At 70.2% G+C, this 113,835-nt stretch carries 103 protein-coding genes, 1 other RNA gene and 1 pseudogene (1 of these 105 only partly in view); 50 read left to right on the forward strand and 55 right to left on the reverse strand.

Annotation, left to right across the window (positions count from 1 at the left end; translation table 11 throughout):
- The 9 genes and pseudogenes from AB0B61_RS28390 to AB0B61_RS28430 form a co-directional block, all read left to right on the forward strand.
- A pseudogene (locus AB0B61_RS28390) lies at positions 1–493 on the forward strand (MFS transporter); the annotation flags it as partial.
- Positions 494–640: 147 nt separating this feature from the next.
- Positions 641–2,737 (forward strand): NAD-dependent DNA ligase LigA, encoded by a 2,097-nt coding sequence (gene ligA / locus AB0B61_RS28395; RefSeq protein WP_358437854.1) that lies wholly within the window; start codon positions 641–643, stop codon positions 2,735–2,737.
- Between the two features lie 141 nt (positions 2,738–2,878).
- A complete protein-coding gene (locus tag AB0B61_RS28400) occupies positions 2,879–4,189 on the forward strand; it encodes an MFS transporter (protein ID WP_358437857.1) in 1,311 nt (436 codons plus the stop codon).
- Entirely contained in the window at positions 4,182–6,218 is a 2,037-nt protein-coding gene (locus AB0B61_RS28405) for a molybdopterin-dependent oxidoreductase (RefSeq protein ID WP_358437860.1), read from the forward strand. Before AB0B61_RS28400 ends, AB0B61_RS28405 begins: the two co-directional genes overlap by 8 nt.
- Complete coding sequence (locus tag AB0B61_RS28410; protein WP_358437863.1) at positions 6,215–7,609, forward strand: FAD-dependent oxidoreductase; 1,395 nt, start codon at positions 6,215–6,217, stop codon at positions 7,607–7,609. Before AB0B61_RS28405 ends, AB0B61_RS28410 begins: the two co-directional genes overlap by 4 nt.
- Entirely contained in the window at positions 7,606–10,038 is a 2,433-nt protein-coding gene (gene nirB, locus AB0B61_RS28415; RefSeq protein WP_358437866.1) for a nitrite reductase large subunit NirB, read from the forward strand. The genes AB0B61_RS28410 and nirB overlap by 4 nt, the downstream gene beginning before the upstream one ends.
- Entirely contained in the window at positions 10,035–10,364 is a 330-nt protein-coding gene (gene nirD, locus AB0B61_RS28420; RefSeq protein ID WP_225289070.1) for a nitrite reductase small subunit NirD, read from the forward strand. The genes nirB and nirD overlap by 4 nt, the downstream gene beginning before the upstream one ends.
- A 383-nt stretch (positions 10,365–10,747) precedes the next feature.
- Complete coding sequence (locus AB0B61_RS28425) at positions 10,748–11,326, forward strand: nuclear transport factor 2 family protein (RefSeq protein WP_358437868.1); 579 nt, start codon at positions 10,748–10,750, stop codon at positions 11,324–11,326.
- A gap of 118 nt (positions 11,327–11,444) precedes the next feature.
- On the forward strand, positions 11,445–12,083 hold the full coding sequence (locus AB0B61_RS28430) for a class I SAM-dependent methyltransferase (RefSeq protein ID WP_358437870.1): 639 nt from the start codon (positions 11,445–11,447) through the stop codon (positions 12,081–12,083).
- 70 nt (positions 12,084–12,153) lie between these two features.
- Here the strand turns inward: AB0B61_RS28430 and AB0B61_RS28435 are convergent, their stop codons facing one another.
- Both AB0B61_RS28435 and AB0B61_RS28440 read right to left on the reverse strand, forming a co-directional pair.
- Positions 12,154–12,813 carry a FadR/GntR family transcriptional regulator gene (locus AB0B61_RS28435; protein WP_357940550.1) on the reverse strand — a complete coding sequence of 220 codons (660 nt, stop codon included), beginning with the start codon at positions 12,811–12,813 and terminating at the stop codon, positions 12,154–12,156.
- Between the two features lie 81 nt (positions 12,814–12,894).
- On the reverse strand, positions 12,895–13,536 hold the full coding sequence (locus tag AB0B61_RS28440; protein WP_358437872.1) for an excalibur calcium-binding domain-containing protein: 642 nt from the start codon (positions 13,534–13,536) through the stop codon (positions 12,895–12,897).
- Between the two features lie 186 nt (positions 13,537–13,722).
- Between AB0B61_RS28440 and AB0B61_RS28445 the strand changes: the two genes are divergently transcribed.
- A complete protein-coding gene (locus AB0B61_RS28445) occupies positions 13,723–15,639 on the forward strand; it encodes a Xaa-Pro dipeptidyl-peptidase (RefSeq protein WP_358437875.1) in 1,917 nt (638 codons plus the stop codon).
- A gap of 43 nt (positions 15,640–15,682) precedes the next feature.
- Here the strand turns inward: AB0B61_RS28445 and AB0B61_RS28450 are convergent, their stop codons facing one another.
- From AB0B61_RS28450 to AB0B61_RS28495, 10 genes are read right to left on the reverse strand one after another with little or no spacing between them, the layout of a single operon-like run.
- Positions 15,683–18,400, reverse strand: coding sequence for a hypothetical protein (locus tag AB0B61_RS28450; RefSeq protein WP_358437878.1), 2,718 nt, complete (start codon positions 18,398–18,400; stop codon positions 15,683–15,685).
- A gap of 38 nt (positions 18,401–18,438) precedes the next feature.
- Positions 18,439–19,416, reverse strand: coding sequence for a porphobilinogen synthase (gene hemB, locus AB0B61_RS28455; protein WP_358437880.1), 978 nt, complete (start codon positions 19,414–19,416; stop codon positions 18,439–18,441).
- Positions 19,417–19,421: 5 nt separating this feature from the next.
- Positions 19,422–20,222 carry an aspartate/glutamate racemase family protein gene (locus tag AB0B61_RS28460; protein WP_358437883.1) on the reverse strand — a complete coding sequence of 267 codons (801 nt, stop codon included), beginning with the start codon at positions 20,220–20,222 and terminating at the stop codon, positions 19,422–19,424.
- A gap of 1 nt (position 20,223) precedes the next feature.
- Positions 20,224–21,414, reverse strand: coding sequence for an FAD-dependent oxidoreductase (locus tag AB0B61_RS28465; RefSeq protein WP_358437885.1), 1,191 nt, complete (start codon positions 21,412–21,414; stop codon positions 20,224–20,226).
- Positions 21,411–22,139 (reverse strand): hypothetical protein, encoded by a 729-nt coding sequence (locus AB0B61_RS28470; RefSeq protein WP_358437887.1) that lies wholly within the window; start codon positions 22,137–22,139, stop codon positions 21,411–21,413. The genes AB0B61_RS28465 and AB0B61_RS28470 overlap by 4 nt, the downstream gene beginning before the upstream one ends.
- Positions 22,136–22,525, reverse strand: a complete 390-nt coding sequence (locus AB0B61_RS28475) for a hypothetical protein (protein WP_358437890.1) — start codon at positions 22,523–22,525, stop codon at positions 22,136–22,138. The genes AB0B61_RS28470 and AB0B61_RS28475 overlap by 4 nt, the downstream gene beginning before the upstream one ends.
- The gene (locus tag AB0B61_RS28480; protein WP_225289082.1) at positions 22,525–22,722 is read right to left on the reverse strand and encodes a hypothetical protein; all 198 of its coding nucleotides are present in this window, start codon (positions 22,720–22,722) and stop codon (positions 22,525–22,527) included. Before AB0B61_RS28480 ends, AB0B61_RS28475 begins: the two co-directional genes overlap by 1 nt.
- A gap of 31 nt (positions 22,723–22,753) precedes the next feature.
- Positions 22,754–23,113 (reverse strand): hypothetical protein, encoded by a 360-nt coding sequence (locus tag AB0B61_RS28485; protein ID WP_358437893.1) that lies wholly within the window; start codon positions 23,111–23,113, stop codon positions 22,754–22,756.
- An 11-nt stretch (positions 23,114–23,124) separates the two neighbouring features.
- Positions 23,125–24,720, reverse strand: a complete 1,596-nt coding sequence (locus AB0B61_RS28490) for an MFS transporter (RefSeq protein ID WP_358437895.1) — start codon at positions 24,718–24,720, stop codon at positions 23,125–23,127.
- A complete protein-coding gene (locus AB0B61_RS28495) occupies positions 24,717–25,376 on the reverse strand; it encodes a hypothetical protein (protein ID WP_358437898.1) in 660 nt (219 codons plus the stop codon). Before AB0B61_RS28495 ends, AB0B61_RS28490 begins: the two co-directional genes overlap by 4 nt.
- Positions 25,377–25,711: 335 nt before the next feature.
- Here AB0B61_RS28495 and AB0B61_RS28500 point away from each other — a divergent pair, with 335 nt between their 5' ends.
- Both AB0B61_RS28500 and AB0B61_RS28505 read left to right on the forward strand, forming a co-directional pair.
- The gene (locus AB0B61_RS28500; RefSeq protein WP_358437900.1) at positions 25,712–26,959 is read left to right on the forward strand and encodes a Scr1 family TA system antitoxin-like transcriptional regulator; all 1,248 of its coding nucleotides are present in this window, start codon (positions 25,712–25,714) and stop codon (positions 26,957–26,959) included.
- Positions 26,960–27,133: 174 nt separating this feature from the next.
- Positions 27,134–27,964 carry an SAM-dependent methyltransferase gene (locus AB0B61_RS28505; protein WP_358437903.1) on the forward strand — a complete coding sequence of 277 codons (831 nt, stop codon included), beginning with the start codon at positions 27,134–27,136 and terminating at the stop codon, positions 27,962–27,964.
- Between the two features lie 142 nt (positions 27,965–28,106).
- Here the strand turns inward: AB0B61_RS28505 and AB0B61_RS28510 are convergent, their stop codons facing one another.
- Complete coding sequence (locus tag AB0B61_RS28510; RefSeq protein ID WP_358437906.1) at positions 28,107–28,925, reverse strand: DUF4253 domain-containing protein; 819 nt, start codon at positions 28,923–28,925, stop codon at positions 28,107–28,109.
- Positions 28,926–29,054: 129 nt separating this feature from the next.
- Between AB0B61_RS28510 and AB0B61_RS28515 the strand changes: the two genes are divergently transcribed.
- Genes AB0B61_RS28515 through AB0B61_RS28525 form a run of 3 tightly spaced genes read left to right on the forward strand, consistent with a single transcriptional unit; the run spans position 29,055 to position 31,635 of the window.
- Entirely contained in the window at positions 29,055–30,578 is a 1,524-nt protein-coding gene (locus AB0B61_RS28515) for a carboxylesterase family protein (protein WP_358437909.1), read from the forward strand.
- Between the two features lie 23 nt (positions 30,579–30,601).
- Positions 30,602–31,207, forward strand: a complete 606-nt coding sequence (locus AB0B61_RS28520) for a response regulator transcription factor (protein WP_358437912.1) — start codon at positions 30,602–30,604, stop codon at positions 31,205–31,207.
- A 35-nt stretch (positions 31,208–31,242) separates the two neighbouring features.
- Positions 31,243–31,635, forward strand: a complete 393-nt coding sequence (locus AB0B61_RS28525) for a hypothetical protein (RefSeq protein ID WP_358437915.1) — start codon at positions 31,243–31,245, stop codon at positions 31,633–31,635.
- Here AB0B61_RS28525 and AB0B61_RS28530 read toward each other — a convergent pair.
- Both AB0B61_RS28530 and AB0B61_RS28535 read right to left on the reverse strand, forming a co-directional pair.
- Positions 31,632–32,447, reverse strand: coding sequence for a helix-turn-helix domain-containing protein (locus AB0B61_RS28530; protein WP_358437918.1), 816 nt, complete (start codon positions 32,445–32,447; stop codon positions 31,632–31,634). The genes AB0B61_RS28525 and AB0B61_RS28530 overlap by 4 nt on opposite strands.
- Positions 32,448–32,668: 221 nt before the next feature.
- A complete protein-coding gene (locus tag AB0B61_RS28535) occupies positions 32,669–33,796 on the reverse strand; it encodes a TIGR03118 family protein (RefSeq protein WP_358437921.1) in 1,128 nt (375 codons plus the stop codon).
- A 121-nt stretch (positions 33,797–33,917) separates the two neighbouring features.
- On the opposite strand from AB0B61_RS28535, the gene ppgK reads away from it, so the two are divergent.
- Entirely contained in the window at positions 33,918–34,631 is a 714-nt protein-coding gene (ppgK, locus tag AB0B61_RS28540; protein WP_358437924.1) for a polyphosphate--glucose phosphotransferase, read from the forward strand.
- Between the two features lie 360 nt (positions 34,632–34,991).
- Positions 34,992–38,861, forward strand: a complete 3,870-nt coding sequence (hrpA, locus tag AB0B61_RS28545; RefSeq protein WP_358437927.1) for an ATP-dependent RNA helicase HrpA — start codon at positions 34,992–34,994, stop codon at positions 38,859–38,861.
- Positions 38,862–38,864: 3 nt separating this feature from the next.
- On the opposite strand, the gene AB0B61_RS28550 is transcribed toward hrpA, so the two are convergent.
- The 3 genes from AB0B61_RS28550 to AB0B61_RS28560 form a co-directional block, all read right to left on the reverse strand.
- Positions 38,865–39,413 (reverse strand): Uma2 family endonuclease, encoded by a 549-nt coding sequence (locus tag AB0B61_RS28550; RefSeq protein ID WP_358437930.1) that lies wholly within the window; start codon positions 39,411–39,413, stop codon positions 38,865–38,867.
- Positions 39,414–39,497: 84 nt separating this feature from the next.
- A complete protein-coding gene (locus tag AB0B61_RS28555; protein WP_358437933.1) occupies positions 39,498–40,118 on the reverse strand; it encodes a Uma2 family endonuclease in 621 nt (206 codons plus the stop codon).
- A 39-nt stretch (positions 40,119–40,157) separates the two neighbouring features.
- On the reverse strand, positions 40,158–40,769 hold the full coding sequence (locus AB0B61_RS28560; protein ID WP_358437935.1) for a Uma2 family endonuclease: 612 nt from the start codon (positions 40,767–40,769) through the stop codon (positions 40,158–40,160).
- A 225-nt stretch (positions 40,770–40,994) separates the two neighbouring features.
- Between AB0B61_RS28560 and AB0B61_RS28565 the strand changes: the two genes are divergently transcribed.
- Positions 40,995–41,648, forward strand: coding sequence for an HAD family hydrolase (locus AB0B61_RS28565; RefSeq protein ID WP_358437938.1), 654 nt, complete (start codon positions 40,995–40,997; stop codon positions 41,646–41,648).
- 16 nt (positions 41,649–41,664) lie between these two features.
- Here the strand turns inward: AB0B61_RS28565 and AB0B61_RS28570 are convergent, their stop codons facing one another.
- The 3 genes from AB0B61_RS28570 to AB0B61_RS28580 form a co-directional block, all read right to left on the reverse strand.
- Positions 41,665–41,988 (reverse strand): DUF5709 domain-containing protein, encoded by a 324-nt coding sequence (locus tag AB0B61_RS28570; RefSeq protein WP_358437940.1) that lies wholly within the window; start codon positions 41,986–41,988, stop codon positions 41,665–41,667.
- 52 nt (positions 41,989–42,040) lie between these two features.
- A complete protein-coding gene (locus tag AB0B61_RS28575) occupies positions 42,041–43,642 on the reverse strand; it encodes a gamma-glutamyltransferase (protein ID WP_358437943.1) in 1,602 nt (533 codons plus the stop codon).
- A gap of 66 nt (positions 43,643–43,708) precedes the next feature.
- Entirely contained in the window at positions 43,709–45,460 is a 1,752-nt protein-coding gene (locus AB0B61_RS28580) for an ABC transporter ATP-binding protein (protein ID WP_358437945.1), read from the reverse strand.
- Between the two features lie 70 nt (positions 45,461–45,530).
- Between AB0B61_RS28580 and AB0B61_RS28585 the strand changes: the two genes are divergently transcribed.
- Entirely contained in the window at positions 45,531–45,950 is a 420-nt protein-coding gene (locus AB0B61_RS28585) for a MarR family transcriptional regulator (protein ID WP_358437948.1), read from the forward strand.
- Between the two features lie 7 nt (positions 45,951–45,957).
- On the opposite strand, the gene AB0B61_RS28590 is transcribed toward AB0B61_RS28585, so the two are convergent.
- Positions 45,958–46,989, reverse strand: coding sequence for an amidohydrolase family protein (locus tag AB0B61_RS28590; RefSeq protein WP_358437951.1), 1,032 nt, complete (start codon positions 46,987–46,989; stop codon positions 45,958–45,960).
- Between the two features lie 113 nt (positions 46,990–47,102).
- On the reverse strand, positions 47,103–48,284 hold the full coding sequence (locus AB0B61_RS28595) for a helix-turn-helix domain-containing protein (RefSeq protein ID WP_358437953.1): 1,182 nt from the start codon (positions 48,282–48,284) through the stop codon (positions 47,103–47,105).
- Positions 48,285–48,360: 76 nt separating this feature from the next.
- On the opposite strand from AB0B61_RS28595, the gene AB0B61_RS28600 reads away from it, so the two are divergent.
- The gene (locus AB0B61_RS28600) at positions 48,361–50,469 is read left to right on the forward strand and encodes a M6 family metalloprotease domain-containing protein (RefSeq protein ID WP_358437955.1); all 2,109 of its coding nucleotides are present in this window, start codon (positions 48,361–48,363) and stop codon (positions 50,467–50,469) included.
- 67 nt (positions 50,470–50,536) lie between these two features.
- Positions 50,537–53,065: a tetratricopeptide repeat protein gene (locus AB0B61_RS28605; protein WP_358437958.1), complete on the forward strand. Its 2,529-nt coding sequence runs from the start codon at positions 50,537–50,539 to the stop codon at positions 53,063–53,065.
- Between the two features lie 12 nt (positions 53,066–53,077).
- On the opposite strand, the gene AB0B61_RS28610 is transcribed toward AB0B61_RS28605, so the two are convergent.
- Positions 53,078–53,950, reverse strand: coding sequence for a hypothetical protein (locus AB0B61_RS28610; protein WP_358437961.1), 873 nt, complete (start codon positions 53,948–53,950; stop codon positions 53,078–53,080).
- 65 nt (positions 53,951–54,015) lie between these two features.
- Here AB0B61_RS28610 and AB0B61_RS28615 point away from each other — a divergent pair, with 65 nt between their 5' ends.
- A complete protein-coding gene (locus AB0B61_RS28615) occupies positions 54,016–54,807 on the forward strand; it encodes a tyrosine-protein phosphatase (protein WP_358437963.1) in 792 nt (263 codons plus the stop codon).
- A 117-nt stretch (positions 54,808–54,924) separates the two neighbouring features.
- On the opposite strand, the gene AB0B61_RS28620 is transcribed toward AB0B61_RS28615, so the two are convergent.
- Both AB0B61_RS28620 and AB0B61_RS28625 read right to left on the reverse strand, forming a co-directional pair.
- Positions 54,925–55,977, reverse strand: a complete 1,053-nt coding sequence (locus tag AB0B61_RS28620) for a Gfo/Idh/MocA family oxidoreductase (RefSeq protein WP_358437966.1) — start codon at positions 55,975–55,977, stop codon at positions 54,925–54,927.
- Positions 55,978–56,149: 172 nt separating this feature from the next.
- Positions 56,150–57,049 (reverse strand): PAC2 family protein, encoded by a 900-nt coding sequence (locus AB0B61_RS28625; RefSeq protein ID WP_358437968.1) that lies wholly within the window; start codon positions 57,047–57,049, stop codon positions 56,150–56,152.
- 85 nt (positions 57,050–57,134) lie between these two features.
- On the opposite strand from AB0B61_RS28625, the gene AB0B61_RS28630 reads away from it, so the two are divergent.
- Both AB0B61_RS28630 and AB0B61_RS28635 read left to right on the forward strand, forming a co-directional pair.
- A complete protein-coding gene (locus tag AB0B61_RS28630; RefSeq protein ID WP_358437971.1) occupies positions 57,135–57,536 on the forward strand; it encodes an ankyrin repeat domain-containing protein in 402 nt (133 codons plus the stop codon).
- Between the two features lie 154 nt (positions 57,537–57,690).
- Complete coding sequence (locus AB0B61_RS28635; protein WP_358437974.1) at positions 57,691–58,611, forward strand: hypothetical protein; 921 nt, start codon at positions 57,691–57,693, stop codon at positions 58,609–58,611.
- Here the strand turns inward: AB0B61_RS28635 and AB0B61_RS28640 are convergent.
- Positions 58,608–60,719: an ATPase gene (locus tag AB0B61_RS28640; protein ID WP_358437976.1), complete on the reverse strand. Its 2,112-nt coding sequence runs from the start codon at positions 60,717–60,719 to the stop codon at positions 58,608–58,610. The two genes, AB0B61_RS28635 and AB0B61_RS28640, sit on opposite strands and share 4 nt — an antisense overlap.
- Before the next feature lie 121 nt (positions 60,720–60,840).
- Here AB0B61_RS28640 and AB0B61_RS28645 point away from each other — a divergent pair, with 121 nt between their 5' ends.
- Positions 60,841–60,966, forward strand: coding sequence for a hypothetical protein (locus AB0B61_RS28645; protein WP_358437978.1), 126 nt, complete (start codon positions 60,841–60,843; stop codon positions 60,964–60,966).
- 293 nt (positions 60,967–61,259) lie between these two features.
- On the opposite strand, the gene AB0B61_RS28650 is transcribed toward AB0B61_RS28645, so the two are convergent.
- The gene (locus AB0B61_RS28650; RefSeq protein WP_358437981.1) at positions 61,260–62,141 is read right to left on the reverse strand and encodes an ABC transporter permease subunit; all 882 of its coding nucleotides are present in this window, start codon (positions 62,139–62,141) and stop codon (positions 61,260–61,262) included.
- Between the two features lie 125 nt (positions 62,142–62,266).
- Positions 62,267–65,020 (reverse strand): CocE/NonD family hydrolase, encoded by a 2,754-nt coding sequence (locus AB0B61_RS28655; protein ID WP_358437983.1) that lies wholly within the window; start codon positions 65,018–65,020, stop codon positions 62,267–62,269.
- A gap of 137 nt (positions 65,021–65,157) precedes the next feature.
- Here AB0B61_RS28655 and AB0B61_RS28660 point away from each other — a divergent pair, with 137 nt between their 5' ends.
- Positions 65,158–66,201 (forward strand): transposase, encoded by a 1,044-nt coding sequence (locus AB0B61_RS28660; RefSeq protein ID WP_358437986.1) that lies wholly within the window; start codon positions 65,158–65,160, stop codon positions 66,199–66,201.
- 48 nt (positions 66,202–66,249) lie between these two features.
- On the opposite strand, the gene AB0B61_RS28665 is transcribed toward AB0B61_RS28660, so the two are convergent.
- On the reverse strand, positions 66,250–66,657 hold the full coding sequence (locus AB0B61_RS28665; RefSeq protein ID WP_225289115.1) for a PaaI family thioesterase: 408 nt from the start codon (positions 66,655–66,657) through the stop codon (positions 66,250–66,252).
- 97 nt (positions 66,658–66,754) lie between these two features.
- On the opposite strand from AB0B61_RS28665, the gene AB0B61_RS28670 reads away from it, so the two are divergent.
- On the forward strand, positions 66,755–68,023 hold the full coding sequence (locus AB0B61_RS28670; RefSeq protein WP_358437989.1) for a cytochrome P450: 1,269 nt from the start codon (positions 66,755–66,757) through the stop codon (positions 68,021–68,023).
- 106 nt (positions 68,024–68,129) lie between these two features.
- The gene (locus AB0B61_RS28675) at positions 68,130–69,317 is read left to right on the forward strand and encodes a hypothetical protein (protein ID WP_358437992.1); all 1,188 of its coding nucleotides are present in this window, start codon (positions 68,130–68,132) and stop codon (positions 69,315–69,317) included.
- Here AB0B61_RS28675 and AB0B61_RS28680 read toward each other — a convergent pair.
- Positions 69,275–70,300: a CopD family protein gene (locus AB0B61_RS28680; protein ID WP_358437995.1), complete on the reverse strand. Its 1,026-nt coding sequence runs from the start codon at positions 70,298–70,300 to the stop codon at positions 69,275–69,277. The two genes, AB0B61_RS28675 and AB0B61_RS28680, sit on opposite strands and share 43 nt — an antisense overlap.
- A complete protein-coding gene (locus tag AB0B61_RS28685; RefSeq protein WP_358437998.1) occupies positions 70,297–70,971 on the reverse strand; it encodes a copper resistance CopC family protein in 675 nt (224 codons plus the stop codon). The genes AB0B61_RS28680 and AB0B61_RS28685 overlap by 4 nt, the downstream gene beginning before the upstream one ends.
- A 79-nt stretch (positions 70,972–71,050) precedes the next feature.
- Here AB0B61_RS28685 and AB0B61_RS28690 point away from each other — a divergent pair, with 79 nt between their 5' ends.
- On the forward strand, positions 71,051–71,809 hold the full coding sequence (locus tag AB0B61_RS28690) for a class I SAM-dependent methyltransferase (protein ID WP_358438001.1): 759 nt from the start codon (positions 71,051–71,053) through the stop codon (positions 71,807–71,809).
- A 6-nt stretch (positions 71,810–71,815) separates the two neighbouring features.
- Here the strand turns inward: AB0B61_RS28690 and AB0B61_RS28695 are convergent, their stop codons facing one another.
- The 4 genes from AB0B61_RS28695 to AB0B61_RS28710 form a co-directional block, all read right to left on the reverse strand.
- The gene (locus tag AB0B61_RS28695) at positions 71,816–72,781 is read right to left on the reverse strand and encodes a diiron oxygenase (RefSeq protein WP_358438004.1); all 966 of its coding nucleotides are present in this window, start codon (positions 72,779–72,781) and stop codon (positions 71,816–71,818) included.
- A gap of 66 nt (positions 72,782–72,847) precedes the next feature.
- On the reverse strand, positions 72,848–73,447 hold the full coding sequence (locus AB0B61_RS28700; RefSeq protein ID WP_358438006.1) for a TetR/AcrR family transcriptional regulator: 600 nt from the start codon (positions 73,445–73,447) through the stop codon (positions 72,848–72,850).
- An 11-nt stretch (positions 73,448–73,458) separates the two neighbouring features.
- Positions 73,459–74,808, reverse strand: coding sequence for a HAMP domain-containing sensor histidine kinase (locus tag AB0B61_RS28705; RefSeq protein WP_358438009.1), 1,350 nt, complete (start codon positions 74,806–74,808; stop codon positions 73,459–73,461).
- A gap of 3 nt (positions 74,809–74,811) precedes the next feature.
- Positions 74,812–76,044 carry a HAMP domain-containing sensor histidine kinase gene (locus AB0B61_RS28710; protein ID WP_358438015.1) on the reverse strand — a complete coding sequence of 411 codons (1,233 nt, stop codon included), beginning with the start codon at positions 76,042–76,044 and terminating at the stop codon, positions 74,812–74,814.
- A gap of 159 nt (positions 76,045–76,203) precedes the next feature.
- Here AB0B61_RS28710 and AB0B61_RS28715 point away from each other — a divergent pair, with 159 nt between their 5' ends.
- The 3 genes from AB0B61_RS28715 to AB0B61_RS28725 are packed head-to-tail and all read left to right on the forward strand — an operon-like array spanning position 76,204 to position 79,825.
- Positions 76,204–77,370 (forward strand): acyl-CoA dehydrogenase family protein, encoded by a 1,167-nt coding sequence (locus AB0B61_RS28715; RefSeq protein WP_358438017.1) that lies wholly within the window; start codon positions 76,204–76,206, stop codon positions 77,368–77,370.
- Positions 77,367–78,341: an acyl-CoA dehydrogenase family protein gene (locus AB0B61_RS28720; RefSeq protein WP_358438020.1), complete on the forward strand. Its 975-nt coding sequence runs from the start codon at positions 77,367–77,369 to the stop codon at positions 78,339–78,341. Before AB0B61_RS28715 ends, AB0B61_RS28720 begins: the two co-directional genes overlap by 4 nt.
- Positions 78,341–79,825 carry an AMP-binding protein gene (locus AB0B61_RS28725; protein ID WP_358438023.1) on the forward strand — a complete coding sequence of 495 codons (1,485 nt, stop codon included), beginning with the start codon at positions 78,341–78,343 and terminating at the stop codon, positions 79,823–79,825. The genes AB0B61_RS28720 and AB0B61_RS28725 overlap by 1 nt, the downstream gene beginning before the upstream one ends.
- On the opposite strand, the gene AB0B61_RS28730 is transcribed toward AB0B61_RS28725, so the two are convergent.
- The 5 genes from AB0B61_RS28730 to AB0B61_RS28750 all read right to left on the reverse strand — a co-directional run bounded on the left by AB0B61_RS28730 (position 79,797) and on the right by AB0B61_RS28750 (position 85,783).
- Positions 79,797–80,921 (reverse strand): C45 family peptidase, encoded by a 1,125-nt coding sequence (locus AB0B61_RS28730; protein WP_358438026.1) that lies wholly within the window; start codon positions 80,919–80,921, stop codon positions 79,797–79,799. The two genes, AB0B61_RS28725 and AB0B61_RS28730, sit on opposite strands and share 29 nt — an antisense overlap.
- A 92-nt stretch (positions 80,922–81,013) precedes the next feature.
- A complete protein-coding gene (locus tag AB0B61_RS28735; RefSeq protein WP_358438471.1) occupies positions 81,014–81,976 on the reverse strand; it encodes a YafY family protein in 963 nt (320 codons plus the stop codon).
- 51 nt (positions 81,977–82,027) lie between these two features.
- Positions 82,028–83,458, reverse strand: coding sequence for an Nramp family divalent metal transporter (locus tag AB0B61_RS28740; RefSeq protein WP_358438029.1), 1,431 nt, complete (start codon positions 83,456–83,458; stop codon positions 82,028–82,030).
- Between the two features lie 69 nt (positions 83,459–83,527).
- Positions 83,528–84,310: a GNAT family N-acetyltransferase gene (locus AB0B61_RS28745; protein ID WP_358438032.1), complete on the reverse strand. Its 783-nt coding sequence runs from the start codon at positions 84,308–84,310 to the stop codon at positions 83,528–83,530.
- Between the two features lie 9 nt (positions 84,311–84,319).
- A complete protein-coding gene (locus AB0B61_RS28750) occupies positions 84,320–85,783 on the reverse strand; it encodes an NAD(P)/FAD-dependent oxidoreductase (protein WP_358438035.1) in 1,464 nt (487 codons plus the stop codon).
- Between the two features lie 114 nt (positions 85,784–85,897).
- Here AB0B61_RS28750 and AB0B61_RS28755 point away from each other — a divergent pair, with 114 nt between their 5' ends.
- From AB0B61_RS28755 to rnpB, 4 genes are all read left to right on the forward strand, one after another.
- Positions 85,898–86,698: a Nif3-like dinuclear metal center hexameric protein gene (locus tag AB0B61_RS28755; RefSeq protein WP_358438474.1), complete on the forward strand. Its 801-nt coding sequence runs from the start codon at positions 85,898–85,900 to the stop codon at positions 86,696–86,698.
- A 2-nt stretch (positions 86,699–86,700) separates the two neighbouring features.
- A complete protein-coding gene (locus AB0B61_RS28760; RefSeq protein WP_358438037.1) occupies positions 86,701–87,441 on the forward strand; it encodes a C4-type zinc ribbon domain-containing protein in 741 nt (246 codons plus the stop codon).
- Positions 87,438–88,676, forward strand: coding sequence for a bifunctional RNase H/acid phosphatase (locus AB0B61_RS28765; protein WP_358438040.1), 1,239 nt, complete (start codon positions 87,438–87,440; stop codon positions 88,674–88,676). The genes AB0B61_RS28760 and AB0B61_RS28765 overlap by 4 nt, the downstream gene beginning before the upstream one ends.
- Positions 88,677–88,731: 55 nt before the next feature.
- Positions 88,732–89,127, forward strand: an RNA gene (gene rnpB / locus AB0B61_RS28770) — RNase P RNA component class A.
- Positions 89,128–89,249: 122 nt separating this feature from the next.
- Here the strand turns inward: rnpB and AB0B61_RS28775 are convergent.
- On the reverse strand, positions 89,250–89,918 hold the full coding sequence (locus tag AB0B61_RS28775) for an SGNH/GDSL hydrolase family protein (RefSeq protein ID WP_358438043.1): 669 nt from the start codon (positions 89,916–89,918) through the stop codon (positions 89,250–89,252).
- A 68-nt stretch (positions 89,919–89,986) separates the two neighbouring features.
- Positions 89,987–91,471 (reverse strand): MFS transporter, encoded by a 1,485-nt coding sequence (locus tag AB0B61_RS28780; protein ID WP_358438045.1) that lies wholly within the window; start codon positions 91,469–91,471, stop codon positions 89,987–89,989.
- A 174-nt stretch (positions 91,472–91,645) separates the two neighbouring features.
- Between AB0B61_RS28780 and AB0B61_RS28785 the strand changes: the two genes are divergently transcribed.
- Positions 91,646–92,260: a TetR/AcrR family transcriptional regulator gene (locus tag AB0B61_RS28785; RefSeq protein ID WP_358438048.1), complete on the forward strand. Its 615-nt coding sequence runs from the start codon at positions 91,646–91,648 to the stop codon at positions 92,258–92,260.
- 25 nt (positions 92,261–92,285) lie between these two features.
- Here the strand turns inward: AB0B61_RS28785 and AB0B61_RS28790 are convergent, their stop codons facing one another.
- Positions 92,286–92,882, reverse strand: coding sequence for a hypothetical protein (locus AB0B61_RS28790; RefSeq protein ID WP_358438050.1), 597 nt, complete (start codon positions 92,880–92,882; stop codon positions 92,286–92,288).
- A gap of 235 nt (positions 92,883–93,117) precedes the next feature.
- Between AB0B61_RS28790 and AB0B61_RS28795 the strand changes: the two genes are divergently transcribed.
- Complete coding sequence (locus AB0B61_RS28795; RefSeq protein ID WP_358438053.1) at positions 93,118–93,891, forward strand: TIGR03084 family metal-binding protein; 774 nt, start codon at positions 93,118–93,120, stop codon at positions 93,889–93,891.
- A 21-nt stretch (positions 93,892–93,912) separates the two neighbouring features.
- On the opposite strand, the gene AB0B61_RS28800 is transcribed toward AB0B61_RS28795, so the two are convergent.
- Both AB0B61_RS28800 and AB0B61_RS28805 read right to left on the reverse strand, forming a co-directional pair.
- A complete protein-coding gene (locus AB0B61_RS28800) occupies positions 93,913–94,104 on the reverse strand; it encodes a VOC family protein (RefSeq protein ID WP_358438055.1) in 192 nt (63 codons plus the stop codon).
- Complete coding sequence (locus AB0B61_RS28805; RefSeq protein WP_358438058.1) at positions 94,101–94,964, reverse strand: sigma-70 family RNA polymerase sigma factor; 864 nt, start codon at positions 94,962–94,964, stop codon at positions 94,101–94,103. The genes AB0B61_RS28800 and AB0B61_RS28805 overlap by 4 nt, the downstream gene beginning before the upstream one ends.
- A 125-nt stretch (positions 94,965–95,089) precedes the next feature.
- Here AB0B61_RS28805 and AB0B61_RS28810 point away from each other — a divergent pair, with 125 nt between their 5' ends.
- Entirely contained in the window at positions 95,090–95,503 is a 414-nt protein-coding gene (locus AB0B61_RS28810; protein ID WP_358438061.1) for a VOC family protein, read from the forward strand.
- A gap of 197 nt (positions 95,504–95,700) precedes the next feature.
- Here the strand turns inward: AB0B61_RS28810 and AB0B61_RS28815 are convergent, their stop codons facing one another.
- The 3 genes from AB0B61_RS28815 to AB0B61_RS28825 form a co-directional block, all read right to left on the reverse strand.
- Positions 95,701–96,357 (reverse strand): alpha/beta hydrolase, encoded by a 657-nt coding sequence (locus AB0B61_RS28815; protein ID WP_358438064.1) that lies wholly within the window; start codon positions 96,355–96,357, stop codon positions 95,701–95,703.
- A gap of 139 nt (positions 96,358–96,496) precedes the next feature.
- Positions 96,497–96,700: a DUF397 domain-containing protein gene (locus AB0B61_RS28820; protein ID WP_358438067.1), complete on the reverse strand. Its 204-nt coding sequence runs from the start codon at positions 96,698–96,700 to the stop codon at positions 96,497–96,499.
- Positions 96,701–96,712: 12 nt separating this feature from the next.
- Positions 96,713–97,564, reverse strand: coding sequence for a helix-turn-helix transcriptional regulator (locus AB0B61_RS28825; RefSeq protein WP_358438070.1), 852 nt, complete (start codon positions 97,562–97,564; stop codon positions 96,713–96,715).
- Between the two features lie 388 nt (positions 97,565–97,952).
- Between AB0B61_RS28825 and AB0B61_RS28830 the strand changes: the two genes are divergently transcribed.
- Positions 97,953–98,366, forward strand: a complete 414-nt coding sequence (locus tag AB0B61_RS28830) for an ATP-binding protein (RefSeq protein WP_358438073.1) — start codon at positions 97,953–97,955, stop codon at positions 98,364–98,366.
- A complete protein-coding gene (locus AB0B61_RS28835) occupies positions 98,363–98,587 on the forward strand; it encodes a hypothetical protein (protein ID WP_358438076.1) in 225 nt (74 codons plus the stop codon). Before AB0B61_RS28830 ends, AB0B61_RS28835 begins: the two co-directional genes overlap by 4 nt.
- A 77-nt stretch (positions 98,588–98,664) precedes the next feature.
- On the opposite strand, the gene AB0B61_RS28840 is transcribed toward AB0B61_RS28835, so the two are convergent.
- Both AB0B61_RS28840 and AB0B61_RS28845 read right to left on the reverse strand, forming a co-directional pair.
- Positions 98,665–99,474: an aminoglycoside phosphotransferase family protein gene (locus AB0B61_RS28840; RefSeq protein WP_358438079.1), complete on the reverse strand. Its 810-nt coding sequence runs from the start codon at positions 99,472–99,474 to the stop codon at positions 98,665–98,667.
- Positions 99,475–99,488: 14 nt separating this feature from the next.
- On the reverse strand, positions 99,489–101,705 hold the full coding sequence (locus tag AB0B61_RS28845; protein ID WP_358438476.1) for a protein kinase: 2,217 nt from the start codon (positions 101,703–101,705) through the stop codon (positions 99,489–99,491).
- Between the two features lie 148 nt (positions 101,706–101,853).
- Between AB0B61_RS28845 and AB0B61_RS28850 the strand changes: the two genes are divergently transcribed.
- Positions 101,854–102,255: an NUDIX domain-containing protein gene (locus AB0B61_RS28850; protein WP_358438082.1), complete on the forward strand. Its 402-nt coding sequence runs from the start codon at positions 101,854–101,856 to the stop codon at positions 102,253–102,255.
- Between the two features lie 36 nt (positions 102,256–102,291).
- On the opposite strand, the gene AB0B61_RS28855 is transcribed toward AB0B61_RS28850, so the two are convergent.
- Positions 102,292–102,897 carry a dihydrofolate reductase family protein gene (locus tag AB0B61_RS28855; protein ID WP_358438085.1) on the reverse strand — a complete coding sequence of 202 codons (606 nt, stop codon included), beginning with the start codon at positions 102,895–102,897 and terminating at the stop codon, positions 102,292–102,294.
- A 233-nt stretch (positions 102,898–103,130) separates the two neighbouring features.
- Here AB0B61_RS28855 and AB0B61_RS28860 point away from each other — a divergent pair, with 233 nt between their 5' ends.
- Entirely contained in the window at positions 103,131–105,794 is a 2,664-nt protein-coding gene (locus tag AB0B61_RS28860; RefSeq protein ID WP_358438088.1) for a LuxR C-terminal-related transcriptional regulator, read from the forward strand.
- A gap of 21 nt (positions 105,795–105,815) precedes the next feature.
- On the opposite strand, the gene AB0B61_RS28865 is transcribed toward AB0B61_RS28860, so the two are convergent.
- From AB0B61_RS28865 to AB0B61_RS28875, 3 genes are all read right to left on the reverse strand, one after another.
- Positions 105,816–106,283 (reverse strand): nitroreductase family deazaflavin-dependent oxidoreductase, encoded by a 468-nt coding sequence (locus AB0B61_RS28865; protein ID WP_358438091.1) that lies wholly within the window; start codon positions 106,281–106,283, stop codon positions 105,816–105,818.
- Complete coding sequence (locus AB0B61_RS28870) at positions 106,280–107,293, reverse strand: alpha/beta fold hydrolase (RefSeq protein ID WP_358438094.1); 1,014 nt, start codon at positions 107,291–107,293, stop codon at positions 106,280–106,282. Before AB0B61_RS28870 ends, AB0B61_RS28865 begins: the two co-directional genes overlap by 4 nt.
- Before the next feature lie 99 nt (positions 107,294–107,392).
- Positions 107,393–107,923, reverse strand: a complete 531-nt coding sequence (locus AB0B61_RS28875) for a PadR family transcriptional regulator (RefSeq protein ID WP_358438097.1) — start codon at positions 107,921–107,923, stop codon at positions 107,393–107,395.
- 384 nt (positions 107,924–108,307) lie between these two features.
- On the opposite strand from AB0B61_RS28875, the gene AB0B61_RS28880 reads away from it, so the two are divergent.
- From AB0B61_RS28880 to AB0B61_RS28910, 7 genes are all read left to right on the forward strand, one after another.
- The gene (locus AB0B61_RS28880; protein ID WP_358438100.1) at positions 108,308–109,042 is read left to right on the forward strand and encodes a hypothetical protein; all 735 of its coding nucleotides are present in this window, start codon (positions 108,308–108,310) and stop codon (positions 109,040–109,042) included.
- A 23-nt stretch (positions 109,043–109,065) separates the two neighbouring features.
- Positions 109,066–110,358, forward strand: a complete 1,293-nt coding sequence (locus tag AB0B61_RS28885; RefSeq protein ID WP_358438103.1) for a sensor histidine kinase — start codon at positions 109,066–109,068, stop codon at positions 110,356–110,358.
- A complete protein-coding gene (locus tag AB0B61_RS28890) occupies positions 110,358–111,098 on the forward strand; it encodes a response regulator transcription factor (protein ID WP_358438106.1) in 741 nt (246 codons plus the stop codon). Before AB0B61_RS28885 ends, AB0B61_RS28890 begins: the two co-directional genes overlap by 1 nt.
- Positions 111,099–111,343: 245 nt before the next feature.
- Positions 111,344–111,601 carry a hypothetical protein gene (locus AB0B61_RS28895; RefSeq protein ID WP_358438109.1) on the forward strand — a complete coding sequence of 86 codons (258 nt, stop codon included), beginning with the start codon at positions 111,344–111,346 and terminating at the stop codon, positions 111,599–111,601.
- A gap of 24 nt (positions 111,602–111,625) precedes the next feature.
- Positions 111,626–112,084 (forward strand): MarR family transcriptional regulator, encoded by a 459-nt coding sequence (locus AB0B61_RS28900; RefSeq protein WP_229894102.1) that lies wholly within the window; start codon positions 111,626–111,628, stop codon positions 112,082–112,084.
- A 40-nt stretch (positions 112,085–112,124) separates the two neighbouring features.
- On the forward strand, positions 112,125–113,513 hold the full coding sequence (locus AB0B61_RS28905) for an MFS transporter (RefSeq protein ID WP_358438113.1): 1,389 nt from the start codon (positions 112,125–112,127) through the stop codon (positions 113,511–113,513).
- A 33-nt stretch (positions 113,514–113,546) separates the two neighbouring features.
- On the forward strand, positions 113,547–113,835 hold the 5' portion of the coding sequence (locus AB0B61_RS28910) for a DUF1330 domain-containing protein (RefSeq protein WP_358438116.1). The gene runs 5 nt beyond the window's last position; only the first 289 of its 294 coding nucleotides appear in the window; its start codon is at positions 113,547–113,549; its stop codon lies off the right edge, out of view.

Genomic DNA, 113,835 nt, shown 5'->3' on the forward strand with positions numbered 1-113,835 from the left:
CGTCGCCGGCGCCTTCGCCGCCCGGCCGCTGGCGGCCCGGCTGGGCAGCGCGCGGGCCGTCCTGCTCGGCAAGGCCGGCCTGGCGCCGCTGGGCCTGCTGATCGCGTGCGCGGATCGCGGCGTCGGGTTGGTGCTGTTCGTGGCGGCCAGCATCACGATCATCGGGGGAATCGTCGCCGGGAACGTGATCTTCAGCGGGTTCACGCAGTCGTACGTGCCCGGCGAGCTGATGGGCAGGGTGAGCACCAGCATCCAGGTGGTCAACTTCGGCGCCATCCCGCTCGGCGCCCTGCTGGCGGGCACGCTGGCCGAGGCGTTCTCCGTGCGCGCGGCCCTGTGGGTGATGCTGGGTGTCTTCGCGCTGAGCGGCCTCATCCTGCTGGCGAGCCCGTTGCGGCGCCTGCGCGACCTGCCCACCGGCCGGATGCACACGCCCAGCGGCCGGATACGCGCGCGGGTCGGTTCGGCGGTCGGCTCGGATGTCCCGAACTGAGCGGCGTCGTGGCGTCCGCGAGGACCACCGGCCTGGCCGGGTGCGGCACGGCGCCGGTGAGGCGGATGCGGGCAGGCCGGTTCAAGCGCAGCTCAGGCCCCAGATCTTCGGCCCAGAATTGTCGGTGCCAGCGGGCATGATTGGACCATGAACGACGAGCCCCCGATCACACACCTGGCCGACGACACGGCCTACGCCGAAGCCGTCCAGCTTGCCGTCGACTCCGCCGCGGCCTACTACGCCGACGGCACCTCCACGCTCGACGACGACGCCTACGACCGGCTGGTCCGTGGCATCGAGGCATATGAGGCCGAGCATCCCGACCAGGTGCTGCCCGACTCGCCGACCGGGAAGGTGGCGGGCGGGGCGGTGGTCGGGGATGTGCCGCATACCGTGCCCATGCTGAGCCTGGACAACGTGTTCGGTGCTGAGCAACTGGCTGAATGGGCCGCCGGGCTGGAGCGGAGGCTGGGGCGGGCAGTGGCCGCCTGGAGCGTGGAGCCCAAGCTCGACGGCCTGGCGATCTCGGCGCGTTACCGGCACGGCCGCCTGACGCAGCTGGTGACCCGGGGAGACGGCGTCGCCGGCGAGGATGTCTCCCACGCCATCGGCACCATCGTCGGCCTGCCCGACCGGCTGGCCGAGGCGGTCACGGTGGAGCTGCGCGGTGAGGTGATGATGACCGCCTCGCAGTTCGAGGACGCCTGCGCCAAGCGGCAGGCGCATGACGGCACCACGTTCGCCAATCCGCGCAGCGCGGCGGCGGGCACGCTGCGGGCCCAGGACCGGCCGTACGTCTGCGAGCTGACGTTCTTCGGCTACGGCGCGCTGCCCCACCCCGACGACGGCTCCGAGCCGGCCGTGCGCCTGCGCGAGCTGCCGCACAGCGAGGTCATGGCTTGGGTGGCCGGGCAGGGAGTGCAGACCACGGCGGCCACGCCGGTCGCGGGCATCGTGGCCGAGTCGCTGGAGCAGGTTCAGGAGCGCGTCGAAAAGATCGCCGCCGTCCGTCCAGAGCTGCCGTTCGGCATCGACGGCATCGTGATCAAGTGTGATCTGGCGGTCGACCAGGTGGCGGCCGGGTTCAGCTCACGAGCGCCGCGCTGGGCGATCGCCTACAAGCTGCCCGCCACCGAGAAGATCACCAAGCTGATCGGCGTGGAGTGGAACACCGGCCGCACCGGCATCATCGCCCCCCGGGCCGTGCTGGAGCCGGTGGAGCTCGACGGCAGCACCGTCACCTACGCCACCCTGCACAACGTCGCCGACATCACCCGCCGCGGCTTGATGCTCGGCGACAGCGTGACCGTCTACAAGGCGGGCGACGTCATCCCGCGCGTGGAGGCCCCGGTGGTGCACCTGCGCACCGGCGACGAGCGGCCGATCGAGATCCCGCAGGTCTGCCCGTCGTGCGGTGACGCCATCGACACCTCGCAGGAGCGCTGGCGGTGCGTGCGCGGGCGCCAATGCCGGGCGATCGCCTCCATCGCCTACGCCGTCGGCCGTGACACCCTCGACATCGAGGGCCTCGCGGAAAACCGGATCCAGCAGATGCTCGACGCCGGTCTGATCGTCGACTTCGCCGACCTGTTCTTCCTGACCCGCGAGCAGTTGCTCGACCTGGAGCGGATGGGCGAGACGAGCACCGACAACCTGCTGGCCGCCATCGAGCGGGCCAAGGGGCAGCCGCTGAGCAGGGTGTTCTGCGCGCTGGGCGTGCGTGGCACCGGCCGTTCCATGAGCCGCCGCATCGCCCGCCACTTCGCCACCATGGACCACATCCGGGCGGCCGACGCGGCGGCGATCCAGCAGGTGGAGGGGATGGGGCCGGAGAAGGCGCCGGTCGTGGTGGCCGAGCTGATCGAGCTCGCGCCGCTCATCGACAAGCTCGGCAAAGCCGGGGTGAGCATGACCGAGCCCGGAGCCACGCCGCCCGCTGAGGGCGAGGCATCGGCCGCAGAGGGTGCGGCATCGGCCGAGCTGCCGCTGGCCTCGATGTCCGTGGTCGTGACGGGCACGATGACCGGACCGCTGGCGGAGCTGACCCGCAACGAGGTCAACGAGCTGGTCGAGCGTGCCGGGGGCAAGTCGTCGTCGAGCGTCTCAGCCCGGACGTCACTCCTGGTAGCCGGGGAGAAGGCGGGGTCGAAGCGGGCCAAAGCCGAGCAACTCGGGGTGCGGATCGTCACCCCTGAGGAGTTCGCCGAGCTGGTCGCCGCCTACACCAGCAAAAGTCTGGATTAACAGCAGGTTTCCGCCGTGACACATGTTGATTGCTCGTTACGCCAGTGAGTTACATGTAACGAACGCACAGCCACGGATTGTCAAAGTGCGTAACGCGCGATTCCTACATTCGAGTCCTCGCCACCGAGTGTAGGAGGAACGATGGCGCGCTGGATCGCCGAGTGGCACCCCGACGACAAGGCCTTCTGGGAGAGCACCGGCAAGCGGATCGCCCGGCGCAACCTCGCCTTCTCGATCCTGGCCGAGCACCTCGGGTTCACGGTGTGGACGCTGTGGAGCATCGTGGCCGCCAAGATGGGCGCCTACGACTTCTCCACCGACCAGCTCTTCTGGCTGGTGGCGCTGCCCAACCTCATCGGCTCCGTGCTGCGCGTGCCCTACACGTTCGGGCCGGCCAGGTTCGGTGGCGCCACCTTCACCACGGTCAGCGCGTTGCTGCTGGTCATCCCCGCGGTGCTGCTCGGGCTGGCGGTCAGCGACCCGGGCACGCCGTACTGGATGTTCCTGGTGATCGCGGCGCTGGCCGGGGTCGGTGGCGGCAACTTCGCTTCCAGTATGGCGAACATCACCTACTTCTACCCGCGCTCGCGCCAAGGCGTGGCGCTCGGGCTGAACGCGGCCGGCGGCAACATCGGGGTCAGCTCCGTGCAGCTGGTCATGCCGCTGGTGATCGGCGGGTTCGGGCTGGCCGCCGCCGGGTGGTTCTGGGTGCCGCTGGCCGTCGTGGCCGCCGCCTGCGCGTGGTTCTTCATGGACAACCTGTCGAGCGCCAGGGCCAAGCCGCGCGAGCAGCTGGCGGTGGCCGGGCGGGCGCAGACGTGGATCATGTCGTTCCTGTACATCGGCACGTTCGGCTCGTTCATCGGCTACTCGACGGCCTTCCCGCTGCTGGCCAAGAGCCTGTTCCCCGGCTCGCCGTGGGCGGCGGTGGCGTTCGTCGGCCCGCTGCTCGGCTCCCTGATCAGGCCGGTGGGCGGCTGGCTGGCCGACAAGAAGGGCGGCGCGCCGGTGACCCTGTGGAACTTCGCCGCCATGGGCGTCGGCGTGGTCCTGGTCTGGCTCGGCAGCACCTCGGGCGACTTCTGGCTGTTCTTCCTGGCCTTCCAGATGCTCTTCCTCACGGCGGGCGTCGGCAACGGCTCCACCTACCGGATGATTCCCGCGATCTTCCAGGCCAAGGCGGTGGCCGAGCGCGGCAGCGGCGAGGAGGCCCTGATGTACGGCAAGCGGCAGGCGTCGGCCGCCATCGGGATCATCTCCGCGGTCGGGGCGCTCGGCGGCTTCCTCATCAACCGCGCGTTCGGCATGTCGTTCGCCGAGACGGGCAGCCCGGCCACCGCGTTCGTCGGGTTCGGCGCCTTCTACGTGGCCTGCTTCGCGCTCACCTGGTGGTGCTACACGCGCAAGGTCGGCGTCTCGCTGGTCGGCAGTCTGGCCCACGCTCGTGTCTGAGGACCTCGGCACGCAGACCCACTGCCCGTACTGCGCCCTCCAGTGCGGCATGACGATCACCGCCACGGGGACCGACATCACGATCACCCCGCGCACCGATGTCCCGGCCAACTCCGGCGGCGCGCTGTGCCAGAAGGGCTGGACGGCGGCCGACCTGCTGACCAACGGCGAGCGCCTGACCACGCCGCTGCTCCACGGCCGGCCCGTGGCCTGGGACACCGCCCTCGACTACGTCGCCGACCGGTTGACCGCCATACGCGCCGTGCACGGCCCCGACGGGGTGGCCGTGTTCGGCGGCGGCGGGCTGACCAACGAGAAGGCCTACCAGCTCGGCAAGTTCGCCAGGGTCGCGCTCGGCACCAGCCAGATCGACTACAACGGCCGCTTCTGCATGTCGTCGGCCGCGGCCGCCTCGCTCAGGGCGTTCGGGCTGGACCGCGGCCTGCCGTTCCCCATCACCGACCTGGCCGAGACCGACGTCGTCCTGCTGGCCGGCGGGAACGTCGCCGAGACCATGCCGCCCTTCGTCCGCCACCTGACCGGGCCGCGGCTCATCGTCATCGACCCCCGCCGCACCGCGACGGCCAAGCTGGCCTGGCTGCACCTGCAGCCCACGCCGGGCACCGACCTGGCGCTCGCCCTCGGGCTGCTGCACCTGGTCATCGCCGAAGGGCTGGTCGACGAGGACTACGTCGCCGCCAGGACCTCGGGTTTCGAGCAGGTACGCACCTCGCTCGCGTCCTGGTGGCCCGAGCGGGTCGAGCGCGTCACCGGCGTGCCGGTGGCCAGGATGCGCGAGGCCGTACGCGCGCTCGCCTCGGCCGGCCGGGCCGCCGTGCTCACCGGGCGGGGGGCCGAGCAGCACGCCAAGGGCACCGACACCGTCACCGCGTTCATCAACCTGGCCCTGGCGCTGGGACTGCCCGGCCGCCCCGGCTCCGGGTACGGCTGCCTGACCGGGCAGGGCAACGGCCAGGGCGGCAGGGAGCACGGTCAGAAGGCCGACCAGCTGCCCGGCTACCGCAAGATCGACGACCCGGCCGCCCGCGAGCACGTCGCCGCGGTCTGGGGCGTACGACCCGATGAGCTGCCCGGCCCGGGACGCTCGGCCTACGAGCTGCTCGACGCGCTCGGGACGCCCCAGGGGCCGCGCGCCCTGCTGGTCTTCGGCTCCAACCCGGTGGTCTCCGCGCCGCGCTCCGCGCACGTGACCGAGCGGCTCGACGCCCTCGACCTGCTGGTGGTCTGCGACATCGTGCTGTCGGAGACGGCCGCGCGGGCCGACGTGGTCTTCCCCGTGACGCAGTGGGCCGAGGAGACCGGCACGATGACGAACCTCGAGGGCCGGGTTCTGCTGCGCCGCCAGGCCGTACCCGCTCCCGAAGGGGTCAGGAGCGACCTGGAGATCATCCGGGAGCTGGCCGGCCGGCTCGGTCACCGGTTCTCGGCCGAGCCGCGGGAGGTGTTCGAGGAGCTGGGCCGCGCCAGCGCGGGCGGGGCGGCCGACTACGCGGGCATCACCTACGAGCGGATCACCGAGGAGACCGGCGTGTTCTGGCCGTGTCCGTCGGCGGACGACCCCGGCCGGCCGCGCCCGTTCCTCGACTCCTTCGCCACCCCCGACGGCCGCGCCAGGTTCGTGCCCGTCGAGCACCGGCCCGCGGCCGAGGAGCCCGACGACGACTACCCGGTCTACCTGACCACGGGCCGCGTGCTCGCCCAGTACCAGAGCGGCGCGCAGACCCGCAGGATCGCCGCCCTGACCAAGGCCGCGCCGGAGCCGTACGTCGAGCTCCATCCCGACCTCGCCGAACAACTGGCCATCACCGCCGGAGACGTCGTCCGGGTGCTCAGCCGGCGGGGCGAGAGCACGGGGGTCGCCAGGGTCAGCGACGCGATCAGGCGCGACACCGTCTTCATGCCGTTCCACTGGGAGGGAGCCAACCGTCTGACCAATCCCGCGCTCGATCCGTCATCGCGGATGCCGGAGTTCAAGGTCTGCGCCGTCAGGGTGGAGAAGGTCGCATGAGGCTCGTCGTAGTGGGGAACGGAATGGCCGGATCGCGGCTGGTCGGCGAGGTGCGGGCACGTGATCCGCACATGCCGGTCACCGTGTTCGGCGCCGAGACCTGGCAGCCCTACAACCGGGTGCTGCTGTCCAACGTCCTGGCCGGGAGCTCGGGTCCCGACCAGGTGCGGCTGCTCGACCCGAGCTGGTACGCCACGCACGGGGTCGAGGCCGTCTTCGGCACCGAGGTGGTGCGCGTCGACCGGAGCGCCCAGACGGTGATCACCGCCGATGGGCGGAGCACGCCGTACGACGTGCTGGTCCTGGCCACCGGCAGCGAAGCGATCGTCCCGCCGGTGCCGGGAGCCGAGCTGGCGATCCCGTTCCGCACACTCGACGACTGCCACCGCATCCTGGCGGCGGCCGAGCACGGACGCAGGGCGGTGGTGGTCGGCGGCGGCCTGCTCGGCATCGAGGCCGCGCGCGGGCTCGCCGGGCGCGGCCTGCCCGTGACGCTGCTGCACCTGGCCGGCCACCTGATGGAGCGGCAGCTGGACGCCGAGGCCGGGCTGGTGCTCGGCGAGACGCTCACCGGGCTGGGCGTGGACATCCGCACCGGCGTGACGGCCGAGGCGATCCTGGAGGAGGGCGTGCGGCTGGCCGACGGCGAGCTGGTCGAGGGCGACCTCGTCGTGCTGGCCTGCGGCGTGCGGCCCATGACGGCCCTGGCCAAGGAGTCGGGCCTGAATGTACGGCGCGGCATCGTCGTGGACGACGAGATGCGTACCGAGGACCCGGCGGTGTTCGCCATCGGCGAGTGCGCCGAGCACGACGGCACCGTCTACGGCCTGGTCGCCCCCGCCTGGGAGCAGGCGTCCGTCGCCGCGGAGATCATCACCGGCGGCAAGGCGCTCTACCGGGGCTCGCGGCTGGTGACCCGGCTCAAGGCCAGGAGCGTCGAGCTGGCCGCGATGGGCGAGACCCACCTCACCGAGGAGCACGCCGAGGTGGTGCGCTTCACCCACCGGGCCCGCGGTACCTACCGCAAGCTCGTCATCCGCGACGGCCGGCTGGTCGGCGCGATCCTGCTGGGCGACACCGACGCCGTCGGCACGCTCACCCAGCTGTTCGACCGCGGCGGGCCGCTGCCGGGCGATCGGGCGGGGCTGCTGTTCCCCGGCCTGGGGGCGGTCACCGTGGCCGACAGCCCGGTGCTGATGCCCGACGCGGCGAAGGTCTGCCAGTGCAACAACGTGACCAAGGGCCAGATCAGGGCGTGCTGGGAGGCCGGCGCGCGGGACGTGGCCGGAGTGGCGGCCGCGACCAGGGCCACGACCGGGTGTGGGACGTGCCGGGATGCCGTGGAGGGCATCGTCGGCTGGCTGTGTGAGCAGGAAGGGATCTCGGCATGAGCAAGATCGTTGTCGTCGGTTACGGACCCACCGCCCACCGGCTCGTCGAAACGCTGCACGAGCGGGGCTTCGGCGGCCAGGTCACGGTCATCGGCGAGGAGCCCCGCCCCGCGTACGACCGGGTGGCGCTGACCTCCTACCTGTCGGGGACCAGCGTCGAGGATCTCACCTACCCGGTGCCGCCGGGCACGGTGACCAGGCTCGGCGGGCGCGTCACCGGGATCGACCGCGCGGCCCGCACGGTCACGCTGGCCGACGGGTCGGCCGAGCCGTACGACGTGCTCGTGCTGGCGACCGGGTCGGCGCCGTTCGTGCCGCCGGTGCCGGGCGCGGAGCACGCCTACGTCTACCGGACGATCGACGACCTCGACGCGATCAGGATGGCCGCCAAGGACGCGACCGAGGGCGTGGTGGTCGGCGGCGGGCTGCTCGGCCTGGAGGCCGCCGACGCGCTGCGCGGGCTCGGGCTCAAGACGCACATCGTGGAGATGAGCCCCTGGCTGATGCCCCGGCAGGTCGACGAGGGCGGCGGCTCGGTGCTCAAGAGCCACATCGAGGGGCTCGGGCTCAGCGTGCACGCGGGCGCGGGCGTCAAGGAGATCGTCGCGGGCGAGCGCGGCGTCACCGGGCTGCGCAAGCCCGACGGAACGCTGCTCGACGCCCAGATCGTCGTCTTCTCTGCCGGGATCAGGCCGCGCGACGAGCTCGCCCGCGCCAGCGGGCTGGACGTCGGCGAGCGCGGCGGCATCACGGTGGACGCCGGGATGCGCACCTCCGACCCGGCGATCTACGCGATCGGCGAGTGCGCGCTGGCCGGTGGCATGGTGTACGGCCTGGTCGGGCCGTGCTTCACCATGGCGGAGGTGGCCGCGGACCGCATCCTGGGCGGGGCCGCCACCTTCGAGGGCGCCGACATGTCCACCAAGCTGAAGCTGCTCGGTGTCGAGGTGGCGCAGTTCGGCGCGATGGACGGGGCGCTCGACGTCACCTACATGGACCCGGTGGCCGGCGTCTACAAGAGGTTGTTCATCAGCGACGACGCCCAGACGCTGCTCGGCGGCATCTGCGTCGGCGACGCCTCGCCGTACGGGTCCCTGCGGCCCTTCGTCGGCAAGCGGCTGCCCGCGGCGCCGTCCGACCTGCTGTTCACCGGCTCGGGGGCGGAGCTGGACCTGCCCGACGACGCGCAGGTGTGCTCGTGCAACAACGTCAGCGCGGGGACGGTCCGCACCGCCATCGCCGACAAGGCGCTCACCGACGTGCCCGGGATCAAGGCGTGCACGCGGGCGGGCAGCACCTGCGGGAGCTGCGTGCCGATGCTCAAGCAGCTCCTGGAGAAGTCCGGGGTCGAGCTGAGCAAGGCGCTGTGCGAGCACTTCACCTACTCCAGAGCCGAGCTGTACGACATCGTCAGGGTGCGCGGCATCACCACCTTCTCGGAGCTGGTCTCCGCGCACGGGCAGGGCAGGGGCTGCGACATCTGCAAGCCGGCCGTGGCCTCGATCCTCGCCTCGCTGCACAACGGGCACGTCCTCGACGGCGAGCGGGCGGCCTTGCAGGACACCAACGACGCCTTCCTGGCCAACATCCAGAAGAACGGCACCTACTCGGTCGTCCCGCGCATCCCCGGCGGTGAGATCACGCCGGACAAGCTCATCGTGATCGGTGAGGTGGCCCGCGACTTCGGCCTCTACACCAAGATCACCGGAGGGCAGCGGATCGACCTGTTCGGGGCCCGCGTCGAGCAGTTGCCGCAGATCTGGCGGCGGCTCGTGGACGCCGGGTTCGAATCGGGTCACGCCTACGGCAAGGCGCTGCGGACGGTGAAGTCGTGCGTCGGCTCGGCCTGGTGCCGCTACGGCGTCCAGGACTCCGTCGGCCTGGCCATCGACCTGGAGCTGCGTTACCGCGGCCTGCGCGCGCCGCACAAGCTCAAGTCGGCCGTGTCCGGCTGCGCCCGTGAGTGCGCCGAGGCCCGCTCGAAGGACTTCGGGGTCATCGCCACCGAGCAGGGCTGGAACCTGTACGTCGGCGGCAACGGCGGCTTCAAACCGCGCCACGCCGACCTGCTGGCGGCGGATCTGACCACCGAGGAGCTGATCAGGACGATCGACCGGTTCGTCATGTTCTACATACGGACCGCCGACCGGCTGCAGCGCACCGCGGCCTGGCTGGAGTCGCTCGACGGCGGGCTCGACTACCTGCGGCAGGTGATCATCGACGACTCCCTGGGGATCTGCGCCGAGCTGGACGCCCAGATGGAGCACCACGTCGCCACGTACGTGGACGAGTGGCAGACGACCATCGATGACCCGGACAAGCTCGGCAGGTTCGTGAGCTTCGTCAACGCGCCCGGGGTCCCCGACCCGTCCATCGTCTTCGAGACCGAACGCGACCAGATCAAGCCCGTGGAGGTGGCTGCCCGATGAGTGGTTGGATCCCAGTCTGTGGCTATCAGGGACTGCTGCCGGAGCGCGGGGTGTGCGCTCTGGTGGACGGCCGGCAGGTGGCCGTCTTCCGTACGTTCGACGGCACCGTCCACGCGATCGGCAACCTGGACCCGTTCAGCGGGGCGCAGGTGCTGTCGCGGGGGATCGTCGGCACCCGGCAGGGGGAGCCGACTGTGGCGTCGCCCCTGCACAAGCAGGTGTTCTCGCTGGTGAGCGGGGTTTGTCTGGATGAGCCGGAGTTCTCCGTCCCGGTCTATCCGATACGGGTGGAGGCCGGGCTGGTGCAGGTGGGTACGGGCGCCTAGCGGACGCCCGGGTCGCCTCTATGGTTCGGCCAATACGTCCGCCGGTGGGTACACGTGGGCGGCCTGATGTCCCACCGGCAGGACACAGCGCCGGTCGGAGTCGACGCTGGCGCAGCGCTCCGCGTCGTCGCGTTGCGGCAGGGGCTCGGGTTCGGGGGTAGTGCTCAGGATCGTCTCCAGGTGCGGCACTCGTTGGACGCTATCGGCGAGGCGGCGGCGGTTTGGTCGCGGCCCGGCAACGATCCAACCTCTGAACGATCTCATCAACTCCTGTGAAGGTTACTGTGAGCAATCCCAGGGGCTGAGGCGGCAGCTGGTAAAGGAGTCGTCCGAAGTGGACAAATGGCGCATTCGTGACGGCTTTTGCGGGGAATCACCCCGCTATGAGCACAAAATCCCAGGCCAGAGCACTCCTGCTGGCGGCAGTCGTCCCGGCGTTGCTCGTCACGGGCTGTGCCGCGGGCGGTAACGATATGCGACTCATGGGCGCGGCGGCATCGCCGATGCCCTCCGAATCAGGTCCGTCTCCCGCCGAATCGGACACGGGCACCATGAGCCCGATGCCGTCCGAGTCGGGCAACATGAGCCCCGAACCATCCGAGAGCGCGTCCATGGCGCCGATGACCACGCCGCGCGCGGCCGTAATGGCGTTCTTCGACGCCGCCAAGGCCGGAGAGCCGGACAAGGCCGTCGAGGTGTTCGCCACCGACGGAATGGCGGCCGTGGAGGGCAAGCCGACCGCACAGGGCACCGACGCGCTGACCACACTGTTCAAGGAGCTGTTCAAGGCGAAGATGATCGCCACGCACACCATCGACGAGACACGCATGATGGGCGATGTGGCCTTCGTCCGGACCACCAGCACCGAGGGCAGCGAGAAGTACCGGGAGTTCTTCCTTCTCAAGAAGTCCGGCGGTGAGTGGAAGATCGAGCGCTACATCAACAACACCGTGTCGGAGTGAGCGGGTCGGGTCAGCGCTCGTAAGCCCCTGACGGAACCAGTCCCCAGCGAGACCATGGCCGCCACAGTGGCGGCCATGGCCATGCGCGGTGGGCCTTGGGGCGACTTAGCGTGGGGGCATGCAGGATCTTTCGGCGTTTCAGCATCCGCGCTTCGCCCGCATGTACGAGCGGCTCAGCGCCGAGGCCGAGCGGCACGGCATGACCGGGCTGCGGCGCCGGTTGCTGTCCGGGCTCAGCGGCCGGGTGGTGGAGGTGGGCGCCGGAAACGGGCTGAACTTCCCGCACTATCCCCCGCAGGTCTCCGAGGTCGTCGCCATCGAGCCGGAGGACCGGCTGCGCGCGCTGGGGGAGCGGGCCGCGGCCCTGGCGCCGGTGCCCGTCACGGTGGTGCGGGGGCATGGCGGTTCGTTGCCGTACGACGCCGGGTCGTTCGACGCGGCCGTGGTGTCGCTGGTGCTGTGCTCCGTCCCCGACTCGGCCGTGCTGCTGGCCGAGCTGCGCAGGGTGCTCAGGCCAGGCGGCGAGTTGCGCTTCTTCGAGCACGTACGCTCGGCGAACCCGGTCCGGGGCGTGCTGCAGGATCTCATCACTCCGCTGTGGCGGTTGGTGGCCGGAGACTGCCGCCCCAACCGGGACACCGCGGCGGCGATCCGGGAGGCGGGGTTCGTGATCGAGGACGCCGACCGGTTCGTCCACCGGGCTACGCCGGGTTCGCCTGCCCTGACCCACATTCTCGGACTGGCCCGCAGACCCTAGCCGGCCGATCTTCGCCAGGCCGTCGTTCGCCGGGCCGTCGTTCGCCGGGCCGTCAGAGGCCGCTAGGTCGTCAGAGGTCGCGTTCCTGCTGGTCGAGGATGGCGACGGAGATCGCCACGGCGGCGCCGGGATCGCCGTCCTCGATCGCCCGCAGCAGCTCCTCATGCGACCCGTCGAGCACCAGCGCCGCCTGCTCCATGTGGCGGACGCTGTCGCGCAACGCCTCGCTCATGCTCCGGTAGAGGTCGCCGAGCAGCGGGTTGTGCGCCGCGTCCGCCACCCGCAGGTGGAAGTCGACGTCCGCGTCGGCGAACGCGTCCACGTCGCCCGCCCGACCGGCCGCGTCCCGCCGGACGAGCGCCTCCCGCAGGCCGGTGAGATCCTCTTCGGTCCGCTTCCCGGCGGCCAGCCGGGCGGCCACCATGTCGAGGCCGCGCCGCACGTCGATGATGTCCATCGCGGCCGCCTTGGCCAGCCGCCTGCCCAGCGCGACCTGCGACTCGTCGACCGCTGTGACGTAGGTGCCGTCGCCCTGGCGGGTGGTCAGCAGCCCGGAGTGGGCCAGCACGCGTACGGCCTCCCGCACCGAGAGCCGGCTCATGCCAAGGGTCTCCGCGAGCCGGAGCTCGGACGGGATCTTCGTCCCCACCGGCCACGCGCCGCTGGTGATCTCCCCCCGGAGCTCCTCGATCGCGGCGTCCACGAGGGAGGTCCGCGCCACGTTTCGCATGAGCCGTTCGCCGATTCTCAGTGATTGCCTAAAGGAAACCGTATCCTAAGCGGCCGTCAGCTGATCGGGCATCGGCCGGGGTCAGCGCTCGCAGACGAGGCCGTCGCCGTCGCGGTCCTGGTACCAGGCGTACTCGGGGTCCACACCCTTCCGGTACGGGCCGTACCCGGCGGCGTTCGCCTCACCGCAGGTCCGGAAACGCTGGTCATTGCCGGTCGGGGCGGGGGTCGTGGTGCCGGTGTCGCACTTGCCGGACCAGATGCGCAGCTTCTGCCGCTTGGCCACGGCCTCCTCGCTCCGCATGATCTTGATGTAGCGGTCATTCGGTTTGACCAGGACCGCCTTCGCGTAGCCGTACCGGACGAGGTTGCGGTTGACGTGCACGCCCTTGGCGTTCCACACGTAGAACAGCCGGCGGCCGGAGCCGTCCGTGGGTTTCTTGTCGGCGACGACGTAGGCGAGCCGGCCGACCGGCAGCAGCGCCGCCGTGCGCTGGGTCGCGGCCTTGGCCCAGCACTGGCCAAGGGCGGGAGCGTCCGACTCCAGGAACACGACGCGGGTCTTCTTGCCGTCGCCGGTGGTGACGTCGATCGTGTCGCCGTTCACGATCTTGGCCACGCGTACGCTCATCGCGCCCTTCGGCACTCCGGCGGGAGGTCCGGCGGCGTACGCCGGAGCGGGAACGGCGAGCAGGACGACAGCGGTGAGGCTGATGATGCGCATGGGCCCTCCATGGGGTCGGGAAGGAGAGGACGCCTCATCGCTCACGGAGGTGCACTCACGTCACTGGCCGGATGCGGCCATATCCGCCCGACACGCCCCTGCATGTAGGCGCACCGGATCTTGTCAGGCCCCCTGCCGGGTGAGAGATTGCGGGTACTTTGGCGCCCATCGTCTCGGAGGACACGCGTGCCTCAATTACGCCCGGCCCTCATCGCCATCGCCCTCACCATGGCGATCGCGAGTCCCGCGCAAGCGGCCGCCGGACCCAGGATCACCGTTGAGAACGGCCGTACGCAGCCGGTCTTCTCCTACGCGGACGCCGTCCGCGAATACGTGTACGTCGAGTCGAGCGTCGACAGCGATTCCGACGGCCGGCTGGACAGAGTACGCGTCGACATCATCAGGCCCAAGGAGTCCGGTCCCCGGCTCAAGGTGCCGGTGATCATCGACGAGAGTCCGTACTACGACAACTCTGGACGCGGCAACGAGGCCGAGCGGAAGGTCTACGACGCCGCCGGTAATGTCACGAAATTTCCGCTCTTCTATGACAACTACTTCGTCCCGCGCGGCTACGCCGTCCTGAACGTCGACATGCTCGGCACCACCAAGTCCGAGGGCTGCCCGGACATCGGCGGCAAGGCGGACGTCCTGGGCGGCAAGGCCGTCGTGGACTGGCTGAACGGCCGGGCCAAGGCCTACCGCGCGGACGGCACCCAGGCCGTGGCCGACTGGACCACCGGCAAGGCCGGGATGATCGGCAAGTCCTACGACGGCACGCTGGCCAACGCCGTCGCCGCCACCGGGGTGCGCGGCCTGGAGACGATCGTGCCGATCTCGGCGATCAGTTCCTGGTACAGGTACCAGCGCTCGAACGGCGTGGTCTACAACTACGACTACGCCTCCTGGCTGGCCAACTACGTCGACACCGACCCCGAGGCCAAGTGCCAGGCCGTACGGGATCGCATGGACGCCGAGGACGGCGACGACACGGGCGACTACAACGCCTTCTGGGCCGAGCGCGACTACGTCAACGGCCTGCTCGGCGACGCCTCCAAGGTCAGGGCCAGCGTCTTCGTGGTGCACACCGCCAACGACCTGAACGTCAAGCCGGACAACTTCTCCACCTGGTGGCAGGCCCTGGCGAAGCGGAACGTACCGCGCAAGATCTGGGTGGGCCAGTACCAGCACGTGGACCCGTTCGACTTCGAGGGCCGCAGGGACGTGTGGGTGGACACGCTGCACGGCTGGTTCGACTACTGGCTGCAGGGCGTACGCAACGGCATCATGAACGCCCCGCGTGCCGACGTGCAGACCGGGCCGACGCAGTGGATCACCCAGCGCGACTGGCCGGCGCCGTTCGCGACGAACGTCCCGCTCCGCCCGGCCGCCGACGGCTCGCTCGGCCTCGTCGCCGCCCGGCGCGACGCCAGCGCGTCCTTCACGGACGTGCCGCTCGACGAGGAGGAGATGATCGCCGACGTCGGTACGGCCAAGCCGGGCCGGGTGGCGTTCACCAGCGGTGCGCTCCCGCTCGACCTGCGCCTGTCCGGCACGCCCACGGCCGACCTGCGGGTCAAGCTGGACAAGCCGGCCGCCAACCTGACCGCCCTGCTCGTCGACTTCGGCGAGGCGAATCGCGTCGACTGGGGGCGCGGCCAGGGCATCACGACGCTCGCCGAGGAGGACTGCCACGGCGACAGCACCGCCGCCGACGACGCCTGCTACCGCAAGGTGGCCACGAACACCGTAACGCGGCCCGCCGAGATCGTCGCCCGCGGCTGGATCGACGTGCAGAACCGCGACTCGCTCACCGCGTCGTCGCCGCTGCCGGTCGGGACGTGGGGCAGGGTCAAGTGGCAGACGCTGCCGCACGACTACACCTTCCGGAAGGGACACCGGATCGCCCTGGTGGTCGCGGGCACCGACTCGACGTACACCTCTGAGGCGGGCACGGGCGCGAACGTCACGCTCGACCTGGCCAGGAGCAGTGTGATCGTGCCGTTCACGCAGGGGGCGCCGCTGGTGGACGTGCCCAAGGACACGACCCAGTTCCGCGGACCGGCGCGGATCGACCTGCCGGAGCCGGAGAACTCCTTCTTCTAAGTCCTCGCTGTGGTGGCGGGCCCTCCCGCCACCACACGCGGGTTCATCCGGAGCCGGGCAGCGGCTGGTGCTGGGCTCCGTCGCCGCCGGTGGCGGGCCCGCCGCAGTTCGTCCAGTAGCCGCTGCCCTTGCCGTCGGACACGTACGATCCCTTGGCGTTGGCCACGGTCCAGGACAGGCGCAGGGTGAGTGTCCCGCTGCCGCGGACGAGGCCCGTGGTGCTCTGGCCGTCGCCGCTGGACGTGCCGGTCCACCGTACGGTGACCTTGCCGAACTCGGTGGCGGGCGGCCCCGGGCAGCCGGGCCGCGACGCGGGCGCCTGGACGCGGAACGCGTGCGCGGAGACCGCGATCCCCTTCGTGGCGGACACCGCGCCGATCTTGCAGCTTCCCGGACAGACCAGCCCGAATGATCCGGTACGGCGGGTGCCCAGGTTGATCGACGACGGCGACAGCCTCGCGACCGGCGGCCTGGGGTCGGCCAGGGCCACCTTCTGCGGCCGGATCTCGCCGGTCGCGGTGTCGCTGATCTTGGAGTCCGGGTTGGACGGCATGGCCGTCGGGGCCGCCGTCACATCGGTGGGTGGGGGGACCACTGTGGGGTTGAGCATGACGTTGGGGGCGCTCCCCGGCGGTACGGCCGGGGCGCTGCCGGGGCCGGACAGCTTGGTCTGCGTCGCGGGCATCTCGGGGCGGTGGCGGCTCTGGATGCCGGACCAGGCGAGGCTGGCCACCAGCATCCCGGCGCCGACGAGCAGCCCCACCGTGGCCACGGACCGGATGGAGAAGCGGCCGTCGGACTCGTACTCGCCCGGGCGGTTGCGCCAGAACTCGGTCTGCTGGTCGTCCTGACCGTTACGCCAGAACTCCGACCCCGGCTCGCCGTCCCCTGTGTCGCCGTCGGTGCTCTGGGTCGCGACCAGCAGGTCTCGGTGCTCGCCGGTGGCCATGATCAGGGCGTCTCGGAGCGTGGCCGCGGTCGTGAACAGGGCCTCCGCACGGGCATCCGCCGTCGTGGGGAACGGCTGGTCCCGGCGGGTGCCGGGTGCGGTGATCAGGGCGTCCCGCTGGGCGCTCGCGATCAGGGCGTCCGTAGCCGGGGTCGCGCTCTGGGCGACGGGGCGGGTGCCCGTCGTGGCGAATCGTCCGTTTCGGCCGGTGTCTGCGGTGGTGAGCTGTCCGTTTCGGTGGGTGTCACCGGTGGTGGTCTGGGCGTCCCGGTGGGCGTCGGGGGCACCCCGGCGGTTGCCGGGCGCGGTCGCCTCCCGGTGCGGGCTCGTGGTCGTGGCGTCCCGGCGGCTGCCCGGGGCCGATGGAGCCGGGCGGCTCCTGGTGGCGGGGGTGTCCCGGCGGGTGCCGCTGGCCGCGACGAAGACGCCCTGCCGGTCGCGGGCGGTGGCCACCAGAACGTCCCGCTGGCGATCCCCGAAGGGGTGACGACCACGCGGTCCGGCACCGGCCGGTCCACGATCGGCCGTTTCCGGGGGTGCCTGGCCGTTCGACGTGCCGTGTGGCGTCTGGCCGTTCGACCTGTCCGGGGGTGCCTGGCCGTTCGACGTGTCGCGTACGGGCGGGTCGCCGACGGGGACGCTCAGCACGGGAGGCCCGCCGATGACCAGCCCGGGCAGCCGCAGGACCGGTTCCGGCGGAGGGCTGGCCGGGGCGTCGCGCGGGGGAGCGGCAGGCGCTTCGCAGACGGGAGCGGCCAGGAGTCCGGGCGCGGACGGTCCGGTGGCCGGAGCGCGTCGCGGGAGGACCCCGGCGGCGGGCCTCCGGGCGAGCGGAATGGTGGTCTCGTGGTCGAGAGCCGCCGCAATCGCATCCGGATCGGACCGCTGGTGCGGGATGGCGGCCGGGGCGTCGCTGCGGGGCGGGGCAGGGGCGCGATGGCTCCGGTGGGGTTTGCGTTCCTGGCCGGCGGCAGCCGCGCCCGCCGCCGGCCAGGCGCTACCCCTGATCGCCGCCGTGGGGTCGGCGATCGGGGAGATCAACATCGGGGCGGCCTCGACCAGCCCCCGAACCTGCACGGGGAACCCGTCCACCCGCCACAGCTCGCCCGCGTCCGCAAGCGGCTGAGCCCACGTCAGGCGGTCGCGCAGCGTGGGTGGAGCGGTGGCGATGGGCAGCTCGCGCAGCAGTGTGGCCGCCACCACGGCCCGGGGCGCCGCCCGGCACGTGGGGCAGGTGGGGATGTGGCGGCTGATGCGGGCCCGGTTGCGCCGGGTGGGCGTCGTCGCCCAGGCCGTCACCTTGGCCGCGAGCTGGCCGCAACCGTTGGCCGCCCGGGCGGCGATGACGGCGGAGAACCAGCGCTCGACCCCGCGGGCCGCCTCGGTCACGATGGCGTCCACGTCCGGAGGCGTCACATCGAAGATCACGGCGATCTCCTGATGCGCGAGGCCGTGCCGTACGGACAGGTCCAGCAGCTCCCGCTGCGGGCCGTCCAGCGCGCGCAGGGCCTCGGGCAGCAGGTCCGGCATCCGGCCGGACCGTGACCACGAGCCGATGCTCGCCGGGCCGGCCACGGCCGCGCGATGCGCCCGGGCCAGCCCATAGAGCCACGGCCGCATCAGGGAGGAGTCGACGACCCGGTGCGTGTGGCCGTACGCCGACAGCAGCGCCCCGGCGACCGCCAGCTCGGCCTCGCCTTGGGCGAGTTCCGTGCGGCAATAGTCATAGAGGTGGGATCCGTACTCGTCGCACAGCTCGCGGATTTCCTCGCGTACGTCGTCGGTCAGCGTCCGCCACATCACCCGTGCCACCTCCTTGTACGTCGTACCCCGTCACTGAAGCAGAAGCCTCAGCCGGGTAACTGCTCCGCGATCTCCGTGGCCCAGTAGGTGATCACGCTCCCGGCGCCCGCCCGGCGGATCGCCGTGAGGCTCTCCCGGATGGCCCGGTCGCGCATGAGCCAGCCCTGGGCGGCGGCGGCCTCGATCGCCGCGTACTCGCCGGAGGTCTGGTAGGCGGCGACCGGCACGTTGACCGCGTCGGCCACCATGCGTACGACGTCCAGATAGAGGCCCGCCGGCTTGACCATCACCATGTCGGCCCCCTCCTCGATGTCCAGGAGCACCTCGCGCAGCGCCTCGCGGCTGTTGGCGGGGTCCTGCTGGGCGGTCGAGCGGGTGCCGGTCAGCCGCGATTCGACGGCGTCGCGGAAGGGGCCGTAGAAGGCGGAGTCGTACTTGGCGGCGTAGGCCAGGATCGCCACCCGATGGTGTCCGGCCTGGTCGAGCGCCTGGCGGACGGCGGCGACCTGGCCGTCCATCATGCCGCTCGGGGCCACCACCTGGGCGCCCGCGTTGGCCTGGGCGATGGCGACCTGGGCGTAGGCGCGCAGGGTGGCGTCGTTGTCGACGTCGCCGGTCGCGTCGAGGACGCCGACCTGGCCGTGCTCGGTGTATTCGTCCAGGTTGATGTCGCTGATCACCACTGTGGCGTCGCCGACCTCGGCGGCGACGTCGGCGATGGCCAGCTGCGCGATGCCGTACGGGTCCCAGGCGCCGTACCCGTCGGGGTCCTTGGCGGCCGGGATGCCGAAGATCAGCAGGCCGCCGACGCCGGCGGTGGCCGCGGCCGAGGCGGCCTTGCGCAGGCTGTCGCGGCTGTGCTGGACCTGGCCCGGCATGCTGGTGATCTCTCGGGGTTCGTCGAGTCCTTCGCGGACGAACAAGGGCTGGATCAGGTCGGCCGGGTGCAGCCGCGTTTCGGCGACCAGGCCGCGCAGGGCGGACGTGCGCCGCAGGCGGCGGGGACGGTCTGCGGGGAAGCTCATGGGTTCTAGCCTCCGATTACCTTGCCGAGAAAAACACGTTCCGCGTGCCTGACGGCGTCCGCGGGCGGGAGCCGGAACCAGTAGCCGGAGGTGCTGCGCGCGGTGATGTTGAGCCGGCGCAGGTGGCACAGGTGTTCGGCCGTCTTGACCGCCAGCCCGTCCGGGTCGATCACCGGCAGGCCGTGCAGTTCGTGCACCCCGAGGTGGACGAGGATCTCGTTCGGGATGCCTTCGGCGGGGACCAGCCACTGCGCCCCCGCGTCCGCCGCCCGCTTCGCGGCCTTCGTGTAGGCCGCCAGCAGCGGCCCGAAGTCCTCGGCCAGGGCCCGCTGGACGAGCGTGGTGCCGTCCTCCACCACCTGATATGAGGCCAGGTCGGCGCCCGCCGCCCGGATGTTGTCGGTGATGGGCTCGGCCAGATGCGGGATGAAACCGATCAGGCCCAGCCGGTGGCGTTCCATGCGCGCCGCCTGCCAGACCGCGTCGCCGTAGCCGACCACGGGGATCGACACGCGCGAGCGGGCGGCGGCCAGCCCGGGGTCCTGTCCCGCGCCGCTGATCCAGGCCACGCACCCGTCGCGTTCCGCCGCGACGGCCGTCTGCGCGAAGTAGTTGCCGAACAGCAGTCCCAGCTGCCCGTATCCGACCAGGTGCTCGGGCAGGTCGGTGCCGTATGTGTCGGCCGGCAGCGTGTGGATCTCCACCTCGGTGCCGGGTTCGGTGATCTTGGATAAGTGCTCGGCGTAGAGCTTGTCCAGCAGCGCGGAACGACCCTCGACGGTGTGTTTCTGGAACCAGATGCGCATGTCAGCCGTGCCTCACGTGATGGGGGGTCGGGCCAGATGGAACGGTGTCGAGCATCGAGGCTTGCGCCAGGTAGGCGCGGGTGGACTCCGGATCGCCGGCGATGGCGCGCAGTCCCGCCATGGCCGCCGCCAGTTTGGTGGTGTCCCGGTCCTGTACGCCGGCCACCCGCGCCTCGCTGCGCGGGATCACCCGGTTGACCAGTACGGTGCGCCGCCGCCAGGCCCACGCGTCCAGCGCGGCGGGTGCGGTGAACCCGCCGAGCACGGCCGCGAGCACCTGGCCGATCTCGACGGCGTCGTGGATGCCGGCGTTCATGTTCAGGCCGCCGGCCGTGGAGGTCAGGTGGGCGGCGTCACCGGCGAACAGCACCCGCCCGCACCGGTAGTCGCCCAGCACGCCGCGGGCCAGGCTGTAGCGGTCGGCCCCGATCACCCGGATCGGCGCCTGCTCGGTGGGCAGGGCGCGGAACAGCAGCTTGGCCACGTTCTGGGGATTGAGCGGGTCGCGGGTGTCGTGCGGGATCCTGATGATGATCCGCCAGTGATCGGGCAGCGCCAGCAGGCTGCACGACTGCCGGGAGTCGCGGATGTAGGTCAGCGGCGCCAGACCGGGCAGCAGCGCGTCGAGCGGCGAGTCGGTGAAGATCCGCAGCGCCTGTGTCGGATACTCCGAGCGGGGGAACGGCAGGCCGAGCGAGCTGCGGATGGTGCTGTGCGCGCCGTCCGCCGCGACCACGTAGCGGGCCCGCGCCCACGTGCGGCCGATGCGCAGCCGGACGCCCGTGCCGCCCTCGGCCACCCCGTCGACCGGGGTGCCGAAGCGCACGTCCGCCTCCGGGTAGGCCGACAGCGCCTCCAGCAGCAGCGCGGTGAGCGTGGACTGCTCGGCGTGCAGCCGGAACGGGTGCTCGGTCAGGCCGTCGAGGCTGCCCATCAGCATCTCGGCCAGCACCCGGCCCGCCCGGTCACGCCATTGCACCCGCTCCACCACCCGGCCGCGGGCGATCAGCGCGGTGGCGATCCCGAGCTCCTCCAGCAGGTCGAGCGTGGCCGGGTGGAAGGTCGAGGCGCGCGACTGACGGCCGAGACCAGGCTCCCGCTCCAGCACCATCACCGGAATCCCGGCGCGGGCCAGGGTGAGCGCCGCGGTCAGCCCGACCGGGCCCGCGCCGACCACGGTGACGCCGTTCATGAGGGCCGGCCCTGTGCCACCGGGCGGTGCGGCACCCGGCTGAGCGTGACCGGCTGCCCGGTCGCGTGCGCCAGCGCCCACCAGGCGCTGCACAGGTTCGAGGTGAGCAGGATCCGGTCGTTTCCGGCGCCCAGGGGGCCCAGCGCGGGCAGCGTGGACATCCCGGTGCCGCTGAACAGCACCACCGCGTCGGACGGCACCCCGGCCTGCTCCACCTGCTCGACCAGCTCGTTCGGCGTGACGTCGTACGGGGAGAAGCCGCCCTGCGCCCTGACCGGTATCACGCGGGAGACGCGCAGACCGGCCGCGGCCCAGAAGCGTTCGGCCAGTTCGGTGAGCCAGGGCTGATACGGCGAGACGAGCACGAACTCCTGCGCCCCGATGTGCTCCAGCGCCTCCCGCGTCGCCAGGGTCGCCGAGGCGAACGGGATGCCCGCCTCACCGCTCAGCTTGTCGCACCTCGCGCGATCTTCCTCGGGTGCGAACAGATATCGCGAGCCGCTGCACGCCATGACCAGTGCGTCGAGCGGCAGGTCGCCGAACGAGCAGATCATCGCGGGCAGGACCTCGTTGTAGCTCTCCAGCCGCTCCGCCAGGGTGAGGCCGGGGCGTACCGGGAAGCGGCTGACGTACATGTCGGCCCGGGACCCGAACAGGCGCGCCAGTTCGGGCTCCACCGACGGGTTCGCCGGCGGTACGAACACGCCGACCCGGCCCCGGCTCATCCCGCGCTCCCGGTCGGACCGAAGGCGGGCAGTTCCAGCGAGAACAGCTCACGTAAGGCGTCCGCGTAGCTCTCTCCCAGGGGGGAGTCGGCGTAGCTGGTCACCCGGCTGATCGGCTCGTACAGGAAGGCGTCGACCACCCGCTGGACGGCGTCCCTGATCTCGGCGCGGGCGGCGGCGTCCAGGCTGGGGGCACGGGAGGCCAGGCGGCCGAGTTCGGCGTCCGCGACGGCGGCCGCCTTGCGCTTCAGTGCTTGTACGACGGGGACGGTAGGCGGCACCGGCACCGTGGGGACCCTTCTGGAACCGTAAGGGCAGCGGAAGGACACCCCCAGAACGTTCTCGCCCTCGCCGGCGGTCGCCCTGCGGGTCAAGGTGGCGGTCATCAGCAACCCGACCAAGCCGCGGCCCAGAAAGCCGCCTCTCGACGCGCCCGTGCCTCGTCCCGGTCGGTGAGGACGAGCTGTATCTCGCCGCGCTCCACGCCTAGGAGATCCACCGCTGCCCCGATCACGGTATCGGCGAACTCCCGTTGCCTGTCGACTGCTAGTCCTGCTGGGGATTCGACCTGGATGGTGAGCATGAGTTCCTCCTGCGGAAGGAGCCTGGGGGGTTCAGGGCACGTGGTGAAGAACCTGGTCGATCACGCTGATCGCCTGGTCCGACACCTGCCGTATGTGGCGAAGACGGTGGACGGTGCGCGCCGTCAACTCGGGCGGGGTCTGCGGAGGCACGGCGGCCGCCTGGGTGGGGATGCTCTGCTTAGGTATGGCCTGCGTAGGGATGGCCTGGGTAGGGATGGTCTGGGTAGGGATGGTCTGCCGAGGGATGGTCTGTGCGGGGATGCTCTGGCGGGGGATCCTCGCGGGCTGTGTGTCGTCTGTATCGGGCGCCGCACTGGACGGCAGCACGTGCCTGGGCGAACGCACTTCGTAGGGGTGCGGGTACGGCCTGCGGGTCTCGTTCGCGAGCATGATCACTCCTATCAGCGCTGGTCAAGCGCCCGGAACTCGGACGGATCGCGGACACCGAAGCGGGCCAGCTCGTGCTCGGCCTCGCTGCGGACCTGGACGAAGCTGTCGCGCAGCTCGGCGAGCAGGCCGCGCAACACGACCAGCTCCGCCTCCGCTTCGCGCAGCGAGGGACGGCGTGGCCGGTTACTGGTGGCCGCGAGGGCCACGCGGATCAGCGCCGCGACGCCGAGCAGGACCGCCACCGCCAGGCAGGCCACCAGCACCGTGGAGAAGCCCGGCATCGGTCCGGCCAGCATGGGATGGTCGACCAGCACCGAGGCGCCGGCCACGCCGATGGCTCCGCCGAGCATCCGCGCGGTGTTGATCGCGCCGACCGCCGAGGCGTACTGGGTGGGGTCGGCGGCCATCGAGCCGACCATGAACGTTCCGGTGGACAGGAAGCCGAACCCGGTGCCCAGCATGACCGCGCCCAGCAGGCACCACAGGTTCGGGTGCGGCTGGGCCAGCATCAGCGCGCAGCCGGTGCCGAGGATGAGGGCACCGCCGTAGATGACGCCGTTGATGCCGATGCGCCGGCTGATGGGTGCGGCCAACGGGCTCGACACGATCATGGCGATGGAGATCGGGGTCAGCCAGAGTCCGATGGTGCTCGCGTCGAACTCGGCGTTGCGCAGGTAGAGCGGTCCCATGGCCAGCACGACGAAGGACGCGGCTCCGTACATGCAGGAGGTGGCGCCGGCCCACAGGAAGCCGGGACGCCGCCACAGGCTCATGTCGATCGCTCCGGCGCGATGCCGCCACGAGATCGCGATGGCCAGGGCCAGGAGCAGCCCGCCGCCGCCCGCGCACGCCAGCGTGCGCACGGAGGTCCAGCCCCACAGGCTGCCCTGGGAGATGGCCAGCACCGCTCCCGCGACCGCGCCGATCAGCAGGACCGCGCCGAACAGGTCGGGTACGCCCTGTCTGGTGCCGCGGTTGCGGGGCAACGCGGGGGTGAGCATCAGGAGCGCCGCCGCGAGTCCCGCGCCGGGCAGGTACAGGCCGCGCCAGCCGTACTCGGTCAGCAGCCAGCCACCGCCCGCCTGCAGGGCTAAGGCCCCGATGCCGGACGACGCGCTCCACAGCGCGATGGCGCCGGCACGGCGGTTGGCGGGCAGCTCGCCGAGCAGCAGCGCCAGCGAGGCGGGGAACATCAGCGCCGCGCCCACTCCCTGCGCCACCCGTCCGGCCAGGAGCAGGGTCCAGGAGGGGGCGGCGATGACCGTCGTCGCGCCCAGGCCGTACAGGGCCAGCCCGAGCGCGAGCACGCTGCGCCTGCCCAACAGGTCGGCGAAGCGTCCGGCGGTGGCGAGCAGTGCGGCGACCGCGGCGAAGTTGACCGTGCTCACCCAGGTGACCTCGGACAGCGGCAGGGCAGCCGCCAGGGGGTCGCGGCTGAGCACGGGGATCGCCAGCGTCGTCGCGGTGCTGTCCGCCATGATCGCGACCACCACCCCGGAGGCGACCAGCCGCAGTACGGCGAATCGCCCCCGGAGCCGGCGAGCCGGCGGCATCGCGGGCACCATCGTGGGACCGGCGACGCCCTCGCGGATGGGCGTCAAGGTCATCGCGTCGACTCCGCGTAGCTGAGTTCGGGCTCGACGGGGGCCGGGACGGGTTCGGCGGGAACCGGCGCCGGGCTGTTGTTCGGCACGCTCGCGGCGACGACCCGCTCGGACAGGCCGACATCGCGGCCGTCCACGCGGATCCTGGTCGGTACCTCGCCGCCGGCCAGCGTGAGGGCGACCTGCGTGGCCAGGCTCAGGTGCTCGGCACAGCGACGGGCCACCTTGGCCTCCAGGCCGGCGATCTGCGCCAGCCGCAGCCGCAGCGACTCCACGGTTGCGGTGCGTTCGAGGCCGTCGAGATCGGCGAGCCGGTCAGGCCAGCGCAGCGACCGGCTGATCTGCTCCTCCACCTCGAGAACGATCTCGTCGATGGACAGATCCCGGTCCTTCAGCGGGTTGGCGATCATGACCGCCATGACCGCGGTCTGGTCGAAGTCGGCCAGCCGGCCCCGCAGCGCCGAGGCGAGCATGCGGGCGCGGTGGTGCAGGCAGTCGGCGCCCCAACCGAGCACCAGCAGGCGATCGCCGCCGGCCTCCGTGTGCCATCCGGCGAGCCGCAGCTCGCGGGCCATCCGGTGTTGCACGCTCCAGCGGTCAGGGGTGTCCTCCACCCAGACCTGTACGCCGCCGAGTGGCAGCTCTACTACATGGATCACGTTCCTTTCAGGGGCCGCCCGAGCGCAGACGCGTCTGATCACGCTGGCCTGCGCGGGGGGAGCCGGATTCTTCGAGAACCAGGAACGGACCTTGGAATCGACGGAATCGACGGTCACGTCCGGCCACCTCCTCGCCGGAGACTCTCCAGAACCCTCCGGCTGTCAAGTCTCACTTACCACGATCAGTACGATAGTGGGTGTATGCGGCTCGTTGTGTCAACTGACAGTTTTCGTATATGTTGACCTCCCCCTGCGGAGTTTCGCGCCCCGCAGGGCAGGGGACGGCGAGCCAGGCTTCCTTTACGCTGGAGGCTCCTGGCGGCTGGGAGGTACGAGTGGCGAACTTCGCCGAGCGACTCGGTCTCGCTATGAGCAAGCGCGGGTTCACGGGGGCGCAACTCGCCGCGGCCCTCACCGAAGCCGGCATCCCGATCACCCGCGCCTACGTCAGCCAGTTGCGCACGGGTAAGCAGACCAACCCGACCCTTCAGGTGCTGCGCGCCCTGGCCGCCTGCCTCCAGGTGAGCGTGGGCTGGCTGCTGGGCGAGGACGCCACGGACTCGGGCGCGCTCGAGGAGCTCCAGCTGCGGGCCGCCGCCATCGGCGCGTCCGCCGCCGGGCTGTCCGACGGGTCGCTGACCGTCCTGCGCGGCGTGATAGAGCTCGCACGCGCGGCCGAAGGGCTGCCCGACCAGCCCCCCGCCACCGCGGAGATCCCCGAGGCGGCGGCGCCGCTGACCGCGCCGCAACGTGAGGCACTCGGCGACCGCCTGCGCAACCTGCGGCTGATCGCGCGCATGTCGCCGGAGGAGGTCGAGACCTCCCTGGGCAGAGGGGCCGCCGCCATCGGCGCGATAGAGGAGGGCCGCGTCGCGCCCGCGCCGGTCACGGTCGAGCGCCTGCTCACCCTCTATGGCGTGACCGCCCCGCCCACCCGCGAATACGTCCTGTCGCTGGCTCGCGGCGAACGCCCGCCCTCCTGGTACGACGCCGGCTCCGTGCCCGTCTGGATGGCCGCCGCCTACGCCCTGGAGCAGCGGGCGTCGCTGATCCGTACGTACCAGACCCAGATCGTCCCCCCGCTGCTGCAGACCGAGGCCTACGCGCGGGCCGCCATCGAGGTGTCGGGCAGCGCCGGGCTCGGCCAGACGTCGGCCGACGCGGCGGTGCGCCTGATGCGGTCCCGCCAGGCGCTGCTGAACCACGGCGACGGACCCGTGCTGTGGGCGGTGATCGACGAGAGCGTCCTGCTGCGCTCGATCGCCGACCCGGAGACGCAGGCCGCTCAGCTCGACCGGCTGATCGAGTACGCGAAGCGGCCCAACATCTCCCTGCACGTGGTGCCGATCGACGATCCGATCTTCCTGCCCCGTTGCGGTCCGTTCACCATGTGGCGCTTCCCGGAGGCCTTCGAGCCCGATGTGGCCTGCGCCCACACCATCGAATCCGATGAAGTGATCACCGACGCGACCGCGGTCGAGGCCTACCACCAGGCGTTTACCAAGTTGTCGGTCTCCACCACCATGGGCGACGAGACGCACGAGCTGCTGTATGCGCACCGTGACCGTCTGAGCCACCGGTGATCTGACACTCCCTAGCACGAAAAACGGGAAATGGATATTTCCCAACAAATATTGTTCTTCGTATTGTCAGATCCTGAGGTTGATGGATCATTGGTATTGTTGGGCCAAATTGAGTGGGGTCAGTGGGACCGACTTTCCCGTGAGATACGGCGAGGGGAAAGGGGCAACACTCAAATGCGTCAGCGTGCCATCCGAAATCTGACCAACCTTGACACCACCCGCGCGAGTGTCACCCGAATACTCGACGCCGCCGCGGGAGGGAAGAACCACTTCGAGGTTGACAGTGCTGCGGTGCGCCGTTACGACGAGGCGGTTCCGGTCACCGGTTCCGCCGCGCGAGCTGTTCTGCGTTACCTGGCGCGGGTGGTCGCCCACCTGGCCGGCTCCGGCATCGACCAGTTCCTGATCATCGGCAGTGGCGTGCCCAGCGCGTTGCCGCCCGGACGTCAGTTACACGATGTCGCCCGTGGCGCGTCCGTCGCGTCCGATGTGCGTGTCGTCTATGTCGAGAACGACCCCTTGATACTGGCCAGTGCCCGCGTCACCATCGAGCCCCTCAACGATCTCGTACGAGTGGTGGAGGGCGACATACGGCAGATCGACGAGATGCTCGCCGACGAGGTCGTGGCCCGGTTCATCGACTGGGAGCGGCCCGTGGGAGTGCTGCTCCTGTCCACCCACAGCCTCACCGACGACGAGCTGGCCTCCTTCGTGATCAAACGCCTGTGCCACGCCGTCGTGGACGGCAGCTACCTGGCGATCCTGCAGACCACCTTCGACGGAATCCCCGCCGAGCTGCTGCCCGCCATCAACGACCTGCTCGCGATGACGCTGCCGGGACATGTGATCCGCTCACGTGCCGAGGTGGCGACCTTCCTGGACGGGCTCGAGCTGCTGGAACCGGGGCTGGTATGGGTCCCGCTCTGGCGGCCCGACGGCGACTCCGTGTGCGCGGACCAGCCGAGCTCGTCGGGCAATTACGGCGCCGTGGCCCGCCTTCCCTGACCCACGGCCACGGCGCCCGCGACCAAGGGTTCGGCCCTACGCGCCGGCCGGACCCTCGGACCGTCTTCTTCCGCTGGGGTGTCCCTCCGCGGGGACCCCGGCCACCACGGACCGTTCCTTCCGCTCCCGAGGGGCCTCAGCGCTAGTCCCACCAGAACGACCAGTAATGCCGCCCGATGATCTGCTCGGCGTAGCTCTGGAGATCCCCCGGCCCCTGGACGACGTTGTCCGGGCAGAAGGTCCAGTGCTCGGCCGCCACGTGCAGCGCGTGCTCGGGCTCCACCGGCGGCGCGGCGACGCTCAGCTCCAGCGTGTTGAAGCCGACCCCCACCACGCGGATCCCGAACCGGTCCTCCCAGCTGCGCACCACCGCCGCCAGCGGCACCATCCACTCGTTGTGGTGCAAAGCCCCCTGCCAGCCCATCACGGCCAGCGCGTCGGCGCCCCGATGCGCGGCGACCAGGCCGAGCGGCAGGCCCCTGGATGACAGCTCACGGGCGTACCAGTCGGCGACGGCGCCCGGGTCGGCTCTCAACACCCCCGGCGGGGCGGGACCCGGACAGAGCGCGCCGAACGGCTCCAGCTCCGCCAGGGCGTCCGGCGGCATCTGGGAGACCCACTCCTGCCACACCTCGGCCATGAACCCCTCGGCCGTGAAGTGATCGATCATCAGCGCCTCGTCCGGCACGATCTGGCCGATCGACCAGGGCTGCGCGGACTCGTCCAGCAGAACGGGCCACAGGCCGCTGCGCGCGTGGGCGGACCGGAACCGGGCCCAGTCGTCGCCCGCCACGGCCTCGTCGCTCATCCAGAACGCGGGCCTGGCCGCCTCGCCCTGGTTCGTGTAGCCGGGGTCGGGCCACACGACGTCGCCCTCGGGCAGGCTGACCGGCAGGAGCCGCCCTCTGCCGCCGTCGGCGAACAGCTGGCACACCTCACGTGGCAGCTGGTGATCGTTCATGCCCACCGTTTCAGTACCGAATCCTGTCTCGGAGATGGTAATGCCGACCGTTGCGTCAGGACTTTTGTCCTGGGCGATCCCGTACAGGCGAATCTTCTGCCGGCGGCCCGGCCTCGAGACCGTGGAGGCATGAAGATTCTGCTAGCGCTGGCCGTACTCCTCACGGGGTGCGCCGAAACGTCCGCCGGCGAACCCGGGCCCGTCGCGGATCCGGCGGTCGTCGAGACCGCGTCGGGAGCCGTGCGCGGCACGGTGACCGCGACGAACCGCCTGTTCCAGGGCATCAAGTACGCCACGGCGGCGCGCTGGGACGCGCCGAAGCCCGCGCCCGCGTGGCAGGGGGTGCGGGAGGCCACCAAGCCGGGCGCCATGTGCCCGCAGGTCGGCAGCGTGTACGCGCCGACCAGCAGCGACGACGAGGACTGCCTGTTCCTGAACGTCACCACGCCCGCCGTCCCCGGGAAGGGGCGGCCGGTCATGGTGTGGATCCACGGCGACGGCGCGGTCGGCGCGGGCCACTTCTCCGACGCCCGGAAGCTGGCCGCCAAGGGCGTGGTGGTCGTGACGATCAACTACCGGCTCGGCGTGTTCAGCGGGTTCGGCTATCCGGGGCTGCGCGACGCGGGCACGTACGGTCTGCAGGACCAGCAGGAGGCGCTGCGCTGGGTCAAGCGGAACGCGGCGGCCTTCGGCGGCGACCCGGGCAACGTGACCGCCTTCGGCATCTCCTACGGCGCGCTGTCGATCGGCGGCCAGCTCGCCTCGCCGGGCGCCAAGGGCCTGTTCCAGCGGGCGATCATGCAGAGCGGCGAGACCCTGATGGACATGCCCGCCAACAGCATGGTGCCGGGCGTGCCCGCCCTGCCGTCCTTCGCGTGGCGGCCCGCCGCTGAGGTGAGCGCTATAGGAGAGGTGTACGCCAAGCAGCTGGGCTGCTCGGACCTGGCGTGCCTGCGGGCGCTGCCGGTCAAGAAGATCCTCGAGGTCCCGCAGATCATGAACGCCTTCCAGTCGTACGCGTACGGCAACGACGTCCTGCCCGAGTCGCCGGCCGACGCGATGCGGAAGGGGCACACCAGCCCGATGCCGGTCCTGGCCGGGACGACGAGGGACGAACACCGGATCTTTGTCGGGATGAATTACGACGTCCAGGGCACCTCTCCGGATTACCGGAAATTGCTAAAAGATGCGTTCGGAGCGAAGGCTGAGAGAATTGCCCGGAAATATCCGGTAAATCGCTATAAGTCGCCGAGTATTGCTTGGGCTACCGTGTTGACCGATCGCATGTGGGCCCGGTCCACCCACGAGCAGAACGCCCTGCTGGCCAAGAAGGCGCCGGTCTACGGCTACGAGTTCGCCGACCGGAAGGCGCCGATGTTCCTGCCGCTGGAGGCGGACTTCGACTGGGGCGCCTACCACGCGAGCGACCTGCCGTACATCTTCCCCGAGGCCAAGGCCGAGCTCTCGCCCGCCCAGGAGAAGCTGTCCGGGCAGATGATGAGCTACTGGACGAACTTCGCCCGCACCGGCGACCCGAACGGCCGCGGGCTGCCGGTCTGGCCGCGGGTCTCGTCCGGGACCCTGTCCCTGGCGCCGGGGGCCGTCCGGCCGGTCGACTACGCTGCCGAGCACCAGCTGGCCTTCTGGAAGTAGACGCGCAGCGCGAGGGGAGCGTCGTGATCAGGGTCATGATCGCCGAAGATCAGGGGATGATGCGCGACGCCCTGGCGCTGCTGCTCGGCCTGGAGGACGACCTGGAGATCGTCGCCCAGGTGGCCTCCGGCGACGCGATCGTGCCGGCCGCCACGGAGCACCGGCCCGACGTGGCGCTGCTCGACATCGAGCTGCCCGGCCGCAGTGGGCTCGACGTGCTGCCCGTGCTGCGTGCCGCGCTGCCGGAGTGCGTGGTGCTGATCCTCACGACGTTCGCCAGGCCGGGCTACCTCCGGCGGGCGATGGAGGCGGGGGCGGCGGGGTTTCTGGTCAAGGACGGGCCGGTGGAGGAGCTGGCCGCGGCGATCCGGCGGGCGGTGGCGGGGGAGCGGATCCTCGATCCCGCCCTGGCCGCCGCCGCGCTGAACGCCGGGCCCAGCCCGCTCACGGACCGCGAGCGCGAGGTGCTGGCCGCGGCGCTCGACGGCGCCACGATCGCGGACGTGGCGGCGCGGCTGCATCTCTCGGAGAGCACGATACGCAACCACCTGTCCTCGGCCATCGGCAAGACGAACACCCGGAACAGGATCGAGGCCGCCCAGCTGGCACGGCACAATGGGTGGCTGTAACCCCCTTTGACGCGGTTCTCTGTGATCTCGATGGAGTGCTCCGCCATTTCGACCACGCGGTTCAGGCCGACATCGAGGCCCGTTACGGCCTGCCCCTGAGGAAGACCGCCTTCGAGCCCGACCTCATAGGCCCCGCCACGCTCGGTCACATCACCGAGGCTCAGTGGGTCGAGTCCATCGCCGCGGCCCTGGGCGGCGACGAGCGCTCCCGCGAGGCCGCCGCCGAGTTCGCGGCGGTGCCGTTCTGGGTGGATGAGGAGGTCAGGGGGCTGCTGGCGCGGGCGCAGGAGCGGGTGCCCGTGGTGCTGGTCACCAACGCCATGGACACGCTGGAGGAGCAAGGGATGACCGGCATGCACTACCGGAGCATCGCCGACCTGGCCCTGCGCTCAGCGGGCTGTTCGACTAGTGCGGTGAGGCGTGTCTAGAAGGGGCAGGCCAGGTCGCTCACCGGGGCGTCCTTGGCCGCCGTGGTCGGGTCGGCGAAGAACACCTGCCGGTGCGGCCCGATGAACTCCCGCCCCTGCGCCCAGTCTCCCAGCGCCTGGATCGCCCGCATCGAGCCGGCCGCGTCGAGCTGCGACGCGGTCAGCCGTACGTACGCCTCCCGATGCGCGGGATCGGCGCGCACCTGGAGATCGGGGAACCGGCGGCCGATCTCCTCGGCCTGCCCGGCGGGTATGGGCCGGCACCACTCGACCGGCCCGTCACTGTCGGCGTCGACCTCCCCGTAGAACATCAGGAACGGCGCCCCGCCGATCCCCGGCAGCGCGGGCAGCAGGCCGTTGCCGAACCGCTCCACCTGTTCGGTGGCCCACGCGCCGAGCTGGTCGAGCGTGACACTGCGCTTGGCGATCAGCAGCATCCGCTCCGGAACCTCGCGTACCTCTACCTCGAACATCGATCCGCCCTCTCCTGTCAGGCGCTCGACGAGGAAGGCGACGACACCCCCGCGGGCCACGTGCTCGGCCTCGGCCCGCGCCCAGTAGGCGCGCAGCTCCTCGGCCGCCGCGGCGGGTTCGAGGTCGCAGATGGTCCTGATCCTGGCCAGCGGCATGTCCACCCGGCGCAGCCAGGCGACGAGCCGGGCCCGGTCGAGCTGGTCGGGTGTGTAGAGCCGGTAGCCGTTGTCCGGATCGACCATGGCCGGGACGAGCAGTCCGAGCTCGTCGTAGAGCCGCAGCGCCTTGGGCGAGAGCCTGGACGCTTTGGCGAACGCCCCGATCGTCAGCAGGCCCATCGCCGCCTCCTTCGTCCTTGTCACCCTCCACGATGTGGTCTTCCCCAGGGACAAGGTCAAGCGGCGGCGAATGGAAAACGATCATAAATGCATATGGGCTTGCACGGGATGCGTGTTATCCCATCCAAGCCGCATAAAAGGCGTATACAACTCGCATAAAACAAGTGCTTGTTTCCGGCACGGCTCGCGCCTGCCGTGCCGGAAACGTTCAGCGGGTCCGGTCAGTAACTCCCGTACGGAGACTGACTGGACGTGGTCGACGGCTTGTGCGACGAATGGTTCGTCGGCGTGGGGCTCGTCGACGGCGTGCTCACCTGCGACCCCGTGCCGGCGGGCCGGAGCACGCCCACCAGGCCGTGCTGGGCCTTGTCGATGCCCGCGGAGAACCACAGGGCGTTCTCGCCGCCGGTGGCGGCGGTGCCCGGCTCGAGGTCCCACAGGCCCGGCAGCGAGACCGTCCTGCCGTTGCCATCGCGCAGCGCGCCCAGGTGGCGGTTGCCGCGGTAGGCGTGGATCGTCCCGTCGCCGAAGTTGCCGACCAGGACCGATCCGGCGAACGCGCCGAACTGCTTCGGCGCGGCGGTCACGGCCCAAGGGGCGTTGAGCCCGGTACGCGCGATGCGCCCGACCAGGCGCCCGTTCACGTTATAGCGGCTGACGAAACCCTTGCCGGCGCCCGCGATGGACTTCCCGGTCTGCGAGTCACGCAGGGCATAGGCGACCCATACGCTGCCGCCGCTGAACGTCACGTTGTACGGGTGGTAGTTGGAGGGCACCGACGGGTCCCTGAACGCCCTGCGGGACAGGTCGATCTTCTCGAACTCCGAGTTCCACGCGGCGAGGCGCCCGTTGGCGAAGTCGGCGGCCAACAGGAAGTCGCCGTCGTCGGTGTTGACCATCGCGAGGCCCTTGTAGTCGGCGCCCCGGGTGAAGGCCGCGATGATCGCGTTCTTCGGGTCCACCTCGGCGTTCCAGCCGGTGATCGCGCCACTCGGGCTGGCGAAGATGAACGTGGCGGGCTTGCCCTTGACGGTGAAGCCCTCGCCCGAGTTGAACACCTGGCCGGTCGGAGCGCCACCGGGAATGGCCACCTCGGTCGCCTCCTTCCTGCCCGCTCCGGAGTAGACGGTCGCGGTGCCGGTGCCCGTGTCGGAGACCCACAGGGTCTTGCCCATGGCAAGTCCCCACGGGTTGACCAGTTTAGGATCGTGGACTGCTGCCTTCCCCTGGATGTCGGAAATGAGATTCACGACGTCAAACTTGGTATTCGTCGCTGCCTGTGCGGGGGCGGTGAGGGTCGTGCTCAAGACGACCGCACCAGCGCAGAGTGTGATGATGCGGAGCCGCATCCGTGCCTCCTTGTTAGCGCTTGTGGCCGGAGATACGTGGGGGACGCAAGTGCGGTTCAGTAACGGTCAGAAATATTGGCCCTGAACGTCAATCGGGCGTTTTCCTGGGGAGTTGAGGTACATGGAAGTTTTGGGCATTGACATCGGCGGATCCGGGATCAAGGGCGCCCCCGTGGACACCGCGTCGGGGCGGCTGACGAAGGAGCGCCTGCGCATCCCCACGCCGCAACCGGCCAAGCCGCGCGGGGTGGCCGAGGTCGTGGTGGAGATCGTCAAGCACTTCGACTGGACGGGGCCGGTCGGCGTCACCTTCCCCGGCGTGGTCGTGGACGGCGTGATCATGACGGCCGCGAACGTCGACCACTCCTGGATCGGCGTCGACGCGAGAAAGCTCTTCGACGACGCGACCGTCCTCAACGACGCCGACGCGGCCGGCATCGCGGAGATGAGGTTCGGCGAGGGCAAAGACCGGATGGGGACCGTCATCATGCTGACGTTCGGGACGGGCATCGGCAGCGCGGTGTTCGTCGACGGCGTCCTGGTACCCAACACCGAGCTGGGGCACCTGCAGATCCACGGCAAGGACGCCGAGAGCCGCGCCTCCGATCACGCCCGCGAGGAGCACGACCTCGGGTGGGAGAAGTGGGCGGGGCGGGTGGAGGAGTATCTGCGGCACGTGGAGATGCTCTTCTCGCCGTCGCTGTTCGTCATCGGCGGCGGGGTGAGCAAGAAGGCGGACAAGTTCCTCCCGTACGTGCACGTGGACACCGCCGTCGTCCCCGCTCGCCTGCGCAACGACGCGGGCATCATCGGAGCGGCTCTCGCCGTCAAATGATCACGATTACGGCACGCTGAGTCTCACCGGCGGCGTCTGTCCGGGGGAGGCTCTCGCGATGGAGGCGGGGCGAGGGGGTGGGGCCGCCGGTTTCGCGAGCCTCCGACCTGGGTGATCAAGAAAGGTTGGTCCGGAACGCAACCTGATGGGCTTCTCGGGAGTCTCATTAGTGACCGTGGTCGTCCAAGACGACAACTCTGGGGAGAGTGGGCCCGTCTTGGGCGATCACGGTTGACCGGAGAGTGCGGGCCCACCTGGGCGATCACGGTCGAGCGGATATTCGGATGCGGACACCGGCGCCGTCGGGCAGCATGGTGGGTTGGCTCCGGGGACGCGGAGCTCAAATATCCTGATAGCAGTATGGGAACCTCTGCGTTGTCCTCTCCACTCACCGAGCTCCAGTCCCGCCTGCCCGAGTTGATGCCGCGCGACCAGCGGCGACTGCGGCGCAGGCTCGACGGCGTGCGCCGGGTACGCTCCCGCGAGGCCCGGGACAAGATCACCGCGGAGATCCTCGCCGACGTGGAACGCGCCGAGCGACGCCTCGCCCGGCGTCGCGAAGCCGTACCAGTAGTGAGCTATCCGGAAAATCTCCCCGTATCCCAGCGCAAGGACGACATCCTCGCGGCCATCCGCGACCACCAGGTCGTGATCATCGCCGGGGAGACCGGATCCGGTAAGACCACCCAGATCCCCAAGATCTGCCTGGAGCTGGGCCGCGGTGTCAGGGGCCTGGTCGGCCACACCCAGCCGCGCCGCATCGCCGCCCGTACGGTGGCCGAGCGCATCGCCGAAGAGCTGGGCACCGAGCTGGGCCAGGCGGTCGGCTACAAGGTGCGCTTCACCGACCAGGCCAGCGACCGCACCCTGGTCAAGCTGATGACCGACGGCATCCTGCTGGCCGAGTTGCAGAACGACCGGCTGCTGGAGCAGTACGACACGCTGATCATCGACGAGGCGCACGAGCGCAGCCTCAACATCGACTTCATCCTCGGCTACCTCAAGCAGCTCCTGCCCAAGCGCCCCGACCTCAAGCTGATCATCACCAGCGCCACGATCGACCCGGAGCGGTTCTCCCGCCATTTCGACGACGCTCCGATCGTCGAGGTCTCGGGCCGCACCTACCCCGTCGAGGTGCGCTACCGTCCGCTCGACGAGGACGACGACCAGACGCAGGGCATCGTCGACGCCTGCCGCGAGCTGGTCACCGAGGGTCCCGGCGACATCCTGGTGTTCCTGTCGGGCGAGCGGGAGATCCGCGACGCCGCCGACGCGCTCGACAAGGCCGACTTCCGCAACACCGAGGTGCTGCCGCTCTACGCCCGGCTCAGCGCCGCCGAGCAGCACCGCGTGTTCCAGCGCCACACGGGCCGCCGCATCGTGCTGGCCACCAACGTGGCCGAGACGTCACTGACCGTCCCGGGCATCAAATACGTCGTCGACCCGGGTTACGCGCGCATCTCCCGCTACAGCCATCGCACTAAGGTGCAGCGCCTGCCGATCGAGGCCATCTCGCAGGCCAGCGCCAACCAGCGCAAGGGCCGCTCGGGCCGTACCTCCGACGGCGTCTGCATCCGGCTCTACGAGGAGGAGGACTTCCTCAAGCGGCCGGAGTTCACCGACCCGGAGATCCTGCGCACCAACCTCGCCTCGGTCATCCTGCAGATGACCTCGATCGGGCTGGGCGACATCGAGGCGTTCCCGTTCGTCGAGCCGCCCGACCGCCGCCAGGTACGCGACGGCGTGAGCCTGCTGCACGAGCTGGGCGCCTTCGACGGCCAGGGCGGCATCACCGGCATCGGGCGCAAGCTGGCCGGGCTGCCCGTCGACCCGCGCCTGGGCCGGATGGTCCTGGAGGCCGAGAAGAACGGCTGCCTGCGCGAGGTCATGGTCATCGCCGCCGCGCTGTCGATCCAGGACCCGCGCGAGCGACCCGTCGACAAGCAGCAGCAGGCCGACGAGAAGCACCGCCGCTTCGCCGACCCGGAGTCCGACTTCCTGTCCTACCTCAACCTGTGGAACCACCTGCGCGACAAACAGCGGGAGCTGTCCTCCAGCGCCTTCCGCCGCCTGTGCAAGTCGGAGTTCCTCAACTACCTGCGCGTACGCGAGTGGCAGGACATCTACAGCCAGATCCGCCAGTCCCTCGGCGCCCAGCCGGGCAGCCAGCAGGCCGACCCGCAGCAGGTGCACGCCGCGCTGCTGGTGGGCCTCCTGTCGCACATCGGCGTCAAGGACGTCATGGAGAAGCGGGCCCCCGACGGGCGCCGCCCGATCCAGGAGTACATCGGCGCCCGCAACGCCCGCTTCGCCATCTTCCCCGGCTCCGCGCTGGCCAAGAAGCAGCCCCAGTGGGTGATGTCGGCCGAACTCGTCGAGACCTCCCGCCTGTGGGCCAGGGTCAACGCCAAGATCGAACCCGACTGGGTCGAGCCGCTCGCCCAGCACCTGGTCAAACGCACCTATTCTGAGCCGCACTGGGAGAAGAACCAGGGCGCGGTGATCGCGCTGGAGAAGGTCACCCTCTACGGGGTGCCGCTGGTGGCCGGGCGGAAGGTCAACTACGGCCGCATCGACCCCGACCTGTCACGCGAGCTGTTCATCAGGCACGCGCTCGTCGAAGGCGACTGGGACAGCCACCACCGCTTCCTCCAGGACAACCGGAAGCTGCTCGAAGAGGTCGAGGAGCTGGAGAACCGGGCCCGCCGGCGCGACATCATGGTCGATGACGAGGCCCTGTTCGACTTCTACGACCAGCGCGTCCCCGCCGACGTCGTGTCCGCGCGCCACTTCGACTCCTGGTGGAAGAAGGTCAGGACCACCGAGCCCGACCTGCTGACCTACTCGCCCGAGATGCTGGTCAACGAGGGCGCCGACGTCAGCGCCCACGACTACCCCGACGCCTGGCGGCAGCTCGGCCAGCGGATGAAGCTGACCTACCAGTTCGAGCCCGGCGCCGACGCCGACGGCGTCACGGTCCACGTGCCGCTGCAGGTGCTCAACCAGGTCAGCTCCGACGGGTTCGACTGGCAGATCCCCGGCCTGCGCGACGAGCTGATCACCGCCCTGATCAGGTCGCTGCCCAAGCACCTGCGCCGCAACTTCGTGCCCGCCCCCAACTACGCCAAGCAGGTGCTCGAAGGTGTACGCCAGGGCGGCGAACCCCTGCTGGAGGCCGTGGAGCGGGAGTTGCTGCGGCTGACCGGCGTCCGCGTGCCGCACGACGCCTGGCAGCTCGACCAGGTCCCCGACCACCTGCGCATCACCTACCGGGTGATCGACGAGCGCAAGCGCACGATCGCCGAGGATAAAGACCTCGACGCCCTCAAGCGGCGCCTGGCGCCGCGCCTGCGCAAGACGCTCTCGGCCGCCGCCGACGACCTGGAACAGTCGGGCCTGCACACCTGGAGCTTCGGCACCCTGCCCAAGGTCTTCGAGCAGGGCCGCATGAAGGGCTACCCGGCGCTGGTGGACGACGGCGACTCCGTGTCGATCAAGATCTTCGAGACGGAGGCTGAGCAGCGCCGCTCCCATTGGCCCGGCACCCGCCGCCTGCTCCTGCTGAACGTCACCAACCCGGCCAAGTCCCTGCTGGGCGGCCTGTCCAACCAGGCCAAGCTGGCCCTGTCACGCAGCCCGCACGGGGGCGCGGTGGCGCTCTTCGACGACGTGGTCAATGCGGCGATCGACAAGCTCATGCTCGACCTGGGCGGCCCCGCCTGGGACCCGGTCTCGTTCGACCGCCTCTATCAGCACGTACGCGCGCACGTGTACGAGACCTCGGCCGACGTGCTGGGGCGCACAGAGCAGATCTTGACCGTGTGGCACGCGATCGGCACCCGCCTGGACGCCCTGCGGCAGAGCGCCTCCACCTCGGACGTCCGCGACCAACTGGGCAAACTCGTCTTCGCGGGCTTCATCACCGCGACGGGCTATCGCCGCCTACCCGACATACTCCGCTACATCCGAGCCATCGAACGCCGCCTGACCAAGCTCCCCGAGGAGCCGTGGCGGGACGAGGAGTGGATGGACCGGGTGCACAAGGTGGAGGACGCCTACGAGGACCTACTGGCCCGGCTCCACCCGGCGCGACGCTCGGATCCGGACGTGCTGGAGATCCGCTGGATGATCGAGGAGCTCAGGGTCAGCTTCTTCGCCCAGACACTGGGCACGCCCACGCCGGTGTCGGAGAAGCGCATCGCCAAGGCGATGGAGAAGCTCACGCCCTGAGGCTCACGCCTTGAAGATGGAGGTGTCGAGCTCGACGTCGATCGGGGCGGGCAGCCGGAGCGGGGTCCCGACGGGCACGGTGGCCGTGGTCCGATAGACGCCGTCCCTGATGTCGCTGTAGACGGTGACGGACGGCGGTTCGGCGATGGTGTCGATCAGCAGGTAGATCGGCACGCCGCCGGTCGCGTAGAGCGGGGGCTTGTCTTCTCGGTCTCTTCGGGCGCTGCTGGTGGAGACGACCTCGGCGACCATGATCAGGCCTGAGGACAGCAGCTCGCGTTCGCCCCAGCGGGGGCAATCGATGGAAGCCAGGACGAAGTCGGGCTCAACGGGATCTTGTGGCCCCTCGATGCACACGTCGACGTTGCCGGTAAATCCTTCCCAACCATGCTCGTCCAGGACAGGTATGAGTGCCCGGAAGAGCGCCATCGCGCAGTCGGCGTGCTCGGGAGTCCCAACGCGAGTCAAGACCAGGTTCCCGTCGATGACCTCGGCCCGGAAGCCGGACAGGGGCGGCAGAGCATCGAACATCTCCCGCGCGGTCGCGGGCATGCGCTGATCACCGGTCCAGTGACATTTCGCGTGTGGCTTGCGAGAGATGGTCACCGTTGAGTTCGTCCCTCCGTCTGGAGCGACTTAGGCAGTGAAGATGGTGGTGTCGAGCTTGACGTCGATGGGGTGGGGGAGGAGAAGTGGCGTGCCGACCTCGACGGTGGTGGTCGTGCGGTAGGCGCCGTCCCTGATGTCGCTGTAGACGGTGACGGACGGCGGTTTGGCGATGGTGTCGATCAGCAGGTAGATCGGCACGCCGCCGGTCGCGTAGAGCGGGGGCTTGTCTTCTCGGTCTCTTCGGGCGCTGCTGGTGGAGACGACCTCGGCGACCATGATCAGGCCTGAGGACAGCAGCTCGCGTTCGCCCCAGCGGGGGCAATCGGCTGGGGCCAGGACGAAGTCAGGTGCGACCGGGTCTCGTGGCCCCTCGATGCACACATCCACGCTGCCGGGCCGTCCCCGCCAGCCATGTTCGTTCATGACGGGCACGAGTGCCAGGAGGAGAGCTACGGCATGATCGGCGTGCTCGGGGGTGCCGACTGGGCTCACGATCAGGTTTCCTTCGATGACTTCGGCTCGGAAGCCGGGGAGTTCGGGGAGGGCATCGAACAGCTCTCGAGCGGTGCGGAATCCCCGGCCGTTGCCGGTCTGCTCTCGCTCCTGCTCCTCCTGCTGCTCGGTAGTCTCTTCGTGACGTATTGTCATGGCGACCATGTGAATCTGTCCCTTCGTATTCGAACGGGCTCACGCCTTGAAGATGGAGGTGTCGAGCTCGAAGTCGATCGGAGCGGGCAGGTGCAGTGGAGCCCCCATGACTGTTCTGGCCGCTTGCTGGTAGACGCCGTCTTTGATCTCGCTGAACACAGTGGCGGCTGGTTGAGCGGCGATCGGATCGATCAACAGGTAGACCGGCACTCCGCCTTGCGCATAGATCTGCGGCTTCTCATGATGATCTCGATGAACGCTGCTCGGCGAGACGATTTCCGCCACCAGGAAGAGATGCTGAGACTGCAGCTCGTAGGTGCCCCAGCGCGGGCAATCAGCGGGTGCCAGCACGTAGTCCGGCACAAGGGAGTCCCGTGAACCGTCGATGCAGATGTTCAGGGTGCCCAAAGAAGCTCGCCAGCCGCGTTCATCTCTGAGCGGCAAGAGGGCCACAAAGAGGTCGGAGCCGATCCAGCTGTGCTCGGGGCTGCCTACTGGGCTCACGATCAAGTTCCCTTCGATGACTTCTGCCCGGAGACCGGGTAGTTCGGGGAGGGCATCGAACAACTGTCGGGCGGTAGACGGCAGAAGGTTGTTGCTGATCTGCTCCTGCTCGGTGACTTCGTCGTCCCGAATAGCCATGGCGACCATGTGAATCTGTCCCTTCGTATTCGAACGGGCACGCTAAGTATTCCACGTGCCCGAGTCGAACACACTCCAAAACCCAGGAAGCTCAAGCCCTCAGTCCCGAGATGTCCCTGATAGGCACGTCGGCGCCCGGTGCTCTCTTGGTGTCGCCCGTTTACGGATGACATGTCCCCTTGCCGGAGATCGATGAGGAATCCGTACAGTTGGGGGGACTATCCAGGAGGTTTGATGATCAAGGCAGTGGTGTTCGACGTCGGTGAGACGCTCATCGACGAGACCCGCATCTGGTCCCGCTGGGCTGACCGGCTCGGCGTGAGCAGTTTTGTGCTGATGGGCGCGCTCGGCGGAATGGCCGCGCTCGACCGCTCCCACAGCGAGGCGTTCCAGCTCGTACGGCCCGGCTTCGACCTTGAGGCCGAGATGGCGGCCTGGGAGCGGGACGAACCCCACGGCCTGCGCAACCACTTCGACGCCGACGACCTCTATCCCGATGTCCGCGAGGCCTTCAAGGCCCTGCGTGAGGCGGGATACCAGGTGATCGTCGCGGGCAACCAGCCGGCCAGGGCCTATGACGCGCTGGTCGCCATGGACCTACCCGTCGACTCGGTGCACACCTCTGAGGGCTGGGGGGTGTCCAAGCCCGCGCCCGAGTTCTTCGCCAAGGTGGCGGCCATCGCCGGGCGGGAGCCCGCCGAGATCCTCTATGTGGGCGACCGGCTGGACAACGACGTGCTCCCCGCTTCTCGGGCGGGCATGCGCACGGCGCTGCTGCGCCGGGGTCCCTGGGGATATCTGCACGCCGAACGGCCGCAGGCGCGGGCCGCCGACATGATCGTCGACGACCTGCCCGCCCTGCTGCCCGCGCTGGAGCGGCTGGCCTGAGCCGCGCTGAAGCGGCTCACCTCAGTTCGTCGTCGGGGTCGACGCGGACCGCGCGTTCCTCGGCGGAGAGGTCGCCGTCGTCCTGGCCCCAATCCTCGCCCCACTCCTCGCTCTCCGTGTCGGGGGCCAGTCCCTCGTCGGGCTGAGTGAGCCGGTGCGAGGGGCGGGGGGCGCGCTCCCGGTCGGGCGCCTCGCGCCGCAGTCGCTCGTCGAGCGTGTCCTCGTGCGCGGGGTCGTCCTCTTCTATGTCGTGATTGAGGCCGAGGTCGTCGGTCCACTCGTCGACCTCGATCTTCTGCTCGTCACTCAAGCCGTACCTGTCCGGAGGTTGTTCGGTCATACGCGCTCTCCTACCCAGCGCCACGCCCCGAACCCTGCCCCTGGTAATACCGTTACCGGCCGAGCGCGGCGCCGATGAGCGAGCGCGGGTCGGCCGCCCCGGCCAGCATCCCGTCCGGGCGCACGTCGATGACGTGCGCGTGCCCGAACAGGCTCCCGTACGGCCGGGCGGACACCTCATGTCCGAGCGCCGACAGGCCGTCCGCCCAGGTGGCGCCCTCCTCCAGGTCGATGACCGGGTCGGCCGGGGCGGCCCAGGTGTCGAAGCCGGTGTCGCCGGGGCTCAGCCGCCACCTGGGCGCCGAGACGGCCTGACCGGGCGTCTCCCCGTACTTGAGCAGCCGGGTGATGACCTGCAGCAGGATCTGCGGCTGCGCGTCGCCGCCCATCGTCCCCACGACCGAGCGGAGCGAGCCGTCCGGGCGGGTGATCAACGCGGGCGCGAGGGTGTGGGGCGGGCGGCGGCCGGGGGCGTACTCGGCGGGATGGCCGGGGGTGAGCGAGAAGCCGATGCCGCGGTTGTGGAGGTTGATCCCGGTACGTGGCTCGAACAGCAGGCTGCCGAACCCGGCGGCGTTCGACTGGATCAAGGACACACCCATGCCGTCGCCGTCCACCGCGCACAGATAGGTCGTGTCGCCGTCAGCGCTCGGGGTCCGCACGTTCAGCCGTGCCGCCGGGTCGATCAGCGAGCGGCGCCGGGCGATCTCGCCGGAGGTGAGCAGGTCCTTCGCGCTCTCATGGAGTACGTCGAGACGGTCGTGCCCGGCGATGCGCGCGGCCTCGGCCAGCAGGTGGGCCCAGGCGGCGTGGCCCGGTGAGACCGGCAGGCTCAGCCCTTCGATGATGCCGAGCGACGTCAGCAGGAGGTAGCCCTGGGAGTTCGGCGGCATCGACCAGACGTCGTGACCGAAGGCGCGCACCTTCAGCGGTTCGACCCAGTCGGCGAGCGGGCCGGCCAGATCGGACTCCGCGTACTCGCCGCCGCCCATTTCGAGCAGGCCCGCGCCGAACTCGCCGCCGTAGAAGCCCTCGCGTCCCGACGCGGCGATGGCCTCGAGCGTGCGGGCGACGCCGGGTCGCGACACGCGGTCGCCCGCCGTGCGTACGGCCGCGAAGTCGCCACCGCCGGGGCTCTGGGACGCCACGCGCGCGCCCGCGAGCATCAGCGGGGAGGCGGGGAAGCCGTCGCGGGCCAGGCGGATCGCCGGTTCGAGCAGGTCGGCGAGGGGGAGACGGCCGTGCCTGGCGTGCAGCGCGAGCCAGCCGTCCACGCAGCCGGGCACCGGCACGGAGCGGATGTCGTGCCGGTGCGGCATGCCCCGGTGCCCCTCGGCGCGCAGCCGATCGGGGTCGGCGCCCGAGCCGGCCCTCCCGGACGCGTTGAGCGCGCTCACCGCGCCCGCCTGCCCGGGGCGGACCGAGAGCGCGCCCGGCTGTCCGGGGTTGACCGGTCCCGAACCATCGTGGATCAGGGCGAACAGGTCCCCGCCGAGGCCGCACATGTGCGGTGCCGTGACGGCCAGGACGGCGTTGGCGGTGATGGCCGCGTCGGCGGCCGACCCGCCGCGCTCCAGTGCCGCCACTCCGGCGGAGGAGGCGAGGTGGTCAACGCTGGACACCATGCCGTTGGGGGCGTATCTGGTGGTTTGCACCTGTCCGAGATTACGGCGTGCCGTCAGGCGTTCTCCAGAGACGGACGCCGGCGGTTCACGGGCCGGTCAGACCGGTTCGAGCGGGCGGTCCCGGTCCACCAGGGCCGCGTAGTGGCCCTCCAGCGACATCAGCGTGTCGTGCGTGCCGCGCTCGACGACCCGGCCGCGGTCCAGGACGACGATCTGGTCCGCGTCACGGACCGTGGAGAGGCGATGCGCGATCATGATCGTGGTACGGCCCGCGGCGAGCGTGTCCAGCGCCTCCTGTACGGCCCGCTCCGTCTGCGTGTCGAGGGCGCTGGTCGCCTCGTCGAGCACGAGCACCGGCGGGTTGCGCAGCAGGGTGCGGGCGATGGCCAGCCGCTGCTTCTCGCCCCCGGAGAACCGGTAGCCGCGCTCGCCCACCAGCGTCTCGTAGCCGTCGGGCAGCGAGGCGATGTGGTCGTGGATGCGCGCCGCCCTGGCCGCCTCCGCCAGCTCCTCGTCCGTGGCCGACGGCCGGGCGAAACGCAGGTTCTCGGCGATCGTGGCGTGGAACAGGTACGTCTCCTGAGAGACCACGCCGACCGTCTTGGCCAGCGTCTCGAAGGTGAGATCGCGGACGTCCACCCCGTCGATCGTCACCCGGCCGCCGGTCACGTCGTAGAGCCGGGGCAGCAGGTAGCTGAGCGTCGTCTTGCCCGAGCCGGTCTCGCCGACGACGGCCAGGCTGGTGCCCGGCGGCACGGTGATGTCCACGTCGGCGAGCGTGGGCTCCTCGTCGTGGGAGTCGTGGGAGTCGTAGGAGAAGTCGACCCGCTCGTAGCGGACCTCACCGCGGACGTCGCTCAGCGTACGCGTGCCCGGGTGGATGTCGACCGACAGGTCCAGGTACTCGAAGATGCGGCCGAACAGCGCGAGCGAGCTCTGCACCTCGACGCCGAGCCGCAGCAGCGACACCGCCGGCCTGAACAGGCTGACCTGCAACGTCGTGAACGCCACCAGCGTGCCGACGGAGATCACGCCGGTGTAGCCGACCGCCCAGTAGACCAGCGCGGGCATCGCGGCCATGACGATCTGGATCGACGACTGCCGCCAGCGTCCCGCCATGCTGGACCGCACGCCCAGCTCGGCCAGCTCGTCGGAGGCGTCGGCGAAGCGTTCGGTGAGCGCGGGCGAGCGGCCCATCGTACGGCCGAGCAGGATGCCGCTGATCGACAGCGACTCCTGAACCATCGACGAGATCACGGCCAGCTTCCGCTGCCGTTCGGTGGTGATGCGGCGGCGCTCCTGGCCGACCTTGCGGCTGATCCCCACGAACACCGGCAGCAGCAGGAGCGAGATCACGGTCAGCCGCCAGTCGAGCGCCAGCATGGCGACGACCGTGGCGATCACGGTGGTCAGGTTCGAGATGAGCGAGGTGGCGGTCGAGGTGACCACCGACTGCATGCCGCCGATGTCGTTGGCGATGCGCGACTGGACCTCGCCGGTCTTGGTGCGGGTGAAGAAGGCCAGCGACATGCGCTGCAGGTGGCCGTAGACGGCGGTACGCAGGTCGTGCATGACCCGCTGCCCGACCGTGGTGGACACCAGCGTCTGCAGCACGTCGAACACGCTGGTGATCACCGCGACCAGGATCATGCCCAGGGCGAGCAGCGCGAGCAGCATGGCGTCGCGGGAGGGGATCGCCACGTCCAGCACCTCGCGCAGCAGGAACGGCGAGGCCAGCGAGACCAGTGACGACAGCAGGATGAGGGCGCCGACGACGGCCAGCCGGCCCCGGTAGGCGCGGAAGAGTTTGATGATGCGCCGCAAGGGCGCGCGTGGTTCCTCGGCCAAGTAGGCCTCCTAATCAGATGCTCCCTCAAACAGAGGTTAGCTCATACTTATTCCGGCTAAGCTGTTCGGCATGGAGGACGTGGAGCTGTCGGAGCTCCTGCACCGGGTCGGCCGCCGCCTGCGGCACGGTTACGCGCATCGCCTCGCGCCCCTCGGCGTGAACCCGGGGCAGGCGCGGGCGTTGCGCGCGCTCGCCGACGCCGACCGGCCGCTCAGGATGGTGCAGCTCGCCGACGAGCTGAGGATCGTGCCGCGCTCGGTCACTCCCGTCATCGACACCCTGGAGCAGGCGGGCCTGGTACGCAGGGAGGTCGACCCGGCCAACCGGCGCTCCACGCTGGTCGTGATCACGCCGGCGGGCCGCGCGATGCACGAGCGGTCGCGGGAGGCGCGCAGGCAGGCGGGTCAGGACCTGTTCGCGGTCCTGTCCGAGGACCAGCGCGACCAGCTCAAGGAGCTGCTCGGGGTGGTCGACGGCCAGCCACGTTAGGCACCGGTCAGCTGCCGACGACCGTGCCGCCGACGACCGTGGCGAGACAGGGCGCCCCGCTCAGCAGAGCGGCGTACGGGTACCGGCCGCGGGCGTCGAACACCGCGAAGTCGGCCCGGCTGCCCGGCCCCAGTGAGCCGATCCGGCCCGCCCCGCTCGACATGCCGAGCGCCCGTGCCCCGCCCAGCGTGGCGGCCTCGACCAGCCTGCGGTCCAGTCCCGGGGACCGCGGCCCGCGCCCCTTGGTGTACTGCTTGATGGACCTGGCCAGGGTGAGCAGATCGGCCACCGGGCCGGCCACGGCGGGGGCGCGGGTGCCGAAGGCGACGCGGTTGCCCTCGTCCAGGAGCGCCGGCAGGTCGTCGGGGGGCGACGGGCAGAGCGCGATCACGCTCTTGCGCAGCCGCAGCAGCTTGCGCTCGCCGGGATCCAGCGGCCGGCCGCAGGCCACGTGGCAGTGCGGCCCCAGGATGCCCGCCTCGTCGAGCGTCGCGGGCGAATGGCGGTCCAGGTCGGCCAGCAGCCGCAGGCCGAACGTCCTGGCCAGCACCGCCACGTCCTCCAGCACCTGCGGGTCGGGCGTGTACGCGGCGATGCCCACCGTACGCGGCCGATCGACCTCGCGGATCGCGGTGATGACCGCGTCGCGCCCGGTCTCCTCCCATACCTGCTCGGACTCGTACGACACCTCGACATAGGAGACGCCGGGCAGCCTGGCCGGCTCGGCCGGGTCGGCGGCGACGCCGGCCCGCGAGGTCACCCCGGGCGGCGGCACGGCCGCCGTGGCGCAGGCGTCCACCAGCCCCGCCACGATCATGCCCGGCCAGCGTTGCTCCCGGGTGACGGGGAAGTAGGCGAGCAGCTCCTCCCGGAGCCCCACCTGGAGGACCCGTTCGCCCCGGACCGCGACCGCGGCGCCGCGCAGCGGGTCGGCGCCGATCGGCAGCACCAGCGGGGCGGAGTGGAGGACGATGGGCGCGGGCGTGCGCCTGCCGAGTCTCGGCGCTCGGCCAGATGCGGCACGCTTCGCGGACGGCAAGAGGACCTCCCGTCGGATGACCTGCTGGATTTACCCGCTGGAGTCGACCTTGTGGTCTTTACCCGCTGGGCGTTCCTTCTGGGCATTAAACGTGAGCTGGGCCAGGCATGCAATCACGTGCCGGGCCGCGCCTCCCTGGGCCGGTACCTGCCGGAAAGCCGGGCGAGCTTGAGACTGAGGTGCAGGGCCAGCCGCTCGCCGCCGTCCTTCAGGTCGGTGCGGGCCAGCTCCTCCAGCCGCTGCAGCCGGTAGTACAGAGAGGTGCGGTGCAGGCGCAGCGCCCGCGACGTGGCCACCGCGCTGCCCGCCAGATCCAGGTACGTCTCCAGTGTCTCCAGCAGCGGCAGATACTGATCGTCGGCGAGCAGCTCCGCCAGCCCCGGATGCAGCTCGTGCTGCGGAAGATGGGTGAGCATCCGATAGACGCCGAGCCGGGCCCACTCCACCGACCGGCCGAGATCGGGCACCCGGGCGGCCACCTCGGCCGCGTGCCGCGCCTCCGTGTACGACCCGGCCGCCTCCGCGAGCGCCGGCCTGGCCCGCCCGATCCCGACCACCACCGGGATCGACATCGCCGCGTGCAGCTCGTCGGCCGCCATCGCGCCGCCCGCGGTCAGCAGCACGGCGTGGTCGTAGCGGACCAGGTGCAGCGGGTGGTGCCCGCTCAGCCGCCGCCGCAGCGCGAGCAGGCCCTGCTCCAGCGCGAGCCGCAGCGCCTCGTCCGGCTCGTCCGCCAGGGGCCTGGCCACCAGTACGGTCACCGGCTGGGCCTGCGGGAAGGCGCCGGCCTCGATCAGCTGCCGGGCCGAGTCCCGCTCGCCGAGCAGCAGGCCGGTGACCGCCTCCAGCTCCCGGTGCGAGGCCAGCCCCGTGGCCAGGCTCTCGTGGTAGAGCGTCAGGGCCAGGGCGGGCGCCGCCGCAGCGGCCTCGGCGACCCGCGCGCCGGACATGGCCGGGCCGGAGTCGATGAACCAGAGGAAGCCCAGCAGCCCGGCGTCGTGCCGTACCGGAACGCAGACCCGGGGGAGCAGGCCCAGGTGCGGCGCGCCCGGGATGCGTAACGGCCCGGCGGCTTCGTGGATCCCGGCGGCGCGCACCCACTGGCGTACCTCGGGCGTGGAGTGCCGGCGCAGGATCGAGTCGCGGCGGACGTCGTCCATCGCGCCGTTCTGCTCGCTGTAGACGACGACGCGTTGCACGCGGTCCTCCAGCAACAGCGGTCTGTCAAGACGAGCGGCCAGCTCGTCCACCGTCCGCTGGAGATCCGCCACCACGTCACCTGGATATTTCGTCATTTGTCGGAGGACACGCCACAAGTCTTCCCTACAACTGATCGGTGATCTCCGTCAACTTCGTCTATAACGTCGATCCGTGATTGCCCCCAAGAAGCTGCTGAAAGGTCTGCTGGCGGCCCTCGTGCTGATTCCGATGAGCCTTGTGGCGACCCCGGCTTCCGCAGCACCCCCCACAGACGATCCCGAATACCCCTGGCGGCAGAACCACTGGCCGCAGACCCAGCCCTGGCAACAGGACGCGCCCTCGGACGCCCAGTCGCTGCGTAGCCGGTCGGTGGGCGGCATCGCGCCGATCGACCCGCAGAACTGGGAGAACCCCGACCACATGACGTGGGCGGACTACAAGAAGGTGCCGGGCACCCGCTGGAACGACCCGGCCGTCAAGGGCTCCAAGCGCACCTTCAAGGGCGCGCTGGTGCTCCTGGACTATCCGAACCAGCAGTTCGTGGTCACCCAGCCCAAGAATTCCACGATCTACCGCAACCCGAGCGCCGAGGCCCACGACATCCCGCGTGACCAGGTGGCGAAGTTCTACCAGGACTTCCTCAACACCCCGAACGACCTCAACAAGGGTCACACCATCCACGAGTACTGGATGGAGGACTCCGGTGGGCGTTACGGCGTCGAGCTGACCGGCTTCGGCCCGTACACCATGCCGGGCAAGGACCACGAGTACGCCATGGAGTTCCAGGGCGGCACCGCCTGCCCGGCGGGCGACTCGTGCAACAAGAACCTGCGTACCGACGGTCACGCCGCGTTCATCGGCGCGATCGGCGAAGAGGCGGCCAAGCAGTTCGACTTCATCTTCTACGTGAGCGCCGGCCAGGACGAGTCGTCCACCTGGCAGGAGTTCGGGATGATGAAATTTCCTACCAAGGAGGACGTGACCGACGAGTGGGGTCCGCCCGACCCCGCCCTGCCGAACTGGGCCCAGACCCGCTACGTCGACTGGACCTCCTGGCAGGCCGGCTCCAACTTCTGGCCCAACGCCAACATCGGCGTCGACTCCGTCCAGGCCGAGAGCTCCGGCATGGCCGTGTACGCCCACGAGTTCAGCCACATCCTGGGCGTACTCGACAACTACAACAACCCGTACGGCGTTCCGGCCCGCCGCGCCTACACCGGCATCTGGGAGATGCTCAGCCGGGGCAGCTTCAACGGTCCAGGCGGCCCGCACTCCCGCTGGCTGATCCCGCCGACCTCCGGCGCGTCCATGGGCGCCCAGCACATGCTGCGCAACAAGATCAAGCTGGAGATGGTCGACGAGCAGAACGTGCTGCGCCTGTCACGTGAGGCCCTCGACGAGTCGGGCCTGGTCAAGGCCAGGGTCATCGCCCGCGAGGTGCAGCCGGGCCAGACCGACCTGTCGGGCGTCAACATCTCCTTCGACACCGGCGACAAGAGCCCGGCCTGCAGTACGCAGACCAACCCGCTCTGCGACGGCGGCGGCTACGAGAACTACACGGTCGAGGTCGTCGACCGGGTCGGCACCGACTCCTTCACCCCCGACTCCGGCGTGCTCGTGGCCAAGACCAAGAACCAGGACCGCTCGCCGTTCGAGTGGGTGATCGACGCCAACCCGCAGGACATCGGGATGACCGACTACGTCATGCCCGACGGGACCAAGGTGCCGATCACGATCGGCGACTACCGCCAGCTGTCCGACGCCCTCTTCCACGCGGGCACCGGCTCCGGCAGCCAGTACGAGTACGTCGACCAGGCCAACCGCCTGCACTTCTACGTGACCGACCTGAAGCGCGACCGCAAGGGCACGCTGTCGTACACGGTCGCGATCCGCTCGCTCGACGGCGCGGGCCCGCAGAAGCGCGGCGTCAAGCTGCTGCCCGGGACCGGGATCCCGGCCGGCCAGGGCGTGTCGACCTGTAACTTCCCGCTGCTCAACACCGGCAAGGCGGCCCCGGCGCAGGGGCAGCACCCCGAGGACGTCAGCGCCTACCTCAACTCCGACGTCTACCGGCTCAAGGCCGAGGTGCAGGGCAAGGGCTGGACCGCTCAGCTGCCCAACGCCCTGGCCGCCATCGACTTCGGCAAGCAGGAGGTGGTCACGGTCAACGCCGTACGCGCCTCGGGTGGTGACCGGACCGCCAAGGTCAAGCTCACCGCGACGTCGGAGAGCGACCCGGCCAAGACGGTGACGGCCACCTGTCCGGTGATCGGCCTTTAGCTTAAGGACGGGGTACGGCTGGCGCAGGCCGTACCCCATCCGCTTGAATCAGCCCCGGAGGTGGTCCTTGACAGGGCAGCTGCCGGAGAAGCCGCGTTCGCGGCGTAGGAAGATGCCATGGGCGGCGCCGGTCTCGGCCGGCATCGCGGCCGCGGCGGCCAGCGTTCTGGCCGCTTCCGTCGACTGGGACATCCCGCCCATCGCGAAGGTGGGCGTGACGATGATCGCGGCGCTCCTCGTCGGGCTCACCACCTGGGCCACGACCGAGGCGCGGCCCAAGCGCGAGATCACGGCCGAGCCGTCCTCGCGTCCGCCGGACCAATGGCCGCCCGTGCCCGAGCACTTCACCGGGCGCGTCGAGGCGCTCGCCGAGCTGCGGACGGTCTTCGGCGAGCGGCGCAAGTCCAGGTCCAGCGATGTCTCGCCGCCGCTGGTCGTCTCCGTGTACGGCCGGGGCGGCGTCGGCAAGTCGGCGCTGACGGCCAGGTTCGGGCAGGAGGTCGCCGGCGCGTTCCCCGACGGGCGCCTCTACGCGGACCTGCGGGGCGGCGTCGACGCCCCGGTGCGCCCGGAGGAGGTGCTGATCGGGTTCCTGCGCGCGCTGGGCGTCCGGCTGACCACCGATCCCGGCGGTCTCGACGAGCTGCGCAAGCTCTGGCTGACCTGGACCAAGGACCGCAGGATCCTCATCGGTCTCGACAACGCGCACGGCGCCGACCAGGTCAAGCCGCTGATCCCGGCCGAGCCGGGCTGCGCCGTGCTGGTCTCCTCGCGCCAGCCGCTGTTCCTCAACGGCACCCACGACACCCAGCTGGGCGTGTTCAGCGAGGCCCACGGCGTGGAGCTGCTGGCCAGGCTGGCCGGCGGCGAACGGGTGGTCGACGACCTCGCCTCGGCCAAGGAGATCGTCCGGATCTGCGACTACCTGCCGCTGGCGATCAACATCTGCGGCGGCCGGCTGGCCACCCGCGAACACTGGACGCTGCGCCAGATGGCCGACCGGCTGGCCGACGAGCGCCGCCGCCTCGACCAGCTCGAACTCGCGCAGACCGTCGACAAGAGCGTGCGCGCCTCCGTGCAGCTCAGCTACGACGACTGCACCGGCATGCAGCGTCGCCTGCTGCGCCTGCTGTCCGCGCTCACCTCGCCCGACGTGCCCGGCTGGGTGGCGGGCGAACTGCTCGACATCTCCGGGCTCGACGGCGCCGACCAGCTGGAGGCGCTGATCGACGCGCAGCTCGCCGAGAGCTCGGGCGTCGACCAGACCGGCGCCATGCGCTACCGCCTGCACGACCTGGTCCGGCTGTTCGCCACCGAGCCGGCCGAGGAGGACGACCAGGGCCGGCGCCGGGCCGCGATCGAGCGGGTGCTGTCCGGCTACCGCCGCCGCGCGGAGGAGGCGGCCCAGGACCGCTGGCCGCAGGACTGGAGCCGCGGCGGGCGCAGCTCCGGTATCGAGGGGCAGACGCACGCGGGCGACTGGCTCAACGCCGAGCGGCTCTCGCTGCTCGCCATGATCAACCTGGCCAGGCAGCTGGAGCTGTGGGAGCTGACCTCCGGGCTGGCCAGGGCGTTCTGCTCGCTGTGCCACTCGCTGCGCGCCTACTGGACCGACTGGCACGCCGTGGCCGAGGCGGGCTGCGAGGCCGCGCGGCGCACCGGCGACCGGCGCGCCCTGGGCATCGCGCTGCTCGACCGCGCTGCCGTACAGGGCGGTCTCGGCGGGCACGAGCAGGGCCGGGTGGGCGCCGAGCAGGCGCTGGAGATCTTCGTCGACCTGGGCGAGTCGTGGTGGGCGGCCAGGGCGATGCGGACGATCGGCATGGCCCTGTTCAACGACGGCCACCTCGACCGCGCGCAGTCCTACCTGATCGGCGCCATCACCTCGTTCAAGGGCGAGGATGACGTCTGGTGGATGGCCCGCACCCAGCGCAACCTCGCCGAGATGCGGCTGGCCGAGCGGCGGCCCGAGGAGGCCAGGGAGCTGCTCGAAGACGCCCTTGAGGTGTTCAAGCACGCGGGCAACCGCTACTCCGAGGCCCAGACACTGCGTGCCTACGGCGAGGTGCTCGCCGCGCAGGCCCGCGGCCGGCATCGCGAAGGCGAGCACCGGGCCGCCCTGGAAGGCTTCACCAAGGCCGGCTTCAGCCTCGACCGCGCCGCCGAGATGTTCCGGCAGCGGGGCGAGCTGTGGGAGGAGGCCCGCTGCCTGCGCGCCGCCGGCGAGGTCGGCGACCCGTCCAACGGGCTGCGCGAGCTCGACTTCGTCCGGCGGGCGGAGGAGATCCTGGTGGCGCTCGGCGACTCCTGGGGAGTGGCGCGCACCGCGCTGTCGGCCGGGCGGGCGCTGGCCAGGCTGGGCCGGATCGAGGAGTCGGAGCGTGAGCTGCGCCGGGCCGTACACGCCTTCGAGGAGCTCGACGACCGGTGGTGGATGGCGCTCAGCCTGCGCTACCTCGGCGAGACGCACCTCGACTCGGGTGGGCCGCGGGCGGCCGTCGAGCCCCTGACCCAGGCCAGGGACATCTACCGCAGCCTTGGCAACGAGGCCGGCATGCGCAGGACGCTGGAGCTGCTCAGGCAAGTGGAGTCCTGAGCAGGCCCTGGTTCAGGGGAGTGGGGCCCTGAGCAGCTCGCCGGCCGCCTGCCGGGCCTGGTAGATGCTCTCCTCGAACAGCTTGCGCACGTGCGCGGCCTGGTCGGCCAGCTCCCTGATGTGCGTACGGGCCTGCTCGTCGTGAACGGTCTCGGCGATCAGCTGCTGGTAGTCAGGCGTCCGCGCGGCCAGCGCCTCCAGCCGCCGGTGCGCGTGGAAGACCTTGTCCGCCTTGACCACCTGCTTGGCGTACTTCTCCAGGTGGCGCACCCGCCGCGACAGCGACGTCCAGGCCGCGTCCAGCGCGGTGGTGTACGGCTTGAACGCGTCCTCCATACCGGTGGGCAGGTCGCGCGGGATGAGCCGGCCCTGCTCGGCGTGCATGGACGACAGCTTGGCCAGCCGCTGGGCGATCTGCCACACCTCTTCCGGCAATGTCACCCGATTGTCGATGGTGTCGATCAGCCCTGCCCTGTTCACCTGGGAGTTCAGGATCGCGTCCACGGCGTCCTGGGCGCGGCGAAGCAGCATCTGGCAGGGATGGTCGAGATCTTCGGGTAAGACGTAGTGGGCGGCGTACTCGGAGGCGAGCCGCAGACGTTTCTTGGCCGCCCGGTTCGTCGAGTCCACGGCCATCCACCGCAGCAGCGCGATCAGGCTCATCCCGAGCGCGGCCACGATCGCGCCGCTCGCGTCGGTCACGGCCCAGATCAGCATCAGGAGCGCCGGAAGGACGAGGAGCAGGAGGGGATTGACGGAGGAGCCCATCCGCCGGCCGGTTCTGGCCATGCGAAGGATGTGCGGGCTGGATCGCAGCTGGAGGGAGATGTCCGGAGGCAGGGATGGGTCGATCACCAGCCTCGGGGGCAGAGCACGCGGATCCATACCGTTCATGCTGCGTTATGAACCTCGAATCCGCTCATTTTTAAGCGACATATAGGGTCTAATCAATGAACGAGATGACGCGATGGATCGATCTGGAAGGCGCCGTCAACGTGCGTGACCTGGGTGGTCTCACCACCCATGACGGCGGCGTCACCCGCTACGGACGGATTTTTCGGGCGGACAATCTCCAAGGGCTCACCGACAAGGACGTCTCCCGGCTGGTCGGCGAGCTCAAGCTGCGCCACGTCGTCGACCTCCGCTCCAACGCCGAGGTCGCGCTGGAGGGCCCCGGGCCGCTGACCCGGATGCCCGAGGTGACGCATCACCATCTGACCCTGTTCGCCGAGGGAGGCAGGCACACCGACGTCGAGGCCGACACCATCGACGGCGACCGGGTGCTGCCCTGGCAGGAGCGTCAGCTGGACGAGGACCTGCGGATGACCGGTTTCTACTACGGCTACCTGCGGGACCGGCCCGACGCGGTGGTGGCCGCGCTGCGGGCGATGGCGCTGAACGACGGCGCGGCCGTGGTGCACTGCGCGGCCGGCAAGGACCGCACCGGGGTGCTGTCGGCTTTGGCCCTGGAGGTTACGGGCGTCACCCGAGAGGGGATCATCGCCGACTACGTGGCCACCGGGGAGCGGCTGGAGCAGGTGCTGCGGCGGCTGCGCGGCAGCTCCACCTACCGCGACGACCTCGACTCACGGCCCGCCGACGACCACATGCCGCGGGCGCGGTACATGGAGCAGTTCCTGTCGGTGCTGGACGAGCGGTTCGGCGGGCCGGCGGCGTGGCTGGAGTCACACGGGTGGACGGAGGCCGACACGGAGACGATGAGGGCCCGGCTACGCGAGTAGGCCCTCCGGCCGTCTTCTTCCGTTCCCCGGAGGGGTATCCCTCTCAAAGGTCCTCAGCCACTACGGACCGCCGCAGAGGATCGGGACGGTCACGTGACGAACCCCCGTATGAGGTTCTCAGCCGCGCTCCTGCAACAGCTGCACGACCACGCGCTCGGCCGCCGACAGGCGGGCCGCCTCGATGACGGTCAGCGCGTCGATCACGCTGTCGGGGCTCACCGGGGGCGGTGTGCCCGCGCGCAGGCAGGACTCGACGCCGCGGTAGAAGTCGAGGTACGCCCCAGCCTCGGTGCGGACCGAGGTTTTGTCGTCATCCTTCCCGACAAGCCCCCACATCGCCTCGCTCTCCTCGCCGAACCCCGGCGAGTCGGGCGAGATCCCGGCGCGCAGCCGTTCCTCCTGCACGTCCATCCCGTACTTGACGTACGCCCCCCGCGACCCGAGCACCCGGAACCGCGGCCCGGCCTGAGCGGCCAGCGCACCGGCCCACAGGTGCGACCGGGCGCCATTGACGTGGGACAGCGCGATGAACGTGTCGTCGTCGGCCGCCACCCCCTCGCGCCGGATGTCACTCTCCGCGTAGACGTCGCGCACCGGCCCGAGCAGCTGCAACGCCTGGTCCACCAGGTGGCTGCCCAGGTCGTAGAGCAGGCCGCCGATCTCCTCGGGGCCGCCGGCCTCGCGCCAGCCGCCCTTGGGCACCGGCCGCCAGCGCTCGAAGCGGGACTCCAGGCGCAGCACGTCGCCGAAGCGGCCCTCTTTGGTGAGCCGGCTCAGGGTGCGGAAGTCGCCGTCCCAGCGCCGGTTCTGGAAGACGGTCAGCATCAGGTCGCGCTCGGCCGCCAGTCGTACGAGCCGGCGGGCCTCCTCGGCGGTACGGGCCAGAGGCTTGTCGACCACGACCGGCTTACCGCGGGTGAGGGCTTCGGTGGCCACCGACACGTGGGTCTTGTTCGGCGAGGCGACGACCACGAGGTCACAGCGGTCCCACAGCCCGGCCAACTCCGGCACGGGCACCGCGCCGTAGCGGGCGGCCACCTCGTCGGCTCGCGCCGGGTTTCCGGTGACGACGGCGGACAGCCGCAGGCCGGGGGTGGCGTGGACCAGGGGCGCGTGGAAGAACGCGCCCGCCGTGCCGTACCCGACCAGGCCGACCTCGATCTCGCTCATCGGCCCAGCGTAACGCGAGGCCCCACCGTCACCGCCCGGCGCGGTGGGGCACTCTCGCCGTGGTCGGTCCGGCGTGCGGCGGCGGTTGGTCGCCGTGGTCGGCCCGGCGTGCGGTTGGCCGCCGCTCGCGTCTTCCGCCTGGCCATGGGGCGGGGGCGCCCCGCGAGCGCTCCTACTCGTCGTCGCGTTCGGCCAGGAAGCGTTCGAACTGGGCGGCGAGTTCGTCGCCGGTGGGCATCGGGGTGGCCTCGGCGATCAGGTTCTCGCGATCGGAGCCGCCCGAGAACGCGTCGTACTGCTGCTCAAGGCCGCTGATGGCCGTGGACAGCTCGGTCGAGGCCTGGATCTGCTCCTCGATCTCGGTCGTGGTGCGCTGGGCCGCCTCGCGCAGCGCGTCCAGCGGGAAGAGCAGGCCGGTGCCCCGCGTGACCGCCTCCAGGGCGGCGACCGCGGCGTGCGGGTATTCGGCCTGAGACAGGTAGTGCGGAACGTGGACCGCGTACCCCAGCGCGTCGTGCCCCTTGGCGCCGAGCCGGAACTCGATCAGGGCGGCCACGCTGGCCGGCACCTGTACCCGGCCGAAGGAGCTGGTCTGGGCATTGATCAGCTCGGGACGGCTGGCGTGCATGGTGATGCCGAGCGGCCGGGTGTGCGGGACCGCCATCGGGATGCCGTGCAGCGTGACTATTTTGCTGATCTTCAGCTGGTCGATGAGGGCGCCGACCGCCCGGGTGAACAGCTCCCACTCACGGTCGGGCTCGGGTCCGCTCATCACCAGGAAGGGGGTGCCGGTGGCGTCCTTCGCGGCGTAGACGGCCAGCTCGGGGCTCTCGCACTCGACCCATCTGTCGGTGTCGAAGGTCATGATGGGCCGCCGCGAGCGATAGTCGAGGAGGCGGTCCACGTCGAACGTCGCCACGGTCCGGTGCTCCAGCTCAGCCAGCAGGTGGCCCAGCGCGAGGCGCCCGGCACCACCCGCGTCGACGAAGCCGTCGAAGTGGTACAAGAGCACGGGATCGGCCAGCTCGGGCGCATCGTCTGCGAGCTTGTAGAGATCCGTCGGGTCGAACACGGTTGGACAGCCTTTCCCTAGGTACTCTCTCCAGAACCTACGACGAGCCGCAACGATTCCGTGCAAGGCACCCTATCGAGGGAGAATGGTGGACATGGACGGAGATCCGGAGCTCGAAGAGTTCGCCACGCGGATGTTCGACCTGGCCAGGGCGGGCGACACGGAGACGTTGCGCGCCTACGTGGACGCCGGGGTTCCGGCAAATCTCACCAATAGCAAAGGTGACACTTTGCTGATGCTGGCGGCTTATCACGGTCACGCCGCGACCGTCCGGATGCTCGCCGAGCTGGGTGCTGATCCGGGACGAGCGAACGACCGTGGCCAGACACCTCTGGCGGGTGCCGTGTTCAAGAAGGAGTCTGCCGTGGTCAGAGCGTTGCTCGACGCGGGTGCGGATCCGGCGGCCGGAACCCCTTCAGCGGTGGATACGGCGCGGATGTTCGCGAACGACCAGTTCCTTGAATGGTTCCGGCAAATCGGTAAATAGTGCGAAATATGGCGAAATGTCCGGGAAGTTATCGAGTGTGGCCTTTCGAACAGTCCATCGTCATGCTGGGAGGGTGGTTACTTCTGCGCACTCCTTCAGTAGGCGACCGCTTCGCATCCCTCCATTGCCATGCCCGTTCCCGAACGAGATCAACGTGCACGCCACAGAGATCGACTCGGAAAGCCACGCATGGCTGGCCGCCTCGCACATGCTCACCGGAGCCGACACGATCGAGCACTTCCGGCGCTCAAAGATCGGCCTCCTCGCCGCGCGTACCAACCCCACCGTGCCGCGAGACAGTCTCAGGCTGATCAACGATTGGTACAACTGGCTCTTCGCGTTCGACGACGCGTTCTGCGAGGGCGAGCTGATGGGACACCGGGCCTCTGCGCTGGCCCGCGCCCTTCCGCCGCTCCTCGAGATCCTCGACGGCCGCAAGGACCCGGACGTCACCGACCCCTTCGGGCTCGCCCTGTGCGAGCTGCTCCACCGAATCTCGGACACCGCCACCCCCGCGCAAGTGGACAGGTGGCGCATCACGGTAAAGGAGTACCTCTTCGCCCAGATCTGGGAGGCCGCCAACCGCGAGGTCGACCTGATCCCCACGCCCGAGGACTACGTGCTCATGCGCCGCATCACCGGGGCCACGTACACCTGTCTCGCGCTCATCGACGCGTGCGGCGGCTACCGGCTCGAAGCGGAGGAATGGCACCATCCGGACGTGCGCGCACTCTCCGATCTCGCCTGCGACCTCATCGGCTGGGACAATGACCTGCTGTCGTACGCCAAGGAGCGCGGCAACGACAAGGCCCGGCACAACCTCGTCACGGTGCTGGCCACGCACAAGACCCTCACGCTGCAAGAGGCGCTGCAAGAAGTGGCGAACATGCACAACGAAGCCATCGCCGCCTTCCTCGACCGGCGCGCGGCGCTCGACCACTGGGCCTCGTTACCGGTGCACAAGTATGTGCGCGGCCTCGAACACTGGGTGCGCGGGCACATCGCGTTCTCGCTCGGCAGCGCCCGCTACGTCCACGCCTGGCCGACCGGCACGTGCTGGCCGCAGGCCGTCTAGCCGACATCTCCTGGGGCGTCCAGCTCGCCGAGCGCGAGCGCGGACGCCTCATCGAGATCGAGCCGCGTGCCCTCCTCGAAGGCGTTCTTGTAGGAGTCTTCGCCCATCACCTTCTGGCACTCCTTGACGCACTGCTCGTGGTCGCTGGTGAGGAACGGCGCGCCGAGCATGGGCAGGCCGGCCGTCTTCCAGTTCTGATGGAGCGCGCCGAGCAGCCGCGCGGCGAGCGGCGCCTGGTCCATGACGGCGAAGATGCGGGCCGTGGTCTCCAGCACCAGCAGCGTGCCGAGCGTGTCGTGGAAGTGGCGCTTGATCCGCAGTCCCTCGCGCGCACTCTGCAGCGCGTCCTCGGCCCGGCCCGTCGCCAGCCGGGTGATGGACAGCGACCACTGCGCGTAGGAGCTCAGCCACAGCTCGCCGCGTTCCCTGCACACCTGCAGGCAGTCCTGCAGCAGGGACTCGGCCTCGTAGAGCTCGCCTTGCGCGGACAGCACCAGCGACAGCTCGACGATGGCCGGCAGCAGGCCCGGGTTGAGCTCCTTGTTGTCGGTGTTGAACTCGATCGCCACACCCAGCAGCGCGCTGGCCTTCTGCAGGTCGCCCTGCAGCAGGGCCGCCGTCCCCTGCATCTTGGAGGCGAGGATGACCGCCTTGGAGTCGCCGACCCGGACCGCCTCGGTGCTGCACTGCTCGGCCGCCGCCAGCGCACCCGCGCTGTCGCCCTGGCCGCTGCGTACGTAGGAGAGCACCCAGAGAGCCTTGCAGCGCTCCTTGCTCACTCCCGGGTTGGCCTGCAGCGCACGTTCCAGATAGAGCCGGCCTTCGCGGACGAACCCGCAGCAGACCCACATGAACCACAGCGACGACAGCAGGGTCAGCGCCAGGACGGACTCACCGGGCGACCGCAGCGCGTGCTCGAGAGCCACCCGCACGTTGTCGTGCTCCTGGCGCATGCGGACGAACCAGTAGATCTGCCTCGGCCCTGACCAGGCGTCCTCGCTGCGCTGCGCCAGGCTCAGGTAGTACTCCAGATGCCTGTGCCGCATCTGCTCGGTCTGCCCGAGCTTGTCCAGCCACTCCTCGCCGTACTCGGCCAGCGTGTCGATGAGCTTGTAGCGGACACCGGCGTGATTGCTCCTGATCAGCAGGATCGACTTCTCCACCAGCCCGGTGACCAGGTCGGTGATGTCCTCGGACGGCAGCCGGTCATCGGCGCACACGAACCTGGCCGCGTCGAGCTCGAAGTCGCCCGCGAACACCGACAGCCGCGCCCACAGCAGTCTCTCCGCCGGTTCGCACAACTCGTGGCTCCATCCGATCGCCGCGCGCAACGTCTGATGGCGCGGTAGTGCCGTACGACTGGCGCCCGCCAGGAGGCTGAACCGATCGGCCAGCAACCCCAGGATCTGGTCGACCGACAGCGCCCGCAGGCGTACGGCGGCCAGCTCGATCGCCAGTGGAATGCCGTCGAGCCGGCGGCACAGCTCGGCCACCGCCCCGATGCTCTGCTCGTCGAGCACGAAGTCGGGCATCACCGCGCCGGCCCGAGCCCCGAACAGCTGCACCGACTCGTTGGTGAACAGGCTCTCGGTCGGATCGTCGCCCGGCACCTGCAGCGGCGGGACGGGGATCACGTGCTCGTAGGGCAGGTGCAGCGACTGACGGCTGGTGGCCAGCACCTTCAGGTTGGGAGCGCGCTCCAGCAGCTCCTCGACCAGCTCGGCGCAGCCCTGTACGAGATGCTCGCAGGTGTCGATGATGAGCAGCATGTCCCGATCGCCGACCCACTCCGACAGCGACTCGGACTCGGTCCGCGACGACTGGTCGGCGATGCCCAGCGCCGACGCGATGGTGTGCTTGACCATCCCGGCGTCCTGCAACCGGGCCAGATCGGCGAACCAGACGCCATCCTCGTACTGGGAGCGGATCTGGTGCGCCAGCCGGAGCACCGTGCGGGACTTGCCCACACCGCCGATGCCCGTGACCGTCACCAGCCGCGACTCGGCGAGATGTCGCTTGAGGTTGGCGAGCAAGCGGGTCCGCCCCACGAAGCTGGTCAGCTCCGACGGCAGATTGCCTTCTCGCCGCCAGCCGGTCGGGGTGGCCATGGGCGACCTCACGGGGGATAGGCGACACCTGCTTTGGCATCGTACCCTCGGGGCCCTTCGCCGTACGGGATAAGCCGCGCGGGCCGGGAATGGGTTTGTCCCTCTGGGTAGCATGTATACCGTGAGTGAATTCCTCCCGGAGCAGACGGACGACGATACGGACCTCGGCTGGGGCGACTGGCGCGACTCCCAGGACACCGACCCGGACTCCTTCTACCTGGACGACAAGCCACCTCACTGGGGGTGATCGTCCGTTGGGCGTTATTGGGCGCCATTAGGTGACGTTAAGCGGGCAGGCCGGACACGGAGACGGTTCCGCAGCAGGCCGCCTTCCTCATACGCCAGAAGTCCGTCACCAGCCAGAAACCGGCCGACGCAGGCGCCCGTTCCCGAATGGCTTACGCCACCAAAAGAGTCCCTGCGGAAGGGGCTTGCGCGATCGGGGCGTTCGCCACCGAAGGGCCCTGTGCCACCGAAGGCGGATGACTCCGGTGGCGGTAGAGGTGGCGGTGGCGGAACCTGCCCGCAGTGGCAGGCGTCTTAGCTGACCACGTCCTTGCGGCGGAAGCGGCGGAAGGCCACGGCGATCAGGATGGCCGCGTACGTCACCGACACCGAGGCGCCCTTGACCATGCCGCTCCAGTCGAGCTCCGGTGCGATGGCGTCCAGCCAGGCCGTGTTCCAGAAGGTCGGCAGAAACTCCCGCAGCGACCCCAGCGCCTCCACGGCCTGCAGGATGGTGCTGATGATCCACAGGCCCACCGCCCCGCCGACCGCGCCGAGTGGTGAGTCGGTCATCGTGGAGATGAGGAACGCCAGCGCCGCCACCACCAGCTGGCTCACCAGGGCGTAACCGATCACGATGCCGAAGCGCGGCAGCACGTCGAGCGCCGGGATCGTCTCACCCGTGCCGGGCACCTGGATGTCATGCCAGCCGAACGCCAGCGTGCCGGCGAGCAGCGCCATCAGAGGCAGGCAGATCACCGCCGCCGCCGAGTAGCCGAGCGCCACGATGATCTTCTGCCGCAGCAGCCGGTCACGCGGCACCGGCGCGGCCAGGAGGTAGCGCAGCGACGACCAGCTCGCCTCGCTCGCCACGGTGTCGCCACAGAACAGAGCGACGGCCACGACCAGCAGGAAGTTGGCCGACACCGACAGGGCGAACGCCGCGAAGTTGAGACCGCTGGCCGTCGCCAGGTCGGAGATGCGCAGCGCCGACTGCTGCTGCCCGCTGGACTGCGGGCCGAACTGGAAGGCGATCACCAGGATCCACGGCAGCGCGAGCAGCAGCCCGAACATGACGAGCGTGCGCCGCCGCTTGAACTGCCTGACGACCTCGACCCGCAACGGCAACGTCCGGCGGGCCGCGTAGCCGGTCGCCGAGCGGGCCGTGGACCCGCTTACGGTCCCTGGCCCGGTCAAGGTCGCGGTCCCGGTCCCGGTCCCGGTCCCGGTGCCGGTCCCTGGTCCGGTCCCCATCTCAGTGCCTGGTCCCGTTGCGGTCCCGTTGGCGGAGCCGGTCGCGGTCCCGTTCGCGGAGCTGTGGGTCACGACTTCTCTCCGATGAGGTCGAGGAACACGTCTTCGAGGCGCGGCCCATGTCCGTTGGTGGAGGTGGCGGCACTGAGCAGTACCGACACCGGGCCCGCCGACACCAGGCGGCCTCTGTGCATGACCACCACATGGCTGCACGTCTGCTCGACCTCCGCCAGGAGGTGGCTGGAGACGATCACCGTACGGCCGTCGCGGGCATAGCGTTTGAGTACCTCGCGCATCTCCCTGATCTGGGGTGGGTCGAGGCCGTTGGTGGGTTCGTCGAGGACGAGCAGGTCGGGCAGCCCGAGCATGGCCTGGGCGATCGCCAGCCGCTGCCGCATGCCCTGCGAATAGGTGCGTACGGCCCGCTCCAGCGCCTTGCCCAGATCCGCGATCTCCAGTGCCTCGTCGAACCGGGCGTCGGCGGTCGGGCGGCCGGTGGCGGCCCAGTAGAGCTCGATGTTGTCGCGGCCGGACAGATGCGGCAGGAACCCGGGCCCCTCGACGAACGACCCGAGCCTGGACAGCACGGGCGCGCCGGGCGTCACCCGGTCGCCGAAGATGCGGACCTCACCGGCGTCGGGCTGGATGAGGCCCATCATCATGCGCATCGTCGTCGTCTTGCCGGCGCCGTTGGGGCCGAGCAGGCCCAGCACCTGACCGCGCTCGACCCGGAACGACAGGTCGTCCACGGCCAGCTCACCGTTGCGGTACGCCTTGGTGAGCCCTCTGATCTCCAACGGCACCTCTTCGCCGGGCACGAGTCCCGTTCCATCGGGCACGGGTTCCGCTCCACCGGGTACACGTCCCGCGCCGGACGGATCGGCGTCCTTCACGAAGACACCGGATCGACCGTTGCCCCGGACGGTGATGGCATGGCCGTCGTCCTCCCCGTGCACGTCGGACGGGCTGCCGTCCTGCTGGACGGTGGCGGTCCGGCGGCGGTCGCGGACAGCGAGGATCCGGCGGCGGGATGGGGTTCGGCCGGTGGCCAGGATGAGGGCGGCCAGTGCGATGGCGGCGAGCGGCATCGCCCACACCCACCACGCCACCCCGGTCGTGGGTGCGGCCAGCGCCGACACCGTCGGTACGGCGAGGGCGGGTGCGGCCAGGCCGACCCGGTAGGAGGCCGGCTCGGCGGGGGTGGCGTAACCCATGTCGGTCGTCGTCACCGCCAGCCGCAGCCGGTGTCCCACCGCGAAGCGGTAGTCGACGGCGGGCAGCGTGACCGTGGTCTCCACGCTGTCGGCGCCCTCCGGAACCGTCACGCGCAAGGGCGAGACCAGCCCGGCGGGCAGGTTGGGCGGCTGTACGGTGTCGGCCACGTCATAGACCTTGGCGAACAGCGTCACCTGGCCCTTGCCGTAGACCTTCAGCTTGACCGAGGGGCTGCCGGTGAGCTGGAGCGGGGCGGTGAGCGGCGCCGACTCGAAGACGGCCACCTGGCCGGGCATGTCGAGCCCGACGCTGAGGTTGGTCGCGCCGCCGCCCCCGCCGAGCAGGCCGCCGACGCCGGGCACCGTGGAGATGGAGGCGGGTGAGCCGCCGGGCGGGTTGGCGATGTTCTGCTCGGGGCCCTTGAGCGTGATCGCGGTGGTGGCGGTGCCGGTGAGGCCGGGGTAGGCGGTGGACTCGGGGTGGAGCCTGATGCGCTGGCGGGTGCCGGGGTCGCGGCCGCCGTCGCGGGTCACGGTGAACCGCTCCGGCACCGGCGTGCCGTCACCCTTGAGGTAGTGGCCGAACCAGCCGGCCGTCTGGTCGTAGAGCCAGTCGGCCTCGCCGTTGCCGCCGTCGTGGCCGCCGTCGAACCAGGCCAGGCTCACCGGCGTGCCCGCGGCGGCGATCGCCTTGGCGTTGGCGTCGGCCTGGCCGAGCGGGAACAGCGAGTCGCGCTGCCCCTGGATGAGCAGCGTCGGCGCCTTGATGCGGCCGGCCACCGTCACCGGGCTGGACTTGCGCAGCAGTTCGATCGCTTCCGGGGTGGCCCGCCCGGTCTTGGCGACCTGCTGGTACATCTCGCAGACCGCGGGCAGGAACCTGCCGCACCTGGCCTGCTCGGCCGTCAGCGGCACGCTCCGCTGATTGAGCGCGCCGAGTCCCTGAGCCGCGCCGAGCCCCTGAGCCGCACCACCGGCCTGGACCGGGGCGCCGCGGCCGAAGAAGTAGCCCGCCCACATGCGCTTGAACACGCCGTTGGCCGGGCCCTGCCCGCCACCGTCGGGGAACAGCGCGTCGGCCAGGTCGGCCCAGGTGATCTGCGGCACGATCGCGTCCACGCGGCTGTCGTAGGCGGCCGTCATCAGCGCAATGGCCCCGCCGTAGGAGCCGCCCGCGATGCCCACCCGCGGGTCGCCGGGTGCGTCGAGCCGGACCTCGGGCCGTTCGGCCAGCCAGTCGATGAGCTGCTTGACGTCCTTGACCTCGTAGTCGGCGGAGTTGAGCGCGATCTCGCCGGTCGAACGGCCGAAGCCGCGAGCCGACCAGCTCAGCACCGCGTAGCCGTCCTGCGCCAGTCGCTGAGCCTGCTGACGCACGCTCTGCTTGCTGCCGCCGAACCCGTGCGCGAGCAGCACGACCGGAGCCTTCCCGCCACCCGCGGCGGGAAAGAACGTCGCGTCGAGCTCGACCCGCTGGTCGCCCGCCGGCCCGTCGACGACGGAGATGCGCTGGTCGAGGCCCTTCGCCTCGGAGGCGGACGGCCACACCAGCCACGTCACCACCCCCACGAGGGCGAGCACCGTGACCAGCGCGGCTACACGTTTCATCTGAATGGTGGCGCGGAGACCCGGTCCTTCAGGACCGAAAGGAAGCGCCACCCCTCCTCTCGAAAACAGTATGGAAAGGCTCGGTCACTTTCGGTAATATGTGCGGTGGGTGAGGCCGGAGTGACAGGAGGTGCGTGATGGCGCTCCGCCGCTCCGCCGCCAAACGCCACGGCCTGCCCACGGTCGTGCAACTGCGGCTCACGCCCGCCCCGGCCCAAGCCGACGCGCTGGCCGCGGCGGTGCTGCTGTGCAATCAGGCGGCCACCGTCGTCTCCCGCCTGGCCTGGCAGCACCGGGTCTTCGCTGTGGTGGAGTTGCATCGGCTGGCCTACTATCCGGTGCGGGCGCAGGTGGCTGGGCTGGGCGCGCAGGCGGCCGTGCGGGCGATCGCCCGGGTCGCCGCCGCGTATGCCAACCGGCGCGCCAGCAAGAAACGCGCTCACATCTTCCGCCCGCACGGCGCTGTCCCTTACGACGCCCGGTTGATGAGTTTCAACCGTGACGCCCGGATGGTGTCGTTGTGGACACCCACCGGCCGTGTCACCGTCGCCTACACCGGCCGGCCGGAAGACCTCAAAGCGATCGATGCGCTGCCGGTGGGGGAGGCTGATCTGATCTGCCGGCGCGGGGTGTGGCTGCTGCAGGTCGCTCTCACCCTGCCCAAGCCGACGGTGCGTGAGCCGGTCGGCGGCTTCGTGGGGGTGGATCAAGGGGTGGCTAACCTGGCGGTCACCGGCGACGGCGTGGTGTTGCCCGGCCCCGCCTTGCCGGGGCCGGTCGGCGGTAACGGCCACGTGCGCACCCTGCGGCAGCGGCGGCATCGGCAACGCCGTCGGTTCCAGCGGCGCACCCTGCACAACTGGGCCTTCGCCCAGCAGATCACCTTCACCCGCTACAAGGCCGCCCGGGCCGGAGTCGCCTTCCTGTTGGTCGACCCCGCCTACACCTCGCAGGCGTGTCCGGACTGCGGGTGCGTGGCCAGGGCGAATCGGCCGGCGCGGGGCCGGTTCGTCTGCACAAGGTGTGGCCTCGCTGGGCACGCCGACTACATCGCGGCCCGCAACATCGCCGCACGCGGCGTTGCGGGCTGGGCTGTTATCAACCAGCCGCACGCTACCGGCCTCCTTTCACCCAGACGGGACCGTGAGAGCAAACCACCAGCTTCAACCAGTGGTAGTTGATGTGGTTGAGCCTACTTTCCGCACCTGAGAAACCCCTGAGACAGGGGATCAGCCCAAGATCGCGTAGACCGTGGACGCCCGCGCGGCCGGCTCGGCCGCCCCGTCGGCCGTCAGCGTCACGTCGGAGAAGGCCAGTGTCCGGCCGAGTTTCGAGATGCGTACGTCGATGAGCACGTCCTTGCCCGTCACCGGCCGCTGGAACGTCGTCGACTGCTGCACCGTGGTCATCGGCACGAACCCGCCCCTGGCCGAGGAGATCGCGATGACCGTGGCCGTGTCGGCGGCGGCCATCATGGCCTGGCCGCACAGGCCGCCGCCCTCTCTGGCCAGCGCGTCGGACCAGGGCAGGCACACCACCGCGTGGCGCTCACCCAGCTCCCGCACGCGCAGCCCGAGCTGCTGGATCCAGGGCGCGAAGTAGTCGCGCAGAATGGCCTCACCGTCTTCTGGAGTCACCCGCCCATCATGCAGGCTGGCAGGCATGAGCGAGGAGACGCGGCGAGAGCCTGTGGATAACTTCGTGCCACGGACACCGCCAGTGGAAAAGCCGCCCGTGGGTGAGGTCTTTCTGCCGTCCACGTACGCGCAAGCCGTCCCGTACGACCTCTACGACCGGTTGCGGCGGGAAGCCCCCGTCTGCCGGATTCCGGAACCGGCGGTCGGCCCGTGGCGCGAGGGGCCCGGATACTGGGGCGTGTTCCGGCACGCCGACGTCAAGCACGTGCTGCGCGCCGCGGACGACTTCTCCTCGCACCTGGGCGCCACGCAGATCCGTGACCCCGACACCCCCGCCGACCTGGCCTTCGTACAGGCGATGATGCTGAACACGGACCCGCCGGACCACTCCCGGCTGCGCGGGATCGTGGCGGCCGCGTTCACGCCGCGCGCGGTGCGGGCGCTGGAGCGGACGATCGCCGAGCGGGCCGCGTCGCTGTTCGCCGCGGGTGTGTGCGACTTCGTGGAGGTCGCCGCCGACCTGCCCGTCTGGACGCTCGCGCACGTCATGGGCGTGCCGGACGAGGACAGGCGGCTGCTGTACGACTGGGCGTCCCGGGTGATCGGCTACCAGGACGCCGACTACGCGGGGCTGTCCACGGCCGACGCCGAGTCGCTCAGCCCGATCGGCCGCCTCGCCACCGCCTCCCGCCCGCGGCTCGGGCCGGGGGTGAACCCCCGCTCCCGCGCGGCATTGGCGGACATGTTCGCGTACGCGCACGCGCTGGCCAAGACCACCCACGGCGAGTCGGTCATGTCGGCCATGAGGGACGGCGGCCTGACCGAGGCGGAGTTCGAGAACATGTTCTTCCTGTTCGCCGTCGCCGGCAACGAGACGCTGCGCAACGGCATCCCCGGCGGCCTGCTCACCCTCCTCGAACACCCCGCCCAGCTGGCCCGGCTGCGCGCCGACCCCGCCCTGCTCGGCTCGGCGGTGGAGGAGATGCTGCGGTTCTGGCCGCCGGTCATGGACTTCCGCCGTACGGCCACCCGCGACCTCACGCTCGGCGGCCAGAGCATCCGCGCGGGCGAGAAGGTCGTCGTCTACCACGCCTCCGCCAACCGCGACCCGTCCGTCTTCGCCGACCCCGACCGGTTCGACGTCGCCCGCAGCCCGAACGACCACGTCAGCTTCGGCTTCGGCCCGCACTTCTGCCTCGGCGCCCACCTGGCGCGTGTGCAGTTCCGGGCGGTCTTCGCCGAACTGCTCGCCTGGGACGTCGAGCTCGCGGGGGCGCCCGTCCGCCTCACGTCCAACTTCCAGAACGGGCTCAAACACCTGCCTGTCCGGCTGAGCCGCCGAGGAAAGCCATTGACCTCCACCTGACTATGCGCGCAGGTCTCGAAGTCAAGGGCGGCAGAAGGGGTGGCAAGCCGGATGACGAGGGAGATGCGCGTATTGCTCCGGAAGAAGGCATCGTAAGATTTCCGCCGTGAAGGCTCCCGCAATCATCAAGTCCGCCGCCGACTGGGCCCTGCCGCACTGGACCCGCGGGCAGGCGGGGCGCGAGACGCCGCCCGACCTGTTCAGGGTTCTCTACTACGGCTGGCTGGTGGCGTTCACGTTCAAGGTGCTCGGCGCGACCTGGGACGTCTCCTGGCACTTCAAGTGGCTGCGCGACGACCTGGCGCCGCCCCACCTGCTCAACTCCGTCGGCACGGCCCTGGCCCTCGCGCTGACCGTGATCCACGGCTACACCGGCTTCGGCGTGGACAAGGCGGCGCTCCGGCTGATCCAGTGGGGCACCGGCATATTCCTCGTCGCGGTGCCGCTCGACCTGATCAACCACCGGGTCAACGGCCTGGACATCACCTCGTGGAGCCCGTCCCACCTCATGCTGTACGGGGGCTCGTTCTTCATGATCGCCGGGGTGATCCGCGGCTGGTTCATGGGCGCGCCGCCCGGCAGGGAACGCACGGTCATGCTGGGCGCGTTCTTCGCGTTCTTCCTGGAGAACGTGCACTTCCCCGAGCAGCACCAGGAGTACGGCATCCTGTCGCTCGGCGCCTGGGACAACGGCGTCAAATACGCCGAGCCCATCCTGCAGCGCTTCGCCGCCGACCAGATGGGCCGTTCGGTCGACCGGGTGATGATGACCAATTTCACCCTGCCCGTGCCGGACTTCCTCTATCCGGTGTACGCGGTGGTCGTCGGCGTGACCGTGCTGGTCGTGGCCCGGATGATGATCGGCAGGTTCGGGGCGGCGACGCTGGTGGCCGCCTCCTACCTGGCGTTCAGGACGGTGGCCTGGCCGTTGCTGACGTTCACCAACTTCCCGCCGTCCGCGTTGCCGTACTTCCTGGTGATAGCCGGTATCTGCGTGGATCTCGCGTTCGCCGTACGGCTGCCCATGCGGGGTCTGGCGCCGGTGCGCGCGGTGCTCGGGGCGATCGTCGCGACGGCCGTCGTCTACGGCGCGCTGACCGCACAGAGCTCGATCATGGGAGCGGTGTACGGCGCGCTGATGGGGCAGAAGGGCCTGCTCGGCGCGCCGCCCCTGGTCCCGTCGTCGGCCGTCTGGGCCGGGGCGGGGTTGATGATCGCCTGGCTGGTCTGCGAGTGGCTCGCGACGCGGCGTCAGCCGATCGAGGCCCGGGTGATCGCGACCGCCACGCCGTAGGCCATCCCCATCAGGGCGACCTCGGCGGCCACCCAGCCGACCACGGCCGTGGGCTCGGCGCGGCGGATCAGCGGCAGCAGCCGGAACCTGATGTGCCCGGCCAGCGGCACCAGCAGTGCGGTGAGCGTCAGCTTCACCACCACGAGCACCCCGTAGTGACTGGTCACGATGGCGCCCGGCAGCTCCACGCCGGGCGTCAGCGCCATCGTGCCGAGCCCGGTGATCAGCCCGGACAGGCCGACCAGCAGCAGACAGACGGTCGCCATCCTGGAGAAACGCGGCAGGGCGGCGGCCAGCAGCGACGGACGCGGCGCGACGAACACCGCCGTCGCCACCAGCCCGCCCGCCCACGCCGCCGCGCCCATCACGTGCGTCTCCATCGCGATCATGATGGGGTCGTGCCAGACGGAGTTGACCGCGTGACCGGTCACCGGAATCGGCAGCAGGCCGAACAGCGCCACGATGATCCGCAGCTCGGCGGGCACCTTCTCGCCGAACCGCACGGCCATCAGCCCGATGCCCGCGGCCACCAGCGCGCACGCGGCGCTGAACAGCAGGCCCTGCCCGGTGCCGACGCCGTCGACGTAGGCGGCGATCATGCCGACCGTGGGCAGGCCGCCTGGGTTCAGCTCGGCCGTCTGGAACACGATCGTCAGCAGCGCGCAGACCGCCCACGCCCACGCGGCGGTGACGGTGAGCGGCCGCGTCCTGCGCAGGACCGGCTCGGTCAGCTCCGGCGCGTCGAAGCCGAGCAGCTTGGGCACCAGGCTCAGCCCCACCACGGCCACGGCCGCCAGATCGAGCAGCACCCGGACGATCGGCAGCCCGTACGCCACCACCGGCCCCGGCATCGGAATGCCCGGCACCGCCTCCTGTGCGGTGAACGTGCTGGCCACCACGGCGGCGACGATCGCGCACACCGCGAACGCCCCGACCACCCACCGCCCGCCGATCCGCTGCCTAGCGGGCGCGGTGATCGTCACGCGCCCGCCCTCTCGCCGTCACGCGCCTCGCCGTCACGCGCCTCACCCTCGGATGTCAGGCTGCCGGCTGGGGCCGGGGTGCGGGCGCGGCGCAGGGACACGGCCGTGCCGGCGGCCAGCACCAGCAGCGCCCCCACGATCCAGACCACGGCCATCCCCGCCCCGCCGTTCGCCGCCGCCTCGGCGGCCTCGGCCCCGGTGTCCCTGGTGCCGCCCGTGACCGCGTCCTGCGTCCCGGCGCCTTCCTGTACGGCCGTGGCGCCCGCCGCGAGGGTGAAGCTGATCTTGCCGGTGACCGGATGCCCGTCGGCCGACAGGATCCGATAGCCCACCACATAGGCCCCGGCCGTCCGCAGCGGCTTGACCTTGATCGACACCTTCTCGGCGGCGACCTCGGCCGATCCGTCGGCCCACGCCGTCCCGTCGGCCCCGGTCACGCCCACCTGCGCGTATCCCTGGCGTACCGCCTGGTCGAACACAAGCGTGATCCGCCCGGGGGCGGCGCTCAACGTCGCCCCGTCCTTGGGGTCGCTGCCGACCAGCACGTTGTGCGCTCGCGCCGGAAGAGCGACGCCCACCCCGGCGCAGGCGAGCAGCAGGATCACGACCAGCCGCCGCACCGAACTCGTCAAGTCTCGTCGCCGGGTGAGCCGGTGAACCGTGCCCCTCAACGCGACCTCCTCTTCACCGTCGAACTCAGCACCCTCAAACGAGAGTGGACGCCAACAGAAACCCGAATATCGTCTCACCATGACGAACCTGTTCGGCGGCGCCGCCCCCTTCTACGCCAAGTACCGGCCCGGACACGGGGAGGAGGCGATCGGCTGCCTGGCCCGCGCGTTCGGCCCCGGCAGCCGGGTGCTCGACCTCGGCTGCGGCCCCGGCACGGTGGCGATCCCGCTGGCGGGGGCCGTGCGCGAGGTGATCGCCGTGGACCCGGACGCGGCCATGCTGGCCGAGGGCAGACGCGTCGCCGCCGGTACGCCGAACATCCGCTGGCTGTCCGGCGACTCCACGACACTGGCCGCCTTGCCGCCCTTCGACGACGTCGTCATGGGCAGGTCGTTCCACTGGATGGACCGCAGGGCCGTACTGGCCGAGCTGGACCTGCTGCTGCCGCCGGACGGGGCGGTGGCCCTGATCGGACCCTCTCGCGACCACAGCGAGCACGCGTGGGAGCCGGTCGTGCGGGAGGTACGCGCCGAGTTCGCGATGAACGAGTTCCTGGCGGGCAACTCCTTCCAGGCCAGCGGGGAGCATCATGACGACGTGCTCGCGGACTCGCCGTTCCACCGGCTGGAGCAGAGCCTGTTCGAACAGCGGCTGACCTGGGACCTCGACGCCGTGATCGGGCTGCAGCTGTCGTACTCGTACACCACTCCCGACAGGCTCGGCGACAGGGTGGCGGAGTTCACCGACGCGGTCCGGCGGGTGCTCCTGGCCGCCAACCCGTCGGGTGTGTGGGAAGAGCGGGCGATCACCGAAGTGCTGGTCGCCCGCCGCTCCTAAAAACCTTCAGGCCCAGATGCCCATGACCTGCCAGATCGGTCTGGTGAGAGCGTTCACCAGGCCGATCTCGGTGCACAGCTCACGGGTCTTGCCCACCGAGTCGCGGATCTCCCGCTTGGCCGCCGGATTGCGCAGGTACACCTCGGTCACCACCTCACGCGGGATGGCGAACCGCCTGATCATCGGCCCCGGTGGCGCCAGCATGATCCTGGCCATGATCCCCAGGATGATCGGCGAGGCGACACCCAGCATGAGGCGCCGGTAGCGCGGCATCCTCGGCACCCGGTTGCGCAGGTAGTGCCGGGCGAAGGAGATGTGCCTGGCCTCCTCCGCGATGTGGATGCGCATGATCGTCTCTTCGAGCGGGTGGTGGACCCGGTCGTCCTTGAGGAGCTTGCGCTGGACGTGGTCGATCGGGTCCTCGCCGCCGAGCACGAACACGAAGAACAGCTCGGTCGAGATCAGCGGGATCCAGGGGGCGACCTGGGCGAGCAGGCTGAGCGGCCCCGGCATGCCGCGCACCGGGAGCTCCGTCCGGTTGACGAACTCCTGGAACATCATTCCGTGATGTCCCTCTTCGATGGTCTCGTGGTAGACGTAGCGGAATTCGGGTGACCCGTTCGGCAGCCGGTAGGCGTAGTTGAGCAGGCCGCGCTTGAGCAGGTTCTCGAACTGCAGCCCGATCTTCATCGCCGTGGCCAGCCGCCACAGCCCGATCCTGGCCCGCGTCTCGGGGGAGCGGCCGCGGTACCACGGATGGGCGCCGAGCTTGTCCACCCCGGGCAGTTCCCAGCGAGGATCGGTCTGGTCGACGAGGAACTCCGGATCCTCCCAGGGGATGTCCTTGTACGGCTCCCAGTGCTTGTCGACCGACGCCTTCGACAGGCGCTGGATGACCGCCTCGTAGGCGCTCCGATCGGCGACCCGCTCGTCGGTCTCCCTGGCGGTGGTAGAGCTCGGTGCGCGTGTCATCGCCTGCTCCTCTCCTCGCCCGGTAATTGTACGAAGCATCCAATAAGAGGGGAAGAGTGACGCCGATCACAAGTCGTCCGGGTTCAGGCCGACCTCGGCGGCGGCCGTCGCACGCAGCAGCCGCGTGGCCCAGCGGCGCGACACGACCTTGGGGTGCACGTGGATCTGGATGGCCAGCCCGTCGAGCAGCGCGAAGATCCGCCAGGTGGACTCCTCGGGATCGGGGCAGACGAAGTCGCCCGACGCCACGCCGGCCTCGATGATCCCGCGCAGCAGGGTCCTGCCCCGCAAGTCGAGCCGTCGCGCGGTCTGCTCCAGCTCCTTGTTGCGCATGGACTCCGACCAGGCGTCGATCCACAGCCGCCAGCCATCGGAGGAGCCCGCGGGGGAGGAGCGGCGCAACAGCGCGCGCAGTCGCTCGGGCGGCGTGCCCGGCGAGCGCTCGATCGCGTCCAGGGTGTCGAGATGCATTCTGGCGGCATAGGCGAACGCCTGCGCGAACAGCTCGTCCTTGGTCTCGAAGTGGTAGAACAGCAGCGCCTGGCTCACGCCGGCGGCTCTGGCTATGTCGATCGTCCTGGTGTGCCCGAACCCCTGCTCGGCGATCACTTCGCAGGCTGTCTTCAGTAAATCTTCGCGCCGTAATCGGCTGAAACCCCGTGTCACAGCGGGCCACTTTAACTACTAGTCCGGGGGATTTGTAGGACAAACCGGGCACCGATGTCGGAATCTTCGACCGTGAGAGTACCACCGTGCGCCGTGGCGATCTCGCGGGCGATGGGCAGCCCGAGCCCTGTGCCCCCCGCGTCGCGGTTGCGTGAGGCGTCCAGCCGGGTGAACCGGCGGAAGACGTTCTCACGCTGGTCCGGCGCGATCCCCGCGCCGTCGTCCAGAACCTCCAGTACACCCCAGTCGTCCCGCTCGTCGACGGCCACGGTGATCGTGGACTCGGCGTGCCGCTCGGCGTTGTCGAGCAGGTTCGCCAGCAGGCGGGTCAGGCGCAGCGGGTCACCGGTCACCACCACCGCCGGACGCAGCTTCAGCTCCACGCGTTTGCCGGGTGGCCGGCGGGCCAGCTCCTCCTTGACCAGCTCGGCCAGGTTCACGTCGGCGCCGAGGCCGGGCGCGCCCGCGTCGAGCTTGGCCAGCGTCAGCAGGTCGGTGACGATGGCCTGCAGCCGGTCGAGGCTCGACAGCAGGGCCACGGCGGTGCGCGGCCAGTCGGCCTCGTCAGGATGGAGCATGGCCTCCTCGATCTGGGCGCGCATCGCGGTGAGCGGGGTACGCAGGTCGTGCGAGGCGTCGGCGGCGAACCTGCGCTCCTGCTGGACCGCGTGCTCCAGCCGGTCCAGGGTCTGGTTCACGGTCCGGGCGAGGTCGTCGAGCTCGTCGCGGTGCGGCAAGGGCGGCACCCGGCGGCCCAGGTCCGTGGCGGTGATCTCGGCCAGCTCGGTCTTGATGTCCGTGACGGGCCGCAGTGCCCTCACCACCGTCGTCCTGGCCACGTACGCCGAGATCGCGGAGAGCAGCAGCACGGCGAGCAGCACGCCCACCACATAGAGCGGGCTGATGTACCAGGGGACGGCCGGGATGTAGGCGTAGACCGTCCAGAACGCCGACCCGACCGGCACCCGGTACCCCACGACGATCAGGCACGTCACGCCCGGCACCCGGTTGGTGCAGACCGTGGCGTCCAGGCGGTTGTCGTCGCCCGTGGAGGTGTCCCTGATGAGCGGCGGATAGCCGAGCAGTCTCGGGCTGGCCTGCCGTACCGCGCCGTGGTCGTCGATCACCTGGAGGAGGTCGACGTCCTCGGTGGCCGTCACCGGCCGCATCCGATCCGGCGCGGACCGCTGGACGCCGGCCGCGACCCGGCGCGCCGCGCTGGCCGCGTGCTCGATCTGGTACCCGGTGAGAACGCTGTGCGCGAGCGGTGTGATGAGCACCGCGATGACGAAGTAGCCGACCAACGTCGACAGCAGGGCGGCCACCGCCATCCGGCGCCGCACCGACCATTTGGAGAACACCGCTCAGCCTTCCACGATGGGGAGCCGAGGGAGCCGCACCACGAAACGGGCGCCGCGGTCGGAGTCCTCCAGGGTCAGGGTGCCCCCGTGAGCCTGCGCGATCTCGCGGGCGATGGCCAGCCCCAGCCCGGTGCCGCAGGCGTCGCGCTCGCGCGCGGCGCTGAGCCGGGTGAAGCGCTGGAAGACCACCTCCCGCTGGTCCGGCGCGATGCCGGCGCCGTCGTCCACGACCTCGACCACGGCCGCCCCATCGTGGTCCCGTACGGTCACCGCGACCTGGGACTCGGCATGACGCTCCGCGTTGTCCAGCAGGTTGGTGAGCAGGCGGGCCAGCCGGACCGGGTCACCCATGACGGTCACGCCCGGCTCCAGTGTGGTGATCACCGGCTTGGACCGCCGCCCGGCCGTCTCGGCGCCGACGAGCTCGGCCAGGTCGACGGGCTCGCGGACGGCGGGGGCGCCCGCGTCGAGCTGGGCCAGCGTCAGCAGGTCGCCGACGATGGCCTGGAGGCGGTCCAGGCTGCCCAGCAGCGCCACCCCGGTCCGCTGCCAGTCGGCGTCGCCGGGGTAGAGCATGGCCTCTTCGACCTCCGCGCGCATGGCGGTGATCGGGCTGCGCAGGTCGTGCGAGACGTCGGCGACGAACCTGCGCTGCCGCTCGGCCGCGCGCTCCAGCCGGTCGACCGGCCGGAGCGTCCTGCCCACCACCCGGGACACGCCGAACCAGGTCAGCGCCACCAGCGCGAGCGAGTCGCCGCCCAGGAACCCCAGCATGGCCGGATGGACGTACCGCGGCACCATGGCCCCGGCCGCGTAGATCAGCCAGTCGCCGCCCCGCTCGTAGACGCGCAGGACGGTCAGGATCTCGCACCGGCCGGGAAAGTCGGGCAGGTCGCACACGACCCGGGTGCGGTTGGCGTTGTCGGCGTCGGGTGTCCACTGGCTCATACGCGGACGGCCGGTCAGGTTCCCGGTCGTGGACACCACCCGCCCGGCCGAGTCGACGACCTGGATCCCGTCCACCTCACCGCTGATGACCGGGGGCAGCTCGTGCCGCTTGACCAGGTGCACCACGCGCAGGGCGGCGGTGAGCACCTCGTTGGTGCGCCGCCCCACCGCCGTGGTGTGCACCGCGTGCAGCGCGAACGCGCTGACCACAACGCACAGCAGCGCCATGGCGACGCTCGCGAACAGCGTCAACCGCGCACGCACGGACCGCCCGAACCGTGTGATCACGCCTTTCCCCCCGGCAATCAGCCGATCACACCTAGTCGTCACCATCCTAATTAACGGAGATTCGGCGACAAATCCGGATAAAACGCCAACCGAACGGCGCTCTATGCGTGCCGCATTCGGCTCGTTAGAGTAAGTGAGCACTGATGTCAGGGAGACGATGTGAACCTTGATGAGTATCGGCATGCCGCCAGGGCCTGGCTCCTCGAAAACGCTCCGGCCGGCGACTCCCCGGAGGCCGACCCGGTCGCCAGGGCCAAGGACTTCATGGCCCGGCTCTACGACGCCGGATACTCCGGCATCACCTGGCCGGCCCGCTGGGGCGGTCAGGGGCTGACGCAGGCGGAGGAGCGCGCGTTCGCCGCCGCGGCCCGCGATTTCACGCTGCCCACCTACGTCTTCTCGATCGGCCTGGGCATGACGGGCCCGACGCTGGTCGACCGGGGCACCGACGAGCAGCGCGAACGCTTCATCCGGCCGCTGCTGCGCGGCGAGGAGGTCTGGTGCCAGCTCTTCTCGGAGCCGGGCGCGGGCAGCGACGTGGCCAGCCTGCAGACCAGGGCCGTACGCGACGGCGACGACTGGATCGTCAACGGCCAGAAGGTCTGGACCTCGGTCGCCCACCACGCCGACTGGGGGCTGCTGCTGGCCCGCACCGACGTCGAGGTGCCCAAGCACAAGGGCCTGACCATGTTCGTGGTCGACATGCGCCATCCGGGCGTCACGATCAGGCCGCTCAAGGACATGACCGGCCGGGCCAACTTCAACGAGATCTTCTTCGACGACGTCCCCATCCCCGACGCGCACCGCGTCGGCGAGGTCAACGACGGCTGGAGCGTCGCGGTCACGACGCTTCTGCACGAGCGGCTGTCGATCTCGGCGGGCGTCGGCATGGGCCAGGGCAAGGACGATCCCACCTCGCTGGCGGCGCTGCGCCAGGTGGTCGACACGACCGACCCGCTGGTCAGGGACGAGCTCGTCGAGCTGCACATCCGCTCGCGGGCGCTCGCCCTGTTCAACCAGCGCCTGTCCCAGGAGACCAAGGCGGGGATCTTCCCCGGTGCCCGAGGCAGCGCCGCCAAGCTGCTGCTGGCCGAGCTGTACCTGTTCCAGGCCGACCTCGCGACCCGGCTGGTCGGGCCCGAGGCGGTCGTCGGCGGCCACCCCCTGGCGCAGGCGATCTCCATGGCCCCCGGCATGTCGCTGGGCGGCGGCACCAACGAGATCATGCGCAACATCATCGGCGACCGCGTGCTCAACCTGCCGCCCGAGCCCCGGGTGGACAAGACCGTGCCGTTCAAGGACCTGAAGGTGGGGACGCAGGGGTGAAGCTCGTACTCAGCCAGGAGCAGCAGGAGCTCCGCGCCGCCGTCCGCTCGTTCCTGGCCGCGGCCTCGCCGCTGACCAAGGTCCGCGAGGGCTACGACCGGGAGGTGTACGCGCGGCTCAACGGCGAGCTCGGCCTGTCCGGGCTGATCGTCCCGGAGGAGTACGGCGGGGCGGGCGCGGGCTTCGCGGAGCTGGCGGTGGCGCTGGCGGAGACGGGCGCCGCGCTGCTGCCCGGGCCCTTCCTGGCCACGGCGTTCGCCACGATCGCGCTGACCCGGGTGCCGGACAAGGAGCTGCTGACCGCCATCGCCGAAGGCCGGATCACCGCCACGCTCGCCACCGGCCCGCTCGACCGGGTGCTCAACGGGATGGAGGCCGATGTCCTCCTGCTGCGCGACGGCGAGGTCCTGACGGCCGTCGACCTCACCGCGCCCGGCGTCACCAGGACCGCCCTGGAGACGCTCGACCTGACCCGCGGCCAGGCCCGCGTGGTGCTGGACGGCGTGCCCCGCCGTGAGCTCGGCCCGCTGCCGGCCGGCGTCGACGACCTGCTCGCCGTGGCGCTGGCGGCCGAGCAGCTCGGCGTGCTGCGCGCCGCGCTGGCCGCCATCGTCGCCTACGCCAAGATCAGGGTCGCCTTCGGCCGCTACATCGGCTCCTACCAGGGGGTCAAGCACAAGCTCGCCGACATGCACTGCAAGCTGGAGCAGGCCGAGTCGATCGTCCGCTTCGCCGCCTGGGCCGCCGACGAGTCGCCGGAGGAGCTGCCCGCCGCCGCCGCGCTCGCCCAGGCGTACGTGGGGCGGGCCTGCTTCGAGGTGGCCCGCGACCACCTGCTGCTGTACGGCGGCATCGGCTACACCTGGGAGCACGACGCGCACCTGTTCTACAAACGGGCCAAGGCCGACGAAGTGCTGCTCGGCCCGCCCCGAATCCACCGGACCCGCCTCGCCGAGCTGCTGGAGCTGTGATGGACATCAGCGGACTGCCCGGCTTCTACGCCATCGCCGCCGCCGACCCGGACCGGCTCGCGGTCATCGACGTGGACGGGTCCCGGACCACGTACGGCGAGCTGCTCACCCGGGTCAACCAGGTGTCGCACGGCCTGCGCGCCCGCGGGCTCGGCGAGCGGGACGTGGTGGCCGGCGTGCTGCCGAACGGCCTCGACGCGGTGATCCTGATCATGGCGACCGGGCAGATCAGCCTCTACTACGTGCCGATCAACTGGCATCTCACCGAGGCGGAGGTGGCCTACATCCTGCAGGACTGCGACGCGAAGATCGTGGTCACCGCCGACGGCCACGTACCCGGAAGTGAGATCGGCACGGCCGGACTGGCCGAGGGCCAGCCCGGAGACGCGCCCGGCGGGCGGGCCGGCGGGGCCGTCATGTGGTACACCTCCGGCACCACCGGCTTCCCCAAGGGCGTGCAGCGGCCGCTGTCCGGAGCCGAGCCCGAGGCGGTCGTCCCGCTCTATGCCTGGTTCCTCGGCGAGATCGTGGACCTGGTGCCCGGCGAGGCCGTGCACCTGGTCACCTCGCCGATGTACCACTCGGCGCCGTGCGCGCACACGCAGTTCGCGCTGCATCTCGGCCACACCGTGGTGATCACGCCGCGCTTCGAGCCGGAGAACATCCTGGAGCTGGTCGAGCGCCACCAGGTGACGAACGCGATGATGGTCCCGACCATGTTCCACCGGATGCTGCGGCTGCCGGAGGAGGTCAAGGCGCGCTACGACGTGTCCAGCCTGCGGCAGGTCATCCACACCGGCGCGGCCTGCCCGGTGGCGGTCAAGCAGGGGATCATGGACTGGTGGGGGCCGGTGCTCTACGAGTACTACGGCTCGACCGAGTCGACGATCGCCTTCTCGGTCAAGCCGCACGACTGGCTGGCCCGGCCCGGCACCGTGGGCAAGCCGGCGCCCACGTTCGAGGTCAGGATCCTCGACGAGGCCGGCGAGGAGCTGCCGCCCGGCGAGCCCGGCATGATCTACGTCAAGTCCAGCCTGGGGACCTTCGAATACCGCAAGGACCCGGCGAAGACGGCCGCCAGCATGCGCGGCGAGTGGTACACCCCCGGCGACATCGGCTACCTCGACAAGGACGGCTTCCTGTTCCTGTGCGACCGGCGCACCGACCTGATCGTCTCCGGCGGGGTCAACATCTACCCGGCCGAGATCGAGGCCGCGCTGCTGGAGCACCCCCTCGTGGCGGACGTGGCCGTCATCGGGGTGCCCGACGAGGAGTGGGGGCACAGCGTGGTCGCCCTCGTCCAGCCGGTGGCGGGCGTCACGGGCGACCCCGAGCTCACCGCCGAGCTGCTGCGGCACTGCGAGCCGCGCATCGCCCGGTTCAAGCACCCGAAGGTGATCCACTACCGGGACGCGCTGCCCCGTACGCCGACGGGGAAGCTGTCGCGGTCCAAGGTCAGGCAGGAGTACCTCGACTCGCGGTGAAGACCAGCTCGTCGGTGTACCCCTTCTCGTCGCCCAGGTAGAACCGGGTCGACAGGGTGCGGTCGGCCGGGTCGAAGACCGTGCTCCAGACCGTGCGGAACGGCAGCGCCGGGTCCGGCCGCACGGCCAGCAGGCTCGCGCGCAGGTCATCGGGCGACATCAGCGCGCCCTTGCTCCGCTCGTACAGCGAACGCAGCCGCCCGTACGTCTGGAAGCTGGACTCGGTGTCCTCGGGCAGGTTCATCGGGTCGGGGTTGCGGTGCAGGAGGTGGTTGGTGACGCAGAGCGGCGCGTCGCCGAACTCGATGATGTGCTCCGCGCCGTCAGCGCCGCGCTCCCACACGAACGCCCGGCCCTGCGCGTCGGCGACGAGGTAGTGCAGCGGCACGCCGTGGTCGTACTGCTTGGCGCCGAGGAGCGCCTGCTTGGCCTGCTCCACGTTCTCGCAGGTGTCGACGAGGAACCGGGGCAGCTGCGCGCTGCCCACCCCGACCTGCGGCGAGACGCTCTGCGGCGGCTCGGCGGTGGAGAAGTCGGCGATGAGCAGCATGACGACCAGACCGGCCTCGTTGACGCCGTCCATGCAGCCGTCGAGTTCGGACATCGTGATGACGGTGGAGGCCAGGCCGGTGTCGGGCACCGTGGTGATCACGTACGGCCTGGACGACATCGGCAGCTCGCCGGGCCGCGCGGCCTGGCCCATGATCTCGCTGGTGGTCGTGGTGAAGAAGTCATAGTTGCGGCCCACCCTGCCGTGGCCGTCGGTGCCGGCGGACGGCGGGCACCACAGCGCCGAGCAGCCCGAGCCCGCGGGGATGTAACCCAGCCCGTCGAGGGCCAGCTCGTCCTGGTCGGGGTCGAGCCCGAGCGCCGCGGCGGCGCCGTCCATGCGGGCGTGGTGCTGGGGCCAGTGCCGCTCGAACCAGGTCCGGCGGGCCCGGTTGACGGCGGGGTCGGCGGGCGTCGGGGCCCAGCCGAGCCTGAGGGCCTCCTCGGTGAGCGCCCGGCCGATCTCGACCTGGCTGCCGTGGAGGGTCAGGTGGCGGACGAGCTGGAAGTCGTTCCGGCCGCCCGCGATCTGCGTCATGTTCTTCATGACCGCCAGGCTGCCGCCGGGCGCTGACCGTTCTCCTACCGCCCACTGACCGTCCCCCTGTGCGGGCCGCGTGCCTCGGTCAGGGCCGCGCCTCAGCGAGGGTCGCGTACGGCGCGGCGGTAGCGGTCGGCCAGGCGCAGTACGTGCTCGGCCAGCTCCGGCGGGTCGAGCACCTCGAAGTCCACCCCGATGAACCCGATCCACACGGCCATCCCCGGCAGGTCGTCGCCGCTCAGCCTGACCAGGCAGGTGGCCTCGTCGACCGGCTCGATGTCCAGCTTCAGCGGCGACCGGCGCATCACCTCGGCCGGGCTGTGCAGCAGCACCGTCGCGTGATAGCGCCACATCGCGGTGGTCACGCCCTTCTCCACCCACGCGGCCACGTCACCGTCGCCGGGTAGCTCACGGGGCGTGAACCGGGGTCCCGTGGCCGGTGTCCGCAGCAGGAGGCGGTCCACCCGGAACGTCCGCCAGTCCCGCCGCTCGACGTCGTAGCCGACCAGGTACCACCGGCCGCGCCGGTGCACGAGCCGGTGCGGCTCGGCGTCGCGCATGGCCGAGGAGCCGTCGTGGCCGGTGTAGTCGAAGCGGAGCCGTTCGTGGTCGCGGGCGGCGTTGGCGATCGTGGTCAGCACCTCGGGCGCCACCGACGGGGCCTCGCCGGGGATCTGCACCGTGTAGGTGTTCAGGGTGTTGACCCGGCGCCGCAGCCGCGACGGCAGCACCTGCTCCAGCTTGGCCAGGGCGCGTACCGAGGTCTCCTCGATGCCCTGGACGCCGCCGCCCGCCGCGCGGCCGAGACCGACGGCCACCGCGACGGCCTCCTCGTCGTCGAGCAGCAGCGGCGGCAGCGCGGCCCCGGCGCCGAGCCGGTAGCCGCCCGCGACACCCGGTGTGGCGTGCACGGGGTAGCCGAGACTGCGCAGCCGCTCGACGTCGTTGCGGATCGTCCTGGTGGAGACCCCGAGCCGGGTGGACAGCTCGGGGCCCGACCAGTCCTTGTGCGCCTGGAGCAGGGACAGCAGCTTGAGCAGGCGGGCCGAGGTGTCGAGCATGCCTGCCAGTCTGCCCGCCATCGCGGAAAGCCTGCTTCCGCGATGGGGGATTCAGCCGAACAGCTTGTTCGCCTGCTGGATCACCGTCAGCACGGTGAGCGTTCCGAAGAAGGCGATCGACCAGACGAGCGCGCCCAGCCGGTACGACCTGACCTTGAGGGCTTCCGGCAGCGACCGGCGGTTCAGCACGATCAGCAGGATCGAGTACACGAACATCATCACCGCCGCGAAACTGGCCGAGAACACCAGCAGGATCAGCGGCTGGTCGAACCCGAGCAGCAGGATCACGACGCCGAGCAGCGCCATCGCCCACACGATGAAGAAGTACACGCGGTTCTCGGAAATGGCCTTGTCCCGCAGGTAAATGGTCTTCAGCGCGTCGGATGCCAGGCGGGAGGTGTAGTCGACGATGCCCATGGCCGAGGCGAACAGCGACAGCGCCCCGATCACCCAGAACAGCACGCCGAACCACGGCCCGACCGACGCCTTCAGCGCCTCGCCCTCGACCTGCAAAAACCCGATGCCGTTGGCCAGCCCCGGCTTACCGAACACCGTGGAGTAGGCGAGCATCGACATCAGCGCGATCGTCAGGAACGACACCAGCGCGAACGTGGCCGCCTGCTCGACGTTCGCGAAACGCCACCACTGCTGCCACCGGGCCAGGTTCTCCTTGGTCGGCGCGAACTGGAAGCCCGTCGATGCGGCCGCCTCCTCCTGGCCGGTGACCGGGCTGACCAGGCGCGGCACGTACAGGCCCATGCCGAAGCCCTTGTCACGGATCCAGTTGCTCTGGCACAGGTTCTGGCCGCCGCCCGCGCCCGCGTAGGCGATCGCGCCCATCAGCACCGCGAACTCCAGCGGCGGCACCGGGAACTCCGCCCCGACGCTCAGGCCCTTGCCCAGCTCGATCCAGCTGTCGGCGTTGATGGCGAACAGGATCGCGACCAGCGCGAGCGTCGCCACCAGGGCGATCTTCACGAAGATCACCCGTTCCAGCATGGTGTAGATGACCGGCGCCATCGTCAGCCCGAGCGCGATCACCAGCAGCATGCCGATCGCGATCCAGCGCACGCTGCCGGCGCCCGTGCCCGTCAGATAGGTCATCATCGTGGCCGAGGTGGTCACCCAGCCGGGCCACAGGTTCGAGCAGAGCGTCATCACGACGAAGACGAGGCTCCAGTGCCTCCACATCCTGCTGAAACCGGTCAGCGCGGTCTCGCCGGTGGCCAGCGTGTAGCGCTCGATCTCCATGTTGAGGAACCACTGGGTGATGATGCCGATCGCGGCGCCCCAGATGAAGACCAGGCCGACCTGAGAGGCGATGTACGGCCAGAGGATGAACTCGCCGGACGCCAGCCCGACCCCCGCGCCGACCAGGCCGGGACCGATGATGCGCCAGCTCGATCGGGGAGGGTCCGGCAGGTCTCGGACGGCGACGGGGGGTAGGACTCGCGCAGGAACAGTCGGGGTGAATTCCGCCATGCGGATCTCCTTGTTCGACGTGCGTAGGCGCCACATTACAGAGATCCGAAAGCTGAGTGGAATAGCCAGTCAGCCCATTTCCACCACATATTCCCCGTCGTCGGTGAACCCGGTGACGCGCTCGCCGGACCCCATCAGCCCGCCGAGCACCTCCCGCACCGCCAGCCGCCACGCCCGGGCCGCCTCCGGGTCCTCGCGGCGCAGCGTCTCGATGTCGTACGGCGTCGCTACCAGCACCACCGGCCCGTCGGCCAGGCCGATCACCGGCCGCGTCCCGTCCACTTCCACCCCCCGCGTGTACGGCCCGGCGGACGGCTCCGGCGGCGACTCCGTCAGCCGCCAGACGGCGAGCAGCCGGTCGGACGCGTCGCCCTCGTTGATCGCGTCGGCCATGACGCCGTAGAAGTCCTCCAGGTACCGCTCCGGCCGGGCGCCCAGCTTGGTCAGGTTGAATCGGGCGTTCCTGCGTACGAGCGGGTCGAAGGTCCAGGTGACCTTCTCCAGCCCGCGCTCCAGGCACCAGGCCCGCTGGTGCAGCTTGAGCGCGTAGCCGATGCCGCGCCCGATCACCGCCCCGGTCACGTGCGAGTGCAGCGTCCGGTCCGCCGCGAGGAAGCCCACCGAGGCCCCGACCAGCCGCTCGCCCTCGTACGCGCCGGCCACGTAACCGCCCGTGTGGGCGAAGCCGATCATCAGCTCCACCGGGACGGGCGCGTTGCGCGGGTCGGGGTGCCAGATGTCGTCGTACAGCCGGTAGACCTCCTGGAAGTCGTGGATCTCGCGCAGCTCGCGGATCGTCACACCGGTCTTCTCGGCCGCCTCGCGGGCGGCGGCCGCTTCCGCACTCGTCATTGCGGTTACTTACCCGCCGCTGGTCAGACCAGCCATTCCGGGAGTGGCCGGGCGATAGGCGGTGCGCGGCGACCGGGCCGTCAAGCGGCGGTAGAGCGTCGTGGGGCCGGGCCAGTTGTTGGTGACGCGGCCTTCGGCCGTCTTGTACCAGCTCTGGCAGCCGTTGCCCCACACCATCCGCGCCATCGCCGCGTCGAGCTGCCTGCTCCACGCCGCCATCGCCTCGGGCCGCACTTCGATCGGCCCCCGCTCCGAGAGGTACGGCAGGCAGGACAGGATGTGGTTCACCTGGCATTCGATCATGAAGATGATCGAGTTGTGGCCCAGGTTCGTGTTCGGCCCGTACAGCAGGAACAGGTTCGGGAAGTCCGGCACCGCGATGCCCAGGTACGCCTCCGCCCCGCCCTTCCACCGCTCCCGCAGCGACTGGCCGCCCCGCCCCGAGACCTCCATCGGCGCGAGGAACTCGGTGCTCCTGAACCCGGTGGCGTACACGATCGTGTCCACCTCGTACGGCCGATCGGTGGTCTCGATGCCCTTCGGCGTGATCCGTACGATCCGCTCCGTCGCCACGTCCACGTTCGGCCTGGTCAGGGCGGGATAGAAGGAGCTGTCGATGACGACCCGCTTGCAGCCCGGCGGATAGCCGGGGGTGAGCTTGGCGCGTAGCGCCGGGTCGGGGACCTGGGCGCGGAGGTGGTCGAGCGCCCGCTTCTTGAGCAGCCCGACGCTCCAGCCCTGGGCCAGGGCGGGGTAGAGGGCTCCTTCGGCGTACCGGTAGGTCCACTCGCGGTAGGCGCGCTGGAGGCCGGGGACGAAGTGGAACGCGAGCCTGGTCAGGGGGCCGAAGGTGGCGTCGGGCTTGGGGATCACCCAGTTGGGGGTGCGCTGGAACACCGTCAGGTGCTCGGCCTGGGCGGCGACGTGTGGGATGAGCTGGGCGGCCGACGAGCCGTTGCCGATCACCGAGACCCGCCTGCCGGTGAGATCGTGATCGTGGTTCCAGCGGGCGGAGTGGAAGGACGTGCCCTCGAAGTCAGATATTCCGGGTATGTCGGGGAGCTGGGGGCGGTTGAGCTGGCCGACGCTCATGACGACGACGTCGAAGGTCTCGGTCGCGCCGGCCGTACTGACCTGCCAGTGGGAGCCGTCGAAGGCGGCGGCTTCGACCTCGCTGCCGAACCGAATTTTTCGCCTGACGTCGTATTTATCGGCGCAATGCTCTAGATAGGCCAGGATTTCGGGCTGTTCTGGGTAGCGGCGGCTCCAGCTCGCATATTTCTCGAAAGAGTAGGAGTAAAGGTGCGACGGGATGTCGCAGCCCGCGCCCGGATAGCTGTTGTCGCGCCAGGTGCCGCCCAGGCCGCCGGCCTTCTCGAAGACCGTGTAGGAGCCGATCCCGGCCCGTTCGAGCTGGATCGCCATGCACAACCCGCCGAACCCCGCTCCGATGATCGCGACCCTGGGCGCCATGGCATCCTCCACATGTCAGGATCCACTTACCGTACGCCGAGCGCCGCTCGGACGACACCCCTCGCCGATCACGTACCGGGGCCGGGCGGCCGGTAGTCTGCGCTGGTGGCTGGAGTGACGCTGGCGGATGTGATCAAGGAGCTCGAGGCGGCCTACCCGCCCGCCCGAGCCGAATCCTGGGACGCGGTGGGGCTGGTCTGCGGAGACCCGGCGCAGGAGGTGCGGCGGGTGCTGTTCGCGGTCGACCCGGTCGCGGCCGTCGCCGCCGAGGCCGTCGAGTGGGGCGCCGACCTGATCGTCACCCACCATCCCCTCTACTTGCGCGGCACCACGAGCGTCGCCGCGACCACGCCCAAGGGCCGCTTGCTCCACAACCTGATAAAGAACGACATCGCCCTCTACACCGCCCACACCAACGCCGACGTGGCGAACCCCGGCGTCTCCGACGCCCTGGCCCGCGCCGTCGGCCTGACCGGTGATCTGGTCCCGTTGCGGCCGTTCCCCGACGATCCCTGGCGCGGGCTGGGCCGCATCGGCGATCTGCAGTCGGAGATGACGCTGGCGGAGTTCGCCGAGCGGGCGGTCGCGGGGCTGCCGGAGACCGCGCAGGGCATCCGCGTCGCGGGCGAGCTGTCCCGCCGCGTCACGCGCGTGGCCGTCAGCGGGGGCGCGGGTGACTCGCTCCTCAATACGGTCCGCGCCGCGGGAGTGGACGTGTTCCTCACCGCGGACCTGAGACACCACCCGACCAGCGAATTCGTCGAGGAGGGCGGCCCCGCGCTGATCGACGCCGGGCACTGGGCCACCGAGTGGCCATGGCTCGACAGCGCCGCGTCCATCCTGGGTTCGAGTGGCGTTACCGTTGAGACGCGTGTCTCCGCCACGGTCACCGATGCTTGGACAAGAGGATATTGATCATGAAAGCAGCCCCCGAGGCCCAGAAACGACTGCTCGACCTGGCTGACGTTGACTCCGTGGTCGACCGGTTGGCGCACCGCCGCCGTACGATGCCGGAGCTGGCGGAGATCGACGAGCAGTCGAAGCGCTACGCCAAGCTCGCCACCGACGTGATCGGCGCCGAGACCGAGGCCGGCGACCTGGCCCGCGAGCAGTCCAAGGCCGAGAACGACGTCGACGCCGTCCGCAGCCGCGCCGACCGCGACCAGAAGCGGCTCGACTCCGGCGCCGTCAGCTCGCCCAAGGACCTGGCGAGCCTCCAGTCCGAGATCGCCTCCCTGCACAAGCGCCAGGGCGACCTCGAAGAGGTCGTGCTGGAGATCATGGAACGCCGCGAGGCCGCCGACAGCAAGGTCCTCGACCTGATCGCGCAGCGCGACGAGATCGCCGCCACGCGGGCCGCCGCCGAGGACCGCCGCGACGCCCTGCTCGTCGACCTCGACAAGGAGGCGGGCGAGGCCCAGACCAGCCGCGCCGCCGTCGCCGGCGAGATCCCCGCCGACCTGCTCGCGCTCTACACCAAGCTCAAGGACCAGTACGGCGTGGGCGCCGCCATGCTCAGGGGCGGCCGGTGCCAGGGCTGCAAGGTGGCCCTGTCGATCGCCGAGATGAACCGCATCAAGGCCGCGCCGCACGACGAGGTGCTGCGTTGCGAGGAGTGCCGCCGCATCCTCGTACGTACTCCAGAGTCAGGCATATGAGCTCCTACATCATCGAGGCGGACGGCGGCTCGCGCGGCAACCCCGGGCCCGCCGGCTACGGCGCCGTGGTCATGGACGCCACCGACCGCCAGGTGCTGGCGGAGGCGGCCGAGGCGATCGGCGTCACGACCAACAACGTGGCCGAATACCGGGGGCTGATCGCCGGGCTGACGTCGGTGCTCGCGGTGGGGGGCGAGGGCGCCCAGGTCGCGGTACGCATGGACTCCAAACTGGTCATCGAGCAGATGGCCGGCCGATGGAAGATCAAGAACGAGGGCCTGCGCCCACTCGCCCTGGAGGCCGGCAAGCTGGCCAGACGGCTGCGGGTGACGGAGTGGACCTGGATCCCGCGCGACCAGAACCGGCACGCGGACCGCCTGGCCAACGAGGCGATGGACGCCGCGGCCAAGGGCCTGACCTGGAAGGCGGGCGGCGCGGCCCTGACGGACTCACCGCCCGCCTCTACTCCGGCCGACTCCGGAACCTCGGCCCGATCCCGCTCCTCATCCGCCTCCACCCAGCAGACGGATCTCCTGGACGTGGCGGCGTCGGCCCCTACCGCCTCCCTGGCCACCACCCAGCAGCGCAACCGCGGCACCGGCTGGGCCCCACCGACCCGAGTGGCGACGTCCCTGCTCCTGCTGCGCCACGGCGAGACCCCACTGTCCGTCGACCGCCGCTTCTCCGGCCTGGGCGACGCCGAACTGACCACCAAGGGCCTGGCCCAGGCATCGGCCGCCGCCGAGCGACTGTCCCGCGAGCCGTACCACGTGGACGTGATCGTCAGTTCCCCCCTCAAGCGCGCCCGGCAGACCGCGGAGGCGGTCGCCCAGCGCACGGGCGTCGCCGTAGAAGTGGACGACGACCTCAGGGAGGCCGATTTCGGCGTCTGGGAGGGCCACACGTTCACGGAGGTCCAGCGCGGCTGGCCCGCCGAACTGGCCGCCTGGCTCGCCGACCCGACCACCGCGCCCCCGGACGGCGAGAGCTTCGAGGCCGTGGCGGAGCGCGTCAAGCGAGCGGAGGAGCGCCTGGTCGAGCGGTACGAGGGCCGGACGGTGCTCATCGTGTCGCACGTGACGCCCATCAAGACGCTGCTGCGGTTCGCGCTGATGGCGCCTCCGGCGGCGCTGTACCGCATGCACCTGGACCTGGCATGCCTGTCGCTGATCGAGCACTACGCCGACGGCCAGTCCGTGGTGAAGTCCTTCAACGACACCTCTCACCTACGCTGACATCCCCGGTCGACCGACTGAAGATCTACAGAGGTTTGATAAACTTCCAGCTAGACGAGTCGGCCGGGCGGCCGCGTCGGGCCCTTCACGGGCCCGCCGAGGAAGGTCCGGGCTCCACAGGGCAGGGTGGTCGGTAACGCCGACCCGGGGCGATCCGCGGGACAGTGCCACAGAAAGCAAACCGCCTCCAGATCTTTCTGGAGGTAAGGGTGAAACGGTGGTGTAAGAGACCACCAGCGCCCACGGCGACGTGGGCGGCTAGGTAAACCCCACCCGGAGCAAGGTCAAGAAGGGACGCTCTCCGGAGCGTCCCGCGCGCGACGTTCGAGGGCTGCCCGCCCGAGCCGCGCGGGTAGACCGCTTGAGGCCGCCGGCAACGACGGCCCTAGATGGATGGTCGCCCCTTCGTTCCGACGAAGGACAGAACCCGGCCTATAGGCCGACTCGTCTTACACCCTTTAAGATCCGTCTCCGCCATCGTCGAGCAGGACGGGCAGGCGATCAAGGGGCTGAAATCCAGCAGTCGTATGCCGAACTCGATGGGCTCCTTACGATCGCTGGTGCCGAGGGCGATCACGAGACCAGGCGCAGCCAGGCCGCCGCGAGGGCGGCGTGACCGGCCGGTGTCGGGTGCACGCCGTCCTCGGCCCAGTATTCCGGCCCGGTCGTCGCGGCGAGTTCGGCGAACATGCTGTCGGCGGGAATCAGCTGGGCGCCGTACTTGTCGGCGAGTTCCCGCACAGCTTGGATCTTCGGGTCCAGATCGGCGCGCCATTCCTTTCGCTTTTCCACTCCGATGAGTGCGCGCGCGACACCGGCCTCGACGACGCCGTGGATCGGCAGGAGGAACGGCTCGATGAGGATCAGCTCCGTGCCCGCCTTGGCGAGGGGCGCGAGCAGGCGGTCATAACCCGCTGCGAACTCCTCCACAGGGATCACGTACCCCTCCGGGTCCAGCGTGTGCCAGCCCATGTCGTTGACCCCGATGAGGATCGACACCACGTCCGGGTGCGCGTCGAGCACGTCCGCCTGCCAGCGGGCTTCGAGGTCCATCACCTTGTTGCCGCCGATCCCGGCGTTCAGCCAGGTCACGGGGCGATCCGGATGCCGGAGGCCCCACTCGCCCGCGATGCGCAGCGGGTAGCCGAACCCGAGGCCGTCTTCGCTCTCCAGCCGCCCGCAGTCGGTGATCGAATCGCCAGTGAACACCACGGTGCTCCCGGGTCGGAGGGTGATCGTCATGCGTGCTCCTTCAGCTCTCCGAAGTGCCTTGTGGCCAGGTCGTGGCCGGTGATGATGGTGCGGGGGTGTCAAGCGTCCTGGGGGACGGTGCCGGCAGTGGGAGTGGCCGCCTGGTCGCCGGCAGCGTGCCGGGCGCGGGCGATCCCCCAGCCGACGAGGGCCGCCGCGACGATGGTGAGGGTGAGGCCCGCGATGGTGACGGCCTGGTGGAACTCGCCGGTCTGCCGCGGGCTCCAGCGAGAGGTGGCGATGTCGCCGGTGAACAGGGTGGCGAGGATGGTGCCGGTGACGGCTATGCCGGTGCCGGAGGTGACCTCGGTGGCGGTGTCGACGAGCGCGGTGCCGATGGTGGTCCGGTTCTCGGGCAGGCCGCGGACCACGTTGAACCCGGCGACGACGCCGACCACGCGCATTCCGGCCGCCACGAGGACGAGCGCGATCGCGACCCACAGGTAGCCGAGCCGGCCGAGCAGGCCGTAGACGGCCAGGCCGGACACGACCGCCACGGAGCTGATCCATGCGGCCCGGTCCAGGCCGACGCGCTCCACGAACGGGTTCACGAACGCGCTGCCGGCGATGAGGACGACGACCTGCGGCAGCATCCCGATGGCGGCCAGTGCGGGCGTCCAGCCCCAGTCGAGCTGCAGTTGCAGCGTCACCAGGTAACCGAGTCCGGCGGTGGCCAGGCCGGTGGCGGCCTTGTAGGCCAGGCCGCTGGAGACCAGGGGGAGGGCGAGGAGCTTCAGGTCGAGCAGCGGATGGCGAGCCAGGCGCTCGCGCAGGACGAAGCAGATCGCCGTCCCGACGGCCGCGGCGGTGACCGCCCAGGGAGCCCAGGATCCGGCGCCCTCGTTCACGAACAGCGTCGGCGCGAGGAGCGCGAGCACGATCGTCGCCGTACCCAGCAGCATCCCGGGAACGTCTAGGGGGTCGCGGTGGAGGCCGGCCGGGTCGTCGGCGGCGATGCCGGACCATACGCCGAGGAACGCGAGTACGGCGATCGGCGCGTTCACCAGCAGCAGGACCTGCCAGGGCGCGATCGCCAGCACCAGGCCGCCCGCCGTCGGGCCGACCGCGAGACCGACCAGACCGACGGTCGAGATGAGGGTCAGCGCGCGCACGCGCGGGCCGTCCTCGTCGAACAGCCGGAACGCCAGCGCCATCGATCCAGGGGTCGTCATCGCCGCGGCGACCCCCATCGTCGCCCGTACGGCGATCAGCTGCTCGGCGCTGGTGACCACGGCGGTCGCCAGGCTCGCCCCGCCGAGCAGGACCAGCCCGATCAGCATGATCCGCCGCCGGCCGAACCGATCGGCGATCGCGCCGAACGCCAGCATCAGCCCGCCGAACACCACCGCATAGGCGCCCGTCACCCACTGCAACGCGGTCGTCGAGGCGTGCAGTTCGCGTCCGATCACGGGCAGCGCGACGTTCAGGATCGAGTTGTCCAGCATCTCGAAGAGGAACACCGCCGACAGCCCCGCCAACGCGACCCACGCCTCCCGCAGCGACCGGGGAGCAAGACCGGGCCGGCCCGCCGCCACCTCACTCATGGAGACCTACGCCCGTGGGGCGATCCGGGCGCTTGTGTGGGCGGCCGGTCTCCTCCCCGGTCGGGGTGGCGCGATCGGCTGGGGCCTGCTCCGGCGACAATGACGGTTGTCTGTTCGATGGACACGCCACTAGGTTATCTGACTAAGTTAAGTGACACAAGGAAGTGGAGCCGGATGCCCAGGACCGGAGCGCGAGGCGGGCCGCAGACGCGGGCGAAGATCTCAGAGGTCGCGACCCGGCTGTTCCTCGAACGCGGATTCGACACGGTCACGGTCACCGAGGTCGCGCGGGAGGCCGGGGTCTCAGCCGTGACGGTCTTCAAGCACTTCCCGCGCAAGGAGGACCTCCTCCTGGACCGCCAGGTCGACGCCGTCGGGCTCCTGCGCTCAGCGGTACGCGACCGCGCCCCGGACGCCGCGGTGCTCCAGTCCCTGCGCGATGCGGCGTTCCGTCTCCTGGAGGAGCGGCACGCCCTGTCCGGCCTCAAGGACGGGTCCGTCCCCTTCTTCCGTACCGTCGCGGCCTCGCCCGCGCTGGTCGCCCGCGCCAGAGAGATCGCCGCCGACCTCCAGCAGACCCTCGCCGACGAGCTCGAACACGACCCGGCCTTCGACGGCGACGCCCCGCTGCTCGCCGCCTTCTTCATCGCCGGCTACACCGCCGTGCTGGTGGAGACCGCCCGGCGGCTGATCGCCGGAGAACCGGCCGACACCACCGCCGACGACCACCGGGCCCGTCTGGAACGCCTGTTCGACGCCCTCAGCAGCGGGGTCGTACCCCGGCCGTGAGGATGACGGCCGGCTGGTCGAGTGGTCACGTGATGCGGGTCGCCTTGTCCGCCGTCTTGCGGAACTGCGTGCCGTCCCACCTGTAGGTCTGGCTGACGATCAGGTCTGGACAGCATCGGGGGGCCTGGTCGCTGAGCGCCTTGCCCTGCAGGTGTACACGCCCGCCCCGGATGGCGACCTTCAGGGACTTGAAGTAGCGGTTCTTGCCGAGTTTCCCGAGCAAGTGCGGAGCCGAGGGCTTGGAGGCTCCGTCGTAGACAAAAGCGATCAAGGGATTGCTCGACGTCGAGGTCGGGCACGACGACACGACGACGGTCTCGCGCCTGCCGTCACGAGTGAGGTCGCCGACGGCTGCTACGCGGGCACGCACGACGTACCAAGCGGGGCGCGGCTTCGGTTTGGGGCAGTTCAGCGCCGGCTCCACTACGGACGCCCAGTCGACCCGGTCCAGCCGGCCGGTGGCATTCGCCGCGCTGGTGGCGGTGGCCTGTGCCGCCGCACTGTCCACGGTGGCCGCGTTGGCGGTACCTCCGCCGAGGGCGACCGCCAGGGAGGCGGCACTGATCCAGGCTGCGTATCGGCGGGCTCTTGGGTGGCTCGTGCGCTCGGTAAGTGAGGTCATAGTCAGTCGGACGCGGGAAACCTCGGAGATGTTGTGGGCTATTTGTTCCGGTCATGAGATCAATGCCGATCCCATCGTGATGCTCGACCTCATCGGCCCTGCTTGGGGCGGGGTTGCGCGGACTGGGCCGGGCTCGGTGGCCGAGATCAACCTCAGATAACCTGATCACGCCAGATCAACTTCACCCGTCCAAACGGGACAAGCCCCTTGCCGTCAATGCGTGAAGGTGACACCGATGTTGGACTACGGCCTTGACCTGTCCGCTGTAGAGCGCGATCTTGCGCTGCCCGACTTGGTGGCTGAAGGAGATGAGCTCGACGCCCTGGTATCGGCGCAGGCCGACTGGTCCAAGCCCACGCCGGCAGCGGGGTGGACGATCGCTCACCAGATCGCTCATTTGGCTTCAGCCGATGCGAACGTTCTCATCGCCATTCGCACGCCGGACGCGTTCGACGTTGTGCTGAAGCAGGCCGAGGCCGCAGGCAGCCAGCATGCTGATCTTGACGCCGCCGCGGGAGCGGCCCAACCGCGATCAGAACTGCTGGAACAATGGCGCGCCGGTCGAGCCGAGGTGGCGGCGGCGCTGCGTGACATTCCGCTGGACCAGGGGTTCCCGTGGTACGGCTCGCAGCTGACCGCAGCCCTCATGGTGCCGCTTCGCCTGATGGAAACGTGGGCTCATGGGCAGGACATTTTCGACACACTGGGTGTCTCGCACCGTCCGACGGGTCGGCTCCGGCACGTGGCCTCATTGGGGGTGGTAGGACGAGAGCTGTCGTTCTATGCCGCCCAGTTGCCTGCGCTGGAAGAGCCGTTCCGTGTCGAGCTGACCGGTCCCGACGGCGAAACCTGGGTATGGGGCCCGGAAGATGCCAGTCAACGCGTTCAGGGCAGTGCCCTCGACTTCTGCCTTCGAGTCACCCACCGCAGGTCCCGAGCCGAGACCGACCTCACGGCGGTCGGAGAGGACGCGCAGAAGTGGCTTGACATCGCTCGCGTTTTCCTCTGAAGAGACAAGAAGCGATGCTCCTCAGCGGCCGGGGTTCAAGGCGGTCTGCGCGTCCGGCTGAGACGGCGGGCCGACGCTCACCCACCGCATCCCCTCGGATCCGTCGTCGTCGCGTACCTCGAAGCCGAGTACGTCACGGTAGAAGCCGAGCGCCTCGTCGAGGTCGTGGACGGCGAGCGTGCAAGAGGAGATCCTGAGATCCGTACGGGTCAACGCCGCTCCTTGTCGCCGGCGGTAAGAATGACGATGTCGAGGTCGCGGAGCCGGTCGGAGTCGGTGTCGATATCGATGCGGGTGATCTTCTCGTCGTCGATGGTGAACGTGAAGACGGCCTTCGGCCGACCGAGGTGCGACCAGACGGCCGCCGGTACACCGTCGACCAGAGCGAGCCGGGCCGCCTGAGCCCGTCCGGAGAAGAAGGCCGCCACCGCGTGGTCGCCGCGAACCTCGCCGACCACGGCGTCCGGGTCGAGCAGTTCGAGCAGGGCGGCGAAATCCCCGCTCCGGGAGGCGGCGAGGAAGGCCTCGACGATCTCCCGCTTCGCCGATCGCGCGGCGTCGGAGGCCCCGGCCGCTCCTTGTACCCGGCGCCGGGCCCGGCTGGCGAGCTGCCGGGCCGCCACCGGGGAGCGGTCGATGATGGCGCCGATCTCGCCGAACGACACGGCGAAGACGTCGTGCAAGACGAACGCGAGCCGCTCGGCGGGAGTCAGCGTGTCCAGCACCACGATCAGCGCGACCCCGACCGAATCGGCCAGCAGCGCCTCGTCCTCGGGGCCGGCCTGGCGGGTGGGGTGGATGCTCGCGTCCGGCTCGGGCGGCAGCGCCCCGGCCGGGTCCTCACGCCGGCTGCGGCGCGCGTCGAGCATGTTCAGGCAGACCCGGGCGACGACCGTGGTCAGCCACCCGGCCGGATTCTCCACCTGCCCGGTGTCGGCGCGGCTGACCCGCAGCCACGCCTCCTGTACCGCGTCCTCGGCCTCGCTGGGTGAGCCGAGCATCCGGTAGGCCACCGCTCGCAAGCGGTCCTGGTGCTCGGCGAACCGCTCGCTCACCCATTCATGCTCAGTCATCCGTCACGTTCCTCCGTCCGGGCCTGTCATACCAATTGACCGGCGAACCCGCGCCGATGTGACATCCGGGCCCGCCTCGGATGTTCGGGGAACACGTACACCCGAAGCACATAAGGAGACAAGGTATGAAAGCGCACGTTAGCTCGATCCTCCTCGGCGTCCGGGACATGGACCGGGCCAAGCAGTTCTATACCGAGGGGCTTGGCTGGAAGATCAAGGACGACTACGGCATCTCGGTGTTCTTCGAATCGGACGGCGCCTCGCCCGTCGGCTTCTACGGCCGCGAAGGCCTGGCCGGCCAGGTGGGCACGAGTTCGGAAGGCAACGGCTTCAGCGGGCTGGTCCTCACCTATGTCGTCCGTAGCGAGGCGCGAGTGGACGAGATCATCGCGGAGGCCGAGAAGGCCGGCGCCACAATCCTCAAGCCCGCCGGCGCCCTGCCGTGGGGCGGGTACGGCGGCTCCTTCGCCGACCCGGACGGCTACATCTGGAGTCTCGCCTACAGCGCCCAGGGAAAGGACCAGCCCTACGCGGAGTAACCGCCGTGCCTCTGGCGAGTAGGGGTGACGCGGCCATCACCGGCCAGACTCCTCTGAAGTTTCGCGACGCCCGCCCAGCCGCTGAGTCCAGGCATCTCTCAAGATCGTTAACGGAGAATGGAGGCGCTCTCTTCGTCCTCGGCCTTCGCGTATGGCGGGATCTTTGAGCGGTCCGGTATCGGACGGTCCTGGTCCCATCACGGCTGAACCTGGACCAGGTAATCGGCCAGCTCGCCCGGCCGGGACAGCATCGCCATGTGGCTGCCGGGCATCTCGTCCGGGATGATGCCGAGCCGCTCCTTCACGTGGCGGCGTACGAAGTCGGGAGGGAAGAGGCGGTCGTCGCGGCAGAGCAGGTACTTCGTCGGAACGTCGGGCCAGGCGGCCAGCGGCCAGGGCTCGCGAACGGCCCGCTCCATGCTCATCTTCTCGGCGAGCGCGCCGTCGTGGGCCAGCACCCGCTGGGCCAGCTCGTGCGGGACGTCATGCAGGTACAGCTCGTAGCGGTCGTCGATGTCGGATGAGGGCCGGCCGCTGCGCGCCCACCAGTCGTCCGGCGTCTCGCCCGGACTCGGGATCATGGCGGTCACCAGCACAAGCGCCGCTACCTCGGTGCGCGTGCAGACGAGCGGGCCCACGAAGCCACCCCAGGAGTGGGCCACCACGACCGGGCGCCGGTGCTCGCCGACCGCCCGGACCACGGCGTCCGCGTAGTCCCCGAGCCCTGCCCGCGGATCGGACACGGGAAGGTCCACGGCGACCGTCTCGTGCCCGCGACCGTGCAGCTCGGCTTCGAGCAGGTGCCAGTCGAAGGCGCTCCCGCCGCCACCATGGATGAGAACGAAGGTGGTCATGGCTGTTGAGACCAGCGGCGGCAGGAAAAATCATCGGTGGGTACGGGTACCGTGCGGCGCGGCCATGACCGCTTGTCTCCTACTCCACAGAGCAGACGCGTCTCACTCACTCTGAGACCAGGAGTGATCATCTCGGCCGTCAGCCGAACTCGCCGTCCTTGGCGCCTCCGATGAAGGCGTCCCACTCGTCCGGGGTGAACGTCAAGATGGGGCCGCCGGGGTTCTTGGAGTCGCGTACGGCCCGGCCTCCGTTGGAAAGCGTCGCGACCTCGACACAGTTCTGCCCCTCTGCCGAGCTGCGGGAGGATTTGCGCCATATAAGACCGGAGTGGGTGGGATTCATTACTTCCGCCCCTTACTTAAGGTGTTTTGCCAGATCTTCAATGTACGTCGCCGACGCGTCCGCGCTCAGTGCGGATGCGCGCAGGTAGCCGTAGCTTTTCCGATAGTGGGCTACGTCCTCCGGCTTCTCCAGAAAGAGGTCACCGGCCGCGCCGACCTCGACATAGATGATGCTCGGATCCTCAGATGCTTGGTAGTCGAGGATGGTGAACCCGCCGGTCATCGAGGTGTGCGCGCCAGCTGCGTCTTGGAGCACCTGGATGCCGATGTTCCGGTGTTCGGCCATCCGGCTCAGGTGGTGGAGTTGGTCGCGCATCACGTCGATGCCACCGACCTGCTTGCGTAGTGCGGCCTCGTCGATGATGGCCCAGAGAGTCGGCGGGTCTTCGCGATACAACATCCGTTGACGGGCCAGGCGCGCCTCGGTGAGGCGTTCGATGTCGTCCCTCTCCATCACTCGTCCGCCTTTGAAAACTGCCTTGGCGTAGTCGGCGGTTTGGAGCAGGCCGGGGATCAGTATCGCCTCGAAGGTCTGGATTTCTGACGCCTCCCATTCCAAGCCAACGAGTGCTCCGCCCAGGATGTCCTTGAACTCCTCCTCCCACCATCCGCGTCGACGGCTCTCTCGTGCCAGGGCGATGATGGCCTTCCGTCTGGCCTCATCCGTCACGCCATAGACGTCGAGCAGGTCCATGACGTCGTTAACAGTCGGTCGCCGCCACTCATCCCGTTCGATCCTGGTCACCTTGCTGGGCTGCCATCCGAGTCGTCGGGCGGCCTCTTTGGAATCGAGCCCTGCGGTCTCGCGGAACTGGCGTAGAGCGTTGGACAGGCGCCTTCGCCTGACCGTGGGGCTATATGCCACGTGCAGGGTCTCCTTTGCATATCGCGGCAATCAGTACATAGCGCATCTATGGGCATTGCTGAATTTAGGTATTGCTAGTTGAGCGCATTCAAAGGCATCATGAGGCTAGCTGCTCCAGTCACAGAGAGTGGGCGCGATGAGACGGAAAGTTGCCACGATGGTCACGTCGGGGCGTTTCTAGACCGGCTTGCCCGGCGCGTGGGCGGCTATGGCGAGCATCAGGTCTTCGCGTACTGCACATGCCGCCGATCGATGCGCACGTACCTGCTCGACGCGTATTCGGTGAGCGGCGACAACCCCGGCGTCCTCGGGCGTGGTGACGCAACCACCCGCCCGAGGACTGGATCAGGAATACGGAGCCCCCTGACCTATGAAAAATCCTAGCCTCGTGCCCCCGGCCTCCGTGTGGGGCGACGAGAACTCATGCGAGGTGCGCTGGCACCTGCCCGCCGACCCCGTGGCGGTAGGCAAGGCGCGGCAACTCGTACGTGAAGCACTCGCCGGATGGAGCCTGTCCGCTCTGGCCGAAGACGTGGCCATGGTCGTTTCGGAGGTGGCGACCAACGTGGTCGTACACGCGAAATCGTCGATGACGCTCTCGCTGCGCCGGTGCGGGAGGAGCGTTCGGGGCGAGGTGGCCGACCGCAGCCCTGGGTGGCCGACTCCGCTCCCGGCGGGTCCCGATGAGGAGCACGGCCGCGGGCTGGCGATCGTCGCGGCCTACGCGGACCGATGGGGTGTCGATCCCGCCTCGGAGGGCAAGATCGTCTGGTTCGTCTGCGGAGAGCGGGGATCTTCGTGAGTGGCCCGCTGTCCCTGAAGATGTCCGGTGACGTGCGTGTCTGCGCGCAATGCGGCACCCGGATCGTCACGCTGGCCTGCGCCATGCGCATGATCTGGGCCGATGCCACGGACGACACGATCCCGGCCGACGCCGTAGAACAGATCACCGCGCCGGTCGCCGGCGTCTGGGTCGACGTGTTGTGCAGTCCGCTCTGCCCGCCGGGCAGTCACCAGCCGTAATGTGACCGGGCGGTCGATCCGGCTGGACCCGTGCAAAGAAAGTTGTTGCGGGCCGACCTGAACGCGGAATTGGCCCTTTACAGCAACGCCAGCACCCGTTCCGCCTGGGCCGTCTTGGTTTCTCCCCGGCTCCGCACCAGCCAATACAGTGCGAGAACGCGGCGGCACTCCGTGAGCCTGGCGGCTTCGTCAGCCGTCAACCCGAACCTCTCCAGCACCGCAGTCATGCCGGCGGCGTCGTTGCGCCACACCGAAATGTGCTCGACGACCTCGGCGAGTTCGAAGGCGCGATCGCTGCGGCCGGAGAACTCGAAGTCCACAACGCCGACTTTGGTGCCGTCCCACAGATAGTTGGCCAGGTTCCCGTCACCGGTGCCGAACACCGGAGTGCCCGGCTGCGCCAACACCCCCTCCAACATGGGCTGCTCCACCCAGCTCCCAGCCTCGCGAAACGCGTCCCTGACCGCGGGTTCCGCATCGGCAGGCACGGCCGCCGCCCACCATGACCGAACTTGATCGAGCAGTTCGACTGGATGCCCGGCCCGAGCGGGAACCCGCTCCAACACATGCTGGGGGATCGCCTGCTGGACTCCCGTGACGGCCTCGGCCAGCGCGTCCGCCAGTTGCCCCTCGATCGGTCCCTTCACAATGGCGCCGCCAAGTCGAGACATCACCACGGTTGGCGGGTCGGCCTCCAGATCGGCGTTCACCGGCGTCGGCGCAAGTCCGGGGGAGTACTCGTTGAGCAGTTCCAATGCTCGCCATTCCCGCTCAGGCTGGCCATAGTCCAACCGTCGGTATTGCTTGATCACGACATCGGACCGCACTTCGATCGTGTGCTTGCTCGCCTGGGCGTCCATGCACGCTCCGATCTTGTTGAAGATCATCACCCTACCTTCGGTCACGGGCCGGGCGACGGGTACGGCGGGCCCAGGCTCCACACCCGCACCTTGCCGTCGTTGCCGGCGGAGACCGCTACCGGGCGGCCGTCCAATTGCCCGATTGCCACCGACTCGATCAAGCCCCGATGGCCCTTGAAGGGTTTGCCGATCGGTTCGCCGGTGGCCAGGTCCCAGACCCGTACGGTCTGATCGTTGTAGCCGCCGGAGATCACCACCGGGCGGCCGTCGCTCAATTGCCCCGTTGCCAGCCCCAGGGCCCAGCTCTGATGGCCTTTGAAGGGTTTGCCGATCGGCTCTCCAGTGGCCACGTCCCAGACCCGTACCGTGTGATCGCCTTTGCCGCCGCCGGAGATCGCCACCGGGCGGCCGTTGAGTTGCCCCACCGTCACCGACTCGACGGGTCCATGGTGAGCGTTGGGCCGTTCGGCCAGGGGAGCGCCGGTGGCCAGGTCCGATATCAGTACCGTGCCGTGGTAGCCGCCGGAGACGATGACCGGGCGGCCGTCCAGCTGCGCCACCGCCACCGACAGGACCCACGTCTGGTGGTCTCTGACGGGTTCGCCGATCGGTTCGCCGGATTGCATGTCCCAGATCCGCACCGTGCCGTCGATGCTGCCGGAGACCACCACCGGGCGACCGCTCAGCCGGCCGACCGCCACCGACTCAACCGAAGCCTGGTGACCCTTGAAGGGATGGCCGATCGGTTCGCCGGATCGCATGTCCCAGACCCGCACCGTGCCGTCGCGACTGCCGGAGACCACTACCGGGCGACCGTTCAACTCTCCTGTCGCCACCGACCAGACCGATCCTCGATGGCCTTTGAAGGGTTCGCCGACCGGGGTGCCGGTGGCCAGGTCCGATACCTGAACTGTGCCGTCGTAGCCGCCGGAGACGATGACCGGGCGGCCGTCCAACTGCGCCACCGCCACCGACAGGACCCACGTCTGGCGGCCTTCGAGTGGCTCGCGGATCAAGGTGCCGAAGGGGGCAGGGCTCGGTGAGGTCGTTGCGGCTGTTGGGCGGGCGGTGCCAGAGAAGGCGTCCGTCACGACGGGCCGCAGCCACCAGGCGGCGGGGATCATGATGACGGCAGCGACCGTCGCGAGCACCGTCACCAGGCGGCGTAAGGGCGCGCGAGCGGGAAGCGGCGTCTGCGGAGAAGCAGGCGTGGGCGCTGCCACGGAGCGGCCGGGATCATCGGTCACGGGCGTGACCTTCTCTGGTACGGCCATGCGTTTCAGGGGACGCGAGGGCTCCGCTGCCGGAGCATGGTCATGCGGCGGCTCGAGACGCCGGCCGCGCGGGTCCTCAAGGGGAGTCTCATGGGTGAGAGCGGTGAACAGGTCAGTGATGCCGGGCCGTGAGGCGGGATCTTTGGCCAGGGTGGCGGCCAGCAGGGGGCGGAGGTGGTCGGGGACGCCTGTCAGGTCGGGTTCGCGGGTCATGATCGCGTTGAGCACCACGGCCGCGGCCGCGCCGGGGAAGGCCCGGTGGCCGGTGGCGGCGTACACGATGGTGGCGGCCCAGGCGAACAGGTCCGACGCCACGCCAGCCGGGTCTCCATTGAGCTGTTCGGGCGACAGGTAAGCCGGGGTTCCTGTCAGGCCGGATTGCGTGGAGGAGCCTTCGAGCATGCGGGCGATGCCGAAATCGATGACCACAGGCCCTTCCTGTCCCATGATCACATTGCTCGGCTTGAAGTCCCGGTGAACGATGCCGGCCCGGTGGATCGCGTCCAGCGCGATCAAGGTGGTGATCGCCAACCGGTCCAGCCCGCCGCCGGTGCGCGGTCCGTCCTGGGCGACGAGTTCCTCTAGGGACGGCCCCTGAACGTACTCACTGACCAAATAGGGGCGGCCGCCGGCAATTCCCGCGTCGATGACGCGCGCCGTACAGAACGCCGCTACGTGCCGGGTTATCTCGGTCTCGCGGAGAAAACGTTTCTGAGCTGGTGCGTCGGAGGTCATACGGGCATGCAGCGTCTTGACGGCCACCGACCGCCCAGAGGGGGCTTGACCGAGATAAACCACCCCCTGGCCGCCGGCGCCCAGGACACCGGTCAGCCGATAATCCCCGATCCGCTGGGGATCGCCCTCGGCCAGCGGGCGCGGACCGGACATGACGTTTCCTTCTCCTGGCCTCACCGGCGAACAGCTCAGCTGCTCTTGGATTCCTAGGTAACGGTATATGTCTCCTGATAAGGGTGAAAGACGCATTTTGTGTAGAGGTTGAATGCGCCTTTCGGGGTTTATCGGGCGTCGGTTATGGGGCTCGCTCTGGTACGCCGGAGCCGCCTCCAGCCGTGGCAGACTCGGCGAACGACCGGATGAACCGGTCGTTCTCAATCAGCGAGGGGGACGCACGATGGCCACCATCATCGACAAGATCGCCTGGATCCACCTGCAAGAGGGCAAAATCCTCAGCACTCGCTCACGCGGCAAGAACGTCTACTACCTCCCTGGCGGCAAGCGCGAACCCGGCGAAACCGATCTCGACACCCTCATTCGCGAGATCGATGAGGAACTGTCCGTCGCCATCATTCCCGCCACAGCCGCCCACGTGGGCACGTACCAGGCTCAAGCACACGGCCACGCCGACGGCGATACCGTACAGATGACCTGCTATACCGCCGATCACCACGGAACGCCCACTCCCAGCAGCGAGATCGAAGAAGTCGTCTGGCTGACCTACGCCGCCCGTGATCGTGTATCCCCTGTGGACCAGATCATCTTCGATCACCTGCACGAGGCCGGCCAGCTTCACTGACGGCCTGTGTCCACCGGGCAGGAGCGGATTGCCGGCTCAGCGTAGGTCGTAACTGATATGGGTGACTCTGTCGCTTGCCACGATGCGCGGGTTCTCCATCATGGTGGCGGGGACCTTGTGTTGTCCGAAGAATCGGATCCCCTCCCCCAACAGGACCGGAGCGACGTACATGTCGACCTGATCCACCAGCCCGGCGGAGATCGCCTGGCCGGCGAGATCGCCTGCGGCGAGGGAGATGGTGCGGCCGCCGGCTGCCTGTCCGGCGCGAGCCACGGCCTCTTCCAGACCGCCGGTGACGAAATGGAACGGGGCCTCGGGGTAGCGGCTCGGCCAGTCGCCGGGGGAACGGTGGGTGAGGACGAAGACATGATCACCCACGGCGGGCCGGCCGCCCCAGCCGTCGGTGAGGTCGAACAGACGGCGTCCGATGATGGCGGCGCCGACGGCCGGCCAGGTCTCGCGGAGCAGATCGGCGCTGGCGGGAGCCGGCCGGTGTCCGCCCTTCGGCCGGTACTGGTGGGGTGCGACGGTCAACTCCTGCGGGCCGTTGAAGTACCAATCGAACAGCGGCCCTACGCCGTCGTTCCGATCGGCGATGAAACCGTCCGCGGAGACGGTCGCGCCGACGATCACTCTGCTCATCTACTTCTCCTGTCTGGTTGTACCTGTTCAGCCATGGACGGTCACTCCCGGCCGGCTGCGCGAGCGGCTACGCTGCCCTCGCCGGCCTGTTCGGGGATCTGGGTCCGGTAGCCGGCGAGGGGAGGCTGGATGCTGCCTGGTGAGCGGCCGATCGGGTCGGTGTGGCCCCAGCTTGCGCCCGCGGCGGTCGGCGGACATCCGTACCGGCCACGTGCTCACCACCTGGAGGCCACGTGAGCGGGCCCGAGATCTCGGCGCGGGAGACCGAGGTGCTGACAGCGCTCGGCGCCGGACTGTCCAACGCCCAGATAGCCCGCCGCATGCACATCTCCGTCCGTACGGTCGAGGGCCACGTCTCCTCGCTGCTGCGCAAGTACGGCGTGACCGACCGCCAGGCGCTCGCCGCGCGCGCCGCGACCACCGATGAGACGATCACGCCGCCCGGGACCATCGCCGGCCTGCCGCGCCCGCGGACCAGTTTCGTCGGGCGGCGGGACGAGATCGGCGCCGTGCTGGCGGCCGTGGCGGGCGGCCGGCTGGTGACGCTGGCCGGGCCGGGCGGGGTGGGCAAGACACGGCTCGCCGGGGTGGTCGCGGAGGAGGCGGCGTCGCGATATCGGTACGGCGCGGCGTTCGTCGACCTCGTGCCCGTACGAGACGGCCTGGTCGGGCAGGCGATCGCCGCCGTGCTGGGCGTGTCCGAGCATGCCGAGCAGCCGGTGGAGCAGGCCGTCGTGGCCCGGCTGCGGCGCGGCCCGTCGCTGCTGGTGCTGGACAACTGCGAGCATGTGCCGGACGCGGTGGCCGAGTTCGCCGAGCAGATCCTGGCCACCTGTCCCACCACGATCCTGGCGACCAGCCGGGAGCGGCTCGGGCTCCCCGGCGAGCGGGTACACCCCGTCGCGCCGCTCCCACTCGGTTCGGACGCCGAAGCGCTGTTCCGGGACCGCGCCGAGCTGGCACACCCCGGTCACCACCTCGCTCCGGCGACGGTGACGGATCTCTGCGCCCGGCTGGACGGCCTGCCGCTGGCGATCGAACTGGCCGCGGCGCGCAGCGCCTCGCTGGGCGCCACCGGGATGCTGAGCGGACTGGGTGACCACCTGCGGTTGCTGGCGGGAGGTCGCGGGGCGGTGGTACGGCATCGGTCGCTTCGAGCGGTGATCGGCTGGAGTTACGACCTGCTCGCCGAGGACGAGCGGGCCGTGTTCCGGCGGCTGAGCGTGTTCGTCGGCGACTTCGACCTGCCGGCCGCCATCGCCGTCACCGGCTTGTCCGCCCCAGACGCCGCCGACATGCTCGGGCGGCTCGTCGACAAGAGCCTGATCCGGCACCGGCAGGGCAACTGGCACCTGCTGGAGACCATCCACGCGTTCGCCGCCAAGCAGCTCGACGGCGACCCGGAGCGCGAGATGGTGCGGCGGCGGCACCTGAGCTGGGCCGTAGACACCGCGACCGGCCTCGCGGCGCGGCTCGGCGAGAACTGGCAGCCCACCTTCGACAGGGTGGCGGGTGACCTGCGCGCCGCACTCGCGACGGCTTCGGACACCCATGAGCTCATCCGGCTGCTGGCCCGGCTCACCTTCGCGCGTGGATTCCCGCGCGCGTCCACCGACCTGTACGAGCGCGCGGCCGGCTGCGCGCCGACGCCGCCGGAGGCGATCCACGATCTCGGCCACGCGGCCGACTGCGCGCAGGTGATCAACGACTCGAGCCGGGCATACGACCTGTGGCTGGCCGCCGCCGACCGGGCCCGCGCGGCAGGCGACGGCAACGCACGCGCCGTCACGCTCGCCCGCGCCGTCGAGACGGCCGGCCGGTTCCCGGTCACCTTCCGCGGTCAGATCCCGTACGAGCGGCGCCGCGAACTCCTGGAGGAGGCGACCGCGGCCGGCGATCACCACGATCCGGTCGTCGCCGCCCGGCTGGCCTGCGCGACCGCCTGGACGGCCGGCCCCGAAGTGCTTCAGCCTGATCCCGACCTGGCCGCGGCCGCCGTCAAGGCGGCACGGGTCACCGGCGATCCGATTATGATCAGCGCCGCCCTGGACGCGGCGCGTACCGTCGCGACCAACGACGGCCGCGGCCGCGAGGCACACCAGATCACCAGCGAGCGCCTGGAGTTGCTGGCCGGCCTGGATCCGCACCGCCCCGCGTACGTCGCCGAGATCGACGACGCCCAGGCGCTCGCCTGCCTGGACGCCGTGGCGGCCGGCGACCTGCCCGCCGCCCGTGCCATCGCTCAGCTGATCGGCACCGACGACCTGTCCGGCGACAGCGCGTATTTGACCGCCAGCAAGACCATTCCGATGGTCGTCCTCAGCGGCGACCTCGACGAGGCCATCCGGCTCGCCGACGCCATGTGGGAGGGCTGGCAGCGCGCCGGCCGGCCGCGGATGTTCTGGATGCAGGTCACCATGCCATTCGTCATCCTCGCCCACGGCCTGCGTGAAGACCGGGACAATGTGGAACGGTGGCGGAACCGCGCCGCGCAGAGCGCCGCTCCCCACCAGAACGGCTCCTTCCAGTCTCGGCTGGCCCCGCTGACCACCTTCGTCGACGCCAGGATCGCCCTGCATCTCGGTGATCTGGACCGTGCGGCGGAACTTGCCGAGCACGCCTGGCAGTACCGAACGCGGGCCCGCTACCTGCCGTTCGCGCGCGCCGCGGCTGTCGAGCTCGCGGTGGCCGCCGAGCTTCCGCGTGCGGAAGCCGACCTGGCCGCGGCCGCCGCGGACACCAAGGACAACGACTGGGCCGCGGCCACCGTGGCGCGGGCCACCGGCCGGCAGTACGGCGACCTCGACGCGCTGTCTCGCGCGGCCGAGCTGTGGGCCCGGATGGGCGCCCGCTTTGAGCACACCTGCACGCTGAAGCTCTCCGCGCGAGACCTGTAGGGGCGGCTGCCGTGCGTCGGTCTAAAGACCGTGCCTGCCTGGCATGGCCGCCTGCTCGATGACGACCACCGGGATCTCCCTCGACGCCTTTCGCTGGTAGCCCGTGTAGTGCGGCCATATCGCGGTCATCGTCTCCCACAGGCGGGGCCGCTCGTCCGCGGTCGCCGGGCGGGCCACCGCGTCGAACACATCGGCGCCCACCTGCACCCGTACCTGCGGCTGGGCCAGCAGGTTGTGGAACCAGAGCGGATGGTCGGCCGCGCCTGCGTTGGAGGCGACCACGAGGTAGCGATCACCGTCGCGGCCGTAGATGAGCGCGGTGCGGCGCGGTAGTCCCGAACGGCGGCCGGTGGTGGTGATCAGCAGAGTGGGCGCGCCGTGGAACAGGTGGCCCCGGGCGCCGCCGGACTCGACGTAGCTGTTGACGTGCCTGGCCACCCACCTGGTCGGGCTGTCGGTCGGCTCGTTACCACCTCGTTCGTGGCTCATCGGGCCGCCCCGCCCACGCGGCGATCGACCCACTCGCGTGCCTGCGCGAACCAGTGAAACCCCGTGCGGTGTGCGTTCAGTACGTGCCCGGTGCCGGGGACCACGATGGCCTCCAGCCTCGCGCGCGGGCCGTAGAAAGGGGCCTCCTGACTGCGGAGCGCGGCGGAGGAGGAGCGGGCTCCGGCCAGCAGTTTGTCGTGCTCGCCGTTGACGATCAGTACGGGCGCCTGGATGCTCCTGTTGATCGAGGGCGGGGTGTAGGAGTCGCCGGGCGGGAAGACGTCGGTGGTCTTGGCGGCCTCGTCAGCGGCGATGACCTCGGGGTCGGCGTTGGGCCGGTGGTAGAACCAGTCGGCCCGAAGGCCAGGCCGAGTGGTGAGGTATCCGTCGTCGAGCCCGCGGCCGGCGAAGCGGGGATCGTCGGCGGCCCGATAGATCCCCGCGCCCATCTGCTCGAACGCGGCCTCGTTGGGCACGCTCGACTCGCCGGTCAGGATGACACCGTCCACCTCCGCTGGATGCGCGGCGGCCAGGGTACGGGCAAGGGTCGAGCCGAGCGAGTGGCCGACCAGGACGACCTTGGTGAAGCGCGGGCCGCCGAGGCGACCCTCGCGCAACTGCCGGATGAGCTGGCGGATGACGATCCGGTGGGTGTCCTGCTGGAAGCGGGCGCTGGGCGGGTACGAGCTCGCGCCGGTGCCGAGGCGGTCGATGGCCAGGGTGGCGTACCCGGCGGCGGTCATCGTCTCGACGAACGAGGGCCGCCGCCGGTCCCCGCGCATCTGCCAGTAGGCCTGGCCGTAGAAGCCGCCGGGGATGAGCAGCTGAACGCCGGCGGCACGGCCGCGCGGCAGGCACAGGGTGCCGGCCACACGCTGGTCGGCGGTCCCACCGGCGGTCATCGCCACCTTGGCGCTGACCGTCCCGCAGGTGGTGGCGGCGTTCGCCGACGCGGGGATCGTGGTCGTGGTCGAGATCAACGCCAGTAGTAATGCTGCCGCGATGCGCATGCGACTCCTTCGGGTCCGGTACCCAAATTTGGTTAACCAAATTTGGGTATCGAACTATGGCTCATCGGCCTCCCCACCGTCAACTCGAACTCCGGCCGCTCAGGCCGGTACGTCGCCCCGTTCCAGCCTGCTGATCAGGCCGCGGGTCCACGCCGCGTCATTCGCCGCCTGCGCCGCGCGCAGGCCGAACAGCTCCCTCAGGTGCCTTGGCCGCTCTTGCTCGTACGTCGCGGCCACGATGCGCGCCTGCTCGGCCTCCAGCGCTCGCAACCGCTCCTTGAGCAGCGCGAGCGCCTCCTTCTCAGGCAGCGCGGGCAGCAGCGCGAGGGCAGCGCCGAGCAGTTCCGGACGCCGATCCGGCACGCTCAGGGCACTTCTCAGCAGCCCGAAGAACTCCGCCTCACCCTTGTCATTGATGGCGTAGTCGATGCGGCCCGGCCACTCGTGCACCTCGGTGGCGTCCAGCAGGCCGTCCTTGGCCAGCTGACGGAGAGCGTGGTAGATCGACCCCGACCTGAGCCCTGCCCATTGTGCGACCTCCCACGAATCCAGCTCGGATCCGACCAGGTAGCCGTGTGCCTGACCGTGCAGCCGCACCACGCCGAGGACCAGCAGTCGCGTCGCCGACATCGTCTCCCTCACTCGCCGTGGGCGCGTCGTACCCACCGATCGCCCGCCCGCCCCAGGCTAGCCTTCCGTGGAGCGGAACCGAGACGGTGCTCCTACAGGTCACTGGTCCAGCGCCGGCGGCGGCGGGTTCCCAGGTTGCGCCCGCTCGCCAAGCGCTGGTGACGACCCGGCCGGGGAGGAGGACGGCGCGCTGAAGTACCGCGGCCGAGACTGACCGCGCAACTCGGGGCAAGGGCGCCGCCCTGAGGCACGCGCGGCATGGTGTCTGGTCTCAAGACTGGACTGAAAGCCGACACAAGGCAGGCCAGTACGACCACGGTCTGATCTGAAAGTCTGGCCCGTGCTCCGACGACCCGGCGCACGCGGCTGCAGCATCGTTGGCCCATGACCTTCACGACTCCGTCAATCGCCGTTTCGAGTCCTGCCCTGCCAGGACGCTGGGTGGGCGGCGCCTCCCTCGTCGTTGGCCCCCTGCTACTGCTCACTGGCGTCCTGCTTCGCCTGCGCTACGACTTCTTCTTCCCCGCGCAACTCAGCGCGTACGAGCATGATCCGGACCTCATGACGGCCTCCTACAGCCTTGTCGCCGCCGGATGGGTGCTGCTCTGGCCGGGAGTCGTGCTTCTCGCTGCCAGGATCGGCGAAGGTTTCCGGGAGCTGGCTGTATGGGGCGGCACCTTAACGGTCCTCGGCCTGTTCGCCCGAGCGTTTCATGCCGGTGTCGACCACCTGGACTTCCAGCTGGTGACCGTTCAGGGCGCGGCATCGGCGACGCGAACCGTGAGCGAGACCTACGGCGCGTTCCACGTCTTCAGCGCACTGAACGCCGCCATCATGGGCGGCTGGATTCTGCTGGCCATCGGCGCGTACCGCTCGGGTGTGCTCGGACCGCTACGCGCTTTGGCCCTCGGCCTGGCATCGGCGATGCCGCTGGGAGTGCTGAAGGGAACGACCCCTTGGTCGATCGCCGCCGCTGCGGGACTGTGCGTCGCGCTCATCCCTCTGGGCGTGGCCGCATTGCGCACCGGACCGGTCCCACAAACGGCCACGATCGCCGGCAGGCTCCTCCTGGTAGGCGCGGTGGGCATCGCCATGTTCCTCTTCGGGCAGGCCGGATGAGCGGGCATCGATATCGTCGTGCGATGCACATAGCCCAGTGGCGCCTGCGGGCAGGCCCGCCCGTGGGAACACGCCCGCACGTGCGGACACGCGGGCGCCTGCGGACACGCGCGCACCTGCTGGCGCTCGATGCCTGCGTGGCGGCCGTCGTGGTGGCCGTGCACGTGACACTGGCCGGCGAAGACGCCTCGGACGGCTTGCCTCGGTTCTCGGGTCCGTGGTGGCTGGGCTGGCTGGTGGCCGTCTGTGTGGGAGCGCCACTGGCTGTGCGGCGGCTGTGGCCCCTGCCTGCCCTGGCCGTGATCGTGGCCGCTTCGGTAGCGGCGACATTCCTCGACATCACCCGCGATCTCTACATTTCCACCGCCCTGGCCGCCTACGTGGTGGCGCTCGTCGAGCCGAAACGCCGGGCTTCGGCGGCGCTGGCCCTGACTCTCGTGGTTTCGGCAGCCGCGGTCATCACTGGTGAGGCGGTCATGACACCATCTGGTCCGTGGTCGGAAGCCGCTGGCACTGGGGCGGGCGTCTCGCTGGTCATCGGCGCAGCGTGGGCCGCCGGTCGTGTCGTGCGCCAACGGAGAGACCGAGCGGCCCGACAGGAGCGGCGCCTGGCGGAGGAGGCGCTGACCGAGGAGCGCTTACGTATCGCGAGAGAGCTGCACGACATCGTCTCGCACAGCCTCAGCGTGATCGTGGTCAAGGCAGCGGTCGCCAACCATGTGGCCGAGGAACGCCCCCAAGAGACACGCGACGCCGTTCGGACGATCGAGCAGACGGGCAGGGAGGCGCTCGCTGAGATGCGGCGTGCCCTGGGGGTGCTGCGCGGCGAAACCGCCGGTCAGCGCGCGGGAGAGCCCGGCTCGGCGAAGATGGCCCCCCTTCCCGGACTGGATGACCTGCCACCCCTCATCCAACGTGCCGAGCAGGCGGGAGTACGTACCAAACTCCGCACCCAGCTGGCCGTCCAACTCCCCGCGGGGCCGGCGCTGGCCATCTACCGCATCGTGCAGGAGGCGCTGACGAACGTGGTCAAGCACGCCGGCGACGGAACCCGCTGCGCAGTGACGATCACCGTCGACCCGCGAGGAGATGCGCGTGTCGAAGTGACCGATGACGGAGCCGGCAACGCGGTGGCGTCCGATGGAACGGAGCTCAAGGGCGGTCACGGACTCGTGGGAATGCGCGAACGCGTGATGATGTACGGAGGGACGCTGGCGGTCGGCCCGCGGCCCGGCGGCGGGTTCGCCGTGTCGGCTCATCTCCCGCCCGAACCCGAGCACAGCACAGCCACGAGCCGGAAAGAAGGAGCCGAGTGATGGAGCCGATTCGGGTGGAGGGGGCTGTGTCCGAGCCGATTCGGGTGCTCGTCGCCGATGACCAGTCTCTGCTCCGAGGCAGTTTCCGGGTGCTCATCGACACCGCCCCTGGGCTGACCGCAGTGGGCGAGGCGGGCAACGGTGCCGAAGCCGTCGAGAGCGCGCGGCGGCTCTGCCCCGACGTGGTGCTGATGGATATCAGGATGCCCGGAATGGATGGCATCGAGGCTACCCGGAACATTGCCAGGTCGCCCGAGACAGCCGGGACACGCGTTCTCATCCTCACCACCTTCGACCTTGACGAGTACGTCTACGGCGCGCTGCGGGCCGGGGCAGCCGGGTTCCTCCTCAAAGACACCTCTCCCGATGTCCTGCTCGCAGGCATCCGCACGGTGGCCGCCGGTGAGGCTCTTCTCGCACCGTCGGTGACCCGGCGCCTGATCGCCGAGTTCGCCCGCCTTCCCCACGGACACCAGGCGCCGGGCTCCTCGCTGGACGACCTCACGGAACGTGAGCGTGAGATCCTGATGCTCGTGGCCCGTGGCCTCTCCAACGCCGACATCTCCGAATACCTGCACCGCAGCACCGGCACCGTCAAGACGTACATCGGCCGACTGCTGACCAAGCTGGGGGCGCGGGACCGAGCGCAGCTGGTGATCAGTGCCTACGAGTCAGGGCTGGTAAGCGCTGCTCACCAATCGACGACGCCCTCAAAGGGTGGATGCACCACTATTAGATGATCTTGTAGTGGTGGAGGCGTGCGTGCGCGATTACGGATTCTCGGCAGCTCAGCAGGACGACATCTGGCAGCGATGGCGTAGCGGCGAGTCGTTCAACTGGATGGGGCGTGTGTTGACGGCTCCGATGCATCGCGTCCGTAGCTTCTTGGCTCAGACCGGCGGCATCCGTCGCCCAGCGCCCAAGCGCGCCGCCGGACACCTCAGTGCAGTCGAAGGAGAAGAGATTTCTCGTGGCATTGCTGCCGGTGAGATCGCGCGCAGACTGGCCCGGCGCCTTGGGCGGCCGGTCGGTGCTGCTGATCCCGGCCCGCGCCGCCGGTATCGACCCCGACGTGCTGCCGCAGGACTATCAGCGGCTGGTGGCCATCGTGCGGGAGGCGGCCGGGCTGGTCACGGTCCAGGCCGTCGGCGAGGTGCTCGGCCTGCCGGTCGAGGTGCGGGGCAAGCTGGAGCCGCTGCGGGCGAAGCTGAACCGGCTGGCCGACCATTTCCATAAACCATGAATATAAAAATGCTATGCTTCGAGCGTGAGTCGTCAAGACACCGCTCCTGGCGCGTCCGCCGCCATCGGGGCAGCCCTCTACGGTCTGGCCACCAGGGCCGCGAGACGCCTGCCCCGGGACATGAGCCTGACGTCCGCCGCCACCCTTGCCACCCTGGACCGGACCGGCCCGCGGCGCATCACCGATCTGGCCGCGGTCGAGGGCGTCACCCAGCCCGCGATGACCGCCCTGGTCCGGGTGATGGAGGAGTCCGGCCTGGTCGAGCGGCGGGGCGACGCGTCCGACAAGCGGGTCACGCTGGTGTGCCTGACCGAGGCCGGCGCCTCCTATGTCCGGACGCGGCGCCAGGCGGGCGTCCACGCGTTCGAGCGGTTGATCGGCGAGCTCACCGGCGACGAGGTCGAGGCGCTGGTGGCGGCCCTTCCGGCGCTGAAGCATCTGGCAGAGCTCGAAAGCCAGGACCGCGAAGGGCCGAAGCAGTGACCGGCAGCCGGTCGGCGGGGTCGCGGTGAAGGCGTTCCCGGTGGCGCGTTCCGAGGCGCGGCTGCTGGTCCCCGCCCTGATGTTCATCGCTCTGGTCGTGGCGGCGGTCGCCAGCCTCGGGACGCCGCTCATCACCAGCGTGGCGACCTCGTTCCACGTCTCGCTCGGCAGCGCGCAGTGGACGCTGACCGTCGCGCTGCTCAGCGGCGCCGTCGCCACGCCGGTCCTGGGGCGGCTCGGAGCCGGCCCGCACCGGCGGGCCACGATCCTCGCCACGCTGGCGGTCGTCGTCGCCGGCAGCGCGCTCACCGTGTTGCCGCTGCCGTTCGCGTGGCTGCTGGCCGGCAGGGCGGCCCAGGGCGTCGGGCTCGGGCTGACGGCGCTGATGATGGGCGTGGCCCGGGACCACCTCCCCGAGGAGCGCAGCGCGGCCGTGATCGCCCTGATCTCGGTGGTCTCGATCATCGGGGCCGGCGTCGGCTACCCGCTGGCCGCACTGCTCGCCGAGCTCGGCGGGGTACGGGCCGCCTACGGCCTCGGCCTGGTCGTCACCGCCGCCGCCCTCCTGACCGCGTGGCGCTCCATGCCCGAAGCCCCCGAAGGCCGCTCCGCCCACGTGGACGTGGCAGGCGCGGTCGTCCTGGCCGCTGCGCTGCTCCTGGTGCTGTTCCTCGCCGGCGAACGGAATCTGTGGAGCCGGCACCTCGCCGTGGCGGCGGGCCTCGCCGTCGTCGCGGTGGTGCTGCTCTGCGTCTGGGCCGTCATCGAGCTGCGCAGCACGACGCCCCTGGTCGATGTGCGGGCGGTGCGGCACCCGGCGGTCGCCGGGGCGAACCTCGCCATGTTCGTCGGCGGGATCGGCATGTACCTCCTGCTCACGCTCATCACCCGTTACGCGCAGACGCCGCACGGCGCCGGCTACGGCTACGGGCTGACGACCTTCGTCGCCGGGCTGGTCCTCATCCCGTTCTCGGTGCTGGGGTTCGTCGCCGGCAAGCTCACGCCGCGGGTCCGGACGCGGATCGCCGACCCCCTGCTCCTGGCCGGCAGCGCCGTCGTGGTCGGCGGCGGGTTCGCCCTGTTCGCGGCGGCCCGGTCGGACCTGGCCGAACTGTTCGCGGCGATGGGCGTGCTCGGCTTCGGCGTCGGCGGCTTCTCGGCCGCGATGCCCGGCGTCATCCTGGCCGTCACCCCCAAGAGCGAGACGTCGAGCGCCATGAGCTTCAACTACGTCGTCCGCAGCGTCGGGTACTCCCTGGGCAGCGCCATCGGCGGCCTGATCCTCGCCGCGGGCACCGGCCCCGGCCACCTCTTCCCCGACGACAGCGCCTACACCACCGCGGCGCTGGTCGGCATCGGCGCCATGGCGATCACGACGCTGACAAGCCTCGCTCTCGCCCGCCGACGCTCCTCCGAGACCAACCCGTAAGTCAGATGCACTCATCCCAACACTGGAGGTTCCATGCCCAAGGGCTACTGGGTCAGCGTCTACCGCACCATTTCAGACCCTGAGAAGCTGGCCGCTTACAACAAGCTGGCCCGTCCGGCCGTCGCGGCCGGGGGCGGTCGGGTCCTCGTTCGTGGCGGTCGGGTCGTGGCGCATGACGCCGGAATCGCCGAGCGCACCGTCCTGATCGAGTTCGACAGCTTCGAGCAGGCCGTCGCGGCGCACGAGAGTGCGGCCTACCAGGAGGCGTTGGTCGTCCTCTCCGACGGCGTCGAGCGCGACTTCCGCATCGTCGAAGGCATCG

It is taken from the genome of Nonomuraea sp. NPDC049158 (assembly GCF_040648335.1).
GTDB lineage: Bacteria > Actinomycetota > Actinomycetes > Streptosporangiales > Streptosporangiaceae > Nonomuraea.

Bases quoted from the DNA above. Each gene is read 5' to 3' on its own strand.
- ligA (WP_358437854.1), top strand. From the start codon at position 641: ATGAACGACGAGCCCCCGATCACACACCTGGCCGACGACACGGCCTAC.
- AB0B61_RS28400 (WP_358437857.1), top strand. From the start codon at position 2,879: ATGGCGCGCTGGATCGCCGAGTGGCACCCCGACGACAAGGCCTTCTGG.
- AB0B61_RS28410 (WP_358437863.1), top strand. From the start codon at position 6,215: ATGAGGCTCGTCGTAGTGGGGAACGGAATGGCCGGATCGCGGCTGGTC.
- nirB (WP_358437866.1), top strand. From the start codon at position 7,606: ATGAGCAAGATCGTTGTCGTCGGTTACGGACCCACCGCCCACCGGCTC.
- nirD (WP_225289070.1), top strand. From the start codon at position 10,035: ATGAGTGGTTGGATCCCAGTCTGTGGCTATCAGGGACTGCTGCCGGAG.
- AB0B61_RS28425 (WP_358437868.1), top strand. From the start codon at position 10,748: ATGAGCACAAAATCCCAGGCCAGAGCACTCCTGCTGGCGGCAGTCGTC.
- AB0B61_RS28430 (WP_358437870.1), top strand. From the start codon at position 11,445: ATGCAGGATCTTTCGGCGTTTCAGCATCCGCGCTTCGCCCGCATGTAC.
- AB0B61_RS28435 (WP_357940550.1), bottom strand. From the start codon at position 12,813: ATGCGAAACGTGGCGCGGACCTCCCTCGTGGACGCCGCGATCGAGGAG.
- AB0B61_RS28440 (WP_358437872.1), bottom strand. From the start codon at position 13,536: ATGCGCATCATCAGCCTCACCGCTGTCGTCCTGCTCGCCGTTCCCGCT.
- hemB (WP_358437880.1), bottom strand. From the start codon at position 19,416: ATGAGCTTCCCCGCAGACCGTCCCCGCCGCCTGCGGCGCACGTCCGCC.
- AB0B61_RS28460 (WP_358437883.1), bottom strand. From the start codon at position 20,222: ATGCGCATCTGGTTCCAGAAACACACCGTCGAGGGTCGTTCCGCGCTG.
- AB0B61_RS28465 (WP_358437885.1), bottom strand. From the start codon at position 21,414: ATGAACGGCGTCACCGTGGTCGGCGCGGGCCCGGTCGGGCTGACCGCG.
- AB0B61_RS28470 (WP_358437887.1), bottom strand. From the start codon at position 22,139: ATGAGCCGGGGCCGGGTCGGCGTGTTCGTACCGCCGGCGAACCCGTCG.
- AB0B61_RS28475 (WP_358437890.1), bottom strand. From the start codon at position 22,525: ATGACCGCCACCTTGACCCGCAGGGCGACCGCCGGCGAGGGCGAGAAC.
- AB0B61_RS28480 (WP_225289082.1), bottom strand. From the start codon at position 22,722: ATGCTCACCATCCAGGTCGAATCCCCAGCAGGACTAGCAGTCGACAGG.
- AB0B61_RS28485 (WP_358437893.1), bottom strand. From the start codon at position 23,113: ATGCTCGCGAACGAGACCCGCAGGCCGTACCCGCACCCCTACGAAGTG.
- AB0B61_RS28490 (WP_358437895.1), bottom strand. From the start codon at position 24,720: ATGACCTTGACGCCCATCCGCGAGGGCGTCGCCGGTCCCACGATGGTG.
- AB0B61_RS28505 (WP_358437903.1), top strand. From the start codon at position 27,134: ATGCGTCAGCGTGCCATCCGAAATCTGACCAACCTTGACACCACCCGC.
- AB0B61_RS28510 (WP_358437906.1), bottom strand. From the start codon at position 28,925: ATGAACGATCACCAGCTGCCACGTGAGGTGTGCCAGCTGTTCGCCGAC.
- AB0B61_RS28515 (WP_358437909.1), top strand. From the start codon at position 29,055: ATGAAGATTCTGCTAGCGCTGGCCGTACTCCTCACGGGGTGCGCCGAA.
- AB0B61_RS28530 (WP_358437918.1), bottom strand. From the start codon at position 32,447: ATGGGCCTGCTGACGATCGGGGCGTTCGCCAAAGCGTCCAGGCTCTCG.
- AB0B61_RS28535 (WP_358437921.1), bottom strand. From the start codon at position 33,796: ATGCGGCTCCGCATCATCACACTCTGCGCTGGTGCGGTCGTCTTGAGC.
- ppgK (WP_358437924.1), top strand. From the start codon at position 33,918: ATGGAAGTTTTGGGCATTGACATCGGCGGATCCGGGATCAAGGGCGCC.
- hrpA (WP_358437927.1), top strand. From the start codon at position 34,992: ATGGGAACCTCTGCGTTGTCCTCTCCACTCACCGAGCTCCAGTCCCGC.
- AB0B61_RS28550 (WP_358437930.1), bottom strand. From the start codon at position 39,413: ATGCCCGCGACCGCGCGGGAGATGTTCGATGCTCTGCCGCCCCTGTCC.
- AB0B61_RS28555 (WP_358437933.1), bottom strand. From the start codon at position 40,118: ATGACAATACGTCACGAAGAGACTACCGAGCAGCAGGAGGAGCAGGAG.
- AB0B61_RS28560 (WP_358437935.1), bottom strand. From the start codon at position 40,769: ATGGTCGCCATGGCTATTCGGGACGACGAAGTCACCGAGCAGGAGCAG.
- AB0B61_RS28565 (WP_358437938.1), top strand. From the start codon at position 40,995: ATGATCAAGGCAGTGGTGTTCGACGTCGGTGAGACGCTCATCGACGAG.
- AB0B61_RS28570 (WP_358437940.1), bottom strand. From the start codon at position 41,988: ATGACCGAACAACCTCCGGACAGGTACGGCTTGAGTGACGAGCAGAAG.
- AB0B61_RS28585 (WP_358437948.1), top strand. From the start codon at position 45,531: ATGGAGGACGTGGAGCTGTCGGAGCTCCTGCACCGGGTCGGCCGCCGC.
- AB0B61_RS28595 (WP_358437953.1), bottom strand. From the start codon at position 48,284: ATGACGAAATATCCAGGTGACGTGGTGGCGGATCTCCAGCGGACGGTG.
- AB0B61_RS28610 (WP_358437961.1), bottom strand. From the start codon at position 53,950: ATGGATCCGCGTGCTCTGCCCCCGAGGCTGGTGATCGACCCATCCCTG.
- AB0B61_RS28615 (WP_358437963.1), top strand. From the start codon at position 54,016: ATGAACGAGATGACGCGATGGATCGATCTGGAAGGCGCCGTCAACGTG.
- AB0B61_RS28620 (WP_358437966.1), bottom strand. From the start codon at position 55,977: ATGAGCGAGATCGAGGTCGGCCTGGTCGGGTACGGCACGGCGGGCGCG.
- AB0B61_RS28630 (WP_358437971.1), top strand. From the start codon at position 57,135: ATGGTGGACATGGACGGAGATCCGGAGCTCGAAGAGTTCGCCACGCGG.
- AB0B61_RS28640 (WP_358437976.1), bottom strand. From the start codon at position 60,719: ATGGCCACCCCGACCGGCTGGCGGCGAGAAGGCAATCTGCCGTCGGAG.
- AB0B61_RS28655 (WP_358437983.1), bottom strand. From the start codon at position 65,020: ATGAAACGTGTAGCCGCGCTGGTCACGGTGCTCGCCCTCGTGGGGGTG.
- AB0B61_RS28660 (WP_358437986.1), top strand. From the start codon at position 65,158: ATGGCGCTCCGCCGCTCCGCCGCCAAACGCCACGGCCTGCCCACGGTC.
- AB0B61_RS28690 (WP_358438001.1), top strand. From the start codon at position 71,051: ATGACGAACCTGTTCGGCGGCGCCGCCCCCTTCTACGCCAAGTACCGG.
- AB0B61_RS28695 (WP_358438004.1), bottom strand. From the start codon at position 72,781: ATGACACGCGCACCGAGCTCTACCACCGCCAGGGAGACCGACGAGCGG.
- AB0B61_RS28725 (WP_358438023.1), top strand. From the start codon at position 78,341: ATGGACATCAGCGGACTGCCCGGCTTCTACGCCATCGCCGCCGCCGAC.
- AB0B61_RS28730 (WP_358438026.1), bottom strand. From the start codon at position 80,921: ATGAAGAACATGACGCAGATCGCGGGCGGCCGGAACGACTTCCAGCTC.
- AB0B61_RS28735 (WP_358438471.1), bottom strand. From the start codon at position 81,976: ATGCTCGACACCTCGGCCCGCCTGCTCAAGCTGCTGTCCCTGCTCCAG.
- AB0B61_RS28740 (WP_358438029.1), bottom strand. From the start codon at position 83,458: ATGGCGGAATTCACCCCGACTGTTCCTGCGCGAGTCCTACCCCCCGTC.
- AB0B61_RS28745 (WP_358438032.1), bottom strand. From the start codon at position 84,310: ATGACGAGTGCGGAAGCGGCCGCCGCCCGCGAGGCGGCCGAGAAGACC.
- AB0B61_RS28750 (WP_358438035.1), bottom strand. From the start codon at position 85,783: ATGGCGCCCAGGGTCGCGATCATCGGAGCGGGGTTCGGCGGGTTGTGC.
- AB0B61_RS28760 (WP_358438037.1), top strand. From the start codon at position 86,701: ATGAAAGCAGCCCCCGAGGCCCAGAAACGACTGCTCGACCTGGCTGAC.
- AB0B61_RS28765 (WP_358438040.1), top strand. From the start codon at position 87,438: ATGAGCTCCTACATCATCGAGGCGGACGGCGGCTCGCGCGGCAACCCC.
- AB0B61_RS28775 (WP_358438043.1), bottom strand. From the start codon at position 89,918: ATGACGATCACCCTCCGACCCGGGAGCACCGTGGTGTTCACTGGCGAT.
- AB0B61_RS28780 (WP_358438045.1), bottom strand. From the start codon at position 91,471: ATGAGTGAGGTGGCGGCGGGCCGGCCCGGTCTTGCTCCCCGGTCGCTG.
- AB0B61_RS28785 (WP_358438048.1), top strand. From the start codon at position 91,646: ATGCCCAGGACCGGAGCGCGAGGCGGGCCGCAGACGCGGGCGAAGATC.
- AB0B61_RS28790 (WP_358438050.1), bottom strand. From the start codon at position 92,882: ATGACCTCACTTACCGAGCGCACGAGCCACCCAAGAGCCCGCCGATAC.
- AB0B61_RS28795 (WP_358438053.1), top strand. From the start codon at position 93,118: ATGTTGGACTACGGCCTTGACCTGTCCGCTGTAGAGCGCGATCTTGCG.
- AB0B61_RS28805 (WP_358438058.1), bottom strand. From the start codon at position 94,964: ATGACTGAGCATGAATGGGTGAGCGAGCGGTTCGCCGAGCACCAGGAC.
- AB0B61_RS28810 (WP_358438061.1), top strand. From the start codon at position 95,090: ATGAAAGCGCACGTTAGCTCGATCCTCCTCGGCGTCCGGGACATGGAC.
- AB0B61_RS28815 (WP_358438064.1), bottom strand. From the start codon at position 96,357: ATGACCACCTTCGTTCTCATCCATGGTGGCGGCGGGAGCGCCTTCGAC.
- AB0B61_RS28820 (WP_358438067.1), bottom strand. From the start codon at position 96,700: ATGAATCCCACCCACTCCGGTCTTATATGGCGCAAATCCTCCCGCAGC.
- AB0B61_RS28840 (WP_358438079.1), bottom strand. From the start codon at position 99,474: ATGATCTTCAACAAGATCGGAGCGTGCATGGACGCCCAGGCGAGCAAG.
- AB0B61_RS28845 (WP_358438476.1), bottom strand. From the start codon at position 101,705: ATGCGTCTTTCACCCTTATCAGGAGACATATACCGTTACCTAGGAATC.
- AB0B61_RS28850 (WP_358438082.1), top strand. From the start codon at position 101,854: ATGGCCACCATCATCGACAAGATCGCCTGGATCCACCTGCAAGAGGGC.
- AB0B61_RS28855 (WP_358438085.1), bottom strand. From the start codon at position 102,897: ATGAGCAGAGTGATCGTCGGCGCGACCGTCTCCGCGGACGGTTTCATC.
- AB0B61_RS28865 (WP_358438091.1), bottom strand. From the start codon at position 106,283: ATGAGCCACGAACGAGGTGGTAACGAGCCGACCGACAGCCCGACCAGG.
- AB0B61_RS28870 (WP_358438094.1), bottom strand. From the start codon at position 107,293: ATGCGCATCGCGGCAGCATTACTACTGGCGTTGATCTCGACCACGACC.
- AB0B61_RS28875 (WP_358438097.1), bottom strand. From the start codon at position 107,923: ATGTCGGCGACGCGACTGCTGGTCCTCGGCGTGGTGCGGCTGCACGGT.
- AB0B61_RS28880 (WP_358438100.1), top strand. From the start codon at position 108,308: ATGACCTTCACGACTCCGTCAATCGCCGTTTCGAGTCCTGCCCTGCCA.
- AB0B61_RS28885 (WP_358438103.1), top strand. From the start codon at position 109,066: ATGCACATAGCCCAGTGGCGCCTGCGGGCAGGCCCGCCCGTGGGAACA.
- AB0B61_RS28890 (WP_358438106.1), top strand. From the start codon at position 110,358: ATGGAGCCGATTCGGGTGGAGGGGGCTGTGTCCGAGCCGATTCGGGTG.